This window comes from Candidatus Enterococcus avicola (assembly GCF_047470845.1).
Taxonomy (GTDB): domain Bacteria; phylum Bacillota; class Bacilli; order Lactobacillales; family Enterococcaceae; genus Enterococcus_D; species Enterococcus_D casseliflavus.
The window spans coordinates 1-113,986 of sequence record NZ_JBLGTY010000010.1; the positions used below are offsets into that span (position 1 = coordinate 1).

General features: G+C 41.9%; 105 protein-coding genes, 3 tRNA genes, 1 rRNA gene, 6 pseudogenes and 1 other annotated feature. Of the genes and pseudogenes, 95 read left to right on the forward strand and 20 right to left on the reverse strand.

The features are described 5' to 3' along the window. From rrf to ACI3E5_RS09715, 3 genes are all read left to right on the forward strand, one after another. Positions 1-77, forward strand: a 5S ribosomal RNA gene (rrf, locus tag ACI3E5_RS09705); the annotation flags it as partial. An 11-nt stretch (positions 78-88) separates the two neighbouring features. Further along, positions 89-162: transfer RNA gene (locus ACI3E5_RS09710), tRNA-Asn, on the forward strand. A gap of 169 nt (positions 163-331) precedes the next feature. Beyond that, positions 332-982 carry an HAD hydrolase-like protein gene (locus ACI3E5_RS09715; protein ID WP_142964201.1) on the forward strand — a complete coding sequence of 217 codons (651 nt, stop codon included), beginning with the start codon at positions 332-334 and terminating at the stop codon, positions 980-982. Positions 983-1,030: 48 nt separating this feature from the next. On the opposite strand, the gene ACI3E5_RS09720 is transcribed toward ACI3E5_RS09715, so the two are convergent. Beyond that, a complete protein-coding gene (locus tag ACI3E5_RS09720; protein ID WP_142973626.1) occupies positions 1,031-1,387 on the reverse strand; it encodes an iron-sulfur cluster biosynthesis family protein in 357 nt (118 codons plus the stop codon). Positions 1,388-1,779: 392 nt separating this feature from the next. Here ACI3E5_RS09720 and ACI3E5_RS09725 point away from each other — a divergent pair, with 392 nt between their 5' ends. After that, positions 1,780-2,214, forward strand: coding sequence for a universal stress protein (locus ACI3E5_RS09725; RefSeq protein ID WP_005225130.1), 435 nt, complete (start codon positions 1,780-1,782; stop codon positions 2,212-2,214). Between the two features lie 356 nt (positions 2,215-2,570). After that, positions 2,571-2,810, forward strand: a complete 240-nt coding sequence (locus ACI3E5_RS09730) for a hypothetical protein (RefSeq protein WP_015509036.1) — start codon at positions 2,571-2,573, stop codon at positions 2,808-2,810. A gap of 94 nt (positions 2,811-2,904) precedes the next feature. Here the strand turns inward: ACI3E5_RS09730 and ACI3E5_RS09735 are convergent. Beyond that, positions 2,905-2,977, reverse strand: a tRNA-Thr gene (locus ACI3E5_RS09735). Positions 2,978-3,171: 194 nt separating this feature from the next. On the opposite strand from ACI3E5_RS09735, the gene ACI3E5_RS09740 reads away from it, so the two are divergent. Beyond that, positions 3,172-3,245: transfer RNA gene (locus ACI3E5_RS09740), tRNA-Asn, on the forward strand. Positions 3,246-3,337: 92 nt separating this feature from the next. Here the strand turns inward: ACI3E5_RS09740 and ACI3E5_RS09745 are convergent. Continuing rightward, entirely contained in the window at positions 3,338-4,726 is a 1,389-nt protein-coding gene (locus ACI3E5_RS09745; RefSeq protein WP_185939979.1) for a hypothetical protein, read from the reverse strand. Continuing rightward, positions 4,723-5,112, reverse strand: coding sequence for a GntR family transcriptional regulator (locus ACI3E5_RS09750; protein ID WP_142964205.1), 390 nt, complete (start codon positions 5,110-5,112; stop codon positions 4,723-4,725). The genes ACI3E5_RS09745 and ACI3E5_RS09750 overlap by 4 nt, the downstream gene beginning before the upstream one ends. A gap of 163 nt (positions 5,113-5,275) precedes the next feature. Between ACI3E5_RS09750 and ACI3E5_RS09755 the strand changes: the two genes are divergently transcribed. From ACI3E5_RS09755 to ACI3E5_RS09780, 6 genes are all read left to right on the forward strand, one after another. Then, the gene (locus tag ACI3E5_RS09755) at positions 5,276-6,292 is read left to right on the forward strand and encodes an acyltransferase family protein (RefSeq protein WP_086339168.1); all 1,017 of its coding nucleotides are present in this window, start codon (positions 5,276-5,278) and stop codon (positions 6,290-6,292) included. Between the two features lie 119 nt (positions 6,293-6,411). Continuing rightward, positions 6,412-7,740 carry a C1 family peptidase gene (locus ACI3E5_RS09760; protein WP_121259950.1) on the forward strand — a complete coding sequence of 443 codons (1,329 nt, stop codon included), beginning with the start codon at positions 6,412-6,414 and terminating at the stop codon, positions 7,738-7,740. A gap of 345 nt (positions 7,741-8,085) precedes the next feature. Further along, positions 8,086-9,474: an L-cystine transporter gene (locus ACI3E5_RS09765; RefSeq protein ID WP_010747447.1), complete on the forward strand. Its 1,389-nt coding sequence runs from the start codon at positions 8,086-8,088 to the stop codon at positions 9,472-9,474. A gap of 158 nt (positions 9,475-9,632) precedes the next feature. Then, positions 9,633-10,412, forward strand: a complete 780-nt coding sequence (locus ACI3E5_RS09770; RefSeq protein ID WP_142973625.1) for a tyrosine-protein phosphatase — start codon at positions 9,633-9,635, stop codon at positions 10,410-10,412. Positions 10,413-10,428: 16 nt separating this feature from the next. Then, a complete protein-coding gene (locus ACI3E5_RS09775; protein ID WP_074934642.1) occupies positions 10,429-11,259 on the forward strand; it encodes a fructosamine kinase family protein in 831 nt (276 codons plus the stop codon). A gap of 15 nt (positions 11,260-11,274) precedes the next feature. Further along, positions 11,275-12,033: an acyl-ACP thioesterase domain-containing protein gene (locus ACI3E5_RS09780; RefSeq protein ID WP_010747450.1), complete on the forward strand. Its 759-nt coding sequence runs from the start codon at positions 11,275-11,277 to the stop codon at positions 12,031-12,033. 50 nt (positions 12,034-12,083) lie between these two features. On the opposite strand, the gene ACI3E5_RS09785 is transcribed toward ACI3E5_RS09780, so the two are convergent. After that, a complete protein-coding gene (locus tag ACI3E5_RS09785) occupies positions 12,084-13,052 on the reverse strand; it encodes an asparaginase (protein ID WP_005225140.1) in 969 nt (322 codons plus the stop codon). A gap of 88 nt (positions 13,053-13,140) precedes the next feature. Here ACI3E5_RS09785 and ACI3E5_RS09790 point away from each other — a divergent pair, with 88 nt between their 5' ends. The 3 genes from ACI3E5_RS09790 (at position 13,141) to ACI3E5_RS09800 (ending at position 15,467) form a co-directional block, all read left to right on the forward strand. Continuing rightward, positions 13,141-13,971 carry a DUF72 domain-containing protein gene (locus ACI3E5_RS09790; protein WP_016610430.1) on the forward strand — a complete coding sequence of 277 codons (831 nt, stop codon included), beginning with the start codon at positions 13,141-13,143 and terminating at the stop codon, positions 13,969-13,971. 8 nt (positions 13,972-13,979) lie between these two features. Then, a complete protein-coding gene (locus tag ACI3E5_RS09795) occupies positions 13,980-14,840 on the forward strand; it encodes a Cof-type HAD-IIB family hydrolase (RefSeq protein ID WP_005225142.1) in 861 nt (286 codons plus the stop codon). A 96-nt stretch (positions 14,841-14,936) separates the two neighbouring features. Further along, on the forward strand, positions 14,937-15,467 hold the full coding sequence (locus tag ACI3E5_RS09800) for a pyrophosphohydrolase domain-containing protein (RefSeq protein ID WP_118214645.1): 531 nt from the start codon (positions 14,937-14,939) through the stop codon (positions 15,465-15,467). A gap of 71 nt (positions 15,468-15,538) precedes the next feature. Here the strand turns inward: ACI3E5_RS09800 and ACI3E5_RS09805 are convergent, their stop codons facing one another. Next, the gene (locus tag ACI3E5_RS09805; RefSeq protein WP_005237529.1) at positions 15,539-16,888 is read right to left on the reverse strand and encodes an aspartate kinase; all 1,350 of its coding nucleotides are present in this window, start codon (positions 16,886-16,888) and stop codon (positions 15,539-15,541) included. 358 nt (positions 16,889-17,246) lie between these two features. Here ACI3E5_RS09805 and ezrA point away from each other — a divergent pair, with 358 nt between their 5' ends. From ezrA to ACI3E5_RS09855, 10 genes are all read left to right on the forward strand, one after another. Further along, positions 17,247-18,968, forward strand: coding sequence for a septation ring formation regulator EzrA (gene ezrA, locus ACI3E5_RS09810; RefSeq protein ID WP_005225145.1), 1,722 nt, complete (start codon positions 17,247-17,249; stop codon positions 18,966-18,968). Between the two features lie 186 nt (positions 18,969-19,154). Then, positions 19,155-20,297, forward strand: coding sequence for a cysteine desulfurase family protein (locus tag ACI3E5_RS09815; protein WP_074934654.1), 1,143 nt, complete (start codon positions 19,155-19,157; stop codon positions 20,295-20,297). 47 nt (positions 20,298-20,344) lie between these two features. After that, positions 20,345-21,553: a tRNA uracil 4-sulfurtransferase ThiI gene (thiI, locus tag ACI3E5_RS09820; RefSeq protein ID WP_005225147.1), complete on the forward strand. Its 1,209-nt coding sequence runs from the start codon at positions 20,345-20,347 to the stop codon at positions 21,551-21,553. A gap of 154 nt (positions 21,554-21,707) precedes the next feature. Further along, positions 21,708-22,361 (forward strand): redox-sensing transcriptional repressor Rex, encoded by a 654-nt coding sequence (locus ACI3E5_RS09825; RefSeq protein ID WP_015509044.1) that lies wholly within the window; start codon positions 21,708-21,710, stop codon positions 22,359-22,361. Positions 22,362-22,426: 65 nt separating this feature from the next. Beyond that, positions 22,427-22,918 (forward strand): thiol peroxidase, encoded by a 492-nt coding sequence (gene tpx, locus ACI3E5_RS09830; RefSeq protein ID WP_010747457.1) that lies wholly within the window; start codon positions 22,427-22,429, stop codon positions 22,916-22,918. A 57-nt stretch (positions 22,919-22,975) separates the two neighbouring features. Then, positions 22,976-23,210, forward strand: a binding site (T-box leader). Between the two features lie 436 nt (positions 23,211-23,646). Further along, positions 23,647-26,292 (forward strand): valine--tRNA ligase, encoded by a 2,646-nt coding sequence (locus ACI3E5_RS09835; RefSeq protein WP_142973624.1) that lies wholly within the window; start codon positions 23,647-23,649, stop codon positions 26,290-26,292. Between the two features lie 147 nt (positions 26,293-26,439). Next, positions 26,440-27,753, forward strand: a complete 1,314-nt coding sequence (locus ACI3E5_RS09840) for a bifunctional folylpolyglutamate synthase/dihydrofolate synthase (protein ID WP_096742266.1) — start codon at positions 26,440-26,442, stop codon at positions 27,751-27,753. After that, entirely contained in the window at positions 27,746-28,420 is a 675-nt protein-coding gene (locus ACI3E5_RS09845; protein ID WP_096742267.1) for an HAD family hydrolase, read from the forward strand. The genes ACI3E5_RS09840 and ACI3E5_RS09845 overlap by 8 nt, the downstream gene beginning before the upstream one ends. Before the next feature lie 82 nt (positions 28,421-28,502). Then, complete coding sequence (gene radC / locus ACI3E5_RS09850) at positions 28,503-29,195, forward strand: RadC family protein (protein ID WP_005225154.1); 693 nt, start codon at positions 28,503-28,505, stop codon at positions 29,193-29,195. A 199-nt stretch (positions 29,196-29,394) separates the two neighbouring features. Beyond that, on the forward strand, positions 29,395-29,595 hold the full coding sequence (locus ACI3E5_RS09855) for a cold-shock protein (RefSeq protein ID WP_005225155.1): 201 nt from the start codon (positions 29,395-29,397) through the stop codon (positions 29,593-29,595). A 144-nt stretch (positions 29,596-29,739) separates the two neighbouring features. On the opposite strand, the gene rnjA is transcribed toward ACI3E5_RS09855, so the two are convergent. Beyond that, positions 29,740-31,419 carry a ribonuclease J1 gene (gene rnjA, locus ACI3E5_RS09860; RefSeq protein ID WP_005225156.1) on the reverse strand — a complete coding sequence of 560 codons (1,680 nt, stop codon included), beginning with the start codon at positions 31,417-31,419 and terminating at the stop codon, positions 29,740-29,742. 1 nt (position 31,420) lies between these two features. Beyond that, entirely contained in the window at positions 31,421-31,633 is a 213-nt protein-coding gene (locus tag ACI3E5_RS09865) for a DNA-directed RNA polymerase subunit epsilon (protein WP_005225157.1), read from the reverse strand. Positions 31,634-32,034: 401 nt separating this feature from the next. Here ACI3E5_RS09865 and ACI3E5_RS09870 point away from each other — a divergent pair, with 401 nt between their 5' ends. From ACI3E5_RS09870 to ACI3E5_RS09880, 3 genes are all read left to right on the forward strand, one after another. After that, the gene (locus ACI3E5_RS09870) at positions 32,035-33,768 is read left to right on the forward strand and encodes an ABC transporter ATP-binding protein (RefSeq protein ID WP_010747462.1); all 1,734 of its coding nucleotides are present in this window, start codon (positions 32,035-32,037) and stop codon (positions 33,766-33,768) included. After that, positions 33,765-35,522 carry an ABC transporter ATP-binding protein gene (locus ACI3E5_RS09875; RefSeq protein WP_005225159.1) on the forward strand — a complete coding sequence of 586 codons (1,758 nt, stop codon included), beginning with the start codon at positions 33,765-33,767 and terminating at the stop codon, positions 35,520-35,522. The genes ACI3E5_RS09870 and ACI3E5_RS09875 overlap by 4 nt, the downstream gene beginning before the upstream one ends. Positions 35,523-35,584: 62 nt before the next feature. Beyond that, entirely contained in the window at positions 35,585-36,178 is a 594-nt protein-coding gene (locus ACI3E5_RS09880; protein ID WP_005231095.1) for a gamma carbonic anhydrase family protein, read from the forward strand. Positions 36,179-36,239: 61 nt separating this feature from the next. Here the strand turns inward: ACI3E5_RS09880 and clpP are convergent, their stop codons facing one another. Further along, entirely contained in the window at positions 36,240-36,830 is a 591-nt protein-coding gene (clpP, locus tag ACI3E5_RS09885) for an ATP-dependent Clp endopeptidase proteolytic subunit ClpP (protein ID WP_005225161.1), read from the reverse strand. 175 nt (positions 36,831-37,005) lie between these two features. Here clpP and ACI3E5_RS09890 point away from each other — a divergent pair, with 175 nt between their 5' ends. The 6 genes from ACI3E5_RS09890 to glnA all read left to right on the forward strand — a co-directional run bounded on the left by ACI3E5_RS09890 (position 37,006) and on the right by glnA (position 42,725). Continuing rightward, a complete protein-coding gene (locus ACI3E5_RS09890) occupies positions 37,006-37,524 on the forward strand; it encodes a hypothetical protein (RefSeq protein ID WP_005231097.1) in 519 nt (172 codons plus the stop codon). 223 nt (positions 37,525-37,747) lie between these two features. Further along, entirely contained in the window at positions 37,748-38,497 is a 750-nt protein-coding gene (locus tag ACI3E5_RS09895; protein ID WP_142973623.1) for a glycerophosphodiester phosphodiesterase, read from the forward strand. Next, entirely contained in the window at positions 38,494-39,411 is a 918-nt protein-coding gene (gene miaA, locus ACI3E5_RS09900) for a tRNA (adenosine(37)-N6)-dimethylallyltransferase MiaA (RefSeq protein ID WP_498821606.1), read from the forward strand. Before ACI3E5_RS09895 ends, miaA begins: the two co-directional genes overlap by 4 nt. Next, entirely contained in the window at positions 39,408-40,652 is a 1,245-nt protein-coding gene (gene hflX / locus ACI3E5_RS09905) for a GTPase HflX (protein WP_005225165.1), read from the forward strand. Before miaA ends, hflX begins: the two co-directional genes overlap by 4 nt. 292 nt (positions 40,653-40,944) lie before the next feature. Next, entirely contained in the window at positions 40,945-41,325 is a 381-nt protein-coding gene (locus ACI3E5_RS09910; RefSeq protein WP_005225166.1) for a MerR family transcriptional regulator, read from the forward strand. A gap of 59 nt (positions 41,326-41,384) precedes the next feature. Further along, the gene (gene glnA, locus ACI3E5_RS09915; RefSeq protein ID WP_005225167.1) at positions 41,385-42,725 is read left to right on the forward strand and encodes a type I glutamate--ammonia ligase; all 1,341 of its coding nucleotides are present in this window, start codon (positions 41,385-41,387) and stop codon (positions 42,723-42,725) included. A gap of 317 nt (positions 42,726-43,042) precedes the next feature. Here glnA and ACI3E5_RS09920 read toward each other — a convergent pair whose 3' ends face one another. Continuing rightward, positions 43,043-43,432, reverse strand: coding sequence for a YxeA family protein (locus tag ACI3E5_RS09920; protein WP_060792935.1), 390 nt, complete (start codon positions 43,430-43,432; stop codon positions 43,043-43,045). 234 nt (positions 43,433-43,666) lie between these two features. Here ACI3E5_RS09920 and ACI3E5_RS09925 point away from each other — a divergent pair, with 234 nt between their 5' ends. The 3 genes from ACI3E5_RS09925 (at position 43,667) to ACI3E5_RS09935 (ending at position 46,067) form a co-directional block, all read left to right on the forward strand. Beyond that, entirely contained in the window at positions 43,667-44,269 is a 603-nt protein-coding gene (locus tag ACI3E5_RS09925) for a LysM peptidoglycan-binding domain-containing protein (protein WP_005225170.1), read from the forward strand. 153 nt (positions 44,270-44,422) lie between these two features. Next, on the forward strand, positions 44,423-45,124 hold the full coding sequence (gene nagB / locus ACI3E5_RS09930) for a glucosamine-6-phosphate deaminase (RefSeq protein ID WP_142973621.1): 702 nt from the start codon (positions 44,423-44,425) through the stop codon (positions 45,122-45,124). Positions 45,125-45,356: 232 nt separating this feature from the next. Beyond that, on the forward strand, positions 45,357-46,067 hold the full coding sequence (locus tag ACI3E5_RS09935) for an MgtC/SapB family protein (protein WP_034858162.1): 711 nt from the start codon (positions 45,357-45,359) through the stop codon (positions 46,065-46,067). A 61-nt stretch (positions 46,068-46,128) separates the two neighbouring features. On the opposite strand, the gene ACI3E5_RS09940 is transcribed toward ACI3E5_RS09935, so the two are convergent. Then, a complete protein-coding gene (locus ACI3E5_RS09940; RefSeq protein ID WP_142973620.1) occupies positions 46,129-46,953 on the reverse strand; it encodes a DUF92 domain-containing protein in 825 nt (274 codons plus the stop codon). Between the two features lie 136 nt (positions 46,954-47,089). Between ACI3E5_RS09940 and ACI3E5_RS09945 the strand changes: the two genes are divergently transcribed. The 6 genes from ACI3E5_RS09945 to ACI3E5_RS09970 all read left to right on the forward strand — a co-directional run bounded on the left by ACI3E5_RS09945 (position 47,090) and on the right by ACI3E5_RS09970 (position 55,169). Further along, positions 47,090-48,397 (forward strand): NAD(P)/FAD-dependent oxidoreductase, encoded by a 1,308-nt coding sequence (locus tag ACI3E5_RS09945; protein ID WP_096742272.1) that lies wholly within the window; start codon positions 47,090-47,092, stop codon positions 48,395-48,397. Then, a complete protein-coding gene (locus ACI3E5_RS09950) occupies positions 48,387-49,829 on the forward strand; it encodes an AcpB/EbpR/MafR family transcriptional regulator (protein WP_142973619.1) in 1,443 nt (480 codons plus the stop codon). Before ACI3E5_RS09945 ends, ACI3E5_RS09950 begins: the two co-directional genes overlap by 11 nt. Before the next feature lie 131 nt (positions 49,830-49,960). Then, on the forward strand, positions 49,961-51,481 hold the full coding sequence (gene glpK, locus ACI3E5_RS09955) for a glycerol kinase GlpK (RefSeq protein WP_005225176.1): 1,521 nt from the start codon (positions 49,961-49,963) through the stop codon (positions 51,479-51,481). A gap of 3 nt (positions 51,482-51,484) precedes the next feature. Continuing rightward, positions 51,485-53,314 carry a type 1 glycerol-3-phosphate oxidase gene (gene glpO, locus ACI3E5_RS09960; RefSeq protein ID WP_142973618.1) on the forward strand — a complete coding sequence of 610 codons (1,830 nt, stop codon included), beginning with the start codon at positions 51,485-51,487 and terminating at the stop codon, positions 53,312-53,314. Next, on the forward strand, positions 53,307-54,023 hold the full coding sequence (locus ACI3E5_RS09965; protein WP_096742275.1) for an MIP/aquaporin family protein: 717 nt from the start codon (positions 53,307-53,309) through the stop codon (positions 54,021-54,023). The genes glpO and ACI3E5_RS09965 overlap by 8 nt, the downstream gene beginning before the upstream one ends. 90 nt (positions 54,024-54,113) lie before the next feature. Continuing rightward, the gene (locus ACI3E5_RS09970) at positions 54,114-55,169 is read left to right on the forward strand and encodes an alpha/beta hydrolase (RefSeq protein ID WP_050979035.1); all 1,056 of its coding nucleotides are present in this window, start codon (positions 54,114-54,116) and stop codon (positions 55,167-55,169) included. 59 nt (positions 55,170-55,228) lie between these two features. Here ACI3E5_RS09970 and nrdF read toward each other — a convergent pair whose 3' ends face one another. The 3 genes from nrdF to nrdH all read right to left on the reverse strand — a co-directional run bounded on the left by nrdF (position 55,229) and on the right by nrdH (position 58,773). Next, positions 55,229-56,194, reverse strand: a complete 966-nt coding sequence (nrdF, locus tag ACI3E5_RS09975; protein WP_005225180.1) for a class 1b ribonucleoside-diphosphate reductase subunit beta — start codon at positions 56,192-56,194, stop codon at positions 55,229-55,231. 97 nt (positions 56,195-56,291) lie between these two features. Next, the gene (gene nrdE / locus ACI3E5_RS09980; RefSeq protein WP_096742276.1) at positions 56,292-58,451 is read right to left on the reverse strand and encodes a class 1b ribonucleoside-diphosphate reductase subunit alpha; all 2,160 of its coding nucleotides are present in this window, start codon (positions 58,449-58,451) and stop codon (positions 56,292-56,294) included. Positions 58,452-58,548: 97 nt separating this feature from the next. After that, a complete protein-coding gene (nrdH, locus tag ACI3E5_RS09985; protein WP_005225182.1) occupies positions 58,549-58,773 on the reverse strand; it encodes a glutaredoxin-like protein NrdH in 225 nt (74 codons plus the stop codon). Between the two features lie 357 nt (positions 58,774-59,130). On the opposite strand from nrdH, the gene ACI3E5_RS09990 reads away from it, so the two are divergent. The 12 genes from ACI3E5_RS09990 to ACI3E5_RS10045 all read left to right on the forward strand — a co-directional run bounded on the left by ACI3E5_RS09990 (position 59,131) and on the right by ACI3E5_RS10045 (position 71,610). Beyond that, positions 59,131-59,598, forward strand: coding sequence for a FeoA family protein (locus ACI3E5_RS09990; RefSeq protein ID WP_096742277.1), 468 nt, complete (start codon positions 59,131-59,133; stop codon positions 59,596-59,598). After that, complete coding sequence (gene feoB / locus ACI3E5_RS09995; protein WP_096742278.1) at positions 59,598-61,736, forward strand: ferrous iron transport protein B; 2,139 nt, start codon at positions 59,598-59,600, stop codon at positions 61,734-61,736. Before ACI3E5_RS09990 ends, feoB begins: the two co-directional genes overlap by 1 nt. Beyond that, complete coding sequence (locus tag ACI3E5_RS10000) at positions 61,733-61,864, forward strand: hypothetical protein (RefSeq protein ID WP_010747544.1); 132 nt, start codon at positions 61,733-61,735, stop codon at positions 61,862-61,864. Before feoB ends, ACI3E5_RS10000 begins: the two co-directional genes overlap by 4 nt. Before the next feature lie 431 nt (positions 61,865-62,295). After that, positions 62,296-62,742 carry a PTS sugar transporter subunit IIA gene (locus tag ACI3E5_RS10005; protein ID WP_016610455.1) on the forward strand — a complete coding sequence of 149 codons (447 nt, stop codon included), beginning with the start codon at positions 62,296-62,298 and terminating at the stop codon, positions 62,740-62,742. A 1-nt stretch (position 62,743) separates the two neighbouring features. Continuing rightward, positions 62,744-63,109: a PTS sugar transporter subunit IIB gene (locus ACI3E5_RS10010; protein WP_096742279.1), complete on the forward strand. Its 366-nt coding sequence runs from the start codon at positions 62,744-62,746 to the stop codon at positions 63,107-63,109. A gap of 25 nt (positions 63,110-63,134) precedes the next feature. Then, a complete protein-coding gene (locus ACI3E5_RS10015; RefSeq protein ID WP_016610457.1) occupies positions 63,135-64,421 on the forward strand; it encodes a PTS ascorbate transporter subunit IIC in 1,287 nt (428 codons plus the stop codon). Between the two features lie 24 nt (positions 64,422-64,445). After that, positions 64,446-65,111, forward strand: a complete 666-nt coding sequence (locus tag ACI3E5_RS10020; RefSeq protein WP_096742280.1) for an SIS domain-containing protein — start codon at positions 64,446-64,448, stop codon at positions 65,109-65,111. Then, positions 65,108-66,013, forward strand: a complete 906-nt coding sequence (dapA, locus tag ACI3E5_RS10025) for a 4-hydroxy-tetrahydrodipicolinate synthase (protein ID WP_096742281.1) — start codon at positions 65,108-65,110, stop codon at positions 66,011-66,013. The genes ACI3E5_RS10020 and dapA overlap by 4 nt, the downstream gene beginning before the upstream one ends. 23 nt (positions 66,014-66,036) lie before the next feature. Further along, positions 66,037-68,139 (forward strand): BglG family transcription antiterminator, encoded by a 2,103-nt coding sequence (locus ACI3E5_RS10030; RefSeq protein ID WP_498821618.1) that lies wholly within the window; start codon positions 66,037-66,039, stop codon positions 68,137-68,139. Positions 68,140-68,574: 435 nt separating this feature from the next. Then, entirely contained in the window at positions 68,575-69,840 is a 1,266-nt protein-coding gene (locus ACI3E5_RS10035; protein WP_060793031.1) for a CapA family protein, read from the forward strand. Positions 69,841-70,072: 232 nt separating this feature from the next. Next, positions 70,073-70,687 carry a hypothetical protein gene (locus ACI3E5_RS10040; RefSeq protein ID WP_005225192.1) on the forward strand — a complete coding sequence of 205 codons (615 nt, stop codon included), beginning with the start codon at positions 70,073-70,075 and terminating at the stop codon, positions 70,685-70,687. A 266-nt stretch (positions 70,688-70,953) separates the two neighbouring features. Next, a complete protein-coding gene (locus ACI3E5_RS10045) occupies positions 70,954-71,610 on the forward strand; it encodes an HAD family hydrolase (RefSeq protein WP_081116780.1) in 657 nt (218 codons plus the stop codon). A 133-nt stretch (positions 71,611-71,743) separates the two neighbouring features. Here ACI3E5_RS10045 and ACI3E5_RS10050 read toward each other — a convergent pair whose 3' ends face one another. Then, entirely contained in the window at positions 71,744-72,337 is a 594-nt protein-coding gene (locus ACI3E5_RS10050) for a CPBP family intramembrane metalloprotease (RefSeq protein ID WP_228079085.1), read from the reverse strand. Between the two features lie 513 nt (positions 72,338-72,850). Between ACI3E5_RS10050 and hisG the strand changes: the two genes are divergently transcribed. The 8 genes from hisG (at position 72,851) to hisIE (ending at position 80,163) form a co-directional block, all read left to right on the forward strand. Continuing rightward, positions 72,851-74,410 carry an ATP phosphoribosyltransferase gene (gene hisG / locus ACI3E5_RS10055; RefSeq protein ID WP_010747551.1) on the forward strand — a complete coding sequence of 520 codons (1,560 nt, stop codon included), beginning with the start codon at positions 72,851-72,853 and terminating at the stop codon, positions 74,408-74,410. Then, entirely contained in the window at positions 74,407-75,687 is a 1,281-nt protein-coding gene (hisD, locus tag ACI3E5_RS10060) for a histidinol dehydrogenase (RefSeq protein WP_142964224.1), read from the forward strand. The genes hisG and hisD overlap by 4 nt, the downstream gene beginning before the upstream one ends. After that, the gene (gene hisC / locus ACI3E5_RS10065) at positions 75,684-76,742 is read left to right on the forward strand and encodes a histidinol-phosphate transaminase (protein ID WP_060792981.1); all 1,059 of its coding nucleotides are present in this window, start codon (positions 75,684-75,686) and stop codon (positions 76,740-76,742) included. The genes hisD and hisC overlap by 4 nt, the downstream gene beginning before the upstream one ends. After that, on the forward strand, positions 76,739-77,332 hold the full coding sequence (gene hisB / locus ACI3E5_RS10070) for an imidazoleglycerol-phosphate dehydratase HisB (protein WP_005225202.1): 594 nt from the start codon (positions 76,739-76,741) through the stop codon (positions 77,330-77,332). Before hisC ends, hisB begins: the two co-directional genes overlap by 4 nt. A 65-nt stretch (positions 77,333-77,397) precedes the next feature. Next, positions 77,398-78,021: an imidazole glycerol phosphate synthase subunit HisH gene (hisH, locus tag ACI3E5_RS10075; protein ID WP_060792980.1), complete on the forward strand. Its 624-nt coding sequence runs from the start codon at positions 77,398-77,400 to the stop codon at positions 78,019-78,021. Further along, positions 78,018-78,737, forward strand: a complete 720-nt coding sequence (hisA, locus tag ACI3E5_RS10080; protein WP_015509107.1) for a 1-(5-phosphoribosyl)-5-[(5-phosphoribosylamino)methylideneamino]imidazole-4-carboxamide isomerase — start codon at positions 78,018-78,020, stop codon at positions 78,735-78,737. Before hisH ends, hisA begins: the two co-directional genes overlap by 4 nt. After that, a complete protein-coding gene (gene hisF / locus ACI3E5_RS10085) occupies positions 78,734-79,492 on the forward strand; it encodes an imidazole glycerol phosphate synthase subunit HisF (protein WP_096742284.1) in 759 nt (252 codons plus the stop codon). Before hisA ends, hisF begins: the two co-directional genes overlap by 4 nt. A 38-nt stretch (positions 79,493-79,530) precedes the next feature. Further along, positions 79,531-80,163 (forward strand): bifunctional phosphoribosyl-AMP cyclohydrolase/phosphoribosyl-ATP diphosphatase HisIE, encoded by a 633-nt coding sequence (gene hisIE, locus ACI3E5_RS10090; protein ID WP_010747556.1) that lies wholly within the window; start codon positions 79,531-79,533, stop codon positions 80,161-80,163. A 132-nt stretch (positions 80,164-80,295) separates the two neighbouring features. Here hisIE and ACI3E5_RS10095 read toward each other — a convergent pair whose 3' ends face one another. Continuing rightward, positions 80,296-80,745 (reverse strand): DUF305 domain-containing protein, encoded by a 450-nt coding sequence (locus tag ACI3E5_RS10095; protein ID WP_005225207.1) that lies wholly within the window; start codon positions 80,743-80,745, stop codon positions 80,296-80,298. A 259-nt stretch (positions 80,746-81,004) separates the two neighbouring features. On the opposite strand from ACI3E5_RS10095, the gene ACI3E5_RS10100 reads away from it, so the two are divergent. From ACI3E5_RS10100 to ACI3E5_RS10195, 20 genes and pseudogenes are all read left to right on the forward strand, one after another. Then, on the forward strand, positions 81,005-81,478 hold the full coding sequence (locus ACI3E5_RS10100; RefSeq protein WP_010747557.1) for a YehS family protein: 474 nt from the start codon (positions 81,005-81,007) through the stop codon (positions 81,476-81,478). Between the two features lie 976 nt (positions 81,479-82,454). Beyond that, the gene (locus tag ACI3E5_RS10105; protein ID WP_338134590.1) at positions 82,455-82,799 is read left to right on the forward strand and encodes an LPXTG cell wall anchor domain-containing protein; all 345 of its coding nucleotides are present in this window, start codon (positions 82,455-82,457) and stop codon (positions 82,797-82,799) included. A 1,068-nt stretch (positions 82,800-83,867) separates the two neighbouring features. Beyond that, positions 83,868-85,361, forward strand: a complete 1,494-nt coding sequence (locus ACI3E5_RS10110) for a helix-turn-helix domain-containing protein (RefSeq protein WP_121259908.1) — start codon at positions 83,868-83,870, stop codon at positions 85,359-85,361. A 486-nt stretch (positions 85,362-85,847) separates the two neighbouring features. Further along, positions 85,848-86,228, forward strand: a complete 381-nt coding sequence (locus ACI3E5_RS10115) for a DUF7006 family protein (RefSeq protein WP_060792976.1) — start codon at positions 85,848-85,850, stop codon at positions 86,226-86,228. 198 nt (positions 86,229-86,426) lie between these two features. Then, the gene (locus ACI3E5_RS10120; RefSeq protein WP_060792975.1) at positions 86,427-87,020 is read left to right on the forward strand and encodes an HD domain-containing protein; all 594 of its coding nucleotides are present in this window, start codon (positions 86,427-86,429) and stop codon (positions 87,018-87,020) included. Between the two features lie 206 nt (positions 87,021-87,226). Further along, a pseudogene (locus ACI3E5_RS10125) lies at positions 87,227-87,568 on the forward strand (DNA topoisomerase); the annotation flags it as partial. Between the two features lie 773 nt (positions 87,569-88,341). Next, positions 88,342-88,764, forward strand: coding sequence for a cupin domain-containing protein (locus ACI3E5_RS10130; protein ID WP_002307506.1), 423 nt, complete (start codon positions 88,342-88,344; stop codon positions 88,762-88,764). Positions 88,765-88,847: 83 nt separating this feature from the next. Continuing rightward, positions 88,848-89,501: an ABC transporter ATP-binding protein gene (locus tag ACI3E5_RS10135; RefSeq protein WP_002307505.1), complete on the forward strand. Its 654-nt coding sequence runs from the start codon at positions 88,848-88,850 to the stop codon at positions 89,499-89,501. Further along, positions 89,498-90,262, forward strand: coding sequence for an ABC transporter permease (locus ACI3E5_RS10140; protein WP_002318452.1), 765 nt, complete (start codon positions 89,498-89,500; stop codon positions 90,260-90,262). The genes ACI3E5_RS10135 and ACI3E5_RS10140 overlap by 4 nt, the downstream gene beginning before the upstream one ends. Before the next feature lie 175 nt (positions 90,263-90,437). Then, a pseudogene (locus ACI3E5_RS10145) lies at positions 90,438-90,644 on the forward strand (IS256 family transposase); the annotation flags it as partial. A gap of 534 nt (positions 90,645-91,178) precedes the next feature. After that, the gene (locus ACI3E5_RS10150; protein ID WP_002292150.1) at positions 91,179-91,751 is read left to right on the forward strand and encodes a Dps family protein; all 573 of its coding nucleotides are present in this window, start codon (positions 91,179-91,181) and stop codon (positions 91,749-91,751) included. Between the two features lie 144 nt (positions 91,752-91,895). Continuing rightward, positions 91,896-92,600, forward strand: a complete 705-nt coding sequence (locus ACI3E5_RS10155) for a Crp/Fnr family transcriptional regulator (protein ID WP_142658853.1) — start codon at positions 91,896-91,898, stop codon at positions 92,598-92,600. 228 nt (positions 92,601-92,828) lie between these two features. Then, positions 92,829-93,167: a hypothetical protein gene (locus tag ACI3E5_RS10160; protein WP_003102891.1), complete on the forward strand. Its 339-nt coding sequence runs from the start codon at positions 92,829-92,831 to the stop codon at positions 93,165-93,167. Next, positions 93,152-93,979 (forward strand): annotated as a pseudogene (gene lgt, locus ACI3E5_RS10165) (prolipoprotein diacylglyceryl transferase). The gene ACI3E5_RS10160 and the pseudogene lgt overlap by 16 nt, the downstream one beginning before the upstream one ends. 173 nt (positions 93,980-94,152) lie before the next feature. Continuing rightward, positions 94,153-94,386, forward strand: a complete 234-nt coding sequence (locus ACI3E5_RS10170; protein ID WP_003125439.1) for a heavy-metal-associated domain-containing protein — start codon at positions 94,153-94,155, stop codon at positions 94,384-94,386. A gap of 319 nt (positions 94,387-94,705) precedes the next feature. Then, positions 94,706-96,610 (forward strand): heavy metal translocating P-type ATPase, encoded by a 1,905-nt coding sequence (locus tag ACI3E5_RS10175; RefSeq protein WP_005225221.1) that lies wholly within the window; start codon positions 94,706-94,708, stop codon positions 96,608-96,610. 110 nt (positions 96,611-96,720) lie between these two features. Then, positions 96,721-97,320 (forward strand): annotated as a pseudogene (locus ACI3E5_RS10180) (HAD-IC family P-type ATPase); the annotation flags it as partial. 63 nt (positions 97,321-97,383) lie between these two features. After that, complete coding sequence (locus tag ACI3E5_RS10185) at positions 97,384-97,620, forward strand: heavy-metal-associated domain-containing protein (protein ID WP_005225223.1); 237 nt, start codon at positions 97,384-97,386, stop codon at positions 97,618-97,620. A 1-nt stretch (position 97,621) separates the two neighbouring features. Continuing rightward, entirely contained in the window at positions 97,622-98,173 is a 552-nt protein-coding gene (locus ACI3E5_RS10190) for a Dps family protein (RefSeq protein ID WP_060792972.1), read from the forward strand. A 16-nt stretch (positions 98,174-98,189) separates the two neighbouring features. After that, positions 98,190-98,882, forward strand: a complete 693-nt coding sequence (locus tag ACI3E5_RS10195; protein WP_005225225.1) for a Crp/Fnr family transcriptional regulator — start codon at positions 98,190-98,192, stop codon at positions 98,880-98,882. Between the two features lie 41 nt (positions 98,883-98,923). Here the strand turns inward: ACI3E5_RS10195 and ACI3E5_RS10200 are convergent. From ACI3E5_RS10200 to ACI3E5_RS10210, 3 genes and pseudogenes are all read right to left on the reverse strand, one after another. Further along, positions 98,924-99,256: pseudogene (locus tag ACI3E5_RS10200) on the reverse strand (transposase); the annotation flags it as partial. Between the two features lie 111 nt (positions 99,257-99,367). Continuing rightward, complete coding sequence (locus tag ACI3E5_RS10205; protein WP_005237707.1) at positions 99,368-99,988, reverse strand: CadD family cadmium resistance transporter; 621 nt, start codon at positions 99,986-99,988, stop codon at positions 99,368-99,370. 401 nt (positions 99,989-100,389) lie between these two features. Beyond that, entirely contained in the window at positions 100,390-100,584 is a 195-nt protein-coding gene (locus ACI3E5_RS10210; RefSeq protein WP_005225228.1) for a hypothetical protein, read from the reverse strand. Positions 100,585-100,855: 271 nt separating this feature from the next. Between ACI3E5_RS10210 and ACI3E5_RS10215 the strand changes: the two are divergent. The 8 genes and pseudogenes from ACI3E5_RS10215 to ACI3E5_RS10250 all read left to right on the forward strand — a co-directional run. Further along, a pseudogene (locus ACI3E5_RS10215) lies at positions 100,856-101,471 on the forward strand (transposase); the annotation flags it as partial. After that, complete coding sequence (locus ACI3E5_RS10220; RefSeq protein ID WP_311957806.1) at positions 101,428-102,066, forward strand: pectate lyase-like adhesive domain-containing protein; 639 nt, start codon at positions 101,428-101,430, stop codon at positions 102,064-102,066. The pseudogene ACI3E5_RS10215 and the gene ACI3E5_RS10220, both read left to right, overlap by 44 nt. Positions 102,067-102,720: 654 nt before the next feature. Beyond that, positions 102,721-102,858 carry a teichoic acid D-Ala incorporation-associated protein DltX gene (locus ACI3E5_RS10225; RefSeq protein WP_080646975.1) on the forward strand — a complete coding sequence of 46 codons (138 nt, stop codon included), beginning with the start codon at positions 102,721-102,723 and terminating at the stop codon, positions 102,856-102,858. 11 nt (positions 102,859-102,869) lie between these two features. Further along, positions 102,870-104,387 (forward strand): D-alanine--poly(phosphoribitol) ligase subunit DltA, encoded by a 1,518-nt coding sequence (dltA, locus tag ACI3E5_RS10230; protein ID WP_096742289.1) that lies wholly within the window; start codon positions 102,870-102,872, stop codon positions 104,385-104,387. Next, the gene (gene dltB / locus ACI3E5_RS10235; protein ID WP_005237703.1) at positions 104,384-105,583 is read left to right on the forward strand and encodes a D-alanyl-lipoteichoic acid biosynthesis protein DltB; all 1,200 of its coding nucleotides are present in this window, start codon (positions 104,384-104,386) and stop codon (positions 105,581-105,583) included. Before dltA ends, dltB begins: the two co-directional genes overlap by 4 nt. A 14-nt stretch (positions 105,584-105,597) precedes the next feature. Next, positions 105,598-105,840: a D-alanine--poly(phosphoribitol) ligase subunit DltC gene (gene dltC / locus ACI3E5_RS10240; RefSeq protein WP_010748144.1), complete on the forward strand. Its 243-nt coding sequence runs from the start codon at positions 105,598-105,600 to the stop codon at positions 105,838-105,840. Next, complete coding sequence (gene dltD, locus ACI3E5_RS10245) at positions 105,837-107,111, forward strand: D-alanyl-lipoteichoic acid biosynthesis protein DltD (RefSeq protein WP_142964228.1); 1,275 nt, start codon at positions 105,837-105,839, stop codon at positions 107,109-107,111. The genes dltC and dltD overlap by 4 nt, the downstream gene beginning before the upstream one ends. A gap of 45 nt (positions 107,112-107,156) precedes the next feature. Next, positions 107,157-108,398, forward strand: a complete 1,242-nt coding sequence (locus ACI3E5_RS10250) for a serine hydrolase domain-containing protein (RefSeq protein WP_005237700.1) — start codon at positions 107,157-107,159, stop codon at positions 108,396-108,398. A 354-nt stretch (positions 108,399-108,752) separates the two neighbouring features. Here the strand turns inward: ACI3E5_RS10250 and ACI3E5_RS10255 are convergent, their stop codons facing one another. Beyond that, a complete protein-coding gene (locus ACI3E5_RS10255) occupies positions 108,753-108,920 on the reverse strand; it encodes a hypothetical protein (RefSeq protein WP_010748147.1) in 168 nt (55 codons plus the stop codon). A 1,165-nt stretch (positions 108,921-110,085) separates the two neighbouring features. Here ACI3E5_RS10255 and ACI3E5_RS10260 point away from each other — a divergent pair. From ACI3E5_RS10260 to ACI3E5_RS10275, 4 genes are all read left to right on the forward strand, one after another. Next, positions 110,086-110,400 (forward strand): ArsR/SmtB family transcription factor, encoded by a 315-nt coding sequence (locus ACI3E5_RS10260; protein WP_010748148.1) that lies wholly within the window; start codon positions 110,086-110,088, stop codon positions 110,398-110,400. A gap of 13 nt (positions 110,401-110,413) precedes the next feature. Then, entirely contained in the window at positions 110,414-111,493 is a 1,080-nt protein-coding gene (gene arsB / locus ACI3E5_RS10265; RefSeq protein WP_005237696.1) for an ACR3 family arsenite efflux transporter, read from the forward strand. A 17-nt stretch (positions 111,494-111,510) separates the two neighbouring features. Beyond that, complete coding sequence (locus ACI3E5_RS10270) at positions 111,511-113,178, forward strand: FAD-dependent oxidoreductase (protein WP_086295851.1); 1,668 nt, start codon at positions 111,511-111,513, stop codon at positions 113,176-113,178. Positions 113,179-113,298: 120 nt separating this feature from the next. After that, on the forward strand, positions 113,299-113,655 hold the full coding sequence (locus ACI3E5_RS10275) for a hypothetical protein (RefSeq protein WP_010748150.1): 357 nt from the start codon (positions 113,299-113,301) through the stop codon (positions 113,653-113,655). Positions 113,656-113,986 lie beyond the last annotated feature (331 nt).

Consider the following 113,986-nt stretch of genomic DNA (forward strand, 5'->3'; position numbering starts at 1 on the left):
CCGAACACAGAAGTTAAGCTTCTTAGCGCCGATTGTAGTGAAGGGTTTCCCTTTGTGAGAGTAGGACGTCGCCACGCATTTCAATTTTTCCGGCATAGCTCAGTTGGTAGTAGCGCATGACTGTTAATCATGATGTCGTAGGTTCGAGTCCTACTGCCGGAGTTGCTTGATAGCATCTGCTATCTTTTTTTTTTGTATAAAATGACAAAAATAAAGACGTTGCCTTTGAAGGGGCAGCGTCTTTTTTATTTAGATGAGATCAGAACGAAAAGGAAGAAGTGTTGCTTGTATTGCTGTTTTTTTCTATACTATTAGAAAAGGAGACGATGGCGTGAGAAAGAAAGTACTTTTTGATTTAGATGGAACGATCATTGATTCGAGTGAAGGAATCTATGGATCGATTCAATATGCGATGGAAAAAATGGGAAAAGAGCAATTAGCGCAAGACGTACTGCGGAGCTTTGTGGGGCCGCCTTTGATTGAATCCTTCCGTGGCTGGGGCTTCGATGAAGCTGCTGCCCAGCAAGCCGTTGCCTTCTACCGGAAAAATTATCGTCAAGCGGGCATGTTTCAAGTCCAACCATATCCGTTGATCGAAGAAACATTGCAGGAGCTGGCGCAGGATCACGATTTGTATATCGCTACGTCGAAACCAGAAGTTTTTGCAAAAGAGATCCTGACCCATCTCAAGTATGATGGCTATTTCAAAGGAATCTATGGGGCGGATCTTGAGAATAAACGTGGGGAAAAAGCGGCCGTTATCCGCTACGCGTTAACTGAGATCGAAAAGGAACAAAAAGCGCAGCAAACCATCATGATCGGCGACCGTGAGCATGATATTTTAGGTGCAAAAGAAAACCAGTTACCGGCAATCGGCGTTTTATATGGTTTTGGGTCAAAAGAAGAATTGCTTGATGCTGGTGCGATCGCTTTAGCCGCTGAGACACAAGAACTCTTAGCGTTGATTCCAGATTCATTATAGAGAAAAAGAGCTAACAAGCACCTTACAAGGCGTTTGTCAGCTCTTTTGTTACGCATTCGTTTGTTTCAGCTGCGGAGAGGCTTCCAATAAAAGATTGGTATCCAAATAGCCGCCTTCGTTTTTCAAAATCAAGGTTCCTGAAGTTGGGTGAACATCTAGAATCAGATGACCAGTCAAGAACATTTGATCATAGGTTGATGTAAAGAAAGTAAACTGATTGCTTGAGACTAACTCATTGTATGGGTCTAACGGTTCGTCGATCGGTGTGATCAAAAAACGTTCGCCGATCATACAGCATCCAGCTGCTGAAGAAAATTGGTTCGATCCGTCATTACTCGTCAAAATATATAAGTCGTGTCCTTTTGGAAAGCGAGCAGCGGCAGTAGGGGTAATATGTAAGTCCATTTTGCATGATCTCCTTTTTGAAACGAGTGAGCAGCAAACTGTTTCGTTTCGATAATTGTTGATAAACCAAGTGTATCACTCCTCTTAGGGATGTGACAGCAACTTGCTTTTCAACAAACCAAGCTTAAAGTTTTAGCAAGAAAAAGGCGATAATACCGATTATCAGCAAGAAAAGCCCTAAGTACAAGAGCACAGTGACCGCAGCCTGGAAAAAAGAGCGCATTTCTTTCACCTCGAATCATTCTTCTCTTTATTTTACTGCATAATCACAAAGACAAGTAAGGAACTTCACAAATCTTAAAGGAAGTTTTAGGTCTCTTAAGAGTAGACCTTGTCCTTTTTTGTAACGCTTCCATTTTTTGTGGTAAAATAAAGAAAAGGAGGCGATTTGGATGTTACGTAATTGTCAAAATGTACTTGTTGCCTTGGATGGGTCGGATCAGTCAGAAAAAGCGTTCCAAGAAGCACTCGCGATTTGTCGTATGAACAAAGCCAAATTGTATGTCCTCTCTGTTATCAACAATGCTGAGTTATCCACAAGTGCCTATGCTTTTGCGAAAATTTTTGACCAAGAAAAATTGCGTGTGGAAACGGACATGTTGAAAAAAATCTATGATGCCAATCAGCATGGGGTAGAAGATGTTGAGGTAATCGTTGAAGTCGGCGATCCAAAACGCTTTATCATTCATGCAGCAACAGAATTGTACCCGATTGATTTGATCATTATCGGTGCAACTGGTAAAGGCACATTGACCCGAGCTGTCGTGGGCTCAACCACCGATTATGTCGTCAATCATTCGAAATGTACGGTGTTGGTCGTGAAGTAAAAATTTAAATTAAACGGAAACATTGTGTTATTTTTTAAGTCAGCATAAAGCGTATCCTTTTAAAAAATTCAGTGTAGTTGAAAAAACCGCTCTCTTAGCTTTAGGAGAGTGGGTTTTTTGTGGTAAAAAAGATGTGTCTAAAATTGAGCTGTGAGCAACGAATGAAAACCCCGTTTTAGTCGTTTTATCAAAAAATATTAATTTAATTTGAATAAGGTTGACCGTTAGAAGAGATAGTTTGTTACACTTTTAATAAGCAAAGGATGTAGGAAAAGTATTGGTGAGAGGGGCTGATAATTTACTGAGTTCTACGATTCAGCTGGTTGCAAATGTCTATTGTTGAAAAGGAGAATGAAATGAAGCGTGTTGCAGAAAACTATTTGGTTGTTTTTTCGATTCTTTTGCTGATTATATGGCTAGGCTTGATCCAAGTGAAAGAATATTCGCAAGAAGTAGCCCTGTCGATCATTTACTTTATTAATCTATATACGCTCTTGTTTAAATTTAAAGATACAGCGAAAATGATGAAAGCAGTTGTATCGGTCCTACTATTGGGTTTTACGATTTTATTTCTTTTGTATATCGCAGGAAATTAGGGGCGTACGAATGATTAAGTTCAGAAATTATCGCTATACTTTGGGAATTAGATGCACAAAAAAAGACAACGTCCGACAAACGTTGTCCTACCAAAGCCACTTGACGGGCTTGAACCGTCGACCTCATCCTTACCATGGATGCGCTCTACCAACTGAGCTAAAGCGGCGTGTTATTTAACACAAGATATAGAATACCGTAAAGGCGCTGCTTTGTCAATGAGATTTTCGGATATTTCTTGAGAAAAACACTTTGCGGGAAGGGAAGTTTCTAAAAGGGGATTTTCTTGAAAAAAAGGAACAAAAAATTGATTTTTGCTCTTGCTAAATTATCTGACTATTTGGTATAGTACAGATAGATTCTTCCGGCATAGCTCAGTTGGTAGTAGCGCATGACTGTTAATCATGATGTCGTAGGTTCGAGTCCTACTGCCGGAGTATCAAAAACGACCTTCGTTTCGGAAGGTCGTTTTTTTTGGGTTGTGGATAGCCTGGGGATAATGGGTTCCCCAGTTATTTCTCCAGAACACTCACTCCGCTGAGGAAATCTTCTGTACTAGTTCCTCGTATAAATCCGTCGTTTCGGCGGCTTTTTTATTTGTGTAAAAAACGGTTGGCCCATCTTTGGTGGTGACTTTTAAAATAGGTGTCGAGTTTGTATCCACGAACATTCTGGCAGGATCACCAGCAACGGTAAATTTACCGATTTGGTAACTGGCGGTTCCTACACCCATGGTACGAACACGAGGCGATGGCAAAGCTTCGATCAATTCCACCGTCTCTATATCTGCCAAAGAGACCGTTGTTTTCCCGGTCATTGGTGCATCGAAGGTGACTTCTTGTCCTTGCACTTCACCGGTAATCGCATCAGGAGCGAAATCTAAACGATACATCGGAATGATGGTACCGACCATTAATACAAGTAAGAAGACAGCGGTGATACCTGAGACGATTTGTCCGCTACGTTTACCTAGATTGATGCCGATATTCATCCCAACACGGTCAGGAACGAACAGTCGCGCATCATTAGGATTGATGTAAAAACCATATCGCCAGTAAGCATCTTCACCATAATAGCGCGGTTGTCCTGCTGGTTCTAAGAGCTGATCTTGTTTTTTACGCAGATCTAGCAACAAGAAGAAGGTAAAGACGATCAAGAAAACAACCAAAACAACAAAGAGCACTAAGAGGATAGTACTGAATGCTCCAGTAGCGGACATGGACGCCAGTGGGACAGTCAACAAGAGCAGCGTAATGGTACAAGTGACAGCGATCAATAAGGACCAATAGCGCTTTGTTAAATCATTGATGTGCTGGTCGATAGCTGAATCACCGCTGATTCCGCGAACGGGTAAGCGGCTGATGATCACCCAGAGATAGACGAACAGCGCAAAAATTGCTAAGGAGACGCCGCCCATCAAGTATCCTGTAGAAAGATCAGGCAACTGCCATGCTTGGTACAAACTGATCATCAACAAAATCCCCGCAGGAACGAGGCTATACCACGGCAGCATCCGTTTATTTTTGGCTTGAACGAGTTTTGTATCGATCCGAATCGGATCGATAGGTAGTTCCCATCCTTTGGCAAGGATCAATTGCCGCATTTTTCCAATGTAATGCACTTGCACCAGGTAAGCTGTCCCCAGCAAAGCGGCCATATAAAGCCAGAACAGGGTAAGGATGATGGAGTCAGATAAATTGAACAAAAAAAGGAGACTTGCTACACTAAATGTACCAACGATTTGTAAGATACGCTTGCGAAATTCTGTGATCAAGCTGTGGACGCTAGGATCATCCAGATGCTCAGGGGCAAGGGTATTTTCGAGTAAAACATTTTTGTGGGGTTTACTGATCAAGCGTAAACCAAATGCGGTCGTCCCACAGAGGACAAGAGCAATAATGAAAAAAAGATAGGTCATTTGCATTCATTCCTTTCAGGAAATTGGTCCAGCAGTTGTTGAACATCCGTTAAAAGCGCTTGCTTGCTTTTACCGTGTAAGAGAGCGGTTGCTAGCTGCAGCTGCAAGTTTTGGAGATACTCCGCTTCTTGTCCAGAAGTAAACGGTGGTGGTGCGGCAACGGCGGTTCCTTTGCGGCGATCCGTGACCAACAAGCCTTCTTCTTTGAGGGAATTGTAGGCTTTTGAGATCGTCATGGTATTGATGCCAATCTCTTCGGCTAATTGACGGACGGATGGTAGCAATTCGCCAGCGGATAAATCGCCTTTTGCGATACCGACAATGATCTGTTCCCGCAACTGCTGGTAGATCGGTTGGTTGCTTTGGGTTTGAATATCAAATATCATCGAAAACAGCTCCTTTGTATTATATATATTAATACAAAAAATACAAAATAGCAACTGGTAATCAAATGAACAAGAATCGTTAGGAAAAAGTAAATAGCTTGTTACAGTTCTGTTTCATGGATCAGGTATCCTTTGACAGATACAACTTAGAGGAGGAACTTTTATGAGCCAATCGCAAAGAACGGCTTACTTTGATAATGCAAAATTTTTACTGATGATCTTGGTCGTCTTCAGTCACTTACTACAGCCTTTTATCGGCGATCAGAAGTTTTATCATGACCTATATTATTTTATCTTCACTTTCCATATGCCAGCTTTTGTTTTTCTGGCTGGGTACTTTGCCAAACCGTTGACGAAGGGACACAAGCTTCGTGAGCTGATGAAAAAGTTCTTGCTGCCTTATGTCTTCTTTCAGGTGTTTTACACCGTCTATTACTGGTTGATCGGTCTACGGGAGTCGTTAAAAATCCAACTGTTGAATCCGCAATGGGCACTTTGGTTTTTGCTTAGCATGTTCTTTTGGCAGCTCTCCTTGCTGGTCTTTCAAAAAATGTCCAAAAAGCAGGCGATCTTGCTGAGTATCGGCTTGAGTATCTTCGCTGGCTACGTGCCATTTTTAAATCAAGTGTTGACTTTGCAGCGGACCTTTGTCTTTTTGCCGTTTTTCATCATCGGGTTTTATTTTCCCAAAAATGAGATGCGCTTTTTATTGAAACCAAAGATTCGGACTATCAGTTTGCTTTTCTTACCGATCATCTACACCTTTATCGCGTTTTTTCATGGGATGAACAAGTACATGGTTTTTGGTTCCAAGCCTTATGACGATTACTTGAGCTATCCGTTGTTCGGCGGTCCCTTGCGTGCGGTCTTTTTCGTGATCGGGCTGATGGGGATCATCGGCTTTCTGAGCCTCGTGCCTAGAGAGCACCTCTTTTTTACGAAGTGGGGCAAAAACACCCTGCTGGTCTATCTTTTACAGGGGATCTTCATCAAGGGCTTGCGGGCATTAGCGATCACCGACTTGAACCTGTCGGTATTAGGCTTTGTGACGTTGGTGTTAGCCAGTGTTTTACTGACGATCTTGCTAGCTAGTCGTCCGATCCGCTTCCTTTATGCACGATTTGAACGAGGACTATCCTTTGTTTTACTTGGCTTTTTGCTTTTGATGCTAACTCTTTAAATCTTTGATACGAGCAACCGCTCTTAGAAAGATGATCCTTTCATTTTTCTAGGAGCGGTTGTTATTTGAGAGGCAGAGGCGTAAAATGGAAGGAACGGAAAGTGAAAGGATGAAGAAATATGTCAGAAATTTCAAAAAAGACCACCGCTGCCTTTGCGCAAGCGTATCAAGACAATAATAAACAAACGGCACTACAACGGAGTGTTGTGAAAAATGGGATCACCGCTTCTGCGGAAAACGTGTCAGCAAAAGTCAACAATGTGCCAGTTTTTTCAGTTGATGTGACAACCGGGAAAGTCTCAAACCAAAAACAATCAGGCCGCTGCTGGATGTTTGCCGCATTGAATACATTCCGTCATAAGATGCTGAATGATTTCAATTTAAAAGAATTTGAATTGTCTCAAAACCATACCTTCTTTTGGGACAAATACGAAAAAGCCAACTATTTCTATGAAAATATTTTAGCAACTGCTAACGAGCCTTTAACAAGTCGCAAAGTTGCTTTCTTATTGCAAACACCACAACAAGATGGTGGGCAATGGGACATGATCGTTTCGATTTTCCAAAAATATGGTGTCGTACCAAAAACGGTCATGCCAGAAAGCAGCAACTCTTCCAATTCTCGTGACCTAAACAATTACTTGAACAAAAAACTGCGTAAAGATGCGGTTGCTTTGCGTCAGCTAGTGGCTGAAGGCAAAACAGCTGAAGACATCCAAACAACCAAAGAAGCGATGTTGGAAGACATTTATCGTTTCTTAGCGACTTCTTTAGGCACACCGCCAGAAACCTTTGATTTTGAATACCGTGATGAAGACAAAAACTATCACATTGATCGCAACTTAACACCGCAAAGCTTTTATGAAAAATATGTCGGGGTGGACCTTGATGATTATGTCAGCATCATCAACGCACCAACTGCCGACAAGCCTTACAATCAATCGTATACCGTAGAAATGCTAGGCAACGTGGTTGGCGGCAAAGAAGTCAAATACTTGAACGTCGATATGCCGACCTTCAAAAAATTAGCGATCGCTCAATTGGAACAAGGGGAGTCCGTGTGGTTCGGTTGTGATGTCGGTCAATCTTCTACCAGAGATACTGGGATCATGGCATTAGATGCGTATGATATCAACGACCTATTTGACATCGACTTTACGATGACCAAAGCAGAACGCTTAGATTTTGGCGAAAGCTTAATGACCCACGCGATGGTCTTGACTGGCGTTGACTTGATCGACGGCGAATCAACCAAATGGAAAGTCGAAAACAGCTGGGGTGAAAAAGTCGGAACGAATGGCTTCTTCGTTATGAGCGATGCGTGGATGGATGAATACACCTATCAAATCGTGGTTCGCAAAGAGTTCCTGACAGCAGAACAATTGGCTGCCTTTGAAGCAGAACCAACAGTCTTAGCACCTTGGGACCCAATGGGTGCTTTAGCGTAAGACAGCAATTTCTAATGATTGCCTGAATATTCTCTGAAATTTTTCAAAAAGATGAAATGAAAAAATAACGAACCAGTTGCCGCAATCCAACTGTTAGGAAAGTAGAAATCCTAACAGTGTGGGGTTGCGGTAACGGTTCTTTTTTTATTTTCTGACAAAAAAGCGGTACCATCCTAGAAAAGTGGGAACTTATTTATTGTAAGATGAAGCAAACTTCTTTAAAATGGAATAGTCACTAATGATGCCACACGTCTCATTAGAGTGAACTGTTGAAGAATGGTCACTGGGAACCTTTACTTCCTCTGACAGACTTTGTCATGTTTATTGAACAAAAGGAGGATTCAAATGACAAATCTGTTAACTATTATTGTTGTTCTACTTTTTGCTGCCCTTATTTATGGGTTCTACTTATTGCAAAAACGTCACGTGAAGTTTTCTACGCGGGTCTTTGCGGCGTTGTTCGTCGGGATCGTTTTTGGTGGCGTGCTGCAGCTGATTTTTGGGACAGGCTCTGACGTTGTCACGCAAGCTCTTGACTGGATCACGATGGTCGGTAGCGGCTATGTAGCTCTCTTGCAAATGCTGATCATGCCCTTGATCTTCGTTTCGATCGTTGGCGCTTTCACTAAGATGAAAGAAAGCGAAAAAATCAAGAAGATCAGTTTTACGGTTCTTGCGACTTTGCTAGGGACAACGGCGATCGCTGCCTTGATCGGAATTGTGATGGTCATGGTCTTTGGTCTTGACGGTGCCAGCTTTACCGAAGGGGCAACGGAAACAGCGCGGATCGCAGAATTAGCGGAACGTTCGACACAAGTCCAAGACCTATCGATCCCACAACAAATCGTTTCCTTCATCCCAAGCAATGTTTTCGCTGATTTTGCGGGTACTCGTTCGACAAGTACGATCGGGGTCGTGATTTTCTCAGCCTTTGTTGGGATCGCCTTTCTTGGTGTCAAACGTAAATCACCGAAAGAAGCGGAAACTTTTGCGAATTTGATGGACAGCTTATATAAAATCGTGATGCGTATCGTCACGTTAGTTTTGCGCCTGACACCATATGGCGTTTTGGCATTGATGACTAATGTATTAGCTTCAAGTGATTTTGAAGCCATCTTGAACTTAGGCAAATTTATCATCGCCTCTTATGCGGCTTTGATTTTGGTCTTACTTGTTCATTCATTATTGCTGATCGCTGTTCGGGTCAATCCAGTAACGTATTTCAAAAAGGCTTTTCCAGTCTTGAGCTTTGCCTTTACTTCTCGTTCAAGTGCGGGAGCCTTGCCATTGAACATCGAAACCCAAACCAAAGCGTTAGGTGTTGATGAAGCCACGGCTAACTTTGCAGGCAGCTTTGGGTTATCGATTGGTCAAAACGGCTGTGCGGGTGTGTATCCAGCGATGTTGGCAACGATCGTTGCACCAACGGTTGGGATCAATGTCTTTGATTGGCAGTTTATCCTACTGCTAGTTGCAGTAGTTACGATCAGCTCATTCGGCGTTGCTGGTGTTGGCGGTGGCGCAACCTTTGCTTCATTGATCGTCTTAGGCTCAATGAACTTGCCGATCGCCATCGTAGGCTTAGTTATTTCTGTTGAACCATTGATCGATATGGCACGGACACTCGTTAATGTCAGCGACAGTATGGTTGCGGGAATGGTGACTAGCAGTCGTATCAACGAACTGGATCGTTCGATCTTAGATGATTCTGCCGCCGTGATCGAAGCCGAATAGAAACATTTTGTAACAAGCGAAAGCAAAGAAAGACTGCGTGTGGTCTTTCTTTTTTTTGTCCGTTAAAGCTCAGCTCACAGAAAAATCTAGGTTTCAGTGCCCTTAATAGCGAAGTTTCTGCTATACTTTTAACTAGAACATCGCGGGAGGGATAAGCAATGACACAATTGATTCAACTAGAACGAGCAGCAAACGTCAGAGAACTTGGCGGCTATCAAACGACAAACGGCACGACGATCAAACGAAAAAAATTGATCCGCAGTGCGGCGATCAATGAATTGACTGCTTCAGATCAAGCAGTACTGGCAAACTATGGGGTCAATCAGGTCATTGATTTTCGCTCCATCGCTGAAGCCAATGCACAGCCTGATCGACCGATCGCCACAGCAAAGCAGCTTTTTTTACCTATTTTCAAAGAAGACGAAACGATGGTTTCCTTGTCGCCAGAAAGCTTGAAGCAGCGCTTGGAAGATGGGGAAGATGCCGAAGAGCAGATGAAAAAAGTCTACCGTCACTTTGTTGAAAGCGACTATGCCCGCCAACAATATCGGCAGTTCTTTGATCATGTGATCGCCAATGCGGAAGGCGAAGGTGCAACCTTGTTCCACTGTACCGCTGGCAAAGATCGCACAGGTTTTGGCGCCTTTTTATTACTCCATGTGTTGGCGGTGGCACCAGCGACGATCAAAGAAGATTATTTAGCGACCAATCGCTATTTAGCCCCAATGCTAAAAGAAAAATTTGCCCCAATGACCCAGCATTTGCCGCAAGAGCTGTTAACAGCGATCACGGTTTTGATGAGTGCCAAAGAGAGTTTTCTTGATGAAAGCTTGGCTGCGATCGATCAGCACTTCGGTTCGGTTGATCAGTATCTCCTGCAAGGACTAGGGGTGACGAAAGAAGAGCAAGCGTATTTGAATGCCCAACTGACTGAGTAAAGAAAGGGAGATCCGTATGGAGGAAGCATTGTTCGCAGCAATCGGGATGACCGGCTCGCTGACGCCCATCAGTGGTGGGGATGTCAATCAAACGTATCGTTTCACTACAGCAGAAAATCGCTATTTTTTAAAGACCCATCCTCATGTTTCATCGGTGTTCTTTCAAGCAGAGATCAACGGCTTAGCTGAATTAGCCCCTTTCGTGCGGGTGCCAAAAATCGAACGTCTCGGTCAGACTGAAGAGAGGGCATTTTTATTGATGGAATGGATCGATGGTGGGGAAGGACAGCAGCGACGCTTAGGTCAAAGCTTGGCTCGGCTTCATCAGCAGACGCAGGAGTCTTTTGGGTTTTACGAAGACAATTACATCGGCTTTTTGCCGCAAGTCAATCCGAAAACCACCGATTGGCTTGATTTTTACACAGTCTGCCGTTTGGATGTGCAAGTCGAACTAGCGAAGCTAGGTAACCGCTGGCATGCCAAACGGGAAGCTGCTTATCTGCGTTTGAAAGAATTTTTGCATGAGAATTGGCGTGATCGCAGCGTCACACCTGCTTTATTACACGGTGATTTTTGGCGGGGGAATGTGCTGTTCGATCAGCAAGGAGAACCAGTGTTTCTTGATCCAGCAGTCGCTTATGGGGATCGAGAAATGGATATTGCGATGTCCCAGCTCTTCGGTGGTTTTCGTCAGGAATTTTTGGAAGGCTATCAAGAAGTCTATCCATTAGATGAGGATTGGCAAGAGCGACTGCCAGTGTATCAATTGTATTATTTATTGGTCCATTTGAATCAGTTTGGCGAAAGCTATGGACCAAGTGTCGATGAAATATTGAGTCGTTTTTAGGAGGCAATTAGAACTATGGCAGCAAAGTATCAAACCACACATGAAGTGGCGTATTATGAATGTGATGTCAACCAAACGATGACGTTTCCAGCCATGCTAGGCATCGCCATCAAGACATCAGAGGAACAAAGTGCGGCGTTAAACCGCGGACCAGAAGTCATCGCTAGTTATGGCTTGACCTGGATCATCACCAGCTATCACATAACGGTGACTCGTTTGCCGCGCGTAGGGGAGCAGATCCAAGTGGCGACCCAGGCGAGAGAATACAATAAATTTTTCTGCTACCGTTACTTTTGGTTATTGGCAGAAGATGGAACGGAACTGGTCAAAATCGAGGCGGTTTTTGCGTTGATGGATCCGAAGACGCGCAAAGTCAGCAGTGTACCAGATGAGATCGTGGCGCCTTTTGGCAGTGAAAAAATCAAGCGAATCAAACGCTACCCGAAGATCACCCCTATCACGCAAGGACAATTTTTGCCGTATCGGGTGCGTTTCTACGATATTGATAGCAATCAGCATGTCAACAATGCCATGTATTTCAATTGGCTGATGGACGTCTTAGGCTATGAGTTTTTAACAAAACATGAAGTGACACAAGTGACGATCCGTTTTGATCGGGAAGTGGCTTACGGCCATTTGATCGAAAGCCATTTTCAAATCAATGAAAAGACAGTCGATGAAGCCGGCGAGGCTGTGCCGCTGCAAACGATCCACGAGATCAAGATCGGTGAGGATACTTACTGCGAAGCCATCTTTACTTGGCGAGAAAAATAAAACAACCCTTTTGCCTCCGTTAGCGGAATGGCAAAAGGGTTTTTGTTTGGTTAATTCTCCATGAAATCAGGCAGTTCATCCATGGTCAACCCACGGTTTTTCGCTATCAGCAATTTGATGCGAGCTTTTTGGCTATTGATGCTATTGCAGAAAATCACCCCAAGAGCTTGCAATTCGATCCCGCCGCCTAAGTAGTCATAGACCGGCTCGGCAACGCCGTTGAAGCAGCGAGAAACTAAGACGACTGGAATGTTTCTAGCGATCAGTTTTTTCAAAGGCTCTATGGTTTGCGGCGGAAGATTGCCAGCGCCTAAAGCTTCGATCACTAGTCCATCGATCAGCGAGTCGGCTAAAGCATCGAACAATTCCCCAGTCATCCCTGCATAGGCTTTGACGATCGGAAACAGACCATCGACACGATCAACATCCAAATGGCGGTTATTTAACAGCTCTTGCATGAACAAGATACGGTGCTTTGTGACTAAGCCGATCGGACCTAATGTCGGGGTGCGGAACGTCGCAATATTGGTGGTGTGGGTCTTCGTAACATAACGTGCGGAATGGATCTCATCGTTCATCACGACTAAGACGCCTTTTCCTAAGGCATCAGGTGATTTCGCCACCCGAATCGCACTTTCAAAGTTATAAAGCCCGTCACTGCCGATTTCATTACTTGAGCGCATGGCGCCAGTCACCACGATCGGTAACTGACCGCCGATTGTGGTATCTAAAAAGAAGGCTGTTTCTTCCAGCGTATCGGTTCCGTGAGTGATCACGACCCCATCGACCCCGCTTAAATGCGCCAGCTGGATACGTTCTTTCAACTGCAGCATTTCTTTTGGGGTCATATGAGGACTGGGAATATTAAAAATGTCTTCGACGATCAATTCAACATCGTCGTCAATGTGTATCGGTGCATCCATCAGCGGATTGCTGACATCAGGGCTGACGCCGCCTGTCAGGGTGTCTTCTTTCATGGCGATGGTGCCGCCAGTGTGCAACACGAGAATTCGTTTCATTTTTTCATCACCTGCAATGATTTATTTACTCTTAACTCAAAACTATTGTATACTATTAAAATAAGAAAACAAGGAGCGATGGGAAAAAATGATTCGAATTGGTTGTACCACATTTAGTGAACATGGCAGTCTCGTGCAAAGAAAAAACTCGAAATTATTTGAGTATGCCCGTTATTTTCCGCTAGTTGAGCTGGATACCACCTATCATTTTTTGCCAAAAGAAAAAGACGTGCGCAACTGGTTGACCCAGATTCCCGAAAATTTCCGCTTTGTGTTGAAAGTCCATCAAAGTGTGACCACCCAAGGGGATTTGCCAGATCAGTTGACCATGACCGAAGCACTGCAGCTTTATAAAGAAGCGATCGCCCCAATGGTAGAAGCAGGCAAACTCTTTTGCCTATTGGCGCAGTTTCCCAACAGCTTTAAATGTACGAAAGAAAATGTCGCCTATTTAGACCAAGTGCGAGAATGGTTTGCGGGCTATCCAGTGGCGATCGAGCTGAGAGACAGCAGCTGGTATCAGCCGAAACTGTATCCTGGAATGATCGATTATATGAAGCGAAAACAGTTTTCCTTAGTAGTTGTTGATCAGCCGAAAAAGCTATCGACCACCATTCCCCTTGATCCAACCGTGACCAATCCCGCGTTTGTCTTGTGCCGTTTTCATGGACGCAACGACAGCGGCTGGACAGCGACGGGACCAGATGCCAAAAATCTGCGGACCTTGTATCGCTATGACCAAGCCGAACTAACGGAGTTAAAACACGCAGTCCAAGCCATCGAAGCCAATGCCAAAGAAGTCGCAGTGGTCTTCAATAATAATGCCGGTCGTGATGCCGCTGACAATGCTCGCGCATTGATCGATGCGCTGCAGATCGATTACGAAGCATTAAATCCTAATCAGTTGAAATTATTTTGAGGAGTCATATGATAAAAGCAATTTTTTTTGATATTGATGGCACGCTGATTGCCAGCAACGGCAAGGCGCTTGCCAGTACCCGTGAAGCCATCAAACAGGCCCAAGCCAATGGCGTCCTCTGCGGCATTGCCACTGGACGTGGTCCGGTTGATTTAGAGAAGGTGATCGATTACTTGTCGTTAGACATGTTTATCACCTATAACGGCCAATATGTCTACACGAAGGAAAACTTGATTTATGCTAAACCTTTTCCAAAACAAACGCTGGAAGCGATCGTAGAATACGCAGATGAAAATTACCGCCAAGTCATGTTTGGCGGAGAAACCCAAGTGGCTGGCAGCTTGACGATCCGTTTAAGCCAATCACCCGTCATGCAGCGCTACTTGCGCTATGTACCGAAAAAATTTCCCGTCGGTTTTTTAAAGAAAGTCTTGCAGCGCTTTAGTCCCAATCGTAACGCCAAGCGCTATGAATCGTTGGATATTTTACGAGAGCCCATCTATCAGTGCATTATGCTGAGCCCTGAATCAGAGCGCGAAAAATTACGGTCTAAGCTGCCGCAATGTGATTTTAAGCGATCCAATGCCTATTCTGTTGATATCGTCCCGAAAAACGGTTCGAAAATCAAAGGCATCAAAGAGTTTTTGGCCTATGAAGGGATCGCGATGGAAGAAGCGATGGCATTTGGGGATCATTTTAATGATGTGGAAATGTTAGAAGGCGTGGGGATCGGGGTTGCGATGGGCAATGCCCAGCCCATCACTAAAGCCAGTGCTGACTTTGTGACGGATACTAACGATCATGACGGCATCAAGAAAGCCTTGATCCATTTTGGCATTATTGCCGAGGATGCCCAAGCCAGGGAATGAAAAAAATAAGCAAGTAGCCAATCTATGAAGCAACGTAGAAGACAGCGCAGAACCATGAAACAGAACCATGAGAAAAAGCAGAAAGAAGCGAGCAAAATGAGTCCATTTGAAATGACGGAAGAGTTTCATAAAACCTTTGATCCAACGCGACCGCCATATCCACAAGCTTTTTCAGCGGAAAAAGCCCAGTTTCGTGCTGGTTTTAAAATTGAAGAATTAGTTGAGTTCCTTTATGCTGCCAGCAACAATGACGAAGAGACCTTTCAAGCAGGTCTGGAGCATTTGCATCAAGCGATCGATCAAGCCCAAGCCAAGCTGGCTGCCAAACAACAGCCTGTCAGTGATTCTCTAGTAGAACAAGTCGATGCGCTTTGTGATCTGCTGTATTTTACCTATGGCTCGTTTTCACTGTTAGGGGTCGATCCAGCGCCGATCTTGGCTATCGTTCATGACGCCAACATGGGAAAACTTTTCCCAGATGGGCAGCCCCATTATGATCCTGAGACCCACAAAGTCATGAAGCCAAGCGATTGGGAAGAACGGTTTGCTCCTGAACCGCGAATCAAGGCAGAAATCAACCGCCAATTGGCACAAAAACAAGCGCAAGCTCAAGAATCGTCAGAATAAAAACCAAACGTGCCAGTTGCCCGTTCCGATTGCTTATCAGCAAAAGGAGTGGTGCAACTGGCACGTTTGGTTTAATCAAAGAAAGTGTAGTAAAGGGTTCTGACAGCGGCTTTTTCTTGTTCTTTGTGGATACCGAACATGATGCTGACCTCAGAGGACCCTTGGTTGATCATCTCTAAGTTGATATTTTTCCGCGCAAGGGCAGCGGTACTGTCGGCAGTAATCCCGACTCGTTGACGCATTCCTTCACCAACGACGACGACCATGGATAGATCGTGGGTCATTCGCAGTTCATCGGGATCGATCTCGTAGGCGATCTTGCGCAGCAGTTCTTCTTCCAATACTGGATTCAACTGGTTGGAGCGCATAATGATCGAGATATCATCGATTCCTGAAGGCATGTGTTCATAATTTAAATCAAATTCACGGAAAATCTCTAAGACCCGTAACGTGAACCCAACTTCGCGGTTCATCAAGTATTTGCGAATATAGATCATACAAAAGCCTTCGTCACTGGCAACGCCGATCACGGGCTGATCTAAATTGTCTCTTTGGTTGGTGATCAAGGTACCAGGATGACTTGGATTATTGGTGTTTTTGATCACCACGGGAATTTTTGCATGGTATGAAGGCATCAACGCCTCATCGTGCAACACAGTAAAGCCTGCATAAGACAGCTCTCGCATTTCTCGGTAAGTCACTTCTTTGATGGACTCTGGATGATGAACATAGCCTGGATGAGCAGAAAAAATCCCATCGACATCGGTAAAGTTTTCGTACAATTCTACTTGCAGACCAGCCGCCACGATGGCACCAGAAATATCTGATCCTCCTCGAGAGAAGGTACAGATCTCGCCGGCTTCTGTGTAGCCAAAGAAGCCAGGAATCACTAAGATTTCAGGACTGTCGCGCCATTGTGCGATCTTGGCGTACGACTTGTTCAAGATACGGGCGTTTTGAGGTTCATCCGTCACCAGCAGCCCAAGTTCTTGCGGATTCATGTAGCGAGCAGCTAACCCACGGCTTTGTAAAATCCCTGCGATCAATTTGGCGTTGTTGTCTTCGCCGCTTGCCAAGACTGTATCATAAAGATGCGGATTGTCTTGGGTAGGCAGTGTTTGAAAAGCCGCCAATGATTGCCAGATGCGGTCTAAATGGACTTGTTCGATCCCAAAGGGGGCGGCGATCGCTGTATAGCGGGCATAGATTTCTTCTATTAAATCAGTGATTTCTTCTTGGGCACACAGACGGGTACAGACAGCTAGTAACAGATCGGTGACTTTCTGATCGTCGCTGGAACGCTTACCAGGCGCTGAAACAACAACAAACCGTCTTTTAGGATCACTTTCAATTATCGCAACAACTTTTTCGACTTGTTCGGCTGAGGCAAGGGAACTGCCTCCGAATTTCGCTACTTTCATTTGACATTACTCCTGTTCAAGCTTTTTACTAGAGTACAGTTTCAATAGGGAGAAATCAAGCGGTTTCTTGAAAAAAATCGGAAAAATCAGAAAAAAAGTCACTTGTTGATGTAAATTTCACGATTTGTTTTCATTATCGCTGGAAAAGCCGTGATTTATTTTATTCGATGCGAAAAAAGTCGATCTTTTTTGCCTCAATCTAATGCTTGATTTTTTTCTTTATGCTATAATCTAGCGTAGATGCTTTTTTATAAAGGGACTATCTGTCCTTTTTATACTCAACGAACTTATCAATCAATCTGCTGATCAGCAGGTTTTAGACGAAACATGTATATTTGAAAATTGGAGGAACCACAAAATGGGAACTAATATCATCTTTGGAATTGTCATTGCCATCATCATCATCGCAGCGGTCTTGTATGCAATTGGCTTTTTCATGCGGAAGAAAAACCAAGAAAAGCTGAATGACTTGGAAAAACGCAAAGAAAATCTGTTTGACTTGCCGGTGATCGAAGAAGTCGATGAAGTAAAAAGAATGCACTTGGTTGGTCAAAGTCAAAACACCTTCCGTGAGTGGAACCAACAATGGACAGATATCTCCACAAAATCTTTTGCTGAACTTGAAAGTCAAATCTTTGAAGTGGAAGAGCTGAACGAACGCATCCGCTTTTTTAAAGCAAAAGGGGCGATCGTCCAAGCCGAAGCGACCATGGACGAGATGGAACGCCAAGTGGAAGAGATTCGCGCAGGCTTGAAAGAATTACGAGAAAGTGAAGAACGAAATTCCCTGGAAGTTCAAAAAGCGTTGGACGTTTACGAAGACTTGAAGAAGAAGCTGCGGGATCAAGGCGAAGAATTCGGTCCTGCTTACAATGAGCTGCAAAAACAAATCAAAAACATTGAAATTGAGTTCACCCAATTTGTTACCTTAAATACTTCAGGCGATCCTGTGGAAGCACGGGAAGTGTTAGACCAAGCGGAAAAACACACCTATGAAGTGGAAGACCTAATGAAACGGATCCCAGCGGCGTACGAAGAATTAAATCGTACCTTCCCTGATCAGTTGAAAGAAATCCAAGAAGGTTATAAAAAATTATTAGAACAAAAATATGTGTTCCCAGAAGCAAACTTCCAAGAAGAAATCAATCGTGTGAAAAAACGGGTTGAAAACTCCATGAACGATCTAGCGAAAACAGAAGTCGCTTCCGTTGAAGTGGCAAGCCGTGATACTGCAAGTGATATTGATGCCTTGTATACGGTGATGGAACGTGAGATCAATGCCAAGAAATATGTCATGAAAAATCGTCAGATCATCGAAGACTACATTGACCATGCAACGAAGAACAACCGTCAGTTGTTGATCGAGTTGGATCATACGGCACAAAGCTATACTTTGAATCATAATGAATTGGGTCGCGTCCGCGGCTTCCAAACCGAAGTGGACGAATTGGCTCGCCGCAACAACGAGTACTTACCGAAATTGGAAAAACATGAGATTCCTTATTCAGAAGTGCAAAGCTTCTACAAAGATGCCTACAAGATTTTGGATGATGTGGAAAGCCAGCAAGTTGAAATCGATGATTCTCTTGCGGAATTACGTCGTGGCGAAAAAGTTGCACAAGAAAAAGTGGAAAGCTTCGAATTCCGTCTACGCAACTTGAAACGGTTTGTTGAGAAACAACGCTTACCTGGTTTGCCAGGCGAGTATTTAGAATTCTTCTTCGTGGCAACGGATCGTGTCGAAGAACTAGGCAAAGAATTGAACAAGATTCGCATCAACATGCAAGAAATCAATAAATTGGTTTCTGTCTGTGAAGAAGATCTTGATCTTTTAGATGAACAAACAAAAGACTTAGTGGATGCTGCGGCATTGACTGAGCAAATGATGCAATATGCCAACCGCTATCGTCATTCTCATCCAGATATTAAGGCAGCGATCGACAAATCACTTTACTTGTTTAGTAAAGAATATCGCTACCAAGATGCGCTAGATGAAATCGGCACAGCGTTGGAACGAGTAGAACCAGGTGCCTTCAAACGGATCGAAAACTTCTACTTCAATAACCGCGACTTAGTATAATACGAAAGCCAGCAGTGAAAAACTGACTGGCTTTTTTCATGGAAAGAATGGCTCGCTGCATGAGTACCGCTTACGAAGGAAGGAAAAGTTTCCTTTAAAAAAAGCCAAAGCCAGCGAGTCACCTTGAAACTCAGCCCAAGAGCAGTTATAATGGGAAAGAATTTTTTTAGAGAAAGGGTCCTATCATTGATCTATTTTGACAACAGTGCAACAACCGCTATTTATCCACAAGCTTTAAATACATATGTCCAAGTCAGTCAGCGAATTATCGGCAATCCCTCAAGCCTGCATGATTTAGGAAATCAAGCCAATCGTCTGCTGCAGCAATCTCGTCAGCAGATCGCCGATCTGTTAAACGTTTCTTCCAAAGAGATCGCATTTACCAGTGGGGGAACTGAAGGAGACAACTGGGTCATCAAAGGGTCTGCTTTAGCGAAAAAAGCCTATGGGAATCACCTGATTATTTCCAGTATTGAACACCCTGCCGTCAGTGAAACAGCGGCTCAATTAGCCGAGTTAGGGTTTGAGGTCAGTGTGGTGCCTGTCGATGCCCAAGGCTTTGTCAACGTGTCTGAATTAGCAAACATGATTCGCAAAGAAACGATTTTGGTTTCGGTGATGGCGGTCAATAATGAGGTAGGGTCGATCCAACCGATCCATGAGATCGCAGCTGTGCTAGCGGACCATCCAACAATCCATTTCCATGTAGATGCCGTCCAAGCCATCACAAAGGTGCCGCAAGAACAATGGTTCAATGAGCGGGTCGATTTTGCCGTGTTCTCTGCGCATAAATTTCATGGACCTCGTGGCGCAGGCTTTATCTATTGGAAACAAGGCCGTAAGCTGGCGCCATTGATGACCGGCGGTGGGCAAGAGCAAAACCAGCGCAGCGGTACCGAAAACGTACCAGCAATCGTTGCTATGGCAAAAGCCCTACGTTTAGCGACAGAACAAAAGGCTGAAAAGCCAAACCATGTTCAATTATTAAAAGGCTATTTGCAAGAAGCACTGGCTGGGTACGAGAAAGTCACGCTTTTTTCTGGCACAGAAGGGTTTGCGCCGCACATACTTTGTTTTTCATTAAAAGGGATCCGAGGAGAAGTCTTAGTCCATGCCTTTGAAGAAAAGCAGATCTATCTTTCGACGACGAGCGCTTGTTCCTCCCGTAAAAAGATGGCCAGCAGTACGCTTCATGCGATGCACGTTCCAGAACAGTTAGCAACATCGGCTGTTCGTATCAGTTTAGATGAGAGCAATACAATGGCAGAAGTCGAGCAGTTTCTGATCGTCTTCCACCAGTTGTACCAAAAATTTTCGAAAATCAATTAAGCACGACAGACCACTATAAAATCAATCCAAATCAAAGGAGTTTTCTCGTGAATTATTCAGAAATCATGGTTCGTTATGGCGAACTGTCAACAAAGGGCAAAAATCGTCGTAGTTTTATTATGCAATTAGCTTCAAACGTCAAACGTACCTTAGCAGATTATCCCCATGTCAAAGTTCATGCCGAGCGAGATCGCATGCACTTGCTATTGAACGGTGAAAACAGCCAAGAGATCATTCCTAAGCTGCAAAAAGTCTTTGGGATTCAAAACTTTTCCCCCAGCATTCGGGTCGAAAAAGATATCGAAGTATTAAAGAAAGCCGTTCAAGACGTCATGGCAGAGATCTATACGGGTGTTGAGACCTTCAAAATCACAGCCAAGCGCAGTGATCATTCGTTTGTGCAAGATAGCAACCAGTTGAATTTGACCTTAGGGAATGCGGTGATCGACCGTTTTCCTGATATCAAAGTCCAAATGAAAAAACCAGACATCAATTTGCGTGTAGAAATACGGATCGATGGCGCTTATTTGTCTTATGAAACGATCCAAGGAGCCGCTGGGCTGCCAGTGGGCACCAGTGGAAAGGGAATGTTGATGCTTTCTGGCGGTATCGATTCGCCAGTTGCAGGCTACTTTGCCATGAAACGCGGCGTTGAGATCGAAGCGGTCCATTTCGCAAGTCCTCCTTATACGAGTGAACAAGCGTTGCAAAAAGCCAAAGATTTAACGAAGAAGCTTGCACCTTATGTGGGAAGCATCCAGTTTATCGAAGTTCCGTTTACAGAAATCCAAGAAGAAATCAAAAATCGTGTGCCACAAGGCTATTGGATGACCATCACCCGTCGGATGATGCTGCGTTTGACGGATGCGATTCGGGAAGCTCGTCATGGCTTGATCATCTTAAATGGTGAATCATTAGGACAAGTGGCTTCACAAACTTTGCATAGCATGGTCGCCATCAATGAAGTAACCAATACGCCGATCGTGCGCCCAGTGGCAACGATGGACAAATTGGAAATCATTGAAGTTGCCGAAGCCATTGATACCTTTGAATTATCAGTTCAGCCATTTGAGGATTGCTGCACAATCTTTGCACCTCCTCAACCAAAGACGCGCCCAAGACTGGATAAGGTCCACCAATATGAAGAACGTCTCGATATCGAAGGGATGATGGAACGTGCGATGGCTGGGTTGAAACTGGAAGCAATCACGGCAAATCAAGAAAAAGCAGCAACGGAATTCGCTGAATTTTTATAATAAAACCCCGATTTTAATGCTACGACCACAACTGTTTTTGAACATTTGTGGTCGTTTTTCATCGAGTGAGAGAGTTTGTGAATATTTTCTTGCTATTGAAAATGGAACATGCTACACTCGATATGTGAATCATTTAACAAGGAGGGTGGACAGGATGGAAGCATTAAGAGATAAAAAACTTCCGAAAGCGACGGCAAAACGTTTGCCAGCTTATTTACGACACTTAAAATTACTGGATGCCTCTGGTATTCAGCGAATCAAATCGAAAGAGTTTGCAGAAATCACGCAAGTTCCTTCAGCCACGATCCGCCGAGATTTTTCTCATCTAGGAGAATTGGGCAGAAGTGGCTATGGCTATGATGTTCCCTATCTGATTGAGGTATTGAGCTATATCTTAGAAACCAATGAAGAGAAAAAAATCGCCTTGATTGGTTATGGAAATTTAGGAAAAGCGTTAGCCAACAACAATTTTCGCAGAAATGAAAATCTTTCCGTGGTCGCGGTTTTTGACAATGATCCAGAAATGATTGGTCAGACCATTAGTGGGCGTTATGTCTATGGAATGGATCAATTGGCGGAAGTCGTAGCAGATAAAGGGATCACCGTAGCGATTTCGACCGTTCCTAGCCGTTATTCACAAATGGCGATCGATGCGATCGTGGATGCTGGGATCACAGCGATTTTAAATTTTGCCCCTGATCCCGTCATCGTGCCAAAAGACGTCAATATCCAATACATTGATTTGACGACAGAATTGCAAACATTGATCTTTTTTGATACGACCTACTCGCAAAAATCGAAAGTCTGAGCAAATCCTTTTCGTTTTTTGACAATCTTTCTTATACTGGGAGAAAATGCTATAGGAGAGATGTTATGCAAGTTACACGCAAAGAAACGGTTTATGAGATGCCTGGCAACCAACCAAAAGTAGGGGATAAAGCAGCTGATTTTCGCTTGAAAAGTTTAGAGGACAAGGAATACACACTGACTGATTTTTTAGGAAAACCAACGATCATCAGCGTGGTTCCCGATATCGTGACACGCGTCTGTGCATTGCAGACCAAGCGTTTCAACCAAGAGGCAAGTCAATTGGATGACATCCATTTTGTCACGATTTCTAACAATACAAAAGAAGAACAAGCGCAATGGTGCGGCCAAGAAGGTGTCGACATGATCATGCTTCATGATCCGGCGAATACCTTCGGTGAGGCCTATCAAATCATGATCCCAGACTTCGGTCATTTTGCCCGAGCAATTTTCGTTTTAGACCGTGAAGGCGTGATCCAACACGTTGAGATCGTGCCTGAGATCTCCCACGAACCGGATTATCAAGCAGCCATTGATGCTGCGAAAGCAAACCTCTGATTGACTTTCAAAAAAGTTCATTGTAGAATGTAGCAAGATGAAACAAGAATCTATGATAGCAAGACAATGTTCAAGAGGAGTATCAGTGACCCTGGCGGTCAGAGAGAAGTCGGTCGGTGCAAGACTTCCCCAGACACTGAAAAGGTAGCTTGAAGGTCTTTGATCCGAACCACGGTTTGTTTCTTGCAGACAAAGCCGCACAGTAAGATCAAGCGCGTCGTGAACGTTACCTCACGTCAAAGTGGCAGAGCAATCTGCAATTTAGGTGGTACCGCGTATCAGCGCCCTAATGCCTCGGCATTAGGGCGCTTTTTGCTGTGAATCACTATGATTGGCTTGCGGAGCAAGACAGAATAGATGATGAACAGTACTAGGCGATCATAGGGAGCGTAGTAACCAAACTAGGAATCACAATGAGTGGCCCACAAAGAGGGACAGAGCAGATGATGAACAGTACTAGAAGTCATCAAAACTGGTCCACGAAGCGAGCGAGATCGTTTGCCAAAAGCCCTAAGACACAATAGCTGATCACGGAAGCGAGCCTTGACCTCTGTAAGCAACGTTTTTTTACGAACAACAAGCGAGGCGTCAACAAACAGCTGATAATCATCTCTACCACGGCACTAATCCTGAACGATTCAAACATTGTCACGCTTTACCCAGCAACAGGCACAAAAAAACCACACCAACCATTACGTCTAAAAAACGTAACTTTAGGAGGACCAACTATGACAGAAACTGAAAATCTATCCACCAAGTACAATCCCCAAGAAGTAGAAGCGGGGCGCTACCAAGATTGGTTAGAACATGACCGTTTTAAACCAAGCGGCAACAAAGAAGCAAAACCTTATTCTATCGTGATTCCACCACCAAACGTAACAGGAAAATTGCACTTAGGTCATGCCTGGGATACCACGTTACAAGACATCATCATTCGTCAAAAACGGATGCAAGGGTATGACACCTTATGGCTACCAGGTATGGACCATGCCGGGATCGCTACCCAAGCCAAAGTAGAAGAAAAGCTGCGGGAACAAGGGATTTCTCGCTATGACCTTGGTCGGGAAAAATTCGTTGAACAAGTATGGGATTGGAAAGAAGAATATGCCGGTCACATTCGGGAACAATGGGCGAAACTAGGCTTATCCCTAGACTATAGCCGTGAACGATTCACGTTAGATGATGGATTATCCGAAGCGGTCCGTAAAGTTTTCGTGACGCTATATGAAAAAGGCTTGATCTATCGTGGCGAGTACATCATCAACTGGGATCCGCAAGCCCGCACGGCATTATCTGATATTGAAGTGATCCACAAAGACATCGAAGGTGCTTTTTACCATATGTCTTACGAATTAGCAGATGGCAGCGGTGTGGTGGAGATCGCAACGACTCGTCCAGAAACGATGCTGGGGGATACAGCAGTCGCGGTTCATCCAGAAGATGAACGCTATCAAGCATTGATTGGTAAAAAAGTGATTTTGCCTTTGGTCAATAAAGAGATCCCAATCATCGCAGATGAGTACGTGGACCAAGAATTTGGAACTGGGGTCGTAAAAATCACTCCTGCCCATGACCCGAATGACTTTGAGGTCGGTAACCGCCATGACCTACCACGGGTCAATGTCATGAATGATGACGGAACAATGAACGACTTAGCAGGTACTTATGCAGGCATGGATCGTTTTGCTGCTCGTAAGCAAATCGTGAAAGACTTAGAGGCGTTAGGTCGTCTGATCAAAATCGAAAAAATGGTCCATAGTGTAGGGCACTCAGAACGGACAGGCGTAGTAGTCGAACCTCGTTTATCGACACAATGGTTCGTAAAAATGGAACCATTAGCAAAACAAGCCATCGACAACCAAGAAACCGACGATGCGGTGGACTTTTATCCGCCACGTTTCAACCAAACATTCTTACGTTGGATGGAAAATGTCCATGACTGGGTGATCTCTCGTCAGTTGTGGTGGGGCCATCAAATCCCAGCTTGGTACCACAAAGAAACGGGAGAAATGTATGTAGGACTTGAAGCGCCAGCGGATGCCGAAAATTGGCAACAAGATCCAGACGTATTGGATACCTGGTTTAGTTCTGCTTTATGGCCGTTTTCAACAATGGGGTGGCCAGATGAAAACAATGAAGATTTCCAACGCTACTTCCCAACGAATACATTAGTGACTGGCTATGACATCATTTTCTTCTGGGTAAGCCGTATGATTTTCCAAAGCTTGGAATTTACTGGCAAACGACCATTTGAAAATGTCTTGATCCACGGATTGATCCGTGATGAACAAGGTCGCAAAATGAGTAAGTCGCTTGGAAATGGGATCGATCCGATGGAAGTCATTGAACAATACGGTGCCGATGCATTGCGTTGGTTCTTATCAAATGGCTCTGCACCGGGACAAGACGTGCGTTTCAGCTATGAGAAAATGGATGCCGCTTGGAACTTCATCAATAAAATTTGGAATGCTTCCCGTTTCGTCTTGATGAATGTCAGCGAAATGACTGCCGAAGCCATTGATTTTTCTGGTGAAAAATCAGTGGCGGATCGTTGGATCTTGACGCGCTTGAATGAAACGATTGAAAAAGTCACTGATCTTTTTGAACGCTTCGAATTTGGGGAAGCGGGTCGTCAATTATACAACTTTATCTGGGATGATTTCTGTGACTGGTACATTGAAATGTCGAAAGAAACCTTATACGGTGACAATGAAGCAGCGAAACAAGTCAATAAGAGCATCTTAGTCCATGTTCTTGATCAAATTTTACGCTTGTTGCACCCAATCATGCCATTTGTTACAGAAGAAATCTGGAGCAAACTGCCGCATACAGGGGAATCATTAGTTGTTGCTGAGTATCCACAAGTGGCACCAGAATGGACCGATGAAAAAGCGGCGCAAGGGATGGAAGTGTTGAAAGAATTGATTCGTTCGGTTCGAAACATCCGTGCAGAAGTAAACACACCACTTTCGAAACCAATCACTTTGCTGATCCAAGCAAATGAGCCTGAGATCGAAGAATTCTTGATCGCCAACAAAAACTATATCGAACGCTTCTGTAATCCAGAAGAACTAGAAATCTCTAACAGCTTACAAGCCCCTGAATTGGCGATGTCAGCTATCCTATCAGGTGCGACGATCTACTTGCCGTTAGCTGGGTTGATCAACATTGAAGAAGAAATCGCACGTTTGGAGAAAGAACTAGCGAAGTTCACCCAAGAAGTTCAACGGGTACAAGGCAAACTGGCGAATGAACGCTTCGTTGCCAATGCACCAGAGGAAGTCGTAGCACAAGAACGCAGCAAAGAAGCCGATTATCTTGAAAAACAAAAAGCAGTCCAAGAACGGATCGAGCAATTGCGCACGATTCAATAGGAAGCGTCGACTGTCTGCAAACAAGCATCTCTTGTAGATGCTTGTTTTTGCGTAATCAATAGAAACCGTCAAACAAATTTCTCGTTTAAAGGAAAGAAATTGGGAAAGCTGTGGGATTTTTGATAAAATAAGAGCGAGGTGAAGGAGATGACAAGCGAAGAAGCAACAGCGTGGATCCATTCGCGTTTGGCATTTGGACAAAGACCCGGATTGATGCGTGTCGAAGCATTATTAAAACGAATGGGCAATCCTGAAAAAAACATAACCATGATCCATATCGCCGGCACGAATGGCAAAGGATCAACCGTCAGCTATTTGCGCAGTCTTTTAGAAGAAGCTGGGCAGCAAGTGGGGACTTTTACTTCCCCGCACATTGAAGCGTTCAATGAACGGATCGAAATCAACGGACAATTTATATCAGATGAGGATTTGGTCGCTTGGGTGGAAAAAATCCAGCCGCTGGTTGCTGAAATCGATCGTGATGAAACCCTGACGGGCATCACTCAGTTTGAGATCATTACTGCCATGGCATTAGGCTATTTTGAAGAAAAAAACGTCGATGTTGCGATAATGGAAGTTGGTCTAGGGGGACTTTTAGATAGTACCAACGTTATTTCCCCGATGTTGACAGCGATCACGACGATCGGCATGGATCATATGGATGTCTTAGGCGATACCATTGAAAAAATCGCTGCCCATAAGGCGGGGATCATCAAGCCACAAATTCCCCTTGTGACTGGCAATATCGTCGAAAGTGCGCTTTCGGTGATCGATTTGAAAGCTGCAGAAGCACAGGCACTCGCGTATCATGCAGGGCAAGAGTACCGTGTGACCTATCGTCACCCTGATGAAGAGTGGGGCGAATTGTTTGATTTTGAAAATGAGCATGGCAAAATCAAAGGCTTGAAAACGCCGATGTTAGGCCGCCATCAACCAGAAAATGCCGGTGTTGCGATTCAATTGTATAGCCTGTATTGCGACCTGCGGCAGCTACCGTTTTCAGCCAAAGAAATTCGTAATGGGCTAAGAAAGGCCTATTGGCCCGCCCGAATGGAACGAATCAGCAGTGAACCACTGGTGATCATCGATGGCGCCCATAACGTGCATGCCATGGCTCGCTTGGTGGATACGATGAAAGAAGAGTTCAGCGACTATCGCATCCATGTGCTGTTCTCAGCCTTAGAAACCAAAAACGTCAATGAGATGCTTCAGCAATTGCTGGCAATTCCGCAAGCCGAGATTTATTTAACGACCTTTGATTTCCCAAAAGCATTGCATTTAGCAGACGGCTATCAGGAACTCGATGAAAAACGAATCTCAACCGTCTCTTTATGGCAGTTTGGCTTGGCAGAATTATTAGAAAAAATGACCAATGAAGATTTGCTGCTGGTGACAGGATCGTTGTATTTTGTTTCAGAAGTTCGTGAATTGTTGTTGGCAATAGGAGGAAGAAATGGCTAAGTTACGTGGTGTGATTTTCGATATGGACGGCTTGATTTTTGACACGGAGCTGCTCTATTACCAGGCTACTCAAATCGTGGCGGATCAAATGGGGATTCCCTATACAAAAGAGTTGTATTTAGCTTATGTGGGGGTCTCGGATGAAGAAGTCTGGGCAGCTTACCATGAGCGGTTCGACGAAGCCTTTGGCCATCAAATGATCGAAGACTTTATCCAAGCGGCTTTTCAGCAAACGCTGGAAATGTTCCAACGGGGCGAGGCTGAATTGAAGCCAGGTATCCACGAGTTATTGCATTATCTTGATGAGAAAAAGATTCCCCGAGTGTTGGCGTCTAGCAACCAGCGCAAAGTGATCGATACCTTGCTGGGAGCAGCAGGCTTAACGGCGGAATTTCCTGAGATCGTCTGCTTTGATGATGTCACACGGGCAAAACCAGATCCTGAGATTTTTGAAAAAGCCCATGCATTACTGGCGGTACCAAAAGAAGAATTGGTGATCCTTGAAGATTCGGCTAACGGTATTCATGCTGCTCATGGGGCAGGGATATCAGTCATTATGATTCCCGATTTGATCGCGCCGACGACCATCATTGAAGAAAAAGTCTTGAAAGTCTTACCATCACTAGAGGATGTCCCAGATTTTCTAGAAACCGCCTTTTCGATCTAGCTGCGATTTTTTGCGCACCTGATTCATGAAATACTCTCTCCTTTGCGTATCTTTTATTAGACCGACGCAAAGGAGTTTTTTTATGATCAATGAAACAGTGATTCCCCAAAGCTCGTTTCCCCGAGAGCGTTTAGTAGAATATGGAGTCGATGCCCTTTCGAATCAAGAATTATTGGCCATTTTGCTGCGAACTGGCTCACGTCCTCTGAATGTCCTCGAGTTAGCGGCCAGTGTCTTGAATCGTTTTCAAGAATTGTATGAATTAAAGCAAGCGACGATCGATGAATTACAAGAAATTCGCGGCGTCGGACAAATCAAAGCCATCGAGATCAAAGCGATGGTTGAATTAGGTGTGCGAATCCAGCGCTCCGCTCAACCAAAGTACGGTAAGGTCAACTCTAGTATGGCGATCGCCCATCAGTTGATCCAAGAGTTGAAGGATTGTCGTCAAGAGCATTTACTAGGGCTTTATTTGAATACGAAAAATGAGATCATTCAGAAAAAAACGATCTTCATCGGATCGTTGAATCAGTCGATCGCTCACCCACGGGAGATTTTTCATTGGGCGGTACGTTACAGTGCCGCCCGAGTGATCGTCGTCCACAACCATCCCAGCGGCAGTCCCCAAGCCTCAGAGGCAGATCTGCTGTTTACACGCCGCTTGATCAAGTGCGGAGACTTGATGGGGATCGACATATTGGATCATTTGATCATTGGCGACAATGCCTATGTCAGTTTGCGAGAAGAGGGGCTGTGGCAACAGGAAGACGTGTGAAAATAAGCCGAGTTTGCGAACATTATTAAAAATAAAGGTGAATTGTCTAATCGTCTGTCTTGCAAAAAAATACGGGCAAGTGTAAAATATTATTGTAATTTTGTTTGCTGAATAGATGTTGAAACGCACGTTAGGCCTCTATCGCACAAAGGCAATGTTACACACAATTAAGTGCTTATGCACGAGGAGGTTTTTTTTAATGGAACAAGGTACAGTAAAATGGTTCAATGCTGAAAAAGGGTTTGGTTTTATCTCTCGCGAAGACGGTACAGACGTATTTGTACACTTTTCAGCGATCCAAGGTGAAGGATTCAAAACTTTAGAAGAAGGTCAAGCAGTAACTTTCGACGTGGAAGATTCTGATCGTGGACCTCAAGCAGTTAACGTAAACAAAGCGTAAGCTTTCAAACAAACTGCCAGTAAGAGCACTTTGAAATCAAAAACCCCAAAAGACCATCCATTCGATGGTCTTTTTTTTTGCTTTTTATAACGGAAAGGAAAAAGGGTAGTTCTCAGTAACCTGAGACTACCCTCGCATGTGAGACTATAAATCGTCCGGCGTCATGATCATCGAAAGGATCATTGGATGACGCTCGGTTTTTTCAAATAGGAATGGCTGTAACGCCGAAGACATCGCTTCTCTTAATTTGTGTTCTGTTGGGTCTGGTTGGTTCAAGACTTCCCGCAATGCACGGAAGAGGATCTGCTGTGCTTCGTTGATCATCTCGCCAGATTCCCGCATATAAACAAACCCACGAGAAAGGATATCTGGTCCAGCAAGGACTTCTTTCTTCGCCACATCGACTGTCGCGACAGCTAAGACGAGGCCTTCTTCTGAAAGAATGCGACGATCTCGTAAGACGACATTTCCGATATCACCGATACCGCTGCCGTCAACATAAACATCATTGGCATTGAAATGACCAGCCAAGCGAGCGGTATCCGCTGTTAAGGCCAACATGTCACCATTTTCCATAATGAAACAATTTTCTTTTGGTACACCGACATCTTGTGCCAACTGGGTGTGGATGTTCAGCATCCGAAATTCCCCATGGACAGGCATAAAGAATTTTGGCTTCATTAGACGCAACATCAGTTTTTGTTCTTCTTGGCCACCGTGACCAGAAGTATGGATGTTGTTCAATTTGCCATGGATCACGTTTGCGCCAGCTTCCAACAATAAGTTGATCAGCTGATTGACACTCGTGGTATTTCCTGGGATCGGTGAGCTTGAGAAAATCACGGTATCATCTGGGTGAATTTGGATTTGACGGTGAGTCCCGTTGGCAATCCGACTCAAAGCAGCCATTGGCTCTCCTTGAGAACCCGTACAAAGGATCATGGTTTCGTTTGCAGGCAAACGGTTGATCTCATGAGATTCCACAAAGGTTCCATCTGGCACCTTGATATAGCCAAGGCGCTGTCCGTTGACGATTGCATTTTCCATACTGCGTCCAAAAACGGCGATTTTACGTCCAGTCGCAACCGCCGCATCTGCAGCTTGTTGGAGACGGAAAATGTTGGAGGCAAAGCTGGCAAAAATGATCCGACCATCGATTTTTTCAAAAATCTTTTGGATCGAGCTGCCGATCGTTTTTTCTGATTTGGTAAAGGTCGGAATTTCTGCATTGGTACTATCGGAAAGGAGGCAAAGGACGCCTTCTTCACCAATTTTTGCCATTTTGTGCAAGTTTGCTGGTTCGCCCACAGGCGTAAAGTCAAACTTGAAATCGCCAGTTGCGACGATATTGCCAGAAGGCGTTTTGACAACGACACCTAAAGCATCAGGGATACTGTGAGTCGTTCGAAAGAAGCTGATGGATGTTTTACGGAAACGAATCACCGTATCTTCATTGATTTCGTGTAATTCCGCATCCCGCAGTAAGCCATGCTCATCTAATTTGTTGGTAATCAAAGCAAGTGCCAAGGGTCCCGCATAGATCGGGATATTGGCTTCCCGCAACAAGTAAGGGATTCCGCCAATATGGTCTTCGTGACCATGAGTGACGATCAAGCCTTTGACTTTCGGTAAATTTTGAACGATGTAGCTATAATCGGAAATGACATAGTCGATCCCAAGCAGTTCATCTTCGGGGAATTTGATTCCCGCGTCAATTAAGATGATCTCATCTTGGAATTGAACCCCATAACAGTTTTTTCCGATTTCGCCAAGTCCACCGACGCCGAATACGCCAGTCTCATTATTTTTCAGCGAAACTTTCATCTTAAAACTCCGCTAATTTGAAATCAGCGTTTTCTTTTTCGTAAGCTAAATGTTTTTCATCTAGTTCTTGAACGAACTCGATGTTGTATGGGGTATTTTGTTCAACCAGACGGCGTGCGATCACTGCATCGTCTGCTTCAATGTACAAAGAGTGGGTTTGTTCTCTCTTTGGGTTGCGGTCTTTTGTTTCTTGGTAATAAATTTTGTAAATCATATCTTTTCTCCTTTATCTGCTTTTCGCAGTAGTCTATTTGGTTGATGAATTCGCTGCATCACAAAATCGAGGTCCGAATAAAGTGACCTGAAAAGAAGGCTTCGAGAGCCGCTGCATGCTTTTTTCAGACAATCGTTGTGAGAAAAAAGAGAAAGCCTCGTCTTTGCTTTCCAAATGTCGTCATAAAAAATTCACCGGGTTTGTAAGTCGTTCCACTACAAGTATCCCTAGTTTATCACAGAAAAACGAATAAGTATAGAAACACGTCATTTTGAAAAGGCTTACTGAAAGAAAATGAAAGGACTATCGCTGAAGTTTGCTTTTTTTCGTTGAAAGTGCATTACAATAAGAATATTCCTATGCTATAGTAGAAGTAATGAAGTAAAAAAGGAGGGGATTTTTTGAAATTAATGTGGCACTACACGATGAGAAACAAGAAACTGCTGGTTTTTAATTTCATCTGTGTTTTTGGTTTTATTTTGATTGAATTAGGTTTGCCGACGTTATTGGCAAGAATGATCGACAAAGGGATCGCCGCTGGTGATCGCGACTACATATGGAAAATGGGTGCGGCGATGATCGCGATCACCATTGTGGGGATCACGATGAACATTTTGTTAGGCTATTTCACGTCACGTATCACCACTAACATTGTGGCAGATATTCGTGACGATCTTTTTGAAAAAGTCCAAGGCTATTCACATACCGAATATGAAAAAATCGGGGTTTCATCATTGATCACCCGTGTGACCAATGATGCGTATCAAATCATGCTGTTTATGCAAAGCATCTTACGGACAGGTTTAATGACACCCATGATGTTTGTGGTCAGCTTGTACATGGTCATGCGGACAAGTACACAACTAGGGTTGTATGTTTTGGGGGCATTGCCGATATTGCTGATGGCCGTCATCGCCATTGCCAAAATCTCGGAACCCTTATCCACTAAACAACAAGCCAATCTAGATAAAATCAATGGCATCTTGCGGGAAAATCTCTCTGGTTTACGAGTGATCCGTGCCTTCGTCAATGAAAAATTTGAAGAAAAACGCTTTGGCAAAGTCAACCAAGCCTATGCTTCTAGTTCTCGCAGCTTGTTTCGCTTGATGGCAACGGCACAACCAGGCTTTTTCTTCTTATTCAATATCGTGATGATTTTGATTATTTGGACGGGAAGTATTCAAATCGATCAAGGGCAACTGCAGGTCGGTGACTTGATTGCATTTATCGAATACATCTTCCATGCGCTGTTTTCTTTCATGCTGTTTGCGACTGTCTTTACGATGTATCCACGAGCGGCGGTTTCTGCTCGTCGAATCCAAGAAGCGTTAGATGCGACTTCTGAAATCAAAGAGCCAGAACAGCCAGTGACAGAAACTAAGACGAAAGGCTTCTTGGAATTCAAAAATGTTACCTTTGCTTATCCGGGACATGCGCAAAGTCCAGTGATCCGTAATGTTAGCTTTACCGCTTCACCAGGGGAAACCGTGGCGTTTATCGGTAGTACTGGAAGTGGAAAATCAACCTTGATCCAATTGATCCCACGTTTTTACGACGTCAGTGAAGGCCAAGTCTTGGTGGATGGTGTTGACGTTCGGGATTACAGCTTAACGACGTTGCGCAACAAGATCGGGTTTATCCCTCAAAAAGCGTTGCTATTTACAGGGACGATCGCAGAAAACCTACGCTATGGGAAAGAAGATGCCACGCAAGCAGAGCTGGAACGAGCAGCCGAGATTGCGCAAGCGGCAGATTTCATTTCTCGCACACCAGATGGCTTTGATGCTCACTTGGCAGAAGGCGGAACCAACTTCTCTGGCGGACAAAAACAACGCCTAGCGATTGCCCGTGCGGTGATCCGCCAACCAGAGATCTATATTTTTGATGATAGTTTTTCTGCATTGGATTACCAAACGGATGCAAAATTGCGGGCACGCTTGAAAAAAGAAACCACAGAATCGACCGTTTTGATCGTTGCTCAACGAGTAGGAACGATCATGAATGCCGATAAGATCGTCGTCTTGAACGAAGGCGATGTGGTTGGCATCGGCACCCACAAAGAACTGCTGCAAACTTGTCCAGTATACTACGACATTGCGGCGTCACAATTATCAGAGGAGGAGTTGGCACAATGAAAGCAATCTCTTCTTTAAAACGGTTAGGTGCTTACATCAAACCGTACAAAGTACAATTTATCCTAGTCTTGCTGTTTACTGTTGCAACCGTCGGCTTCAATGCGGCAATGCCGTATGTTTCTGGATTGCCAACGACAGAGATCAGCCGCAACATCGCCGCTGGCGAAGGCGTTAATTTTGATTACGTGATCCTTTGCTTGATCTGGATCGCAGTCGTTGGTGTCGGTTACTGTTTCTCACAATTGATGTCAGGGCTGCTGATCACCAACGTTGTCCAATCTGCGATGCGAGATCTGCGGCAAGACATTGAAGAAAAAATCAATCGTTTGCCCGTTTCTTACTTCGACCGCAACCAACAAGGGAATATCTTGTCACGGGTGACCAATGACGTGGATGCCGTCAGCGGTGCAATGCAGCAAGCCTTGATCGGGATCGTCAATGCCTTCTTAGGAATCGTTATGGCGGTTTCCATGATGTTTTACATCAATACCTACATGGCGTTGGTTTCATTGATCATGATCCCAGCCTCCTTATTGATTTCTCGCACGATCGTCAAAAAGTCGCAAAAAGACTTCCAAGGCATGCAAAATGCGTTAGGGGATCTGAACGGCTACGTACAAGAAAACATGACTGGATTCAGTGTGTTGAAAGTGTATGGACGGGAAAAGCAAACACTTGAAGGGTTTAAAAACGTTAACCACCAGTTGCGCTATTACGGCTTTCGTTCTGCCTTTGTGTCAGGCTTGATGATGCCGCTGGTGCAAATGACCGCTTACTTTACCTATATCGCAATGGCAGTCATGGGGAGCTTTTATGTGATCAGCGGCGTGATCGTTGTTGGTCAGCTGCAAGCGTTCATTCAATACATTTGGCAAGTCAGTCAGCCAATGGGGAACATTACCCAGCTGTCTTCCGTCTTGCAAAGTGCCTCAGCAGCAGCAAAACGGGTCTTTGAAATCCTAGATGAGGAAGAAGAGCCAGTCAATCAAACGGATATCCAATTGCCAGAACAAATCAGAGGCGACGTGACCTTTGAACATGTCGGCTTTGCCTATGATCCGAAAAAACCGTTGATCAAAGACTTGAACTTTGAAGTCAAAGCTGGACAAACCGTGGCGATCGTGGGACCAACAGGTGCTGGGAAAACCACTTTGATCAATTTGTTGATGCGTTTTTATGATGTCAATGAAGGGGCTATCAAGATCGACGGCATCGACACGAAGAAGATGGAACGACACGATGTTCGGTCACTGTTTGGGATGGTTTTACAAGATGCATGGTTGTACGAAGGCACGATCGGCGACAACATTCGCTTTGGGAAATTAGATGCCACCGATTATGAAGTCGTTGATGCAGCGAAAACCGCCAATGTCGATCACTTCATTCGCACGATGCCAGACGGCTACGAAATGATCATCAACTCTGAAGGGGACAATGTCTCCTTGGGGCAAAAACAATTGTTGACCATCGCTCGGGCAGTCATCTCTGATCCGAAGATCTTGATTCTCGATGAAGCCACCAGTTCGGTGGATACCCGCTTAGAAGCGCTGATTCAAAAAGCAATGGATAAAGTGATGGAAGGTCGTACCAGCTTTGTGATCGCCCATCGTTTGTCAACGATTCGTGAAGCAGATCTGATCTTAGTGATGGATCAAGGGTCGATCATTGAAAAAGGCAATCACGAGACCTTGTTGGCAGCTGGCGGCTTTTATAGCCAACTGTACCAAAGTCAATTTTCAGAAGAAGCCGAGTAAACCCAAAAGAGCGTCCAGTCTGACTGGCGCTCTTTTTGCATTGTCGCAAGGGTGGTGCTATAGTGAAAAAAGAAAGCGCAGATCCGTTTATGGATTGGAAGGAGAAGTTGATGGACAAAGAACAATCAGGGAATGAAACCCACAAAACAGTTTCGCCAGCCTCGTTGCAAGGAACACCTTGTTTTGTGGCGAAAAATGCGACGATCGTAGGAAACGTGACTCTAGGAAAAGAGAGTACGGTCTGGTTTCAAGCAGTGATTCGAGGCGATGCCAATCGCATCGAAATCGGCGCGCGTACCAATATTCAAGATGGAACGATCATTCACGTTGATCACGATGCCCCGACGATCGTGGAAGACGATGTGACTGTTGGGCATCAGTGTATGCTTCATGGCTGTACCATCAAAAAAGGGGCGCTGATCGGCATGAGCTCGATTGTTTTGAATCATGCAGTGATCGGTGAAAATAGTTTGTTAGGTGCTGGTTCGCTAGTAACGGAAGGAACCGTCATTCCGCCCAATGTGTTGGCGTTTGGTCGTCCTGCACGAGTGATCCGCCCGTTGACAGAGGAAGAAATCGCCAAAAATCAGGCAAACATCACGCATTACGTGGAAAATGGGTATGCTTACCAACAGGGCGAATATGGTGAAGTCTGACGCCGAACCAAAAGACGCAAAAAGGTGTACGAATTGCTTCGTACACCTTTTTTATGCAAGCTTATTTCAATTTGTTTGATTCCATGATCTCGTCGATCAAGCCGTAATCTTTGGCTTCTTGTGCGGTCATGAAGTTGTCACGATCGGTGTCGCGTTCAATCACTTCGATTGGTTGACCAGTACGTTCTGACAAGATTTTGTTCAGACGTTCGCGGGTTGCCAAAATGTGGCGGGCAGCAATTTCGATCTCAGTTGCTTGTCCTTGTGCGCCACCTAATGGTTGGTGAATCATGATTTCTGCATTTGGTAACGCAAAGCGTTTGCCTTTTTCACCAGCGGTCAATAAGAATGAACCCATAGAAGCAGCCATCCCCATAACGATGGTTTGGACATCGGCTTTGATAAAGTTCATCGTATCAAAGATCGCTAGACCAGCAGTAACGCTTCCGCCAGGCGAGTTGATGTACAAGTAGATGTCTTTTTCAGAATCTTGCGCGTCCAAGAATAAAAGCTGAGCAATGATCGAGTTTGCTAAGTCATCGGTTACTTGACCACTCAACATAATGATCCGGTCTTTTAATAGACGAGAATAGATGTCATACGCTCTTTCACCGCGAGATGATTGTTCAATGACTGTAGGAATTAAATTCATAGTGATAGTCCTCCTAAAAATCGTTATAGATATAGTTTAGCATAAAGTTTTCGCAATATCTAAGAGATAGTATACCGATTAGGTCAAGAAAGGTCAAATAAAAAGTTCGTTATCTTTTTTGCGAAACTTTCAAATATGATACAATATGAAAAAAGGAATGAGGAAGGATCGAAGAATGGCAGTAGCAATAGCAGGTTTGATCGGCGTCTTAGTGGGCGCATTGTTAGTAACCATCATTTTTAATTTACGCATTCGGTATGAGGAGCAAAAAGAAAAACAACGCCGTTTGTTGGAGCATAAAGTCAAAGAAATCGAAACGTTGGTTTTATTGAATCAAAAAATCAGTGAGATTCTACAAAAACGGGTCATGCTGATGGATGAGTATGTCAGCTTTGATGCCTTTGACGACTGTTATATCACCATCGATGATTTTGCCTATCTACAATCTTTTGCGGCGCAAAACAGTTTTTATCTACCGAATTTTTTCTTGGAAGAATTTTTCAAAAAAATCGGAACACGTCGGGTGATTTTATCCCCAGAGGAAACGGTTAAAATCGGTGGGTATACCTATAAAGGCGGTCGGATCATTATGGAAAATTTCCTTGATCAATTAGTCGAAATGGTCAATGAGCGCAAAACCCAAATGAAAAACATGACGAGCGAACCGTTGACCTATTTTTCAAAAACGATTTGATTCTACTGGTCAGCCGTTTTCCTTGGTTAAGGCAACCAAACCAGAGTATCGACGGTTGCGCTTTTTTAACTGATCACACACACTCTTACTGCGATCATAGTAAGGGTGTTTTTCTTTGACCGAAACAAAGCGTTATTATTCATTAAGAGGATCGAAACAAACAGAGGCTTTTTGGTTCTAGTAGATTCCATGGTAAAATAAAGAGTGAGAATGGAGTGAAAGAATGATGGTACAAATCGTTGCCCACCGCGGGAGTAGCGGCAACCGACCTGAAAACACGCTACCAGCATTTGCGGAAGCGGTGCGGGTCAAAGCTGATATCATTGAGTTAGATGTACATCTATCAAAAGATGGCGGCTTGATCGTCATGCATGATGAAACGGTTGATCGAACGACCAACGGCAAAGGTCGGATCTGTGACCTGACGGTTGCTGAACTAAAAGACCTCAATGCTGGTAGCTGGTTTTCTGAAGAATTCCAAGCCGCCAAAGTCCCCACGCTAAAAGAAGTGTTGGATTTACTTGCAGCGAAGAATTATCGTGGCATTTTGACGATCGAATTAAAAACCGATCATTATGAGTATGAAGGAATCGAAGCCAAAGTATCCGACTTATTGAATAGCCAAGAATGGCCCTTTACTCATTGGTATTGTTCCTTCAATATCGAGACCTTGGATCGGATGCATGCGATCGAACCGGGTGCTACCCTTGATTTTATTATGGGACGCGGGGAAGACAAACCACCGTTGGCGCTCAGCCGACCGTATATCGAAGGAATTCATCCTGCCTATCGCTGGGTTCAAGAGACAGCAACGGTCTTAACTGATTTTCCGATCGCGATCCGTCCGTGGACTGTCAACGAAGAAGCGGCGATTCGCACCTGCTTGGCTCTGGGGTTGACGGGGATCATCACCGATTTTCCAGAAAAAGCTCGGGCAATTGTGCAACAGGTCCGCGAGGAAACAAAAGGATGAAAAAAGTCTTAGTAATTGTGGGACCGACCGCAGTTGGCAAAACCGCCTTGAGTATCCAGTTAGCCCAAAAATACCAAGGGGAGATCATCAGCGGGGATTCCATGCAAATTTACCGTCAGTTAGATATCGGTACCGCTAAAGTGACGAAGGAAGAAATGGCAGGGATTCCTCATCATTTGATCGATATTCGTGGGATGACGGAAGCATACTCTGCCGCTGATTTCCAGCAAATGGGGCGTGAAGCCATCGAGACGATCCAGCAGCAAGGAAAGCTGCCGATCGTTGTAGGGGGAACAGGGTTATACATCCAAGCGCTTTTGTATGACTTTCGTTTAGGGGCAGAAGAAGGCGACCCAACGATTCGTCAGCGTTACGAACAAGAAGCAGCAGACATCGGCAAAGAAGCTTTATGGCAAAAGCTGCAGGCGGTCGATCCCTTGGCAGCAGCGAAGATCCACTACAACAATGAGCGGAAAGTGATTCGTGCGTTGGAGGTTTTTGAAACGACTGGCGAAAGTATCGCTGCACCAAAAGAGACACCACAAGCTTTGTACGATTTCTTCATGATCGGGTTAACCACTGAGCGAGAAGTGTTATACCAGCGAATCAATCAGCGGGTGGACTTGATGATGGATCAAGGCTTGATCGAAGAAGCAAAAGCTGTTTTGCAGTATCCAGAAACGCAAGCCGCTAAGGGGATCGGCTACAAGGAATTTTTGCCCTATTTTCAAGGGCAGGCCACATTTGAGGAGACCATTGAGCAAATCAAGCAAAACTCACGCCGCTACGCCAAGCGGCAGCTGACGTGGTTCAATAACCGAGCACAGCCCCGATGGATTGATTTAGTGAGGCAACCTGAAGAACAACGTACCCTTGAAACAGAAATCGACCAATGGTTGGAGGAGAAAAGATGAGCCAAGAACGTGTGATTCTTGTCGGAGTAGAAACGGAGAAAAACTATCTTCATTTTGATTCGTCAATGAAAGAATTGAAAAGCTTAACAAAAACCGCCAATGGTGAAGTTGTTTTTTCACTGGTGCAAAAACGGCAGCAAGTCGATCGACAAACCGTGATCGGCAAGGGGAAAGTTGCGGAATTGCAGCAGTTGGCAGAAGCACATGAAGCAGATCTAGTGATCTTCAATCATGAACTGACACCAAGGCAAAGCCAGTTGATCGGTGATGCGCTAGAAGTGCCAGTGATTGATCGCGTTCAGCTGATCCTTGATATTTTTGCGATGCGTGCCCGTTCCAAAGAAGGAAAGCTGCAAGTAGAATTGGCGCAGCTGGATTATTTGCTTCCACGCTTGATAGGGCAAGGAAAGAACATGTCTCGGCTAGGGGGCGGAATCGGAACGAGAGGGCCAGGGGAAACCAAGCTGGAGACCGATCGTCGACACATCCGCAACCGCATCACCATCATCAAACGGGAATTGAAGGAAGTGGCAGCCCATCGAGACCGAACACGCCAAAAGCGCAAAGACAGCCAAGTCTTTCAAATGGGCTTGATTGGTTATACCAATGCTGGAAAATCAACTATTTTAAACATTTTGACCAGTGCGGATACGTATGAGCAAGACCAGTTGTTTGCGACACTCGATCCTTTGACGAAACGCTGGCGGATGCCAGAAGGATTCGAAGTCACCATTACCGATACGGTTGGTTTTATCCAAGAATTGCCGACCCAATTGATCGATGCGTTTCATTCCACACTGGAGGAAAGTCAAAACATGGACTTCTTGCTGCATGTCGTCGATGCCAGTTCCGAAGAACGGGTCCAGCAAGAGGAGACCGTCTTAAAATTAATGGAGGAACTTTCTTTGACCCAATTACCGATGTTGACGGTCTACAATAAGGCGGATCGCATCGACGCCGATCAGTTTGTCCCAACGTTATTTCCCAACGTCTTGATCTCGGCAAAGAGTACCAAAGGCAAAGAACGCTTGACTCAGGCGATCAAAATGGAATTGATGCAGATCATGCAGCCTTATCATCTGGTGCTGCAAGCCGATGAAGGCAATGCGCTGAATCGTTTAAAACGGGAGTCGCTAGTGTTGAGCAATGCCTTCGATGAAGCAACACAGACCTATCATATCAAAGGATTTGCGCTGGAGGATACCTATCCACTACGCAGAATGGCGCAAGAACAGGAATAAACAGAAAACGGTGCAGCTGATGCACCGTTTTTTTTTGTGGTGACAAAATTATGGAAGTATAAGTGGTTTGACTTCCTTCAAGTGCAAAACCCGAACATTTTTGGCTAAGGCAACATTTCTTCCAGAAAAAGGACTGCTTGAACATGCGATCAAATCAAGGACTCAGTGGAAAAATCAAAAAAATTTGCATTCATGTCACTTTTTCTAACATGAGGGGTTGACACGCAAAAAAAGAATTGGTATAGTTTCCATAAAGTTACGCAGCATCATTGAAACGGAGGGGAGCCAAGTTATGCGGGAAAAAGAATTGCGGCGCTCAATGTCAGTCTTTCCTATCGGAACAGTCATGAAATTGACCGATCTCACCGCCCGTCAAATTCGTTATTACGAAGAACAAGAATTGATCCACCCGGAACGCAGCGATGGCAATCGACGAATGTATTCGCTGAATGATATTGATACCTTGCTAGAGATCAAAGACTATCTTTCCGATGGACTGAACATGGCGGGAATCAAACGAGTATATGAAATGAAAGTTGCCAAAGAAAAAGAAGCGAAGAACAAGCCGCCGCTGACCGATGAAGATGTACGTCGAATTTTTTATGATGAACTCTTGGCTCAAGGTGGATTGAATCAACAACAGCCATACCAGCAAAAAGGTCCACGAATGTAGAGCACTTGTAGATCATTGCTGTGATATAAAATAAGAATTGGGAAAAAGGAAGGGATACTATGCCAAAATTTGAAAGAACTGCCGAAGACATCAAACAAATCGTAAAGGATGAGAACGTGCGCTTTTTACGCTTGATGTTTACTGACATTTTAGGAACGAACAAGAACGTTGAAGTACCTGTAAGTCAATTAGATAAAGTACTGGAAAACAAAATGATGTTTGACGGTTCTTCTATTGAAGGATTTGTCCGTATTGAAGAAAGTGACATGTATCTGTATCCTGATTTGTCCACCTGGATGATCTTCCCTTGGGAAAGTGAACATGGCAAAGTGGCTCGTTTGATCTGTGATATCTACAATCCAGATGGCACCCCATTTGCAGGCGACCCTCGCGGCAACTTAAAACGGGCATTAGCTGACATGCAATCCCTTGGTTTTACTTCTTTCAATCTTGGACCAGAACCCGAATTTTTCCTATTCAAATTAGATGAAGCAGGCGAAATCACAACTGAATTAAACGACAAAGGCGGCTACTTCGATTTTGCCCCAACCGATCTAGGGGAAAACTGCCGTCGCGATATCGTATTAGAATTAGAAAGCCTTGGCTTTGAAGTTGAAGCGTCTCACCATGAGGTGGCACCAGGGCAACACGAGATCGACTTTAAATATGCGGATGCAGTGGAAGCATGTGACAACATCCAAACCTTCAAGCTTGTCGTGAAAACCATTGCTCGTAAACACGGCTTGCATGCGACCTTTATGCCAAAACCATTATTCGGTATCAACGGTTCAGGCATGCACTGCAACATGTCCTTGTTCAAAGGTGATGAAAATGTCTTCTTTGATGAAGAAGGACCAATGCAATTAAGCCAAACAGCGTATCACTTCTTAGGCGGTTTGATCGAACACGCCCGTGCTTACACGGCTGTCTGCAACCCAACCGTCAACTCTTACAAACGCTTAGTGCCAGGTTACGAAGCGCCTGTATACGTGGCATGGTCAGGACGCAACCGTTCACCATTGATTCGGGTGCCAGAATCAAGAGGCTTGTCAACGCGTTTGGAATTGCGGTCGGTTGACCCATCCGCTAACCCATACTTAGCAATGGCTGTTTTACTGCAAGCAGGACTTGATGGCGTTAGACGTGAGTTGACACCACCACCAGCTGTCGACCGTAACATCTACATCATGAACGAAACAGAACGTGCAGAAGCACAAATCGAAGATCTGCCATCAACGATCCACAATGCCATCAAAGCATTGCGCAAAGACCAAGTGATGATCGATGCCTTAGGCAAACACATCTATGCCAACTTTGTCGAAGCAAAACGATTAGAATGGGCAGCCTTCCGCCAAACAGTCTCCGAGTGGGAAAGAGAACAATACTTGGAACTCTATTAAAATCGCAAAAAAAGCCGCTAGAGATAAACAATCTAGCGGTTTTTTTATGATGGCACCAGCTTGTATCCTCTTGATTCTGGTTTTTATTTATTTCCGATCATCAATAGCTGCTTGATCAAAGTTTGATAAAAAAACCATTGCGAAGCTAGAGCGGTTCTGTCTATAAGAAGCGTAACTCTTGACCATTGGGAAAAATCAAAAAATACCAGTCGGGCGAGGACTGGTAAGAGGAAGAAAAATAGTTTTGGTATAAAGCTAGCATAGTCGGTCAAAGTAAAATGAACCTTAAAAAGTAGAAAGTTTCTTGTAAGAAGTCCTTATTCGTCAAAGGTTTCCAGCTCAGACAGTATTTTTGCGGGGACTTCTGATTGAGGGACTTCATTGGGACCAGAAATGATGCGGGTCTTACTGATTTCTGCTTTGACTAAAGTATTTGGAGCCAATGGTTTTACATTTTCGCCCGTCAGGTCATAGGTCATGAGTTCTTTTTCACCATTTTTCTTTACGAATTCAAAGGTGTATTTGTAGGTAAAAGAGCCATCGATTTTTTCACCAGAATCGCTGTAGGTCTGTGTCTTTTCAGGGACTTTGTTGGGTGTGATAGCATAAGCCGTGATACCGCGATAAGTTGTTGCATAGTACGTGTAGCCGAAATAGCCGGCTACGACAATAATCAAAACGCCAAGCGTTACTAGTAGTTTTTTCATGGGTGTCATTCCTTTCCATTACTAGCATCACTATAGCATGTGGCCACTAAAAGCACTCATCGAAAGGGATAACAATATTGTAAGTTTAGCATTTTTGAATAAAAATCCTGTAACTTTCTGTTTAACAATTGTGATAATGAAAAATATTTCTGAAACCTTCCTGCAATATTGTAATGTTATTCTCTTACTTGTGCCCGATAGCGGGACAAATAATCAAAAGAGAGGTTTTTTCATTTGAAAAAATTTGCATTTACAGTTGTTGCAGGATTTGGTTTATTCGTTGGCGGAACAGTTGTTTCAGCAGCAGAACAAACCCATGTTGTCAAACCAGGAGACACTCTATCTGGGATCGCTGCTACTTATCAAACAACGGTCGAAGACCTTTTAGCTTTAAATGATTCGATCGAAAATCCAAATATGATTTTTGATGGCGAAACATTGTTGGTTTCTAACGATGGCCAATCAGTAGAAAACAAAGAAACAAGTACGAAAGAAAGCACAGAAAAAAGTGAGTCTACAGCGACTGCTAACGTGAGTCAAACCCGTTCAAGCGTTCCTGGTGCTGGTTCTGGTGTCTTGAATCCAGTGGATGGGATCAATTACTTCAATGGTGTGAGAGAATCGTACTACTCACAAAAAGTCTTGCCAGGAGGCGGATTGAATATCCCTGGTCGCCATGTAGCATCAGACGGAACCATCCGTGATGCCGATGGGTACATCGTTGTTGCCAGTGATAATCAACCGAAAGGATCGACTGGTCAATCATCTTTAGGTGCCTATAAAGTCTATGACACAGGTGTCGGTCATAGCGGTATTGATGTTTATACGAATTGGTAAGCAAGTAGAATACGAGTAGAGACGAGCGCATTTTAGAGCTCGTCTTTTTTTGATTGGCGAGAAAAAATCGTCATCTGGTCTAGACTAATTATTGTAATCAAACACAACCTGTGGTATTATTGGACTATACCAAATAGAAACGGAGCGCTGATCATGGAAATTATTCGCGTTAAAGATGCTGCTCAAGGCGGAAAGAAAGCTTTTGAATTGATTCAAGAAGGTATGGCAAATGGTGCCAAGGTCCTAGGTTTAGCAACAGGAAGCACGCCAGAAACCCTTTATGCAGAAATGACTGCCAGTGAAGTTGATTTTTCAGAAATGACTTCAGTCAACTTAGATGAATACGTAGGACTAGGCGGCGAAGACGAACAAAGCTATCGCTACTTCATGAATGCTCATTTATTCAATAAAAAACCATTCAAAGAAACCTTCGTACCAAACGGCAAAGCGGAAGACTTAGAAGCAGAATGCCAACGCTACGATAGCGTGATTGCGGATCACCCAGTTGATATCCAAATCTTGGGTATCGGTCAAAACGGACATATCGGCTTCAACGAACCTGGTGCATCCTTTGAAGGAACGACCTCAGTCGTTGATTTGACTGAATCGACCATCAATGCCAACAAACGCTACTTTGATAAAGTCGAAGACGTCCCAACGACGGCAATTTCAATGGGGATCGGTTCGATTATGCAAAGCAAAAAAATCATTTTGATGGCATTTGGCGAAGTCAAAGCGGATGCGATCCAAAAAATGATTGAAGAACCCGTAACCAACGAATTACCAGCTTCTGTTTTACAAAAGCATGATGACGTGATCGTGATCATCGATGAGGCTGCTGCCAGCAAGCTGTAAAACAAAATCAGCCCTTTTCAGAAATAAGTCAGAAGGAAAAATGAGCCATCCTCGCAGCTTCCCCCTGCGCTTGTGCAGTAGCGCCAGCGCAGCTGTGAGCAATGGTTTGTAGCTTACTTGCTTATTTTCTGAGGGGGCTTTTTTTATTTGACTGATTCGGCGCTGTTTTTTTCTTTTTTTCATCAGAGATGCTATAGTTAAAAGAGAGAATACGAAGAAAAGAGGGATGCAAATGGTTGATATGCATTTATCCATTCCTGAAGTAGCGCTGAGATTGCTGCTGGCAATGATCATGGGAGGAGCGATTGGGTACGAGCGGCAATACAAAAGCCGACCAGCTGGTCTTAGAACCCATATCTTGGTTTGCATGGGAGCTTGTGTCATTGCCCTGATCCAAGTGGAGATCGCCACAGGTGCCATGCGAGATGCGCTGGATCATCCAGATTTAGCAGGCGTGATTCGTTCAGACGAAGCACGATTGATCGCACAAGTCGTCAGCGGGGTCGGTTTTCTAGGCGCTGGAACGATCATTGTGACGAAGCGCTCGGTGACGGGGTTGACGACGGCTGCTTCCTTATGGGCGATCGCAGGTTTAGGAATTGCCATCGGGATGGGCTTTTACACCATCGCATTAAGCAGTTTTATCGGGATCTTCTTTGCATTGACGATCGTTAAGCGGATCGTCCGCGTACCGACAGCAAAAAAATTAGAGATCCAGTACATCCATCGCACCGAGACCAAAGAGTTTTTGACGGAGTACTTCCAAGAGAAAAATATCGTGATCGAAGATGTCAATTTTGATGTCAAATTTATGGAAGACTATCGCATTTATACCAACATTTATACGATTGATCTCCCCCGAGGGCTAGGCTTTTCTGAAGTGATCGAAGAATTGTCTGTCTACAAAAATGTCACGAAGATCCGCTTAGTGGATATTGCTTAATCGGTATTGAGTCAAAAAGCAGCAAGACACCTCACATTAGTGACGTGCTTTGCTGCTTTTTTTATGATGCGGTAGACATTTTTAAGTAAAAGAAACATACAGTCAAAATAACGATCACTATTGAACTCAGCAAATTGACCCCTTCATTCGTTACAAAGGAAAGACCGCCGACTTGCTTGGTGGCAACGTCGTGGTAGACTTTTTTTTCGGTGTATTGGTGACAGACAGGGCATTGATAGTGCACCTGAATCGTTGCGCCCAGTAAGCTGTCCAAGAGACTACCGCCAAAGCCTAAAGCAGTCAAGGTCAACCAGAGATCAAAGGAGAACGGCTTGCCGTTCAACCATAAGGCTGCTGCGAATAAACCAGTGATGGCGAGACTCCCTGCTAGGGAAGCGGCAGTTCCCAACCAACTGACACCACCGGAAAGTCCTGGTGGTAATTTTTTTCCCGTTAGTAAGTGACGCGGTGGACTTGGACTCAGCACGCCGATTTCTGAGCCCCAAGTGTCAGCCGTACAGCTAGCGATTCCCGCCACAAATCCCCAAAGGAATAGCGGTTCTTTCGTCCAAAAGGCAAGCAGTAGCGCAAAGATGCTTGGTGCGATGTTCGCAAAGACTTGTTTTGCATCACGGCGAGCACCTTTGGCAAGCACAGCTAACTCTGGCTGACTGCGCATTTTCTTTAAAAGACCAATGATGCCAGAGCTGGCAAAGAAAAAGCCAATCAAAAAGATGCTGTACCACGGACCAAAGCCAATGACCAGTGTGCCGCAAAGAATCGCAGCCAGTGCGCCAGAAACAGTCAGCCACTGAAAGACGAATGCTGCCGCTGCAACGAATATGCTGGCAAACAATCCCAGCATGAATTGATAAAAGAAAACCATTTGAACACTCCTTTGCGTATAGTGTAGCATAGGTCTCATTTATTTTACCGCAGTTAACAAAAAAATAGTCAGCCTGATAGCTTTTTACTCGTCAAATGAGAGCGTTTCATTTAAGCTAAGGGAGAGAGGTGATCCAATGAAAATCATTATCATAGGCGGGTCCTTTGGTGGTGTCAGCTGCGCCCGTGAAGCACGCCGATTATACCCTGACGCAGAGATTTTATTGATAGAAAAAAAAGCCCATCTTGGGTTTGTTCCAAGCGGTTTGTTATTGCTGATCGAAGGCAGGATCGCATCGCTGGAAGAAGCATTCTTTTGTACGAAGGAGCAGCTGGAGGCAGAAACGATTGACGTTGCCTTAGAAGAAACGCTTCTGGAGATTTTTCCTTCGGATCATCGGATTCGAACGGATAAGCGAGAACTAAGTTATGATCGACTCGTCTTGGCAGCAGGCTCCAGTCAAGATTCCACTGTTTTGCCACAACCAGAAGAAGCACTACTGACCTACAAGGAATATGAGGCAGCCAAGCATTTCTTGCAGCAATTGCCCCAAGCAGAGTCGATTACCATCGTAGGTGCTGGTCAAGCGGGGATGGAAGCGGCGAATACCTTGACTGCGATCGGAAAAAAAGTCAGTGTGATCGAATCAATGTCATATCCTTTATTCAAGTACTTTGATCACGATTTTTTGCAGCCCTTTTTAACGGAGATCGAAAAAATCCCCAACTTGCAGCTGCATTGGTCCAAGCCAACTTTGGCAGTCGTTAAAACGGAAACAGGCTTTCGGATCGAAACCGCCGATCAAGGCTATGAAAGCGATCTGGTATTGACGACAGTCAACGTTCATCCTCGCTTGCCAGAGGCATTTGCGGTCTTTGAATTACACAGTGATCAAACCATCTGGACAGATGCCTACTTGGAAACTTCTGCCACGGATATTTTTGCGGTCGGCGATTTGATCCAAATTCCAAATGCTATTACGAAAGATACGGTCTATATGCCCTTAGTCAACAATGCTGTTCGCTCAGGGATCGCAGCAGCTCGTAATCTGGCAAGCAAAACCACCCCGTTTCGTGGCGGATTGCGGACAGTCGGTACGCAACTGTTTGAATGGTACTTAGCAAGCACCGGCTTGACCGAGTCGGATCGGTTTTTCTTCGAATCTCCGATCGTCTGTCATGCGTTTACTGCCGCCAGTTCCTTGTTTGATCCAACACAGGTTCATGGAAAAGTGATGATCGAACAAGCCAGCGGCCGAATCGTTGGTGCGCAGCTTTTATCAAAAGCCAATATTTTGGAAAAAATCAATTTACTAGCGTTTGCGATCGAGCAGCAGGCAACGATGGAGGAGTTGACCCAAAAAGACTTTTTCTTCCATCCACGGTTCACTAATGTAATCGACGAAACTTTTCTGTGGTCGGGAAGTGATGCCGATGAGACTTGATCAGTTATTAGAAAAAAAAGAAGCAAAGCAATTGCAGCTGCTCAAAAAGCTTTTACTGGTGGGCGGAAAAATGGAGCTGCACGAGCTGGCGAGCTATCTTGGCATCAGTAAGCCTTCCTTGGAAAAATATGTGGAGGAGTTGCAAGATGAGCTGGCTCACTACCAAGAGCAGTGTCGGTTGTATTATCGAAAAGGTGTCCTGGTCTTTGAAATGAGTCCCACTTTTTCCCTCAATCAAATCGAATGGGCGTTTTATCGGTCAGCATTGAAATTTCAAATCCTCGAGCATCTTTTGCAGCATCAAGAGGTGACCACTGTCCAGCTGGCACAAAAATTAGCGGTCAGCGAGTCATCCTTGTTTCGCAAAATCAAAGAGCTAAATGGCTTGCTAGCAGAATTCGAGTTAGAGATCTGGCAAGGAAAGCTGATTGGGGAAGAAACGCAAATTCGTTATTTCTATTTTGAACTCTTTTGGTATGTCCATTCTTTCGACAGTCAGCCGCTGCCGATCGATGAAAAATACGTCGGTCTGATCACACGTGGTCTGAACATGACCTTCACGAAAGAAGCCCAACAGCGCTTGTCCCTATGGCTGAGGATCATGAAGGTGCGACTGAAAATTACTACTCAATCCTTTCAAGTCTTACGGGAGAAAATGGTACCCTACACGAAAGATCCTTTGTTTCAGCAATTACGGGAGTTAGTATTTCGTGGGTTTGGCCATTATGCATTAGAAGTCAGAGAAGAGGAGGCGATGCTGCACTTTGTCTTTTTACTGTCGTTCTCGGTGTTATCCGAACACGATCTGCAAGTGTATATGCTGCAGCGTTCTCGGTTTACGCCAACTGCCTTGACGGATACCTTGATTTTGGAACATATTTTGCATCTCTACCGCCCATCGTTTGTTCCCCGTGAAATCGAAGCCACTTGTTATGGTCACCTGCTGCAGATCCACAGCCGCGTGTATTTTTTCAAAGGGGATGTGGAGGTTTTTGATCGAGAAAATATTTGGCAGTTAGAAGCGCAGCTATCCAGTCGTAACATCCAGCAAATCAGTCACGAACTATTGGATAAGGCTTTAGCAGAGCTTGATATCAAGCCATCTGATAAAAATAGTTTGTTGATGATGACGATGGTCAAATACTTGAGCGTGATCACGATCATCGATTATCAAATCAATCGGGAGTTTCGCGTCGGGATCGCTTTGAAAATGGATGAACTGTTTAGAGAAGCCCTCTACTATATGTGGCTGCTGTATCTCAAAAATTTGAATGGCGTAGTCGTGGAACGCTATCGCCCGGAACAAGAATATGATTTGATCTTGGCAAATTATGCTATCGATACGAAAACACCGACTTATCGAATCAGTGAACTAGGTACCGCTTATGATCGGGAAACGATCAAAAAAATGATCCGCGAACGCTTTCAATAGTGGATTTCGTCAATTTCTTAGAAATTTGAAAAAAAATTGACGAACCACATAGCGAAAGTTCGGCTAAAATAAAAGCAAGTCAGAAAGCGCTAACAAGAAGAGCGTATAAAAAACTAAAGGGAGCGAATCAAATGGCAGAAAAAAATTATGTAATGGCGATCGACCAAGGAACCACTAGTTCAAGAGCAATTATTTTTGATCGTAACGGGAAAAAAATCGGCAGTTCACAAAAAGAGTTTCCGCAATACTTTCCAAAATCGGGTTGGGTAGAACACAACGCCAATGAAATTTGGAACTCTGTCCAATCAGTCATCGCAGGGGCATTTATTGAATCAGGTATCCGACCAGAAGCAATCGCCGGCATCGGGATCACCAACCAGCGTGAAACGACAGTGGTTTGGGACAAAACGACAGGCCAGCCGATCGCAAATGCAATCGTTTGGCAATCCCGCCAATCTTCACCGATCGCTGACCAATTAAAAGCAGATGGCCATACAGAGATGATCCATGAAAAAACTGGGTTAGTCATTGATGCGTATTTCTCAGCGACCAAGGTGCGCTGGCTTTTAGACAATATCGAAGGGGCACAAGAAAAGGCGGATAATGGCGAGCTACTTTTCGGAACGATCGATTCATGGCTTGTGTGGAAACTGACAGATGGGCAAGTCCATGTCACCGACTACTCCAATGCTAGTCGGACGATGCTTTACAATATCCATAAATTAGAATGGGATCAAGAAATCTTGGATCTTTTGAACATTCCAAGCTCGATGTTGCCAGAAGTCAAAAGCAACTCAGAAGTCTATGGTCACACCCGCAGCTACCATTTTTACGGCAGTGAAGTACCAATCGCTGGAATGGCTGGGGACCAACAAGCCGCCCTCTTTGGACAAATGGCCTTTGAAAAAGGCATGATCAAAAATACTTACGGCACTGGGGCATTTATCGTCATGAATACGGGTGAAGAACCACAATTGTCTGACAATGACCTACTGACGACCATCGGGTATGGCATCAACGGCAAAGTCTATTATGCCTTAGAAGGAAGTATCTTCGTTGCTGGATCAGCGATCCAATGGCTGCGGGACGGTCTACGAATGATCGAGTCTTCTCCGCAATCAGAAGAAATAGCTGCCAAAGCAAAAGGCGATAATGAAGTGTATGTGGTGCCTGCCTTTACTGGATTGGGCGCACCTTATTGGGATTCAGATGCAAGAGGAGCCGTCTTTGGCTTGACTCGTGGGACGACGAAGGAAGATTTTGTTCGGGCAACATTGCAAGCTGTTGCGTATCAATCAAAAGATGTCATCGACACGATGAAAAAAGATTCTGGCATCGATATCCCATTGCTGAAAGTCGATGGCGGTGCAGCCAAAAACGATCTATTGATGCAGTTCCAAGCGGACATTTTAGACATTGACGTGCAACGAGCTGCGAATCTGGAAACAACCGCATTAGGTGCAGCTTACTTGGCAGGGCTAGCGGTTGGCTTCTGGAAAGACTTGGATGAATTGAAATCAATGGCAGAAGAAGGGCAAATGTTTACACCAGAAATGCCAGCAGAAGAAAGAGACAATTTGTACGAAGGCTGGAAACAAGCGGTGGCAGCTACTCAGACCTTCAAATTCAAAGCGAAGAAAGAAGGCGAGTAAGCCATGACCTTTTCACATAAAGATCGGAAGCAAACCATTCAAGAAGCGGCAAAGACCACCTATGATGTATTGATCATCGGTGGTGGGATCACTGGCGCGGGGGTTGCTGTTCAAACCGCAGCCGCTGGGATGAAGACGGTTCTTTTGGAAATGCAGGATTTTGCCGAAGGAACGTCTTCGCGGTCCACCAAACTCGTTCATGGTGGTATTCGCTATTTGAAAACCTTTGACGTGGAAGTGGTCGCTGACACCGTGCGGGAGCGGGCGATCGTGCAGCAAATTGCTCCGCATATCCCGAAACCAGATCCAATGCTTTTGCCAATCTATGATGAACCAGGGGCAACCTTCTCCTTGTTTTCTGTCAAAGTGGCGATGGATCTTTATGATCGCTTAGCGAATGTGACAGGCAGTAAATACGAAAATTATCTGCTGACGAAAGAAGAGGTCTTAGAACGCGAACCTCAGCTGCAGGCGGAAAACTTAGTCGGTGGCGGTGTCTATCTTGATTTTCGCAACAACGATGCCCGCTTGGTGATCGAAAACATCAAACGAGCACAAGCCGATGGGGCAGCAATGATCAGTAAAGCCAAAGTCGTCGGCATCTTACATGATGAGCAAGGCATCATCAATGGGGTAGAAGTGGAGGATCAACTGACAAACGAGCGCTTTGAGGTTCACGCCAAAGTCGTGATCAACACGACAGGCCCTTGGTCAGACATCGTTCGTCAATTAGACAAGAATGATGAGTTGCCGCCACAAATGCGTCCGACGAAAGGTGTCCATTTAGTGGTCGATCGGGAAAAACTAAAAGTGCCGCAACCAACCTATTTTGATACTGGGAAAAATGATGGTCGGATGGTTTTCGTGGTACCAAGAGAAAATAAGACCTATTTTGGCACAACCGATACGGATTATACAGGCGATTTCGCCCATCCAACGGTCACGCAAGAAGATGTTGATTATCTATTGACCATCGTGAATGAACGCTTCCCTCACGCTCAGATCACCCTTAATGATATCGAAGCGAGCTGGGCAGGATTGCGTCCGTTGATTGTGAATAATGGCGGGTCTGATTACAATGGCGGCGGTAAAGGCAAACTATCGGATGAAAGCTTTGAGCAGATCGTTGAAAGCGTCAAAGAGTATCTTGAAGATGAGCGGCAGCGACCAGTCGTAGAAAAAGCCGTAAAACAAGCACAAGAACGAGTAGAAGCCAGCAAAGTGGATCCATCGCAAGTTTCTCGCGGCAGCAGTTTGGAACGCTCAAAAGACGGACTATTGACGTTGGCAGGGGGAAAAATCACCGATTATCGCTTGATGGCGGAAGGAGCAGTCAAACGGATCAATGAATTGCTCCAAGAAAGCGGTGCATCCTTCGAGTTGGTGGATTCAACCACGTACCCAGTTTCTGGTGGTGAGCTTGATGCAGCCAATGTAGAGGAAGACTTAGCGAAGCTGGCTGACCAAGCGCAAGCCGCTGGATTCGATGAAGCCGCTGCGACGTATTTGGCTCATCTTTATGGGTCGAATCTTCCCCAAGTGTTGAACTACAAGACGAAGTTTGAGGGCTTAGATGAAAAAGAAAGTACGGCCTTGAACTATTCCTTGCATGAAGAAATGGTTCTGACGCCTGTCGATTATCTATTGCGTCGGACCAACCATATCCTATTTATGCGAGACACCTTAGATGAAGTCAAAGCCGGTGTCGTTGCAGCTATGACCGACTTCTTTGGCTGGAGCGAGGAAGAAAAAGCAGCCCATGTAGCAGAATTGAACCAAGTGATCGCAGAATCAGATTTAACAGCCTTAAAAGGAGGAAAAAAAGATGAATGAAACAACCCAGATCTTTAGTGAATTTCTAGGAACGGCTATTTTGGTTTTGTTAGGGGATGGTGTGTGTGCGGCTGTCAATCTGAAAAAGAGTAAAGCAGAAGCCTCTGGCTGGATCGTGATCGCAATGGGCTGGGCGACAGCGGTAACGATTGCCGTTTACGTTTCAGGGTACATGGGACCTGCTCACTTGAATCCAGCCGTTACATTAGGCATGGCGATGACGGGGAATTTTTCTTGGAGCTTGGCTGTACCGTTTATGTTGGCACAAATTGCTGGTGCGATCGTAGGGGCGATCCTCGTTTGGCTCAACTACTTGCCATTATGGGATGAAACAAAAGACCAAGGCGCGATTTTAGGTACCTTTGCAACAGGGCCTGCAGTTCGTAATTTAGTATCGAATACCATCACTGAAGTGATTGGTACCTTTGTCTTAGTCTTTGGCTTATTGGCTTTTGGTGCCAATACCTTTACGGATGGATTAAATCCCATCGTCGTTGGGATCTTGATCTTAGCGATCGGGCTGTCGCTTGGTGGACCAACAGGCTATGCCATCAATCCGGCACGGGACTTAGGACCACGGATCGCTCACCAAATCTTGCCAATCAAAAACAAAGGGACTTCCGATTGGAGCTATGCGTTAGTACCAATCATCGGTCCAATGATCGGGGCAGCGATCGCAGCTGGTTTGTTTATGATGTTGCCATTATAAACGATGTTATTTTAAGGATGATGCCTATTGGTATCATCCTTTTTTAATCTTTAGCGATTGTCATTGAATTTGCTAAAAAAACATGGTTAAATGAAAAAGCTGAAACAGAAAGAAGGAAGGAGCTTTTACTTGAAAAAAATTCTGCGCTTTTTCATGTGGGTGGCGATTGTCCTGATCGGACTCTTAGCTGCCGTTTTTCTGGCTTTTCAACTCTCCCCACGACCGGGGGCTTTTTTGATCGGTCATCTGTTTAACCAAGAAGTGACCATCAAGGATGAGGCAGCTTATCAAAAAAGTTTGCCGAATGTGACGGTCAAACAGGACTTGACGTATCAATCGGATTATCAACGTAGTACCTTTGATCTATATTATCCCAAAGAGGCACAAGGCCCTGTTCCAGTCATTTTTTGGGTCCATGGGGGCGGCTATGTCGGCGGAGACAAAGAAGGGGTCAAAGAGTTTGCGACCTATGTCGTCGATGAAACCAAAGCCGCTGTGATTTCGATTAATTATGAATGGGCACCAAGTCTGCATTATCCTGGACAGGTCAAACAATTAGCCCAAGCGGTAGACTCGATCAAAGCAGATGCCCAAGCATACCCCATGCTGGATTTCGATCAACTCTTCTTCGGCGGGGATTCTGCAGGAGCCCAAATCGCTGGGCAATATGTGGCGCTGCAAACCAATCCAGCGTATGCGAAGGAAATGTCCTTTGATCAAGACATTCCTGCATCGGCCCTGAAAGGGTTTATTTCCTATTGCGGACCGCTTGATTTGAAGCAGATCGCTGGGACTTCTTCAGATGATCGCTTTATGAAATTCTTTGTCAAAACGGTGGCTTGGTCGTTATTAGGCAAAAAAGAATGGCAAGATAGTCCCCAACTGCAGGAGATCTCACTGGTGGATAAATTGACGGCTGATTTTCCACCAACGTATATCACGGATGGCAATGCCTATTCCTTTGAAGACCAAGGCATTGCCTTTGCCAACCAGCTGCAAGCTCTTGATATTCCCGTGACGAGTCGCTTTTACAAAGGGGATTCGGAAACGGTGACCCACGAATACCAATTTGATTATAGCTTGCCCCAAGCACAGGCCTGTTTGACAGAAACGTTGACCTTTATCAAAGACCAGTTGGCTCACTAAAAAACACCTTGTTTCTCACCCTCAATTGGCGAGAAACAAGGTGTTTATTTGTCAGCAGATCAATCAAGTCCGATGAAGTAGTCATCGTCTTTCATCGCTTCTACAGAACCAAGCAGATACCCATTCCCAACTTGTGAGAAGAAGTCGTGGTTGCTGGTACCAGTTGAAATACCGTTCATGACGATTGGATTGACATCGTTGGCGGTATCTGGGAAAAGCGGGTCTTGTCCTAGATTCATCAAAGCCTTATTGGCATTGTAACGCAAGAAGGTTTTGACTTCTTCGGTCCAGCCGATCTCATCGTATAATTCTTCGGTATAACGCTCTTCATTTTCATACAACTCATACAACAAGTCGTACATCCAGTCTTTCAGCTTTTGCTGTTCGTCTTCTGGTAATTCGTTGAAACCTAATTGGAATTTGTAGCCGATATACGTGCCGTGAACGGATTCGTCACGAATGATCAATTTGATGATCTCCGCTACGTTCGCTAGTTTGTTATTGCCTAAGTAGTAAAGGGGTGTATAGAAACCTGAATAGAATAAGAAGGTCTCTAGAAATACACTGGCGATTTTTTTCTCTAGCGGTGTGCCATTTTTGTAGATCTCATTGATTCGTTCGGCTTTCTTTTGCAAATATGGATTGGTGTTGGTCCATTCAAAAATATCAGCGATCTCCGCTTTTGTATTCAGGGTGCTGAAAATCGATGAATAGCTTTTTGCATGGACAGATTCCATAAATTGGATGTTGTTCAAGACCGCTTCTTCGTGTGGGGTGCGGACATCTTTACGCAGTTGATCCATACCGCTTTCTGATTGAACGGTATCTAATAAAGTCAAGCCGCCAAAGACGTAGCCCACCGTTGTTTTTTCTAATGGAGATAGCGTTCGCCAGTCATCAAGGTCATTTGATAAAGGGATCCGCGTATCTAACCAGAATTGTTCTGTTAATTTTTCCCAAGTGGATTTATCGATGATATCTTCGATCTCATTCCAGTTGATTGCTTCATAGTAAGTCTTACCCATAGTCGGTTCCTCCAATAATCGTATCAAGACAACAGCCGACCCGCTGTCAAGAAAGAGCAGGGGCAGGCGGTTGGTTCGTTTTCAGGCAAAAGTTGGATTAGATGACGCAGCTTTCACATTGGTTGCTGCCGATCTCTTCTGCATCATCTGTAAAGGTCCGTACATAGTAGATCGATTTGATGCCTTTGTGGAAAGCGTAGTGACGCAAAATGTTCAAATCACGCGTGGTTTGTTTTGTCGTTTCTTTCCATTCGTAAAGACCTTCTGGAATATCTGAACGCATAAACAAGGTCATACTCATACCTTGATCGACGTGTTTTTGAGCAGTTGCGTAAACATCGATCACTTTGCGCATATCCATATCGTAGGCTGATTTGTAGTAGCCGATCGTCTCATTGCTCAAGTAAGGTGCTGGATAGTAGATCTTGCCGATTTTCTTTTCTTGGCGTTCTTCGATCATCCGAGTGATTGGGTGGATGCTGGCACTCGTATCATTGATATAAGAGATCGAACCATTTGGTGCAACGGCTAGGCGGTTTTGGTGATACAAGCCGGTTTCTTTGACGGTTTGTGCCAAGGTTGCCCAATCTTCACCAGTTGGTAAAAAGACGCCTTCGAACAATGCTTTGACTTTTTCCGATTTTGGTTGGTAGTCACCTTGGATATAATCGGTGAAGTAGCTGCCGTCTGCATACGCTGATTTTTCAAAGTTATGGAAAACTTCGCCTTTTTCTTTGGCGATGGCATTGCTTTCAACCAATGTCCAATAGTTCAACAGCATGAAATAAAGATCAGTAAATTCAAGGGATTCTGGTGAACCATATTCCATTTGATTTTTTGCAAAATAGGTATGCAAGCCCATTGCGCCTAAACCGATCGTGTGGTTCAAGGCATTCCCATTTTGGATCGATGGTACTACGTCAATGTCAGACGCATCAGTAACAAAGGTCAAGGCACGAGTCATTGCTCGAACAGATTTCCCAAAGTCAGGGCTGTCCATCAAGTTCACGATATTGGTGGAACCTAAGTTACAGCTGATATCTGTTCCTAAAACTTCGTATTCTTGTTTGCCGTTGATCTCAGATGGTGCTTGGACTTGAAGGATCTCGGAACAAAGATTACTCATGATGATCTTGCCATCAATTGGGTTGCTGCGGTTTGCTGTATCGATATTGATGATATAAGGATAACCAGATTCTTGCTGCAATTTAGAAATTTCGTTTTCTAGATCACGGGCTCTGATTTTGGTTTTGCGAATCCGTGGGTTCATGACTAAGTTGTCGTATTCCTTGGTGATATCGACATAAGAGAAGGGCACGCCATATTCTTTTTCGACACTGTAGGGACTAAAGAGATACATCTCTTCATTTTTACGCGTCAATTCGTAGAATTTGTCAGGTACGATCACGCCTAATGATAAGGTTTTGACACGGATTTTTTCATCCGCATTTTCTTTTTTCGCTGATAAAAAGCTGATGATGTCTGGGTGGAAGACGTTCAAGTAGACCACGCCAGCCCCTTGCCGTTGACCCAATTGGTTTGAGTAGCTGAAGCTATCTTCAAACAATTTCATTACAGGCATCACACCACTTGCTGCCCCTTCGTAGCCTTTGATAGGCGCGCCGGCTTCCCGCAAGTTTGATAACGTGATCCCGACACCGCCACCGATTCGTGAAAGTTGCAGCGCGGAGTTGATCCCACGACCGATCGCGTTCATGTCATCAGTGATTTGGATCAAGAAACAAGAAACCAACTCACCGCGACGTTTGCGTCCTGCATTCAAGAAAGAAGGGGTTGCTGGTTGGTAACGTTGGTAGATCATTTCATCTGCCAAGCTCATTGCTAACTCTTCATTGCCATCCGCAAAGTAAAGGGCGTTGAAAGCCACCCGATCTTCGTAACGTTCTAGATACGCGGTACCATCATTCGTTTTTAATGCGTATTGTGAATAAAACTTGTAAGCAGCCATAAATGATTTGAAAGTAAAGTGTTGCTCATCTAAGAATTGATACAATTGCTCAATAAAGGCAGGGCGATACTTTTTGATAAATTCTTCTTCTAAATAATCATTTTCAATCAAATAATTGATTTTGTCCATTGCAGTCGCAAAGGTTAAGGTATTTGGTTCAACGTTTTCTTTAAAGAATGCCGCTAAGGCTTCTTTGTCTTTATTTAATGGAATTTGACCATCTACTGGACGGTTGATCTCATTATTCAATTTGAAATAACTGACATCTTTGATTTCTTTCAAGCTCATAAATGGCTAACCTCTTTTCTTGTTTTGTTCGTATAAAAAAGGACTTGCGGTCTGGACGACTGACAAATCCCTCAAAAGCATCACATTGAGAAAAATCTTAGCTCGCTAATTGACGTAGTTGATCTGGACGGAAACCGATGATCGTTTGCGCATCAGAGGTAATGACTGGCACACTTTGGAATCCTTGTTCTTTCAAAAATTCTAATGCTTCAGGCTCATTATCAATATTGATTTCTTCAAATGCAATCTGATTTTCACTTAAAAAGCGTTTCGCCATTTTACATTGCATGCAGTTGTTTTTCGAAAATAGTTTGATATTCATAATTGTTTCCTCCGAGTTGTAATAGTTATAAACCTAGTATAAATAAGTCTCGGAGAAAGTCAACGAAAAAACACTATATCTTGTGCTTGTGAATTCGACATACACAATTTATAGTGTTTCTGTGTTTTTTATGCAAGGGAAAAAAGCGGAAAATACTTATAATTACAAGGTTTTTGCGTAATTAATACAGGGGATATGCAATCAAAATGAGTAAAAAAAATCCTTATTGTGAAGGAAGATTCAAAGTGAGACCCAAAACAGATTGACTTCTTATGGAAATGGCTCTATTATAATGATAATCATTCTCAATTAAAGTAGGTTAATTATAACAACACTTCACAAAAGGAGTAAGAAGCAATGAAAATGGCGCAAACTCGGGCTTCTGGAACATACAAAATCGACTCGTTGGCAACCACCAAAGAAATCACGGCTCATTTAAATGATCTTGGTATTCGCACGGGCGTTGAAATCGTTGTGGTACAAAAAGATCGCAAAGGCGGCATCATTTTACACCAAGGGACGCGGATTGCTTTAGATGAACGGGTCATGGAACAAATCGAAGTCACAGAAACCCAGCAGCAAACCATCATTACCTCTTTGGATCAGCTGCAAGTCGGTGAAAGCGGAAAGGTCAATCAGATCGCCGCCAAAGGTGCGGTGCGCCGTCGATTGATGGATATGGGGCTTACGAAAAACGTCCATTTGGAAGTGGTGAAGCTGGCTCCTTTGGGTGATCCGATGGAGATTCGGCTCCGCGGCTATGAATTGTCTTTGAGAAAGCAAGAAGCAGCGTTGGTTTTTGTCGAAAAAGGAGTCGAAGCGTAATGACCTATCACTTTGCATTAGCAGGAAATCCCAATAGCGGGAAAACGAGTACCTTCAATCAATTGACCGGTGCCAAACAAACAGTGGGGAATTGGCCAGGCGTTACCGTGGAACGAAAAGCGGGGCGACTGCGAAAAGACCGACAAGTATTGATCCAAGATCTACCAGGGATCTATTCCTTGTCGCCGTACACACCAGAAGAACTGATTTCTCGCAATTATTTGATGGAAGCATCATTGGATGCGGTGATCAATATTATCGATGGAACCAACCTGGAGCGCAACCTGTATCTAACATTGCAATTATTAGAAATGAATGTCCCGACTGTGGCAGCCATCAACATGATCGACCTATTAAAGAAAAAAGGCTTGCAGATCAATTTCGAAAAGCTGGCTTACGGTCTAGGGGTTCCCGTAGTAGGGATCAGTGCTTTGAAGCAACGCGGCTTAACCAAAATGATCGAGGCAGCGAAGCATGTAGCCAATACACAACCGCTTCCTCCCCGCTACGATGCTCGTCTAGAAGCTGGCTTGACCGAGATCATGGCGATTTTGCCAGAGACGATCCCTCAGCAGCAAAAACGCTGGTTTGCCATAAAACTCTTTGAAAAAGATGAAGCGATTCAGACGATGTGTAAACTAACTGATTCCCAGCAGGCAGTCATTAAGGAGACGATTTCGATTTTAGAGCTGATCTTTAAAGACAGCAGTGACGCCATTCTCGTCAATGAGCGCTATGGCTTCATTGAAGAATTGTTGGCGCTGGCAGTCATCAAGGAAACAGATCAGCACTTAGCCTTCAGCGACAAAATCGACCGTGTGTTGACCCATCGCGTATTGGCACTACCGATTTTTGCCTTCATTATGTGGGGAATCTACTATTTATCGATTCAGACGATTGGTACGATCGGTACTGATTGGGTCAATGATGTATTATTTGGCAGCTGGATTCCCGAAACAGCAGCGCACTGGCTAGAACAGCTGCAAGTCGCCCAGTGGCTGCAAGAACTGATTTTAGATGGCATCGTGGCAGGGGTCGGTGCGGTCTTAGGCTTTTTGCCGCAGATCTTCGTGCTGTTTTTTTGTTTGGCTATCTTGGAGGACTGCGGATACATGGCACGGGTAGCATTTGTCATGGACCGCCTGTTTCGCAAGTTTGGTCTATCTGGCAAGTCGTTTATCCCCATGTTGATCGCTACCGGTTGCGGGGTGCCGGGGGTGATGGCAAGCCGAACGATTGAAAATGAAAAGGATCGTCGGTTGACGGTGATGGTCACGACCTTCATGCCATGTTCTGCCAAATTGCCGATCATCGCATTGATTTCAGGAGCCTTTTTCCCTCAGTATAGTTGGGTCGCCCCATCGGCCTATTTTGTCGGCATGGGTGCTGTGATTTTTTCAGGGATCGTCTTGAAAAAAACGCCTTTATTTGCAGGTGATCTGGCACCATTTATTATGGAACTGCCAGCGTATCACTTGCCGCAGCTCACAACGATTTTGAAAAGTGCCTGTGATCGAGCCATTGCTTTTGTGAAAAAAGCCGGGACGATAATTTTTGTGGCTTGTATCTTTGTCTGGTTTACCTCCAGCTACAGCTTTGCCTTGCAGCGGGTCACAGAAGACCAAAGCATTTTGGCCTTTTTCGGACGACTTTTGGCGCCGCTTTTTGCTCCCCTAGGCTGGGGAACCTGGCGAGGCGCCGTGGCGACGATCACTGGCCTGGTCGCCAAAGAAAATGTGATCGGCACCTTTGGGATCCTCTACGGACAAACTGGGGAGTTGTCAGAAAGCGGGACGGAGATTTGGCAAGTGTTGCGCGGCGATTACACTGCTGTGGCGGCATACTCTTTTCTCGTCTTTAATTTACTATGTGCCCCTTGTTTTGCTGCTATCGGTGCGATCCACCGTGAAATGGGGGACAGCAAGTGGACGTGGTTAGCCATTGGCTATCAATGCGGCTTGGCATACTGCGCTAGTTTGTTGGTCTACCAATTCGGGCACGTCGTCTTTGAAGGCGGACACCTCACGCTCGGTGTTTTCGCGGCAATCCTTATTGCTGGGCTATTGGTATTTGCTCTGTTGAAGAAACCATTCCGAGGGAGTGCACCCTTGATCCAAGTCGTAGGAGGCGAAAAATGATTGCTACAATAATTCTAAGCGGCCTGATTTTTGGCTATGGCACCCGTGTAGTGTACCGCATGGTGAAAAAGGATCATTGTTCTGATTGTCATAGCAGTTGTCCCGTGAAGCATGAGGAAGCAAAGTAGAAAATAGCAGTTGTAAGTAAAAATTTGTGTGAAAATACCTACGGGTAGAAATACAATTGAAACGGTAGATCTTAGCCATGAATAGATTGTTTGCTTTAAGAAGTTCTTAGTTTATTTAAGAGCTTCTTTTTTTATTGTGGGTGCAAGCAAAAGATCTGTCCATTTTTGGTTCACTTTTTCCTTGAGAGAATAAGTTTTGTGAACTGCTCAAGAAGTTTATCGAGAAAAACTGGAGGCTAATAAAAAAAATAGCCAGTATACCTGGTCTTTTTGAAAAGAGCAGTTCACTTAATCTGGAAGCGCGTACAAATATGTGGTCTCAAATCGTCTATTCAGGCCAGAACTTTTCACTTATAGTGTGTGTATAGGAATGATCTCGAGAAATTCTTTACTAAAACCTAAAGAAATTTTTTTAGAAAGGAAATCGTCGTTTGCAAACTACATTATTAACAAAAGAAAACATTTTACTTCAGCAAGACAGTACCAGTTGGCAAGAAGCAATCAAAAAAGCAGCCCAGCCGTTATTGAAGAATGGCAGCGTTACAAAACAGTATGTCGAAGCGATGGTTCAATCTGTCTTAGATGCCGGGCCGTATATCGTGCTTATGCCTGGGTTTGCTTTGGCCCATGCCCGATCAGAAGATGGGGTTTGTCGTTTAGGACTAAGTGCGATGACATTAAATACCCCCATCTCATTTGGTTCGCCCAATGATCCAGTGAAAGTCATTTTCTGTTTGGCAGCGATAGACCCGACCAGTCATTTGGAACTGATGGGTGAGTTAGCAGAAGTTTTAGCAAGGGACAATATCATTGATCGTTTAGCAAATGTGCAGACACCAGAAGCATTTATAAAACTATTAGAAGAAACGAGGAGTTAAGATGGGATTCTTTCAAAAAAAGAAAAATGATGTATCGATCCAAGCTGATGCAAAACCTAAGACAAGTAATGGCAAGAAATATTTGATAGCGGTTGCATGCCGTGCGGGGATGGGGAGTTCAACGCTGCTTCACATAAAAGTAAAATCAGTGATTGAAGAAAACGGCTATCCCATTGAAACGATTCATGGAAATCTAGACGTCCTCATTGGTTTTACGGGCGATGCCTTTATGAGTATGGCAGATATCGCAGCGGAACCTGATTTTCAAAACAAACCTTATGAAGTCATAGGTATTCAAAATATTATGAGTAAAGAAGAGATCCAAGGAAAACTAGAAACATTTCTTGAAACGATGCAAACAAAATAAATTGATGGAGCGAGGAATAAATTGAATGGCAATTTTAGTAATGAACCAATTCAGAAATACTGCTGTGTTGCTAATGATTTTGGCTTTGATTGGGTTACTTGCACAAAGAAAGCCTGCGAAGGAGACCCTGAGCGGTGTCCTCAAAGTGGGCATTGGGTTTATGATTTTTAATATTGGTGGTGGTCATGTAGGAACGATTGCTGCAAATTTTGCCACGTTGTTTCAGACCGCATTTGGTGTTCAAGGGACGGTTCTGGCAGTAGAGCCTGCTACAGCGTTAGCCATGGATGTATATGGTTTTGAAATATCAATGATTATGGGCTTAGGGTTCATATTCGGATTAGTTATTGCGAAATTGACGCCTTTAAAATCAATTTTCTTAACCGGTCAGCATTATCTTTTCTTTGCTGCTGTCATTGGGTTGATTTTTATTTCGAATGGTATGCCCACTTGGGTAACAGTTATCTTTGGTTCTTTGGTGCTAGGTTTTGCAGGAGCAGGGCTGCCCAAATTGGCTCAGAAATATACAGATGAGCTGACAGGTAATGCAGGGGTTGCACTAGGTCACTTTAACTTGATTTTTTACTGGTTCTCAGGTGTCATCGGCAGTGTCATTGGAGGGAAAAATTGGCAAGCAAAGAAAGAGAAAGCAGCCAATCGCGAGCTCCCAGATTTCTTCTCCGTATTCCGAGATTTTGTCTTCTCTGTTGCATTTTTCATGATTATTCTTTTCTACATTGCAACGATCGCAGCAGTTTTAAGTGGCCATATGGATGTCGTTCAAGAAATGGCTGGCAACGACTTATGGTTCTTGTATCCGTTGATTCAAGGGTTGCAATTTGCTGCGGGGATGTCTGTACTGATTTATGGTGTGCGTCAATTTATTGCTGAATTAACGGCTGCCTTCGTGGCGATCTCAGAAAAATATATCCCAGGATCAATGCCGGCAGTAGATGTTCCTGTGTTTTTCCAATATGCGCCAACCATGGTTCCTGTCGGTTTTATTACCTCGTTTATAGGTGGGTTAACAGCGACGTTTGCCATGGCTGCTATGGGTTCTCCCGTTGTGCTTTTGCCAGCAGCTGGGATTGCTTTTTTCTCGGGTGGAACTATGGGTGTCTTTGGTTCAATAAGAGGCGGGTTGAAAGGGGCGATCATCGCATCCTTCTTAGGCGGTATTTTGCTGACTGCATTGCCTTTGGTGCTTTTCCCAGCTTTTTCTGAATTAGGCATCACAGACGCTGGATTTCCTCAAATCGACTACAATATTATCGGAATTTTACTAGACAAAATCTTAAAACTATTTAGTTAAACAGTATGATTAGCAAGGAGAAGGATGGATACAATTTCTCCTTGCTATAAGGAAGGAAAATCTGTATTGAATGAAAAAAACGTTTTGTTTGCATATAGTACGAATTTAAAAGCCCAAAGCGATGCTCAATTTTATCGGCTTGAAGAAGAAGAAGTCTATCAACAGATGGTGAAGGCCAAAGAACTTATTCTCCATGCAGAAAAAAATCATAAGCGCGTTCATGTAACAGGCGTGGGAAAATGTTCCTATGTAGCAGGCTATACAGCTTCACTTTTCTCATCTGTCGGTACGCCAGCCTATTTTTTAGACACAACCGAAACTGTGCACGGATCGGCAGGACAAGTCGTGGCTGGCGATGTAGTGATTGCGATAAGTAATAGTGGGAACACCAAAGAATTAGAATATGCACTTGCTGCCTTAAAAGCCAATGGCGCCGTAATTTTAGCCGTAACAGGAAATGAAGATTCTTCCCTAGCTTCCTGTGCTGAAGTCACATTGTCTTCTTATGTTTCCCAAGAAGGGGACTCATTGAATAAACCGCCACGTTCCTCTGTGATCGCCCAAATGATCCAGCTGCAGGTTCTGTCGGTGTTGCTGCAAGAAGCAAAAGAAATCAATTTAGAAGATTACCTTAAATGGCATCCAGGGGGAAGCTTAGGAGCAACGACAAAAAAGGAGCTTACACAATGAAAATCAGAGGAATTATACCAGCAATGGTCACACCATTAAATGAGAACGGCATCAATGAAGAGGGCACTAGAAAGCTTGTCAGGCATTTGATTGCTGGTGGTGTCCACGGGTTGTTTATTTTAGGAACCAATGGCGAATTTCATACCTTAAGCAAAGAAGAGAAAATCCAGTTTGCAAAAATCGTTGTCGATGAAGTATCGGGCAGAGTACCAGTATTTGCAGGTGCCGGAGATATCGCAACGAATAAAGTGATTGAGTTAGTAAATGAGTTTGCAAAAATCGGCGTTGATGCTGCTTCCATTATTACACCATATCTTTTGAAATATACCGATGAAGAGCTGATTCATCATTACCGTGTGATTGCTGAGCAAACGACACTACCAATCATTTTGTACAATATTCCGCCAAATACTAGAAATTTCATCAATCGTCATGTTTTCTCGGAATTACTCAAAATTGATTCGATCATTGGGATAAAAGATTCAAGCGGTGATCTAGAAAACTTCAAGGGCTATCTTGAATTAAATCATCGACAGGATTTCTCTTTGCTGATGGGAAGCGACTCTAAGATTTTAGAAGCATTACAGTTAGGAGCAGATGGTTCTGTGGCTTCAACCGCAAATGTTGTGACGAAAACAGATGTGTCGATCTATGAACAATTTGTAGCTGGAAACATAGAACAAGCGCGGCAAGCACAAGCAAGTATTGATGATTTTAGAGAAGCCTGTAAATGCTCAACGATTCCGTCTGGGCTGAAATACTGTTTGCGGGCAATCGGACAGGATGTTGGGGTACCGAAACTGCCTGTTCTAGATCTTACGAAAGAAGAAAAGCAGCAGGTGGATCAAGTGCTTCAAAAATATGTACAAGCGGAAGGATTTACATTGAAAGTAGAACAGTAGGCTGCAGAAATGGGGGAACATTGATGGTGAAAATTGACTATAGGACGAGAAAGATGATGATGGCTCTGATTGAAAAACCGACCATCAGTTACGATTATCTTCAGCGGAATTATTCTATGAACCGCACTCAAATAGAGTATACCATTGATAAAATCAACCAGTTTCTATCTGCCCAAAAACTACCACTTAGCGTGAATAAGGAAAGTGTGATCCGACTGCCTGAAAAAAGCAAGGAATATTTGTTGGAGTCATTTTTACATGAGCGTATGTTTAAGTATTATGAGATGAGTTCAAAAGAACGAGGAAAATATATCTTTTTGACGCTCTTTTACTACGAGAAAGACTATCTGTCGGTCAACCATTTTTTAGATGCGTTAAAAATCGGCAAAACAACCTTTATGAGTGATCTGCGCAAATTACAAGCGGAATTGCAGGGGTACGATATTTCAATCAGTTACTCGAGAAAAGAGGGGTATCACTTAGCAGGTGATGAACTGATGATTCGTTACGCTTTATTTCGAATGATTTTGGAAGATGTAACTAGCAAGGACGATGATTTTATCTACCGTTACTTTATTCATAACGAACGAATACAATTGGCGGATGAGCAGGACACCTATCTTTCTCTTCTTTTAGAAAAACATGCGATAGAGTTAGTTGAAAATAGGTTGATTGAATTGAACTATATCCTTATTTTTTTATACCCAAGAATGGGCTTGAATGAATTTGATCTAAAACCTTTTTCTAATGATCATGAGTTAGTAAAAATGAAGGAGTACCGCTTTGCTGAAGAAGTTTTAGAAAACGCAGGGGTGATGAATAGTATAGAAAAGAACTATCTCTGTGGGTGGGTACTGGGAATGGCATTAGGGAATGAAAAGGAATGGCTTCAAGGAAATTTGGTCATCATTGACTTGGTAGAAAGAATTGTCGAGCGATTTGAATTGCTTTCAGGTATTCGTTTCAAGGATAAACACTCTGTCATCAAGCAATTATATAGTCATTTTCGACCGACCTATTTCCGAATGCTGTTTCGATTACCGATCATCAACCCTATGCAGGATAAAATTTTTGAAAAATATAATGACCTTTATCAGATCGTAAAAGAAACCTTGAGACCAATCAGTGATAGCTTTGATTCAAAGCTTCCAGATGAAGAAGTAGCCTTTTTAACCATGCACTTTGCGCTTTTGATCAGAAATTCTGAAGAATATATGGTGCAACAAAAAGTGGGGGTCGTTGTCTGCCCAAATGGTATTGGAAGCTCAGCAATCATTTACAATGAATTAAAGGAAATCTTTCCCTCTTTTATCTTATTGGGACCGATTGAAACAAGCGAACTGCATTCATTTGATCAGTCATACGATATCATTTTTACGACAAAACCCAACTTTCAACTTTATCCGTTAAAAAAGCCGATTTTTGTAGTAAACCCGATCATGTCTTACGAGGAACGAACCCAGTTGTTTTTAGATGTCAAATTCGAAACCAGTACAAGCATCAAGCCCAATACTGTGACGATCGACGGCTTGATGCAGGTTATTCAACAATATTCAACAGTTACTAGTGAGTCAGCTCTGCGGCATCATTTAGAGAAATTTGTACAAGAGACCTGCTCGCCAACGGCATCTATCATGTCTCAAAAAGAGAAAAAGTCAAAAGAACCTGCAATGCTGTTGGATATGATGCGTCCAGAATTGATACAATTAAACAAAAAAGCCAGAACATGGGAAGAGGCCTTTTATCTCGCAGCCAATCCATTGATTGAAAGAAAGATCATCACTAGAAATTACATCGATTCGATCATTCAACAAACCAGATCAGAAGGCGCTTATATGGTGATATTCGATCAAGTTGCCTTACCGCATACGGTTCCTGAAGCAGGTGCAAAAAAACTTGGCATGGGATTGACAACGTTAGAATCTGAAGTATATGTCTTGGGAACGATTCCTGTAAAGTATATCTTTACCCTTTCTGCATTAGACAGCAAGCAGCATCTAAATGCGATGACTCAGTTTATTACCCTTATTGAATCCAAAGATTTTTTTCGAGAATTAGAAAACCATGAATATCCGGAAACAGTTTATCAATGGTTTGCAGAGATTTTACGTACTGCTGTTGTATAAATTTTTTCGAAAATACTGTAAGTCTTATAGGATAAAACAGATACTCTTTGGTCTTTATTGAGAGAAGCGTGCGAAGGGGAGTCATTTGCTTCATCATTTGCTGCTGTTCATCCGAACGCAAGCGATGTTACTCAGAACTGTTAACAGCGGAAGAATTCTCTAATGATACTAATTTATGCCGTTTGAGGTTAGTCCAGTTCTACAAGAAAGATGCATTCGGGAATCAGCTACCATAGAAGTGGAGAAACAGTTCGATCACGATCGGGCTGTTTTTTTATTTTTTACAAAACGACCTATTAAAGGAATCTCAAATATAGTATAATTATTTAATAAAAAGATATTATTTAGTGAGGTTCGCAGGAAAGGGAGCAGGGAATCTCGTTAGAACGTAAACGAAGATAGGTTTTTGATAAAGCAGAGTGAAAGGGTGAGGGCATGAGACAACAACGAAGACGGGAGCGTCAGAAACACCAGCGGATCATTGTGGGGTTAAGTACAGCGTTGCTGGCAATCATACTTGGAGTGATTTATCTAGTGATTCAAGTGACAAGCATCCCCGAACAGCGTCATACAGCAGAAACGACAAAGGCAACAAAGCCAATGCAAGAAACGAGTAGTTCTACCGAAACAAAGCCAGCAGTAAAAACCATCACAGTGACAGCTAGTGGCGATATGCTTTATCATACACCTGTTTATTTAAGCGCTTACGATGGGAAGCGTTATGATTTTGACAATGATTTTGAGCAAGTCAAACCGCTGATTGCATCGGCGGACCTTGCTTTAGGTGATTTTGAAGGAACCATCAATCCTAATAAACCGCTTGGCGGTTTTCCCTTATTCAACGCCCCTATCGATGCTGTTGCCAGTATCAAAGACGCGGGCTTTGATGTGATCGATCTTGCCCATAACCATATTTTAGATACAGGGATCGAAGGAATCAAAACAACGGCGGCTGCTTTTCACGACCAAGGCTTGGCAACGATTGGTGTCACGGTCGACAATAGCGGAATCCTGGTCAAAGAAGTCAACGGGATTAAAGTTGCTCTCTTGGCCTATGCCTATGGCTTCAATGGCCTTGAAGAAAGCTTAACTCAAGCAGAGTATGACACCTATTTGAAAGACTTGTCGTTAGATAAAGTGGAAGCAGAGATCAAAGAAGCGGAAAGCTTGGCGGATATCACCATCGTGATGCCTCAGTCTGGTGTCGAGTATTCTTTAGAACCAACGGAAGAACAACAAACTGTTTATCGGAAGATGATCGATTTTGGTGCTGATATTATCTTCGGTGGCCATCCGCATGTAGCAGAACCAACCGAAATCATCGAAAAGGACGGGGAAAAGAAATTTATCATTTATTCAATGGGAAACTTATTGTCGAATCAACGTTATGAAACCGTCAATAACAACTATTGGACCGAACGAGGCGTCATCCCAGAAGTTGAAATCTCCAAAGAAGGGCAGCGGACCTATTTAAGCAAGATTGCCTTGCATCCGACTTGGGTCTCCAAAGAACCGATCCCTGATCGTACCTATTATGATCCAGAATACGGCGTCTTGCAGGCCTTTGATTTTCAAGTTTACCTTGCCGCAGATTATCTGCCAGATGGGCAATATGCCAAAAATGTCCCTGAAGAAAAGCGCCAGCGGATCGAAACCGCCTACCATGAAATGCTGGAGCTGTTGGATTTGAAGTGGGAGTAGTGAGGACAAGAAAGCAATCTGGCTAACAGGTTGCTTTTTTATTGGCTATCGAAGAGTATGAACCATGAAATGAAAGTCAATCTATTTTTTAAAACATGACACCAGATCACCATTTATGAACAAAAAATGACACCTCAAGCTGATAAAAATAAGTAATAATGTCAACATAAAGTATTCAGAAATCATTTCCAACTCATTTCTGAATAAATAAGAAAGGAAAGTAGGGTGTGTCATGAGAATTATCATATTGACGAAAAACATATCATATGAGATTGATTTGCAGCGAGAGCTGCAGATTTTGAGCCATGAAGTGTTCGTGGGCAGAAGTACCGAAGAGGAGGAATGGTTGATAGAAAGTGCCAAGTTATTTGACTGTTTATTTGTCAGTGAAACAATTGCTGATCCAGAATTTTTATTGCTCAATCAGACATTGGCTCCTTATTATCAACAGCGGATCGTTCGAATCTTGCCAGGGAATGACGAACAAGAAATGATACTGGAAAAAGCGGAAAATGCGACCTATCTTAATCGGTCATTTGTCGAGTTGAGAGAATTTTTGGCGGCTTTGCCACCAAATACTCGCAAGTTAGAAAAGGCATCAGTAACGAAGGAATCGTTCCCTAAATTTCTTAGTCTGCAAGAACAGATCTTTTTCAATAATCTAGCAGAAGAGCAATTTATCAACCGAGAGGACCTTTGCTGGAAAATTTGGGGCAACGGCGGCACGAATTCCCGAAAATCGCAGCTATCGATTTTGGCGAAACGAATCAATGAGAAATTAGATGAATACGACTATACTGAAAAACGCGTCCGTACCGCTTGGGGCAAAGGATATATCTTGCAGTAAAAAAGCTGAAAATGGGTTTAACTTTTATGCCTGACAAATAGGCCTTCAGGTAAATTTGCCTATCTTGTAGAAACGACTCTGTTTTCAAAGCGAGTCGTTTTTTTATATAAGTATATTAGCAATAAATGAAGAAGGTTATGGAAAAATATGATAATGCTTTTTTTTAGTGATAAAATAGAGATAATCAGTAATGGAAAGAAATACTGCGTAAATGAAAAAAGCATTTGTAGAAAATTGATGGAATACCTTTTGGAGGAGGAAATATCGTGAAGCAGGTTGAATGTGTGCTATTTGATTTGGATGGAACTTTATTGGATTCAAAAGAATGTAGTGTGAAGGCGACAAAAGCAGCTTTTAAAGAGATGGGACTCAAAGTACCCAGTGAAGTAGTCATTGAACATTATATGGGAATACCAATCGAAGAATCATTTTTTAAAATGTCTGAACAGCCATTAGATCAAGAAACCGCAGCGGAATTGATTCGGATTTTCCGAGCCTATTACCAAACCTATGAAGAAAGTACCTTGAAAGTATTTCCAGAAATTCCCCATGTCTTAGAAATCTTAAATAAACGAAAGGTACCTTGTTTCGTCGTTTCAAGTAAGAAGACAGCGGTCGTCAAACGAAACTTAGCTGCTCAGGACCTTGTGGCGTTCTTTGAAGAAATCATCGGCTCTGATGCGGTGACCCACTACAAACCTCATCCCGAAGGAATCAACAAAGTCGTGTCACACTATCAATTTGACCCGACAAAGACGATCATGATAGGAGATGCTATTTTTGATATCCAAATGGGAAAAGCCGCGGGTGTCAAAACGATCGCCGTTACGTGGGGCAGCCACGATCCGAAAAAGCTTTCTGAAGAAAACCCAGATGCTTTGGTAGATGCGCCACGTGAGATTTTAGATTTTCTATATGCATGATCCTTTTTTGTGCTCACAGTGTAAGAGGACGTTTTAGCCTCGCTTATATCTTGGCATGATCCAAAAAGAAAGGACAGATCGTCCTTTTACAACATGCAATTTGAGAACTTTGACCAATGATCGAAACCAGCGATCATTGGTTTTTTGTGCTGTCGTGAGAATGAAGGCGCCACAGCATTGAATAAAGGTATTCATTTCCATTCGTTCTTTTGGTTGATCGCGTAATCATCGGAAAATCACTGCAAATAAATTCCTTTTGATCTTTCTTCTTAGATAAAGCAAAGATGATCGCGGAAAGGATGCTGGCAACTGGCAAGGTACATTTACTAGAAAAAATCGCTAAAAAGAAGATGGAAAAGAGTTCTTCTCCAAGTAACATGATTGGAATAACGAGCAGAGTCAACCATTGAAAGCCTTCGTTCACTGGATTTCCATGAAGATCCCACTTTAGTCCGTATTGCAAAACGAGAGAAACGAGGAAGCTGATCAGGATGTTTAAAAGAAAATACTTGCTGATCGTCTTCACTGGCGCGATGGGTTTCCCAAAGAGCTGCTTGACTGCTTCTTTACCGTAAACTAGCCGTAATGCCCAATAGCTGGCAATCGACAATGAGAAGATGCTGACGATGGCAGGGGCATACAAAAGACCGACCAAACCGATACCTGCGAGGACTGTTCCTAGTAAAGCGTGGTTCCATGAGATTTGTTTTCCTATAAGTTTGTTCATTTACTTTTCTCTCCTTATTAAGCTATAGAGCATGTACTATTTAGCTGTTTTCTCTGATTCTTCTGCTGTGTGCTTTTTGTGCCGTAATATAAGCGATAAGTACAACAATGAACGTTTTGGGTGATTTTCATATCATCGCTTCATTTGCGCCAATTCTTTGTAGGGTACAAAAGATAGAGTAATCGATAACGAGTTTCTGAAACAAGATGGTCGTATATTTCGGACTTTTTTATGGTTGAGCAACTAAGTGATGGAGGATGCACAAGTACTAAGTTACTTCATTAAGAAAGGAAAACTGACTTCCAGATTCGATGGAATAATCGTCAACAAAGAAACGACATCGCTATGTTCTCTTGAAATCGACTAAAAATTCCAGAATATTTCGAAAAATACCATTGCTTATTTATGGCAAAACCATTAGTATTATTAGAAAAACTGATGGTGAATCGATGATAAAGCGAGCCTTTAACAGTGAGAAAGCCGAATCGGTGGCATGAAATAGGAGTGATAAGTGTGGAAGAGTTATGGAATGTATTAAAACCAGCCGAACAAGTCGAACTGAAATTAAGAAAATTGTATACGCAGCATCATTTTTCACCTTATCACTCGAACAATTTTGAAGAGTATCGCAACTATCAGCAAAATGATCAGTTCTTGCGTGGTTCTTCCATCATCACGTTTACAGGCACGGATGGCAGGACGATGGCGCTAAAACCCGATGTCACCTTGTCGATTGCCAAAAATACACCTTCTGGAGAAGCGCGCAGAGTGTATTATGTGGAGGATGTCTATCGACAGGATCGTCAAGCAGGGGAATACCAAAAGATCGATCAAATCGGTTTGGAGCTCATTGACCAAATCACATGGGAAGATCAACTGGAGGTTGTAAAACTGGCTTGGGAAAGTTTGGCTCAGGTGGGAAAAGGGACCTTGGATCTGTCTCATATGGGGATTTTGGATGGCATCTGCCAACGCTTCCCCGAAGCGGATCGACAAAAGGTACTGCACTGCCTGCGGGACAAGAGTTCCCATGGCATGGATGCACTGACTGAAAAAGCTGGCTTGTCAGCAACAGAAGCTGAAAAATTGGCGAAACTGGTACGTTTGTCAGGTGATTTTGAAACCAAGTATCAAAAGGCCAAAGAGCTGCTGGCAGAGTATCCCCAAGCACAAGCTGGTTTAGCAGAACTAAAACAACTGTATCAAGCATTGCAAAAAGAACAACTGTCAGCTTCCATTCGGATAAGGCTGGATTTTTCAATTTTAAATGATGCCGATTATTACAGTGGCTTGCTGTTTCAAGGATTCATCGAAGAAGCAAGAGAGACGATTTTATATGGCGGCCGTTATGATCGCTTGATGAGTCGGCAAGGCAAAGAGCAAGGGGCGATCGGGTTTGGTATGAAGCTCAACCATGTAGGGCAAAAGGTGCCGACTGACAACGAAAGTTCAGGCTATTTGAACATTGCGCTACCTAAAGGCCGCATGGGGGATGCCGTCTACGATTTATTCACGAAAGCTGGAGTCGCTGCGCAAGGCGTCTTCAAAGACAATCGCCAACTAATTTTTTGTGATGAAGAAAACAAGCTGCGCTTTTTCTTAGTCAAGCCTAGCGATGTGGCGATCTATGTGGAGCACGGAGTGGCGGATATCGGTGTCGTAGGCAAAGATATTTTAATGGAAAGCAAGGCAGAAGTCATCGAATTTCTTGATTTGCATATGGGGGTCTGCCGTTTGGCAGTAGCGGCGCGTACGGATTTCGAGGAAGATTTCTCCCGCCCGCTGCGGGTCTCCACAAAATATCCGCAGATCACCCGTCAGTTTTATCAAGGGTTAGGTCGCTCGGTGGAATTGATCCAACTGCATGGATCCATTGAATTGGCTCCTTTGTTAGGTCTATCCGATGTGATCGTTGACATCGTCGAAACGGGGACGACACTAAAAGAAAATGATTTAGAAGTGATCCAAGACATCGCGCCGTCTTCAGCGCGTTTAGTGATCAACCACGCCACGTGGCGTTTCAAGCAAGAACGCATTCAAACAGTGATTGAGAAGGTGAGGGAGCAATTATGAGAATTTTTTCGACCCAAAAAGATACGATCGAAACGATTGTGGCAAGGAAACAGTCGGAAACGAAGGATGTTTCAACCATTGTCGCCCAAATCATTGCCCGTGTTCAGCAGCAAGGAGATCAGGCGTTGTTTCAATTAATTGAAGAAATCGATCAAGTGACCTTGTCTTCCTTAACCGTCAGTCTTGAGGAGGTTGAAACGGCTGTCCAAGCCGTCTCCCCTGAGCTGCTTGAGGTGATGGAACAGGCGAAGGAAAACATTTTGGCATTTCATCAAAAGCAAGTCCAGCAAGGCTTTGTCTTGACGAAGGAAAATGGCGTTGTGATGGGACAGCGGGTCTTGCCACTAGCAAAAGTCGGGGTCTACGTTCCTGGCGGAACAGCAGCTTATCCTAGTACGGTTTTGATGGATGTCCTGCCCGCAAAAATCGCCGGGGTCAAAAAAATCGTTATGATCACACCGACGGACAGCCAAGGAAAAGTTCCAGCTGCTATCTTAGCGGCAGCTTCCGTTGCTGGAGTGGATGAAATCTACAAAGTCGGTGGTGCCCATGGCGTAGCGGCATTGGCTTATGGGACAGAAACGATTCCCAAAGTCGACAAAATCGTGGGACCAGGAAATATTTATGTCGCCACAGCGAAAAAAATGGTGTACGGCGAAGTTGATATCGATATGATCGCAGGGCCCAGCGATGTGCTGATCATCGCCGATGCCAGCGCAAATCCGCGCTGGCTGGCAGCGGATCTTTTGGCACAAGCCGAGCATGATATCTTAGCGCAAGCCATCTTAGTCACAACAGAAGCAGCCTTGATTGAACAAGTCCAAGTAGAGCTTGACTTGCAACTGAAGCAACTGCCCCGCAAAGACATTGCTGCTGCAGCGCTTGAATCTAGCGGAAAGCTGATTCTGGTCAATGATTTGACTGAAGCACTTACCATTGCCAATCAAATCACCCCAGAACACCTTGAATTAGCAGTGGCAGATCCTTTTGCTTTGTTGGGACAAGTAGAAAATGCGGGTAGTGTTTTTTTAGGACATCATACACCAGAAGTGCTGGGAGATTATTTTGCTGGACCAAATCATACCCTACCAACAGAAGGGACCGCCCGTTTTTACTCGCCGTTATCAGTGGATGATTTTATTAAGAAAAGCAGCTACTTGTATTACCCAGAAGCAGCCATGAAGGCGGCTGGTCCAGCCGTAGCGTTGTTCGCAGAAACCGAAGACTTGATCGGCCATGCCCGTTCGATCAATGTACGAAGAGAGGGAGAAAAATGACCTTTTTACATCAAAAGTATCACAAGCTGACTCCTTATACACCAGGGGAACAAGTAGACGAGCAAGCCGTTATTAAACTGAACACCAATGAAAGTCCTTATCCGCCAGCGCCAAGTGTTCAAGCGGCGGTTGCCGATGCCGCCCACAAGCTGAATCGTTACTCGGATATTGCTGCTGAAGTGGTGACAACCCCTCTGGCTGCCTATCTTGGCGTTAAACCAGCCCAGCTGTTTCTCGGTAATGGCAGTGACGAAGTCTTGTCCTATCTCTTTCAAGGCTTCACGGAAAACGGCATCGCCTTTCCCGATGTGACCTATGGGTTTTATCAAGTGTATGGTGCCTTGTACCAAGTCGCTGCCACCGTTGTTCCGCTGCAAGAAGATTTCTCGATTGCGTTAACGGACTACGATTCGCTCAAAGGGACCGTTATTTTTGCCAATCCCAATGCGCCGACTGGGGTTTATCAAGAACAAAGCGAAATTTGTGCCTTTCTAAAACGGCATCCCGATCGCTTAGTGATTGTCGATGAGGCCTATATCGATTTTGGCGGCTCTTCAATGGTTTCTTTGATCGATCAATACCCAAATCTCTTGGTCGTGGGGACGTTTTCGAAATCTCGGCAGCTGGCAGGGGCACGCCTAGGCTTTGCGGTTGCCAATGAAGGACTGATCCAAGACTTGAATCGGTTGAAATTTAGCTTGAATCCTTACAATGTCAATAGTTTGACCCAAGCCGCTGGTGCAGCCGTTTTGCAAGAACAAGCGTATGTCGATGAGAAGATCCAAGCAACGATCCACGTGCGTGAGTGGAGCAAGCAAGCCCTAGCGAAACTCGGCTTTGAGCAGACCGACAGCCAAGGAAATTTTTTGTTTGCAAGGCACCCTGCGATTGCTGGTGAAGAGTTGTATCAGGCACTGAAAGAGCAGAAAATCTTCGTCCGCTGGTTTAATCAGCCCCGCATCAAAGAGTATTTACGGATCACGGTAGGAACGAGGGCCCAGATGGAACGATTGATGACGGTGTTAACAACGATCATAGAAGAGGTGAAGGAATGAGAAAAGCAGAAGTTACCCGCAATACGACTGAAACCAAGATCCACCTGCAGTTGACGATCGATGGTACTGGTCAGCAATCAATCAAGACTGGTGTGGGGTTTTTAGACCACATGCTGGAATTATTTGTCCGCCACGGTCGCTTTGATTTGACGTTGGTCTGTGATGGTGATACAGAAGTAGATGCCCATCACACAACAGAAGACGTAGCCATCGCCATTGGCCGAGCGTTTTCAGAAAGTCTTGGGGAGCGACGAGGCATCAAACGCTATGGCAGTATGCTGCTGCCGATGGACGAAGCCTTAGTCATGACAGCGATCGATATTAGCGGTCGTGGCATGGCAGTCGTAGAGTTGGCGATACCGAGCGAAAAAATCGGGCAGCAGTTTGATACAGAATTGGTTGAAGAATTTTTCATTGCTTTTGCCCGTGAATTAGGTGCTACGATCCATCTCCATCAAATCGCTGGGAAAAACAGCCACCACATTGTGGAAGCTTGTTTTAAAGGCTTTGGGCGTGCCTTAGGTGAAGCAGTAGCGATCAATCAAGCAGCCCCAGATGAGATCCCTTCAACCAAAGGGACGATCCAGTGATTCATGAGGGAAAAATGATTACGTATCTTCCACACAGATGGATGAGATAAGGAAAGGGGTGTATTATGTTAGCAATCATCGACTATGGGGTCGGCAATTTGTTCAGCTTGTCTCGTTCGCTGGATTATTTGGGTGTTGACTGCCAAATCACGCGTTCACTAGCAGAATTAAAAGCTGCCGACCGCATTCTTTTACCTGGCGTAGGCGCTTTTGGCGATGCCCGCCAAAAGTTGGCAGAGTTGTCGCTGATCGAACCGATCCAAGAATTGGCAGCAGCTGGCAAACCCTTTTTAGGCATTTGTTTAGGGATGCAGCTGTTGTTTGATAGTAGTGAGGAGTTTGGCACACATGCGGGGCTCGGTTTGATTCCAGGACGGATCGTTTCCATGCAAAGCGCCTTTGAAGAAGCCAAACTGAATCTGAAAGTGCCGCAGATTGGTTGGAATCGGCTGACTGTCAGAAAGGAAAGTCCTCTAGTCAGCGGGCTAGGGGAACAAGACTTTGTCTACTATGTCCACAGTTATTTTGCTACTGATTGCCAAGAGTATGTCATAGCAGACAGTGACTATGGTCTAGCAATTCCCGGTATCGTGCAAAAAGACAATGTCTTCGGTACTCAGTTCCACCCAGAAAAAAGTGGGGCTGTCGGGTTGAAGATTTTAAAAGCATTTACGGAGGTGCCGCTATGAAAATTTTTCCAGCAATTGATCTGTTAGATCAAAAAGTGGTCCGTTTGTACCAAGGAGACTATGAGCAAAAAGAAGTGTTTGGGGATGATCCAGTGGCATTTGCTCGTTCATTTGAAGAAGAAGGTGCCAACTATCTGCACCTCGTCGACTTAGATGGTGCCAAAGCTGGCAAACTCCATTACTTTGATGTCGCAAAAAAAATCGTCCAGCAAACCAATCTGTTTGTCGAAGTTGGCGGCGGGATTCGTGAGGAAGAAACGATCCAGCATTGTTTGGCAGCAGGCGTTCATCGGGTGATCCTCGGCACGATTGCCCAGAAAGACCCAGCATTCACAAAAGCGATGCTTAAGAAATACGGCAATAAGATCGCGATTGGGGTCGATGCCAAGGAAGAAAAAGTGGCCGTGGAAGGCTGGCTCGAGAAAACGGCAACAGACGCGTTTACTTTTTGCCAACAATTGGTGGAATGGGGCGCGCAAACGATCATCTTTACCGAAATCTCACGTGACGGTACAGGAGAAGGCATCAATCTGCCGCTATACGAAAAACTCAATCAATTGGATTGCGACATCGTGGCTTCTGGCGGCGTGGCTTCATTGGCAGATATTAAAGGATTAAAACAGTTGGGCATCTCTGGCGTGATCGTTGGGAAATCCTTATATAACGGCAGTCTCCAATTGGCGGATGTCTTAGCAGCAGGGGAGGCAGAAGCATGATCGCCAAACGAATCATTCCTTGCCTTGATGTGCGAGATGGGCGAGTCGTGAAAGGGGTCAATTTTGCTGGCTTAAAAGATGTCAATGATCCAGTGACTTTGGCGCGCTTTTACAATGAACAAGGCGCCGATGAGCTGGTTTTTTATGACATTACTGCTTCTGCAGAAGAACGCGGCTTATTCACGGACATTTTGCAGCGCGTGGCGTCAGAAGTGTTTATTCCTTTGACGGTGGGCGGTGGCATCAATCAAGTAGCAGATTTTGAACGAGTCTTAAACTGTGGCGCCGACAAAGTCAGCGTCAATTCGGGGGCACTTCGCAGACCAGAGTTGATTGCAGAAGGCGCGAAACGCTATGGCAGCCAGTGCGTTGTTTTATCCGTTGATGTTCGCCGTGTCGGTGAGAACTGGCATGTGTTTGCCAAAGGCGGACGGGAAGATACAGGCTTAGAAGCATTGGCGTGGATTCTCCAAGCTGAGCAGTTAGGTGCTGGTGAACTAGTCATCAACAGCATGGATACCGATGGCGTGAAGCAGGGGTTTGATTTAGACTTGCTGAAAGCTGTCAGCGAAATCACCAAATTACCGATCGTCGCATCGGGTGGTGCTGGCAAAAGTGCCGATTTTATCGAGCTGTTTCAATTGCCAAATATTGAAGCAGGGTTAGCGGCCTCGATTTTTCACTATGGCGAGGTAAAAATCCCAGAACTGAAAAAACAATTACAGGCCGTCGATATTCCCGTACGAATCGTATAGCGTTGGCGTTTTGATAGGCAATAGAAGGAGTGGATAACATGGTGCAAGTACGATTTGATGAACAAGGATTGGTTCCAGTGATCGTGCAGGATGTGGAAACGAATGAAGTTTTGACCTTGGCTTATATGAACCAAGAAAGTTTGACCTTGACCTTGAAAGACCGATTGATGACCTTTTATTCCCGCAGTCGCCAAGAATTGTGGCGCAAAGGAGAAACCAGCGGCAATTACCAGCATTTAGTATCATTGACCGCAGATTGCGATCAAGATGCTTTAGTCGCCAAAGTAAAAAAAGACGGACCTGCTTGCCATACAGGCACAGAAAGCTGCTTTACAGAGGTGCTTTATGGTACAGAATCCTCTCCGACCATCGATGCGTTGTATGAGCTGATAAAAGGTCGTAAAGATACGCCGCAAGAAGGCAGCTATACCAGCTACTTGTTTGAAAAAGGCAGTGAGAAAATCTTAAAAAAAATCGGCGAGGAAGCAACCGAGGTCGTGATTGGGGCGATGAAGGAAGACCGCCAAGAAACCGTTTATGAGATTGCTGATTTGGCGTATCATACATTGGTTTTAATGGCAGAAATGGGGATTGATTTAGCGGCTATTCGCCAAGAGCTTGCCAAGCGTCATGTTGTGGATAAGAAAGTCAAACAAGAACGGATGCAATAACGGTCAGGGGTTTTCAGTAGAAAGAAAGCAACTGACGATAAAAAAAGAAGCCCTTCAGCCATTGTTTGAAGGGCTTCGCAACCGTGGCGATAAAGTTGATCTGCTGGTACTTTGAGTGAGCACACAAACTGGCTATTTGTTTTCCAACTCTTCGATCAATTCTTTCATTTCTTTGATTTCTTTTTCCTGTGCGTCAATGATTTTTTCTGCAAGTTCTTTTACTCTTGGATCAGACAAATCGGCATTTTTACTGGTTAGAATCGCAATCGAATGATGGGGAATCATGGCTTTCATCCAGGCCGTATCTCCCACGGCGGTTTGGCTTCTGACCATAAACAGTGAACCAAAAAAGAGTACAACACTGACAACTAAAATTCCGATATTCATTTTCTTGTTGTCATACATCTTCCACATAAATAACAGCATGATGATCGCCATCATCGCGCCCATCATTAGTGCCATAAATAGGCGGGTTTGGCTGAAAAAGATATGATCGAGGGCGTAGACATTGAAATACATCATACAAAACATAATCACCGTCGATACCCCAATCATTACCAAAAATTTCCCGTATTTCTTCATTTCTTTCCTCTCCTTTTTGTGTACAAAATAAAAACAATAAAGAAATCCAAAACATCATCGGAACAGATGCTTTTTTTCGTTTATTGTTTTGTTAGAATAAATTTACTCCCTAAATCAAGTATAGCGGAGGAAGTAGAATGAGAGAAGCGATATACATTTGAACGAAAACAAATGGGTTCTTAGAGTAAAAAAGCGAAAACGGGATTACTCGTCTAGGTTTATTTGTTATAATCAACCTAAGAAATGGATGGTGTATAGAATGAATCACAATGATCGCTTGACGCGTTTACGCTATGCTTTGGATATCAAGGATACCGACATGGTGAAAATTTTTGAACTTGGCGGCGCTTCTTTCACAAAAGAAGAAGTAAGACAATTATTGAAGAAAAAAGATCCTGAGACCTACGAGATTGAGTGTACCAATGAAGCCTTTGAGCGTTTCTTAAATGGTTTGATTCGCTCGCAACGAGGAACAAAGCCAGATGCTGCAGAACCTGTCCTAGAGTTGAACAATGGCAATGTAAATAATTTGATGCTGAAGAAAATAAAAATCGCCCTTTCCCTAACAACAGATGAAATGCTGGACATTTTCGAGCAAGCGGGAGTTAAAGTTTCAAAAGGTGAATTAGGCGCCATTTTACGAAAAGAAGGCCATCGCAATTACAAACCATGTTTAGACAAATATGCCCGCAACTTTTTAAAAGGATTGACGATCGAGTATCGGGATAACTAGTAAAAAATCAATAATAGGCTGAACTTACAATGGGCCGCCCAAAGAGATGCATGTTATGTGTCTCTTTTTTTGTGTGTAAATTAAAAAAAACAATTTAAATCAGTGATTATAACGCTAACTGAGGCCAAGCTTGGAGCATGAAGGAGCAGGTGAAGTGAGCGATCTGTTTGCTTGAATAACCTGTTTGTTAAAACCTGACAAGTTTGGTCATTTCTGATACAAATGTTGACGTGTTCAGAATGATGAACCATGTAATACTATCAAAATGAACAGGGGTATCCTGTGTCTAAAGATTGTAATTAACAAGTCGTCACCATCATCAGAAGGGGAAGTTTGTCGATAGGTGAAAGATAGGAAAGCGTATCGTATTTAAACGAATATAAAAGGAGAATGTTATGAAAAGTAAATTTTGGGGCTATTTGTCATTGGCGATCTTGTTAAGTCAGCCTGTGTTGGCACCTTTGGCACAAGTTATGGCTGAGGAACAGGAAACCATTCCATCAAACAAAGAAATCACGACATTAGGAACATTAGAAAAAGTGGAGGAGACTACTGAAACAGTCGATTCTTCTCGTATAAAAGAAGAAATCAACGGTGACACCACAAGTAACTCAGAATCGCAAGAAGTGGTTAATGATGATGAGAAAAGTGGCTCGACGGAAAGTACAGAAAAAAACCTCCCTGATTCAAGTAAAGACACAGCTAGCTCGGCAACTGAATCATCAGCGGAAATGAAAGAGGCATTCTCTAATCGAAGCGTTTCATTAGACGCTTGGATGCCGGATAAGAATTTGCAAAATGAGGTAGCGAAAGGGCTAAACAAAACAGTTGATACGATCACTCAAGAAGATATGGTGAATCTAAAACAGTTAGATTTTTCTTCTTTAGTCAAAGACACAGTAGTCGATTTTACTGGTTTAGAATACGCTAGCAACTTGCAAGCGTTATACACGACGTCTAAAGCAACGCCAAAGAAATATCTGGCTGGCGGGTTTCAAAGACGCCTAAAAATGCAAAAGGTACCTTCAGTGATGCCGTCCAAGAAGTTATTTATGTTTACAGTGCTGATAAAGAGAATGAACCGGGAGAAGATTCAGGAAAAGATACACCAGAATCAGAAAACAAGACGCCGGACGAAGAGAACGGGAATAGCTCAGGAAATAACAGCAAGCAAACAAACACACAAACCAAATCAAAAAATAAGTTGCCTGCAACAGGAGAACAACTTACAGGTCAACGAATCATGGGCTTTTTGGGAGTCATCACTGTTCTGTTTTCTTTCGTAGTAATTTTGAGACGAAAAAGAAAAACTGAAAATTAAAAGCTTTTCAATAGAGAGGAAAGAGTATCCAGAATTGATTGTTTTCTGGATACTCTTTGTTTAACCCTATTTAAATATGAGCGAGAATATAGGTTTTTATCAGTTATCTTTCGAATGTTACGTTCTTGAATTCATCATTCAAGCCATCACGATAGGCAATAGTCAAGACTAATTTTCCTGTTGTTTTGTCATAGTCTTCCACGTTTAGTTCTAGAGAGAAGTTCTTAACATTGGCATCAATATAAGAAACAATTTCTTTTTCTTCCTCACCGATTTTTATCGAAAGTGTGCTTTCTCCTAATAAATTCGCCTCCTCCAGAACTGTTTTGGCTGAGCGTATTTCAGGCTGATAGAAGACAGTGTTTGTTTGAGTAAATAGATTCTACTTATTCGCAACGGAACTGTGATCTTTCCAAAGTCATTTGAGACAACGATCCCAGGTTTATTACTAGGGGAGACAAAGACAGCGAGACTTATTAAAATCGGAACGAGAATACTAGCAACACTTGACCATACTATTTTTTTTGATATTTTCATTGATTTCAGTTCATTCAGCGAAGCATGAACACCTGTCCCCCCATTCTTTTTAATTAATGTAAGAAGTTAGCTTGATTATGGCGAAGATACTTTAAAAATAACTGTACTAATTTTCAACTTTATATAAGCGTAATTGATAGAAAGTAAAAGCTTTTGGAATTGTTGAAATGCTCAAAGGCTACCTAACTCTTCGATTGTAAATACTCCTAAAAACCGACTCTCTTATTATCGTAGCAAAATATACGGTTTTTTACTTTTATTATTATAAAATAATTTTTTGATAAATAGCGCTTTGGACTGTTTTGTCGTCTTAAACTAGCTGTTAGAAAGAGCAATGTTCTCCAGACGTAGTAACTCGTAGTTCTAAGTAGTTGTAGCCATGATTTTGCTTATCCTAAATGATTCAGAAGGTGATAGTTTCAGAGACAGCTTCTTATAAAATGAAATAAGTAGTCAATGAATACACACTGAATGAAAATAGATCGTGAAAGGAGTATAATTACCTTAAAAATAAAGTTAAGAGGTATTATTATGTATAAATTTCTTTTAACTAAATTAGACCAAGATGTTTATGAATTGTTTGCGCATTTTTTTGAGCAGGCTGTGGAGCGTGAAAAACTAAATGTTCTTGCTGAAAAGACAAACTTATCAAAACGACGAATCGTCTTAGTTTTTGAGCGAGCACTCGATTTGCAAACGGCGTATCCTTATTTTGAGATTGCGTTGCATGAAGGTAGAGAGATGACGCTTTATTTTGCGCCGAATTTTCTTTTGTCTAAGCTTTATTCGGTCATGCTAGAAGAAAGCATGCCATTTCAAATTTTAGACAGACTCTTTAGTGATAAGTATGTGTCGCTGGAAGAAACCGCCCAACAACATTATGTCAGCAATCGCACGGTTCAAAGAAAACTAAAGGAAGTAGAAACGATTCTTGAAAATTATCACATTCGATTGAACCTAAAAAGAAAACCGCTTTTTGTGGGCGAAGAATACCGCATTCGGCATTTTTTCCACATCATGTATTGGCAGATCTATGATGCAACGAACGTGCGTTATAGTGGATTGACGAAACAAAGTGTCAGTACATTGAAGAAAAAGTTGACAAGTTATCCCAGTTTTTATCGCGGGATTGATCAGGAGAAATTTGTTCAATTGTTGGCGTTAAGTATTTATCGTTTTAAAAGAGGCTTTCCTGTAAAAGAGATTCCTCAAGAGATGAGGGAGATGAGGCATCTGACGATTTCCTTTGAAGAATTTAAAGAAGAGCTGATCAAGCCATTGCTAAGAGACAATTTGATTCTAAATGGGCTTCCAGAAACAGAATTTCTCTTCTTGTATTATATGTTTTCTGTCATGACGACGTACTTACCTGAAGAGATTCCTAGTCAGTTAACAATTGGGGATCATTTTTCTCCACGAGCAATCGCTGCAGCAAGGCTATTTGCGGAAAACGCTCAGAAAGTTTTTCTCGTTTCTGAAAGCAATATTGATTATCTGTTGGTCAATGCCTTGAATATTCATTCGGTTTCGCTTCTTTTTGCATCGAAAAATAAGATCGATGCCTTTGGAAAAAGCACCACGGACAAAGATTATCGCCGTGTCTTTCCTAAGATTTTTCCGTTTGTTCAGGAGATGTACGAATCGTTAGCGCAACAATCACCAATTTTTTCAACCATGTATGAAGCGAACAATCGCTTGCTTTTTCAATATAGTATGCTTCTTTCTCTGGTAGCGAAAATTGATCGTTCTACGGTTCGTATTTTTCACGAATCAAAATTCGGAAAAATCCAAGAAATCAGACAAAAGGAACGATTGAAGCGCTGGTTTGGGTACACACTTTCATTTGTTTCCGAAAATCCCGATTTTGTCGTGACAGATTATCCCGTCAATCGGCAAGCTTTTATTGACCAAAATCCCAACGTCCAATTTTTTAAATGGAATAGTTTTCCAACGGGGGATCGCTGGCTTGAACTGATTGAAGCAGTTGAAAAGTTCCAGAATGAGTTTAGTCAAAAACATACGTAAAACTGTGGATTTCACAGTATGAAAAAAAGGAGGATTCTCAAAACCAGAGAATCCTCCCTTTTTTTAGTAGGAAGCGAAAAGTTTTGCACAGCGTTTCTCAGATTTCCTATGTAGTTTGTCAATCGCTCAATCGGCTATTGGGCTTGTTTACTTTTATGAAACTAAAATTGATACGATCCAACCCGAAGGTATCTAACAGGACTTTATTTGCTTCTAACAAACAAATGATTGGCGTCTCCTTTCCTAAAAAAACATGTAATAATGCAGGCATAAAGATCTCGGTCAACAGAAACGTTTTACGAAAAAGCGAAGGTAAGAAAGAGTGTTCGAATCCTCTATTTAACGTAATGCTAGTGATTTCAGCCTAAAGGTCGATTTCCTTTCAATATTTCCATAGAGTACGCATCGACGTATTCGTTCCAACGATAAACACATAAACAGGATTTTACATAAGATTCACCAATCAATAGAACAGGAGGACTAAAGATGGAGTCAGCATTTAAGATCCATTCAATGGAAGAATATTTAAACTTCTACATGGAAGAAACGGAGCGGCTTTTTTTCAAGGAAGAGTTTCCAGAACTCAAAGAAAAGATTCTTGCCAATTGCTTCGAAATCAAACGAGCGATCCAAGAAATCAATCACGAAAACTTTTTTGAACAGTATGCGAGAATCAATACATTAGAAGCAGAGATTTTGATTATTTTGGAATGCAGTGAATTGCGGGGGAGTGACAATGTGGTCCCTTTTGCTGAGGCAGAAATTTTGCAAGTGGCGAAACAAGATAGAAAAACCTATTTTAAAGAAAGATGTGGGCTGACATTGATCGCGCCTACGCCCCATTCATTGCATTTTTCCGTGGAGTAGTTGAAGTAACAACAACGATCATTCGTGAGGAAAAAGTGTTATAGGAAGTTTGAAAGGAGCCTTTCATTAAGGTTTGTGCAGGAGTAATTGTTTTACCAAAAGAAAAGGCTGCAGTTTTTTTATGCAACTTTGGAGGCATTGTGGAAAAAAGCTGTACCTTTGATATAAATTCATTCAACAAATAATTGGAGGTCACAGATGAATGCAATAGAAAAGAGGATCCAGTTTATTGTCGAAGCTGACAAGCTTAAAGCCATCCTTAGACAATCGACACTGATCTATGATAGAAACCAACGGGAAAATGATGCAGAGCACACCTGGCATTTGACATTATGTGCACTATTGCTTGCAGAACATGTCGCAACCGAAGGGCAAGTGGATTTGTTGCGAGTACTCAAAATGTTAATTATTCATGATATGGTAGAAATCGAAGCAGGTGATACCTATTGTTATGATGAAGCTGGGTACCTGGATAAAGTACAGCGAGAACGGGAAGCAGCTACAAGTTTATTTTCTACATTACCGAGAGAACAATATGATGAATTTATGGATTTGTGGGAAGAGTTTGAGGAGATGGCAACCGTAGAAGCAAAATATGCAGCGGCAATCGATAGGTTACAGCCTGTCTTGCAGATATACTACTGTGACGGGAATACCTGGTTAGAAAATAACATTGATGTTGAACGCGAATTAAAACGAAACGAGGTCATCAAAGAAATTATGCCAGAAGTTTGGGACTATGTTAGAAAACTTATAGATGATGCCGTAAATAAAGGTTGGCTGAAGCAATAAAGCAAAAATCAATAAGCTGCTAAACATGAGCCGAAGTAGAAGAGCATCATCAAAATGAACACCAAATGTACTAGAAGAGAAGGAATGGTTATGAGTATCGGGGAAGTAGGGTATATTTTTACAAAGTATTTTATCGTAACAGTGTCTATTCTTACATCAATATATACAAGATCGTCAAAAAGCATTTAGATGAAGCGGAAACAATCGTGATTGCGACCGACAGCGACCGAGAAGGTGAAGCAATCGCCCGCTTGATTATCAACCTTTCGGGAAATAGCCGGAAAACCATTAAACGTTTATGGATCAACTCGCTTGAAACTAGCGAAATCAAAAAAGGATTTCAAAATCTGAAGGACGGACAGGCGTTTTATTCCACTTACAAAGAAGCAGAAACCCGACAAATCGCTGATTGGCTGGTAGGAATCAATCTCACCCGTCTTTACACGCTTTATATGCAGAAAAACGGCATGAGAGGCGTGTTTAGCGTTGGACGCGTCCAAACCCCGACTTTGTTCTTGATTTACCAACGCAACGAAGAAATCAAACATGCATTGGCACTTAAACTCTTATTACTGGAGTTAAATTCATATGATTTTTAATCTGCAAAAAAGTTTATAGCACCGTCGCTTATACCAGAAAATATAACAAACGCCGCATTGTTTTTTTGTGCACTTTAATAATCTATTCAACTAAGGAATTAAGCTGGCTGTCAAGAGAGTAATATCGTATCGAATCTCAGGTGGAAATTTTCTGCGGTATCTTTTTTGACTGAAATGACATTAGTGTTTTTTGGGGATTGTGTATGTAAGTATTTTTTAAAATCATTTTAACAAGTTTTGGACAAAAATTCTCATGAAAAAACAGAATTTAAATAGCATGATAAATTAGAGAAGATAGTTTAATGTGCTTATAGGAACACCCCACTTTTACAGTCACAATCAATAACCTTGCTACTTTCTTTCGAAATTGATAAGATTCTAAAGGATTGACAACGCTTGATAGTGAGCATAAACTTAATATACGCTAGTTAGTTTACAAGTGCAAACTAAAAAAGTATGATGTGTCGTCTCTGAAATTCTCCCTGATTCAAGTCATAACCAGAGTACATATCGGTTATTTTTTGATTCCATATTTTTTCCTTTATGTGCTGAGGATTAAGGGATACCAATTGTAATTGCGCGTTATATGGTCTTTGTTTAGAATCGCTCTCCAAAAAGCCAATTTTTTGCATAGAATTTTAGATGTGGTACCATTTATTAGAATTATTATAAATAAGAAGTAGGTATCATTGTTTTAGTAAAAAGACTAGGAGGAATGGAAGATGGAAATAGACTACAAGGATCATGGGAAGAAGCCGTATATCATTAATATTGAAGACGCCACCACAGGAAATGATAATTACCGGACGACCATTTGGACAGGCAGTAAACTGCAAGTCACCGTAATGTCCATTCAACCGGGCGATGACATCGGTTTGGAAGTGCACGAAGGCATTGACCAATTTATCCGTATTGAAGAAGGAGAAGGCGTGTGTAAAATGGGGCCTTCTAAAGATAACTTACATGTTCAACAAAAAGTGATGGATGATGACGCCGTATTTGTTCCGGCGGACATGTGGCACAACATCGAAAACACCGGTGATAAGCCGCTCAGACTGTATACCATTTATGCTGGTCCAGATCACCTTGAAGGAACGGTTCACCCTACTCATGAAGACGCCAAAAACGATCCAAACGAACACTGAGGTACACTAGGATGAAACAAAAGCCCTGCACCCGTATGGATGGTCCACTGGTGCAGGGCTTTTTTATAAAGGAGAGATGTGGTATGAGTGATTCATTGTTTCAATTAGAGAAGGTTGGTTTTCAGGCAAACGGAAACCAAATCCTTCAAGATATCTCTTTTACAGTAAACAAAGGGGAAGTGATTGTTTTTTCTGGTCCTTCTGGAAGTGGAAAAAGTACCCTTTTGAAATTAATTGGTACGCTGCTTTCCCCAACTTCCGGAAAAATTTATTATCGAGGTACGGATCTGCAAAAAATCGATCCTGTGGAGTATAGAAAAGAAGTCTCTTATTTCTTTCAAAACGCTTCTCTATTCGATGAGACAGTTCAAGAGAACTTGTCTTTTCCTGCCCGCATAAGAGAAGAAGGATTTGATCGGGAACGTGCAAAAAAATTGTTAGAACGAGTTCAAATACCTGAAACTTACTTATCGAAAGAGGTCAAGGAACTATCAGGAGGGGAAAAACAACGGGTTGCATTGGTCCGAAATTTGATGTATCAACCGAAAGTGTTGCTCCTGGATGAAGTTACCAGTTCATTGGACCAAGAAAACAGAGCGATTGTCCTTGATTTAGTCCGAGACATGATGAAAGACCAACAAACTACGGTGTTGGCCGTCACTCACAACCAGGAAGAAATCGACCAAGCTTCTCGTCTGATTACTATCAAAGGTGGAAAAATGGAGGAATCGAAATGACAAACAATTTGGAAATCAGTAATCTTTCTTTGCTTTTATCCTCTGTCCTCTTGATAGTTGCCTTGTTGATTGATTACAAAGAGAAATTGGGATTAGGAAACGACATTTTTATTGCGGGAATTCGCGCTGTCGTTCAATTATTCCTTATTGGATATGTATTGAGCTACGTATTACGAGTGGATAACAACTTTCTCACTTTAGCGATGGTTTTGTTCATTGTGTTCAACGCTTCTTATAACGCCCATACACGCAGTGAGGGGATCAACCGCTCTTTTAAAATTTCAACGACGGCTATTGGAGTAGGAACAGCCTTGTCCTTACTCATTCTTGTTTTTTCAGGAGTCATTGACTGGTCCCCTTCCCAAATCGTTCCAATTACAGGCATGATTGCCAGCAACGCCATGACTGCGATTGGAGTGACCTATCGGTCTTTGAATTCAAAATTTACGGACCAACGCCAACAGGTATTGGAAAAATTGGCATTGGGAGCCAATAAAAAACAAGCGTCCATGAGTATTGTAAGAGAAAGCGTCAAAACGGGCATGGCTCCTTCTATTGACCGAACAAAAACGGTTGGACTTGTCAGCCTACCAGGTATGATGTCAGGGTTGATTTTTGCGGGAATTGATCCTGTTCAAGCGATTCGTTACCAAATTGTTGTGATGTTTATGTTGATTTCAGTTACTGCGATTTCTTCGTTTATTGCTAGTTATATGGCTTACCGTGAGTTTTATAACAATCGCAGTCAATTAATTATATGATTTGGGATGATACACTACTCTTAAAACCAGTGGTTACAATTTTATGTAGTTAAAAGAAGACCTCACGAGAATAATTGCAAAAAGAACTTCATTTTTTAAGGAAGAAGGATATTTTTGTCATCGAATCTTTGGAACGACTAGGGCGAAACTATGATGAAATTTTTTATATAGTGCAGCAACTGGATTGATTGAATCCTTTAATAAGCAAATCAAGAAATACAGCCACCGCAAGGAACAGTTCCAAAATGAAGAGTCGATGGAACGTTTCTTAGTCTCGTCTTTTGATACTCACAACCAAAAATTCCTAGGTCGCAGTCATAAAGGTTTCCAACAGGCCGAAGGCGAGCTCGAACAAATGCTGAGTCAACCGATGGAGAATTAGAAACAATCTACAGTAGGAAAGAAGCATTTACACAAAATTATTGACGCTCCCAAGCTAAAACTCCTATTAATCGATCTACTAAAAATAAATAAAAAATTCTTTTCAATTTTTATTTATGGTATGACATAAATAAAGTAAAGTTATTCTTCTAGGTTAATCTTATTAATACTCTTTCTCACTAGTGTTGCATGCAACACTAGTGAGAAAGAGCATTAAATATACTGCAAGGCAAGACATTTGGTAATTGAAGAATAACAAGCAAAAAAATAGCAGTCAGGTCTCTTGACAAAGTATAGTTGCTATTCTTTTTTTAGGCCCTACTTTAATGAAATTTTTGTTTGGAGGGAACGACTTCATTCCTTTGATTATTTCAGTTGAATTTAATAAAAAAGCCTGGCGTCTATTAAGAAATACTTTTCTTGATGAGCGTCAATTTTTTTAACGGAAATCTATCCTATACTAAATTCAGTAAAGAAAAAGGAGGAATCAAAGAAAGCTATTTTAAACAAACCAAAATTATAGGAGGAATAAATCATGACTGAAAATAAAGCTACTCAAGAAAGAACACCCCAAGAAAGATTGCAAGAAGAACAAGAACACAAGGAACATGTTCATCATACGAAAATTAATGCAGCGGCCATTGCGGATCATCTTTTAGGCAACATGCATACATTACATGTGAAACTGCACCAATATCACTGGTATGTAAAAGGAGCCAATTTCTTTACGTTGCATGAAAAATTTGAAGAGTTGTATAACGAAAATGAAAAATGGTTCGACAAACTTGCGGAGCGTCTAATTACTTCTGGGCATAAACCTGCTTCGACAACGGTTGAATTTGAAAAATATTCGATGCTTTCGGAAGATGCAGTTAATAAATACGCTAAAGCAGAAGACATGGTTGAAAATATTATCGAGGACTTCAGAAGCACTCGTGACCTAACTATTCGCGCGATTCGTTTAGCTCAAGACGAGGGTGACGATGCTTTAGAAGATACATTGATTGCTTTTAAAAATGACTTAGACAAGAACATTTGGATGCTGCAAGCGTTCATTGGTAAAGAAGCATTAGAAGATGATGACGCTCTTGATGAGGATGAAGATTAAGGTAAAAGTAGAAGCTGATTTAGGGATTGGAATTCTTTCCAGTCCTTTTTCCATTTTCTTGATGTGCATCAATTTTTTTGTAGTAAGAGACTTATATAATAAAAGCAGCGAATATAAACAAAATAAATAAAGGGGAAGAATGAATTGACTAAACATACCCATCATGAAATTGGCGACCACGCAGCCTGTATCCGCTTGGTTCCAATATTCAATCACTTAGAGGATAGCGCGATGAATTACATTGCTGAAAAAGCCCACACGAAACAGTATCAAAAAGGAGAGTTTCTATTTCGTTCACAAGAAAAAGAGGATACTTTATATATTATCAATCGTGGGAAAATCCGTATTTATCGATTGGCAGACTCTGGCAAAGAGCAGCTAGTGCGGATCTTGAACCCTGATGATTTCACCGGAGAATGGACCTTGTTCAACCCGGATGCAGTACACGAGGAATATGCCGAAGCAACCCGAGATACCGTTGTCTGTATGATTCAGCAAAAAGATGTCCAAGATTTTCTGGAACAATACCCAGCTATTTCTTTAAAACTATTGGCGGAAATGTCTAAACGGTTAGAAAGTTCAGAACGTCAAACGACACAAGTAGCCTTGGAGAGTGTCATTACCCGTTTAGTTTTGTTTTTGGCAGAAAATGTGGAACCTGAAATGGGCGACTCTCCCACCATCACCCTGCCGATGGAAAAAAAGGACATTGCTTCCTATTTAGGAACGACACCTGAGACCATCAGTCGCAAATTTGGAGAATTGGAGGACGAGGGATTGATTCAACAGCTGTCTGGGAAAAGGATCAAGATTCAGGATTTAGATGATTTATTGCTTTACAGCGAATAATCGGACACACTTTTTTCTACACGTTGGTGTTCTGTCGCTCTTCATTAACAACGGGACAGAACTCAGTGCTTTTGCTTCCATCTGTCCGTTTTTGGCTTTTTTAAGACAGAACGACCTTCATTCATTGGAAAAATAAAAGCACAAACATGATAACCCTCAAGTTTTTTTGTTTTATTTTTCTTTAAGATAGGGTTGTCGAACAAAACGTAAAAATAAGTAGGGGTGAATGTGCATTATTTTTGGGTGATAGTTGCCATCACGTTGTCAGCAGCGGGTGCATTCTTTGTCGTCCCTTTCACCAAGAACACGATTGGCGGCGAAGCAAAAACGTCTAACGTTGTTGAGGCAGATAGGTTAGCTATGGAAAAAGAAGAGGAAGTTGTAAAAGGAGCCGGCGTAATAGGACACGGAAAAGTGGCGTATTACGAAGCGAGTGACCAGGGAGATAAAAGTGTATTCACTGTTTGGTTTCCATGGAGCTTAGCCGGAATCTTGTTCAGCATCACCATGACTAGAATGACGCGAAAAATTGAAGAAATGGAGCAAATAGAATGGAATTCGTATTAGTCGTTTTGAATCCCCATGCGGTGGAGATTGGTTCTGTTGTGATTCATTGGTATGGAGTCATTATTGCAGCGGGCATATTAGCGGCTCTCCAGTTGAGCACCAAGGAAGCAAAGAAAAAAGGACTGGAAGAGGATACCATTATCGATATGGCCTTATGGGCAATTCCGATTGGACTCCTCGGCGCTCGGCTTTATTATGTGTTATTTGAACTTGGTTATTATCTGCAAAATCCAGGACAAATCCTTGCGATTTTGAATGGCGGCATTGCGATTTATGGGGGATTGATTGCAGGAGGGGGTACGCTATATTGGTATGCAAAGAAAAAAGGTACTTCTTTGGCACTCGTTCTTGATATTTTAGCGCCCAATGTATTGTTAGCCCAGTCCATTGGTCGTTGGGGCAATTTTATGAATCAGGAAGCTCATGGTGGACCGGTTACTCGTCAATTCTTGGAAAATCTTTATTTACCTGAATTTATCATTGAACAAATGAATATCAATGGTACCTACTACCATCCGACTTTTTTATACGAGTCATTGTGGAGTTTGTTGGGCTTTGTCCTCATCGTCACTATACGGAACCGAAAACAGCTTTTGCGTCAAGGAGAAGTCGCTTTGAGTTACGTTTTGTGGTACTCAGTGGGTCGGTTCTTCATTGAAGGTATGCGAACGGACAGTTTATGGATTGGCGAGTAGATCCGCGTTTCACAAGCCTTGTCTCTGGCCCTGTTTATTGGCGCGATTGTAGTATGGTTTATACGCAGACAAGACTATCCACCAATTTATTATTATTCTGATGGCAATAAGGGGTAGAAAAAGACTATTAAGATGGTGAATTGAGCAAAAAGATAAAAAGAAGTGCAAAACTTGATATGCGTCAATTTTCGTTTGCTAAAAGTGAGATATACTACAGTTGTAAAGAGGAAAAGGCAGTGTTCATTAATCTGCTGCGGATAAAATAAAAACACATAAAGGAGATAGGAATTATGGAAAAAGCTATATTGCAATTAGAAACGTTGTCTTGTCCAAGTTGTATGCAAAAAATTGAAGGTGCCTTGAAATCAGTTAACGGTATTGATAAAGACAGCATTAAAGTATTATTCAACTCCAGCAAAGTCAAAACCAATTTTGATTCAGCTGTCACTTCGATTGAAGAGATTCAAAAAGCTATCGAAAACGTAGGCTATCCGGTCCTTAAAGCAAAAGTCAAGGCCGCTTAACAGATTAAATGAACTAGGCAATTCTGGAAGAAAAGCTATTTTTCCGGGATTGCTTTTTTGTTGCAATCCGATTCGAGGTGCTTAGAAACGATAAAAGAGAACTTTCTAAACTTGATAGCCGTAAATTTTTATTCGATAAAAAGAGGGTATCGTTATAACTGTAAAGAGGAATAAGTGTCATTGAGGCTGTTAGATCAAAAAAATAGTGAGAAGGGACACGTATTTTTTCAAAACTTGATGTCAGTCAATTAATTACTTAGGCAATTATCTTATACTGTGTTTATCAATAAAAGAGAAATTAAATTTGGAGGGAAAAAGCATGCAACAATATATATTAAGCAAGAAAAATGTTATCACCGTCATCAGTGGATTGTTAATCGCACTCGGTTTCTTCAGTCACTTTGTTTTAGAAAACGTAGGACTTTCAGAGTGGTCTTTGATCATCGCCTCTGTCTTTGGGATTACGCCAATTGCCATTCAAGCGTTTCAAGCAATGAAAGTCAAAGTCATCAGTATTGATGTCTTAGTCAGTATTGCAGCGATTGGTGCGCTTTTTATTCAAAATTATGAAGAATCGGCTATTGTCACGTTCTTATTCTTATTCGGACACTACTTGGAACAACGAACATTGAACCAAACGCGATCTGCTATCAAAGAATTGACTGAAATGGCACCCGAAAGCGCCTTGAAACAAATGGATAATGGCGAATTTGAAGAAGTAGAAGTGGATGATGTAGATGAAGGGGATATCTTGCTCGTTAAAACGGGTGCGAAAGTTCCAGTGGATGGCACAGTCCTTACGGGCGAAGGGCATATCAATGAAGCTAGCATTACAGGGGAAGCTGTTCCGGTCAACAAGCTAGCTGATGCAGAAGTTTTTGCAGGAACCATTTTAGAAAACGGAACGATTCAAATCAGAGCTGACCGAGTTGGTGAGGACACCACATTTGGAAAAATTATTGAACTCGTGGAAGAAGCACAAGATTCTAAATCCGAAGCGGAACGGTTCATTGATCGCTTTTCTAAATACTACACACCAGCTGTCTTGGTTCTGGCAATTGTTGTATGGGCGTTCAGTCAAAATATTGAGTTAGCAATCACCATCTTGGTTCTAGGTTGCCCAGGCGCATTAGTTATCGGAGTGCCTGTCTCAAACGTTGCCGGTATCGGGAATGGTGCTCGTAACGGTGTTCTTTTAAAAGGGAGTGAAGTCATTCAAGACTTCAGCAATGTGGATACAATTGTATTTGATAAGACAGGTACTTTAACTGTCGGAAACCCAACCGTTGCAGCGACTGAACTGTATGAAAAAGATTCTGCTGAAACGCTTGGCTATCTGGCCAGTGTGGAACGGGAATCAGATCATCCATTAGCAAAAGCGGTCTTAAATCAAATTGGAGAAACAAATTTTTATCCTGTTGAAGGAACTGAAGTCGTGAAAGGCGGCGGAATCGTTTCAAGTGTAGCTGGACATAGAGTGGCTGTTGGGAATGTGGCCTTGATGGAAAAAGAAAATGTCACTCTCAGCAAAAAAGTGCAAAAAGATGTCAAACGGTTTGAACAACAAGGGAACTCTCTCGTTTTGACAGCGGTCGACGGTGAATTAAAAGTACTGATGGGCATTCGCGATCAAGTCCGTCCGGGTGTGAAAGCTAATTTGCAGGAATTAAAAGACTTGGGCGTGAAAAATCTAGTCGTTCTTTCAGGAGATAACCAAGGAACCGTTGATGTGGTCGCCGGCGAACTTGGTTTGACCGAAGCTCACGGCCACATGTTGCCGGAAGACAAATCGGCTTATATCGGAAAACTTCAACAACGTGGTCAAATTGTAGCCTTTGTTGGAGATGGCGTTAACGATAGTCCGTCCTTAGCTTTAGCAGACATTGGAATCGCAATGGGAAGCGGAACGGACGTAGCGATTGAAACATCCGATGTCGTTTTAATGAACTCGAACTTCAGCAACTTGCCTCACGCATTAGGATTAGTAAAAGCCACCGCAAATAATATGAAACAAAATATCGTGATTTCAATTGGAGTAGTGTTGGTCTTGTTGACCAGCGTCTTCTTCAGCGAATGGATGAATATGTCTATCGGAATGTTGGTTCATGAAGGTAGTATCTTGGTGGTAATTTTCAATGGCATGAGATTAATGAAGTATAAGTTGAAAGGTCGAAAAGAACAAAAAGAAGTATCAGCACCTGCAGAGAAAGTAAAAATATCTTAAGAATAAATTAGAAGAGGCTGAGACAATAGTCCATCCTTGAAATGACAAAAGCGGAAACTCAGATTTTTAAATCTGGGATTTTCCGCTTTTTTGAGTTCTTGAAAAAAAAGAAGAGTATTGTATTAACGGCAGTTGATCGTAAGTTAATTATTTTAATGGGAATCCGTGACCAAGTTCGAGCAGGTGTTAAACAAGACCTACAAAAATTAAAATCACTTGGTGTTAAAAATCTCACTGTATTATCAGGGGATAATCAAGGCATAGTTAATTTAGTTAAAAAGGAGCTAGGATTAACCGAGGCTCATGGCGATATGTTACCTGAGGACAAGCAAGCGTTTCTAAAAGAAAGACAGTCTACTGGTGAAATTATTGCTTTTATTGGTGATGGTGTGAACGATAGCCCTTCTCTAGCTACTGCAGAAGTAGGGATTGCTATGGGAAATGGGACAGATGTGGCTATTGAAAGTTCAGATATTGTTCTAATGAATTCCAATTTTAATCGTCTCCCCCATGCTTTAGGTTTAGCTAAAGGGACATATGCGAATATGAGACAAAATATTCTAATTGCTGTTGGTGTGGTGATAATATTATTGGTTAGTTTAATATTTAGTGAATGGATGTCTATGTCGATAGGTATGTTAGTTCATGAGGCAAGTATTTTAGTAGTTATTTTAAATGCAATGAGATTAAGAAGATATCAATTAAGATAATTGATCTATGTCAATTATCTTAAAAGAAATGTCCTGTATAATTTATTTAAAGGAGTGATAGATATGACTAAAGCAACATTAAAATTAGAAACATTAACTTGTCCATCGTGTTTACAAAAAATTGAAAGTGGTTTAAAACAGACAGCTGGTGTAGAAAAAGATTCTGTAAAAGTACTGTTCAATGCAAGTAAGGTAAAAGTAGATTTTGATGAAGAACAAGTCAATTTGAGTACAATTGAAAGAGCTATTGAAAACCTAGGATATTCAGTTATTAGTTCAAAAGTAAAGGAAGGTGTATAAAATGACAACAGCAAATGAAAGACAAGAAAAATTAGCTGCTGAAAAAGCATATAAAGAACACATTCATCATACTAAGATTAATGCTGTAGCTGTCACAGATCATATACTTGCTAATATCCATACCTTACATGTAAAATTACATCAATATCATTTGTATGTGAAAGGCACAAATTTCTATTCATTGCATAGTGTTTTTGAGAATTTATACAATGAGAATGAGACATGGTTTGATAAGATTGCAGAACGTTTACTAGCTTCAGGATTTAAGCCAGCTTCAACAACTACTGAATTTCAGGAATTTACAATAATTTCTGAAGATCCGTCTGAAAAATATTATTCTGCTGAAGAAATGGTCATACAGTTAGTAGAAGATTTTAGGACTAATCGTGAATTTACCGTTCGTGCAATGCGTTTAGCACAAGAAGAAGCAGATGATGCATTAGAAGATTTACTAATTAGTTATAAAGATTACTTAGATATAAATATTTGGCAACTTCAAGCCTTTGTTAACAAGGATGCGTTAGAAGATGATGACTATATAGATAACGATTAATTAGGAGGAAAGCTGTATGGCACACCATCACCACCATAGTCATATAGATTGTATACGTTTAGTTCCGATTTTTAATCACCTAAATGAAGAACAAATGAGTTTAATTGCGCAATCAGCGCAAGAAGTACATTATGCAAAGAATGCGTTGTTATTTGGAAATGGTGATAAAGATGACACACTTTATATTATAAATAATGGGCGTGTACGTGTTTATAACTTAAATGAATCTGGTCGTGAACAAACTGTACGCATATTAAATCCTGGTGATTTTATGGGAGAAGTGGCTATTTTTCAAACTGAAAGTTACCATTCTAATTATGCTGAAGCAATATCAGAAGTGAGCATATGTAGAATTCATAAAAAGGATATGGATGACTATTTAGGCGCTTACCCAGAAATTATGAGAAGAATACTATCAGATGTTACGAAACGTTTACAGGTATCAGAAAAGCAAACGATGCAGGTTGGTATGGAGCAAGTAGAGTCTCGTATTATTGATTTTCTATCAGAATACGTTGAAGATGAAGAAAACCATACTTATGTGACTTTACCAATGTCGAAAAAAGATCTAGCCTCGTACTTGGGTACAACCCCAGAAACAATAAGTCGTAAGTTCTCATCATTGGAAGAGAGAGGTTTAATTAAACAGCATACTCAAAAATATGTTGAGATATTTGATTTAGATAAGTTATTATTTGCATCAAGTTAAGTTAAATGGTTCTGTGTCAAATAGTATTGGTCAGCAACACTATTTTTACCAAATGTTGAAAAATGAGGAACAGGATATTCTAAACTCAAACCTAAAAACCAGCGATAAGCGATATTCACTTCTATTTCTTTTATTGTTTGTCTCATACTTTTAATACCAAATAGATATTGAATCATTGGTAATTTAATTAGAAGAATAGGATCCAAGCTAGGACGTCCTTGGATTTCATCGTATTTCTCTTTAACCAATTCATAAATAAAGGAGAAATCAATACATTGATCTATTTGCCGCAATAAATGGTCCTGTGGGACCAAGTCTTCAAGAGAAAAGAAACCGATTTGTGCGCGTTTACTCATATCTTGTTTTGAGAGCATCTGGATACACCTCCAATTGATACTCTTATTTTAACGGATAAAAAAAGACAAAGCACTAAAAACTAGTACTTTGTCTACAGTCTGAAAGCCCCATTTAAGGGGCTTTTTTATCTATAAAATAAAGTTCAGAAAAGTCTCAATCGTGCCACTTTCATACATGATGTATAGTCCAAGTGGAATGAATACTAAGGGCACGATGATTCGCTCGTATTTTTCAATTGTCTCGGATATTAACGGAATAGAAGATAGCACCCGACTAAGCTCGCAAAAGATAATTATGCCGATTGCAAACACAAGCAACGCCACGAGGGTCTGTGACCAATCTAACGAAGCAAAATAAGGTATATAGATACCTAAATTATCTCCGCCAGACGCAATTGTCAGCAATGTGACTGTCCAAAACAGTTGATTTGCCTTGCTTTGTTCTAATCTTTCAATAATTTCTTCCTCTTCTTCTTCCTCACCTTCTCCAACAATTGCAAAGCGAATCCCTAAATAGATAGGGATTAAACCAAGCAATCCAACCATCCATGCTTCAGGCACGAAATTGACGACATAAGCAGCAACTAAACTCGCCCCTACAAGTAAGCCAGTTCCTAGATATTGCCCCGCATAAATATGCCATTTCTGTTTATTCTGTGATAGCTGTGCAAATAAAATAATTAAAATAATTAAATAATCGATACTGGTGGAAATATAAACACCAATAGCAGATATGATTGTCTGTCCCATAAAAAAACCTCCAGTATTAGTCAGTAATAAATCAGCAGATTTTAGGAGAGCACAGACACATTAATTTAGCTATCGCTAATGGGTAATGTCGAACGTAGGAAAGCATTTTACTCCTCCTCAAAACGTAGTTACAAAGTAATTTCTAACTGGAATTCGGTGACTACTTCCTTGTAAAGTATAACCCACTATACTTTACAAGGTAAAGTGTGGGCTCTCCGAGGGGTCTTGCAGACGGCTCTGTCGGCTCTTTTGAGCCGAGTATCAGCGCACCCTTATGGTGGCATTTAGCTGATACCTGTTTGACGTTTTGCTACTCTACCTTTTCGGTAGGTATGCAAACCTCAAACCAAAATAAAAACCCCCTTCGACTTTCGTCAGGGGGCTTTTATATTTAAGTGCATTTAATTTTGAAGATTACCCTCAAAATATAGACCAAAAACATCGACATTATTATTAATGGTTTGATGAAAACGAGTGATATTTTTGAACGTAAATTCATCACTATGATTTTCAAAGTATCTTCTTAACTGAATAATATTTTTTAAATCATTATCTGCAACAACAGTTAATAATTCATCTTTAAATTTACCAGTCATCTCTCAAAAATCTCCTAGCTATTTTTCTTCTTTAACCACATACCGTCAATCATCTTGTTGATTGCTAAAGTATTATTATTAATTGCCACGTCAAACAATTCATCTGATTTTTGAATACAAATCATTAAAATGGTAATTATGATATTGATTTTTGGGATTCTTTTCCAGCTGGAATGGACGAGTTAGCGAAAATTTTTAGAATGGTTGTCATGGGTGAAGATACCGTAAAAGGAATTGCATTAACTATGGAAATATTGCGGATGCTGCGACTATAGCTAAAGAAGCCTTAGAGGCGTTCTGTGACTTACTACAAGAAGAAGGAAAAGGTTGCTTTAAAGATCCAGAAAAAATTGCCAAATCATTCAACGTGCAATTACCATGAGTTATCGTTTAGGTAGACTTGCACAAGAATCCATCAATGTCGTTCTAAGTGTTCTTGTACGTGAAATTCGTGCGCTTGAAAAGAACATCAAAGACTTGGAAAAGCAATCAAGCAATTATTTGTCGGCATTCGAGAATATCAATATTTGCCCGGTGTTCCAGGTATTGGAAAGGTGTACTCCACTTAATTAATCGTTGAAATCGGTCAAATTGAACGATTGGAAAATCAAACAAAATTGGCAAAATATGCAGGCTTATATTCGAAAGTCAAACAATCTGGTAACTGTCAGTCATAAAATACACCTCTGACAAAACAAGGGAATCGCTATTTTGGATACTACTTAGTTAAAGCTACCAACTCTATAAAAAAGTATCTTCCTGAATATAAAGTTTTTTATCAAAGCAAATGTAAAGAGGTCCCAAATATAAACACAAACGAGCAATCGTCTTAAGTTACGCGTCTTGTGGATACGCTACTACGTAACCATCGACTCTACCGTCTTTGATGGACAAACAGCAGATGTCACTACAATGGCAGAATTTATAGAAGCAGTTGCCAATCCTGATATTGGGATTATTTCTGTTCAAGCCAATCTGACAGCGGCTACTATAAATATACTAAGGATCGATCGTCCGCTGCTTGTTCAAGGAAACGGATATACATTGACTTTTGGCAACAATGGGTTTAGTGGGTGTATTGTTTTTTTTATGGTAGTTCTGCTTGGTGGATTAGGAGCTTACATAGAAAATAAATACAAAAATGAAAGGAATGAAATTGAGCAAAAATTGTTAAGTTTAGAAAGTTCAGGATCTATTGGAAAAGTCATTGATAGCTTTTCAGATGACTTAGGATTTTTATCAAAAAGTTTAAATTATCAAAGGGTATCTTCGATTAACCAGTTATTGCTAAAGTTAAATGAACAAATACATAGCTTTAAGAAAAAGTATCCCAGAGAAAAGTTGAAAACAGATCAATTTGAAGCAATAAGTAAACAATGTAATATTATTCAACAAAAACTAATTGTACAAAATTCAGTAAATGAAATCTTTCAATCCCCCCTCCGGCTATTAATGGTTCAACTGTTCGGAAAGATATTGTGATAGAATACAATGTTGATATTAAAACAATAGATTCTATAAATATAGACATATTTGAAGAAGATAATTGGAAACGAGTGATAAAAGGTTTATTAAGAGAAGTAAAATATCAAATAAAATTAATTAATCATACAGAGGAAGTTATAAATGATTGCTATAGCGGAGATAAAGTAAAGCAGAACATATCGAAAAAAATATGAAGAAATAAATAAATTGGTTAATAAAATTAAGCGTTTGTCTGATAAAGTAGTTTTGAAAGAGAAACTTAAGGAAATTGAGAGAAATATTGAATTAAGTAATTAAAAAATTTTAACCTTTGTAAAAAAATCGCAAACTGTGTTTTTTCAATTCGATTTTATTATGGAAAATCCATAAGATCTTAATATAATTGAGATTTTTCATATAATTTATATTGATTAATTAATCACATGAAGCGATTCGTTTGATGTAAGTAATAGAAACAAAATATTCAATTTTTCATAGACCAGATACATTATATATTAATAGGATAACCATAACCTTATTAAGTTTAAATAACATAGAATAATCTTACCAAATTGTAAGGATTATAGTCTACAAATCAATGTCTCGTATTATTGAATTATATTAAAATGGTTCCAGAATATTATCATGAGGTGAAATTTTGTGAAAAAATTTATGAATAATAGACCTGAGAGTCATGTACTTACTTTTGTGTGGAAAACTATTTTATATTTTTTTGTTATCGTTATGATAATTTATCTTTATCACTATAAAAACGTGCAAGGTGGCACCTTTATCTATAATGAATTTTAGGAGGAATGTTCATGAACGTGGTGAATATTGTGCAAGCCATTGAAGAGTGGGCAAAAAAAGATTCAGAGAGGATTGCCTACCGGGAAGATCACCAAGTATATACTTATGGACAATTAGCAGCTCGATCCAATCAATTAGCTGCCTATTTCGAGGAAACGTTGGAAACTCGCGGACCGATTGTTGTTTATGGCGAGTTAGAATTTGACATGCTGACAGCTTTTTTGGCAGCTTCCAAAACTGGTCGGGCATATATCCCCATTGAAAGTACCACACCAAAAGAGCGTGTTGAATTGATCCTTTCTGTGGCTACACCAGATTTGATCATTAGTGTAGCTGACTGGCAAGGTCCGGAAACAATGATTCCAATGCTAGAAATAAATCAATTGGAAAAAATTTATCAAAGCGGGCGCAATTTAGGTAACGCAAAAACGCTCGGAAAAGATGATATTTATTACATCATCTTTACATCAGGAACGACCGGCATCCCTAAGGGAGTCCAGATTAGTCACGGGAATTTATTGAGTTTCGTGCAATGGACATTGAAAGATTTTTCCTTACGCGACGGGATGTATTATTTGGCGCAGGCACCGTATTCCTTTGATCTCTCTGTCATGGGGGTGTACCCAGCATTAACTTCTGGCGGCTGCTTGGTACCTTTAAAAAAGGTTGTCATTAATGACTTCAAAACATTATTTGCGATTTTGCCGCAATTGGCTATCAATGTTTGGATCTCGACACCTTCATTTATGAAACTATGTTTGATGGAAGAGACCTTTGACGGGATGCACGTTCCTCAGTTGGAGCGTTTCTTATTCTGTGGGGAAGAACTACCGAAAAAAACCGCTCAAGAGCTACTGGAACGTTTTCCGAATGCAAAAATCTACAATACTTATGGACCTACTGAAGCGACTGTTGCCGTATCCGGCGTGCAAATCACTGAAGAATTACTGGAGCAATATGATCGGGTGCCAATTGGGTATGTGAAAGAAGATTCGACGGTTTTCTTTATGGAAGAAGATCAACTAGTTCCTAAAGGGCAAGTAGGTGAGATTATCATTAGTGGTCCTAGCGTTTCAAAAGGATATCTGAACAATCCCGAAAAAACAAAAGAGGCATTTTTTGTCCATGAAGGGCAACCAGCGTATCGAACCGGCGATAGCGGCAGAATGACGGAAGATGGTTTGTTGCATTATGAAGGGCGTCTTGATTTTCAAGTGAAGTTCCATGGGTATCGAATGGAACTAGAAGAGATTGACCATCATTTAAGCAATAGTTCGTGGGTCAAACAAGCCGTCGTAGTCCCTAAATATCAAGAAAAGAAAGTGGAACAGTTGATTGCTTATGTCGTTCCCGAAACGCACCCCTTCGAGAAAGAGTTTCAACTGACAAAAGCCATCAAATCTTCACTGAGTGAAACGGTGATGGAGTATATGATCCCGCAGCGATTTATCTATGTTGAGCATCTGCCCCATACGGCAAATGGCAAAATCGACCGCAAACGGCTGACAAATGAGGTGAATCCTTCATGAACCTGCAGCATATGATTCCTTATGCAAATCCCACCTATTTCATTTGGCTAATGGTAGGATTGCTTCCGATGATGCTTGTGCTGCTGTTCAAACAAAAGCGTTGGCAATGGTATCAAACGTTACTCACACTAGCGGTATTGTACGTAAGTTTTGGTGGTGAATATTGGCAGCAGGGTCTGGCGCTGATCGGGTACGTCGTGTATCAGACATTACTCGTCTATGGCTATTATCAGCATCGTCAACGAGCAAATACTTCAGGCGTCTTTTATGGTGCAGTGGTAGCAGCGATCTTACCATTGGCATTGAGTAAAGTCACCCCTTTCTTTGTTGGGCATGCCTCACTGATTTATTTCTTGGGCATCTCTTATCTGACCTTCAAATCGGTGCAAATGATCATGGAGATACGGGATGGCCTGATCAAAGAATACCATCCTTGGCGTTATATCCAGTTTTTACTATACTTTCCAACGATTTCTTCGGGACCGATCGATCGTTATCGTCGCTTTGAGAAAGATCTGCTGAATCCACCGACAAAAGAAGTGTATCTCGACTATTTAAACAAAGGAGTCGCCAAAATAATGCTAGGGCTCCTGTATAAGTTCATTCTTGGTTATTATCTCGGTCAAGTATTACTACCGATCGTGACCAAAGAAGCCCTGCAAAATGGACTGTTCTCTTGGGGAATGCTAGGGTATATGTATGTCTATAGTATGTATCTGTTCTTTGATTTTGCTGGTTATAGTTTATTTGCAATTGGTATCAGCAACTTCATGGGTTATGATACACCAGCTAACTTCAATAAACCTTTTCTGGCGCCCAATATCAAAGAATTCTGGAATCGTTGGCACATGAGTCTGTCTTTTTGGTTCCGAGACTACGTATACATGCGATTGATGTTCACCCTGATCAAAAAGAAAGTTTTCAAAAGTCGTATAGTAGCATCTAATGTCGGTTATTTCGCCCTGTTTCTATTAATGGGCATTTGGCACGGTCTTACCTGGTATTACATTTTATACGGGGTATATCATGCGACACTGATTTGCGGAAATGATGCGTGGATCCGTTGGAAGAAAAAACAAGGAAATCTACCTTCGAACAAACTAACCAAAGCGGTGTCCACTGTATTGACCTTCCAAGCAGTTTGCTTTAGTTTCCTGATTTTCTCAGGAATCTTAGACAAATTATTCGTTAAATAAAAGGAGAAAAGAATATGACAACCAAAGAAGCAGTATTAGACATTTTAGTATCAGTTACAGGAAGTGACGAAGTAAAAGAAAACGAAACAATCGATCTTTTTGATGGAGGATTATTAGATTCATTAGGATCTGTTCAATTGCTGGTTGAACTAGAAGGGCGGTTAGGAATTGAGTTTCCTGTATCAGAATTTGACCGGGCAGAGTGGAATACACCAGCAAAAATCATTGAGAAAGTCGACACGCTGCAAAGCCGATGATGAAAAAACGACTATTCACGGCTTTTGGACCGCTTCTTTGTGCGGTGATTCTTGTCGGGGGACTCTTCCTTGGCCCTTGGAAGATCAATAGCCACGATCCGAAAGTCATCGCTCAAGCGGCGACGGCAATGAATGATGCGGTGTTTCGTGGGGATCATATCAAAAATGAGGCAATAGCAACAGGAAAATATGTCCCATTTTTTGGCTCATCCGAACTAAACCGTGTGAGTGTCACACATCCTTCCGTATTGGTGCAGAAATATCACCGTTCTTATACGCCATTTTTGATTGGTGCACCTGGCACCCAGTCGCTGACCCAGTACGCCATCATTCAATCAATGGCGAAAGAATTAGCAGGGAAAAAAGCAGTCTTCATCGTTTCCCCTCAATGGTTCGTTCCTAAAGGGTTGAAAGGAGACTATTTCAACCATCATTATTCCGAACAGCATGTGTACGATTGGCTCTCTTCGTTAAAGAAAATCTCTGACACCGATCAATACTATGCCGAACGTCTCTTAGACTATTCGAAAGTGAGAGAAAATCGCTTGACGGAACAAGTCTTGAATGAAGTGAAATCCGGTAAGATACCAACTGATTGGCAGAAAAAACAGATTGATCTGCAACGATCTATTTTGAAACGGGAAGATGAGCTTTTTAGTGGTCTTGGGTTGGGGCATAACTCGACTGACAAAATCACTGCTGCTGCAAAGAAATTACCTTCTACCTATAATCTCGCTCAAATAGAACAAGTAGCCGATAATGAAGGAAAAGCAGAAACGACTAATAATTCTTTAGGGATCAAGAATTCTTTTTACCAACATAATCTGCAAAGCCGCATAGATAAAATGAAAGGCTCTCAAAAGAAATGGGATTATCGTTTTGGACCAGAATATAGTGACTTTCAACTAGTACTGACAGAATTTGCTCGCAACAATGTGGATGTCTTATTTGTGATTCCGCCTATCAATCAGAAGTGGATGGATTATACTGGCTTACCGCAAGAGGTGTTGACTGGTTTTGACAAAAAGATCCGCTACCAGTTAAGAAGTCAAGGCTTTATGAATATCGCTGATTTATCAACGAAAGGCAATCAACCCTATTTTATGGAAGATACGATTCACTTAGGCTGGCGTGGCTGGCTAGCAGCAGATGAATACATTCAGCCATTCTTGGATTCTAAGGGCAAAGAGAAACCATCTTATGAAATCAACCATTATTTCCTATCCAAAAATTGGCAGCAAGAAGCACCAAAAGATATTCAGGGGGAATGAAAAAGGAGGACTGTTGGAGAATAGAAATGCTGGAGGCTTTATTCAATGAGTAGACATACGAAAAAACATGCAAAAAGAAACGTTCATAAACTAGTGCTTGGGATTGATATCCTTGTGATTATTTGTGGTCTCATTGGCCTCTACTACTTGTTTTTACCAACGGAACCAACGGATGCTTCTGATCATTTCAGTGAGCAAGTTGTACATTCCAGTACTGCCAGCAGCTACTCTTCCAAAAATGAGCAGCCCGCATCCAACAAGAAACAGGACTTGTTGGATGCGGGAAACTATGACAATCTCATTAGTAATCAAGAAGTCATCACACCTGAAGGAGCTATCTACGATCAGAAAATTATTTCCAGTGGCTTTATCGGAAGTGCATTGGTTGTAAAAAATGGGAAAGTCCTGCTGCATAAAGGGTACGGATATGCGGACAAGGCAGCTGATATTAAAAATACTCCGACAACATTATTCAATATTGGCTCGATACAAAAAGGTCTAACAGCTGTCTTGATTATGCGAGCAGTTAGGGACGGGAAATTATCCTTGACAGATACGTTAGCCCGCTTTTATCCCTATATTCCTGGTGCTGCTAATATTACGATTCAGCAAATGCTGCAGATGGCTTCCGGACTCAAGCTTTCAGAAAACCCCCAAGGACTGGAAGACGTGCAACAGATCCTCGACTGGGATGCTGCACATGCTGTCTTATCCGGAACCCAAGGAACATTCAAATACAGTCCCATCAACTACAATTTACTAGCAGGCATTTTGACAAAAGTAACAGGAAAAAGTTATGATATGCTGTTAACGGATTATTTTATCAATAAGAATGGGTTGAAACACTCTTTCTTATATAAAGTTTTTTTGCAGCAGGATCATCCTACGGTCAATTACAAAACGGATGGTGAAACAGATCCTTATGGGAACCCTAACGATATTTCCTCAGCTAACTTGGCAGCTGAGGTAGGAACTGGAAATCTCTATATGTCAGTTGGCGATTTGTATCGCTATTATGATTTATTATTGAATGGGAAACTGTTAGATAAAGCTTCGCTGGAGCAAATGTGGCAACCAGCCGCTGGCGGATTCTATGCAGCAGGTTTTTATGACAAAGGGACTTATTTCCGTGCTCATGGTGGTAAAGGAGGATTCGAATCGTTTGGGTTGTTTTCTAAAGATAATAAAACTAGTGTGATTCTGCTCTCTAATCGTGGACGTAAAAGCGACACGGAATTAATGAATCAACTGTATCATCCGCTTTCAAATATTGATGTCTCTTTTTAATCAAATTATATGAGGAAATCAATTATGATATATGCTTGATTTCCTTTGTCTAAATATTATAATTCTGTTGATAGGACTCATTTTTATGATATCGCAGATTTTATGTATCAATACTGCATCTTCGGCATAAAATATTAAAAAATTTTTGTTTATCTGTGTATTAACAATGAAACAATGTATGGTTCTTATTCAGAATTGATATGGAACAATCTATTAGCTATCACTAAGTAGTAAGTGATAACTAAAATACATACAAACCAAGATAGCGGTTTCATATTTAGATTTTATAGTGTTGCCAAAGCTGTGCTATATTGCTTATCCGATTAATTTTTAAATTAATACTTTGAGGTGGTTCTATTTACAGCCTTTTTTTTCACAAGTGATAGAAGAAGTCGTAGACTGCCAATCTTGTGGATTGTCATCAATTCTTGCTCCACAACCAGTATAATTACCTTCTTTTCTATGAATTTTTCCGTTTTCAGATTTCTTTGTGTCATTACCAACATATTTTATGTTTGCCATAATGCTTCCTCCTAATAATAGTATTTCTTTTTTTATTTTTGGCACTACTACTAAATCTTAAGTCTATTTTAATTCAAAAAAGTATAAAATGCTAATTATATTTGAAAAATGATGTATGAATAATTTCAGTTTACATAACATAGATTTTATACAAAGTTGTCTCTTTTAAAAAGCTATAAATCAATATAATTAAAAACATGTAAATGTTTATGTTAACTAAAAATCTCGATCTCTTAAGCAACATGATAGTTCGACCCCTACTCTTCCATCAAATGGCGCCCTATTATCAAACAAACTACAAGATTACCTGTACCAATGATGGTTTATATTTGAATCTTGAGGTTCTTTCACTATTTAATGGAATGGCAATATTGTTTTCTTGTAACTATGATTCTATTCATTTATATCTCCTCTTTCTTCAATTTCTATTTCAATCTTAGCTATCGTAAATATTTTTATAGATATTGTTTTTCAGAAAATACGAAACTCAAAATCCTTTTCATCTACTCCTCTTAAAAAAAAATATCTTGTTGGAATTTGAAGCTGATTACTTTTTTAAATTATTTTATAAATCTAGTCATCAGTTAAATAATTAATCATACTATATTTATATAGATATTTTCTTTTTTCAGCACATCGTTTAGTTAGGGGATTCAAAGGCCAGCAGAGTATACTCTGTTGGACACTCCTTTAAACAGATTTTTAAATCATTAATAGTGTCCATGTAGATTGTGCAAAAAGCTTTCTCGAATCATAAAAAATTCATAATGAGTTATTTTGAGTAAGAGTGTTCAGAAAATGACTAATTTCTGGACACTCTTTTTAGATACTGTAATTTATGTGTATCACTCTATTTTTGTGTTCATAAACTCGTAGCTAAATCATTGTTCAATTAAAATTTAGGTTTATGAGTATTAGGACAAATCTTGGATGTGGTCAAAAACTTAAGGGTTTATGAGCTCTCTTTGATTGCTATAACTATAAAAGAGTTCAAGATAGAATATTCTTTAACAGTTCTTCTATGCTAAATTAACCTATAGTGAGAGTACTAACTATGCTATTAATTCCTATTTACTTAGAAATTATGAGTAAACAACTTGACCTTATATAGATGGTTGTCTATATTACATATATAGACAACCATCTATATAAGGAGGGTCGAAGAATGAATTATGAATCTCTTTCATTAGTATTAAAATCTCTAGCGGATCCAAATCGTATGAAAATAGTAGATGTGCTTTCTTGCGGTAGTTTGTGTGCATGTGATTTACTTGAATATTTTGATTTTACGCAGCCTACACTTTCTCATCATATGAAAGTACTTGAAAAAGCGGGTGTCGTTTGTGTAAGTAAAAAAGGGCAATGGCACCATTATTCATTGAGGGAAGAATTTGTTGTAGAATTTATGGAATCTATTCAACAATTACTTGTAAATAATGAAGACAACTGTGTATGCAAAGTAAAAGAAGGATCTAAGTAGGAGGAAAGTAAAAATGAAATCAAAAGGTAAAGCTGAAGGGTTAGGCTTTTTTGAAAAGTATTTAACTCTATGGGTAATCTTGTGTATGATAATCGGAGTATTGATTGGACAGTTTGCTCCAGCTATTCCTGATACATTAAGTCAATTTGAGTATTTTCAGGTCTCAATTCCAACGGCTATTTTGATATGGTTGATGATTTATCCTATGATGTTAAAAATTGATTTTACCAGTATTGTTCGTGCTGCTAAAAAACCTAAGGGATTAGTTATCACGTGCGTTACTAATTGGCTTATTAAACCGTTTACGATGTATGGCATTTCAGCACTCTTTTTTTATGTGATTTTCCAACAATTGATTCCAATAGAACTAGCAAAAGAATACGTCGCTGGTGCAGTTATTCTAGGAGCAGCACCATGTACAGCGATGGTTTTTGTGTGGAGCTACCTAACAAAAGGTGACTCTGCCTATACTTTGGTTCAAGTCGCAATCAACGATTTAATTATCCTAGTATTATTTGCACCTATTGTTGCTTTCTTGTTAGGTGTTGATAATGTAAGTGTCCCCTTAGCTACTTTATTACTGTCTACTGTTCTTTTTGTAGTTGTTCCATTGTTTTTAGGCTTCATTACTCGAGTGTTGATCATAAAAAAAAGAGGTTTAACCTATTTTGAAAATGTCTTCTTGAAGAAATTTGATTCAGTGACGATTATTGGTTTATTACTAACTCTGATCATTATCTTCTCCTTCCAAGGTGAAAGAATCATTGCTAATCCATTGCATATTTTATTGATTGCAATTCCTTTAACGATTCAAACGATTTTAATATTTACAATTGCTTATAGTTGGGCAAGATTTTGGAAGTTGCCACATAATATTGCTTCTCCTGCTGGAATGATAGGAGCAAGTAACTTTTTTGAGTTGGCAGTAGCGGTATCAATATCACTTTTTGGATTACAGTCGGGAGCAACTTTAGCAACAGTCGTAGGCGTACTTGTGGAAGTGCCAGTTATGTTACTTTTAGTTAAGGTTTCTAATAAAACAAAAGACTGGTTCATAAATCCGGAATCTTTGAGTGAAATCAAGAACGTATAAAGGATAGGTGTGGAGAAATGAAAATCATCATTATTGGATCTGTCGCTGCTGGAACAAGTGTCGCTGCAAAAGCAAGAAGAAATACGGAAGATGCAGAGATTGTTTTGTATGATAAAGATATGGATGTGTCTTACGCAGTTTGTGGGATTCCATATGCAGTGGGGGGAGAAGTGGAAAACTTTGATGAACTGACGCCTCGTAATGCTGAATGGTTTAAAAAAAGGTACGACGTAGATATTCATACCTCTCATGAAATAACTCAGGTTGACTATGATAAAAAATTGGTGCACGGAATCAATCTAATTACAAAAAAATCATTTACCAATAATTTTGATGTTTTAGTGTTGGCCACAGGATCGGTTTATAATACCCCAGAAATATTTGTTAATAGACATTTTGAGAATGTTTTTCAGGTGAAAAATATTTCGAGTGGGAAAAGTATCAAGAAGTTTGTAGATGAAAACGAGCCAAAAAAAGCAGTTGTCATTGGTGCTGGATATATTGGTTTAGAAATGGCCGAGCAGTTACAGAGACTAGGTCTTGAGGTCTCGTTACTTCAACGAAGTAAATATCCCATGTCCCATTTAGACTGGGACATGTCTTCAAGAATCATTAATGAAATGAAAAGGAAAAACACTGCCTTTTTCCCTGAAGAAACCGTCAGAAAAGTTAACGGTGATGGTAGTCTGAAGTCTATTGAAACGGCTAAAGGAACTATCTTTTCGGCAGATATTTTTGTATTAGCTACCGGAGTAAAGCCGAACACCGCATTAGCAAAATCCATGGGAATTAAATTAGGAATTACCGGAGCTATAGAAGTAAACGATAAGTTAGAAACCAATTTTCCAAATGTTTATGCTGTAGGTGATGTTGCAGAAAGTTTTGATCGCATAACTAGGCGACCAATTTATCGACCTTTAGCTTCAACAGCCAATAAAATGGGAAGGATCGCAGGAGATGTTATTACAGGTGGCAATCTACGACACAAGGGAATCTTAGGAACTGGTATTTTACGATTCTTTGATTTAACAATTGCTCAAACTGGTCTCACAGAAAAAGATGCTTTAGCAAATAATATAGCTATTACTACTTTATATAATATTAAACCTAATAAGCCGGACTATATGAATGGTAAAGAAATGGTGATCAAAGCAATCGCAAATAAAGAAAATGGGAAGATACTTGGGGCTCAAATCATAGGTTATGATGGGGTAGATAAGCGGATCGATGTGCTTGCTACTGCTATTTCATTTGGCGCAGCTGCTGAAGATTTATTTCACTTGGATTTAGCATATGCTCCACCTTTTTCTACAACAAAAGATCCCATTCATTATACTGGGATGGCTTTGAACAACGATATAAATAATGATACCCCGTTAATGACCCCTATAGAGCTATTGAGAAGAATTGATAGCGGCGAGAAATTACAAATTATTGATACCAGATCAAGAAAACAGTTTGAAACTTCGAAAGTTGAGGGAGCAATTCACATACCTTTAGCTGAGTTAAGAGATCGATATGAGGAATTGGATAAAGAATGTGTGACAGTAACTTATTGTAATAAAGGCGTTACTGGAAATGCAGCACAAAATATTTTACTGAACAAAGGATTTAAACAAGTTTATAATTTATCCGGAGGAAATAAAAACTATCAAGAAGTTTGTGAAACGATACAAAAATTATGATAGAATTACAAATATTGGAATAATTAGGAAGAAACTTATTTTGAGGTTTGATGTAACATTTGTATTTTTTTCAAGCTTCATTTTTTTATATATTATGGACTACTAGAGGTGAAATTGAAGATGGTAGATTTAACTAAAATTGAATACCGAGTTTTGATTTCATTATATGAATGCGAGGGAGGGATAACAAAACGTAACTTTGTAAAAAAATACCCAGAATTTAAGCTGAATACAGCTTATTTAGTTATTGATCGGCTAGTAGACAAAGGGTACTTAGAAATGAATTACTCAAAAAAAACTGAATTATCAGAAAAATTGTTTAGTCCAATCAAATCAATAACTGACTTCTATTCTGATATGTTTGGTATTTGCGCAGTTGATCGTACGGTGAAAAAAGTAATACGTGAACTAACTGATTATAGTCAAACAAGTTTTATTCTAGATAAAATAAGAGAAACAAAAAGATATGCAAAATAAATTTATATAGTTGGAATGAAAAGGTAAAATCTCATACTTATAGTCTTGGTATACAGTAAAAAAGAAATGGAGAAATGTCTATGGGACTTTTACATTTGCTTTATGTAATATTGTATTCAATTATAGTAATTAGCTTACTTATTTCCTATGATTTATTTGTAAAAAATTTTAAGAAACTCCATTTACGATATTCTTTTAAAATAATTATTGGTTTAATATTATTTGTATCGCAAATGTATTTTATCATAACTTTTGAGAGTGTAAAATATTTTGTGTAAATAGAAAAAAGGAAGTCCCTTCTGTAGAATAGAGTTACCACAACACATTCACA

Bases quoted from the DNA above. Each gene is read 5' to 3' on its own strand.
- ACI3E5_RS09720 (WP_142973626.1), bottom strand. From the start codon at position 1,387: ATGGACTTACATATTACCCCTACTGCCGCTGCTCGCTTTCCAAAAGGA.
- ACI3E5_RS09725 (WP_005225130.1), top strand. From the start codon at position 1,780: ATGTTACGTAATTGTCAAAATGTACTTGTTGCCTTGGATGGGTCGGAT.
- ACI3E5_RS09730 (WP_015509036.1), top strand. From the start codon at position 2,571: ATGAAGCGTGTTGCAGAAAACTATTTGGTTGTTTTTTCGATTCTTTTG.
- ACI3E5_RS09745 (WP_185939979.1), bottom strand. From the start codon at position 4,726: ATGACCTATCTTTTTTTCATTATTGCTCTTGTCCTCTGTGGGACGACC.
- ACI3E5_RS09750 (WP_142964205.1), bottom strand. From the start codon at position 5,112: ATGATATTTGATATTCAAACCCAAAGCAACCAACCGATCTACCAGCAG.
- ACI3E5_RS09755 (WP_086339168.1), top strand. From the start codon at position 5,276: ATGAGCCAATCGCAAAGAACGGCTTACTTTGATAATGCAAAATTTTTA.
- ACI3E5_RS09760 (WP_121259950.1), top strand. From the start codon at position 6,412: ATGTCAGAAATTTCAAAAAAGACCACCGCTGCCTTTGCGCAAGCGTAT.
- ACI3E5_RS09765 (WP_010747447.1), top strand. From the start codon at position 8,086: ATGACAAATCTGTTAACTATTATTGTTGTTCTACTTTTTGCTGCCCTT.
- ACI3E5_RS09770 (WP_142973625.1), top strand. From the start codon at position 9,633: ATGACACAATTGATTCAACTAGAACGAGCAGCAAACGTCAGAGAACTT.
- ACI3E5_RS09775 (WP_074934642.1), top strand. From the start codon at position 10,429: ATGGAGGAAGCATTGTTCGCAGCAATCGGGATGACCGGCTCGCTGACG.
- ACI3E5_RS09780 (WP_010747450.1), top strand. From the start codon at position 11,275: ATGGCAGCAAAGTATCAAACCACACATGAAGTGGCGTATTATGAATGT.
- ACI3E5_RS09785 (WP_005225140.1), bottom strand. From the start codon at position 13,052: ATGAAACGAATTCTCGTGTTGCACACTGGCGGCACCATCGCCATGAAA.
- ACI3E5_RS09790 (WP_016610430.1), top strand. From the start codon at position 13,141: ATGATTCGAATTGGTTGTACCACATTTAGTGAACATGGCAGTCTCGTG.
- ACI3E5_RS09795 (WP_005225142.1), top strand. From the start codon at position 13,980: ATGATAAAAGCAATTTTTTTTGATATTGATGGCACGCTGATTGCCAGC.
- ACI3E5_RS09800 (WP_118214645.1), top strand. From the start codon at position 14,937: ATGAGTCCATTTGAAATGACGGAAGAGTTTCATAAAACCTTTGATCCA.
- ACI3E5_RS09805 (WP_005237529.1), bottom strand. From the start codon at position 16,888: ATGAAAGTAGCGAAATTCGGAGGCAGTTCCCTTGCCTCAGCCGAACAA.
- ezrA (WP_005225145.1), top strand. From the start codon at position 17,247: ATGGGAACTAATATCATCTTTGGAATTGTCATTGCCATCATCATCATC.
- ACI3E5_RS09825 (WP_015509044.1), top strand. From the start codon at position 21,708: ATGGAAGCATTAAGAGATAAAAAACTTCCGAAAGCGACGGCAAAACGT.
- tpx (WP_010747457.1), top strand. From the start codon at position 22,427: ATGCAAGTTACACGCAAAGAAACGGTTTATGAGATGCCTGGCAACCAA.
- ACI3E5_RS09835 (WP_142973624.1), top strand. From the start codon at position 23,647: ATGACAGAAACTGAAAATCTATCCACCAAGTACAATCCCCAAGAAGTA.
- ACI3E5_RS09840 (WP_096742266.1), top strand. From the start codon at position 26,440: ATGACAAGCGAAGAAGCAACAGCGTGGATCCATTCGCGTTTGGCATTT.
- ACI3E5_RS09845 (WP_096742267.1), top strand. From the start codon at position 27,746: ATGGCTAAGTTACGTGGTGTGATTTTCGATATGGACGGCTTGATTTTT.
- radC (WP_005225154.1), top strand. From the start codon at position 28,503: ATGATCAATGAAACAGTGATTCCCCAAAGCTCGTTTCCCCGAGAGCGT.
- ACI3E5_RS09855 (WP_005225155.1), top strand. From the start codon at position 29,395: ATGGAACAAGGTACAGTAAAATGGTTCAATGCTGAAAAAGGGTTTGGT.
- rnjA (WP_005225156.1), bottom strand. From the start codon at position 31,419: ATGAAAGTTTCGCTGAAAAATAATGAGACTGGCGTATTCGGCGTCGGT.
- ACI3E5_RS09865 (WP_005225157.1), bottom strand. From the start codon at position 31,633: ATGATTTACAAAATTTATTACCAAGAAACAAAAGACCGCAACCCAAAG.
- ACI3E5_RS09875 (WP_005225159.1), top strand. From the start codon at position 33,765: ATGAAAGCAATCTCTTCTTTAAAACGGTTAGGTGCTTACATCAAACCG.
- clpP (WP_005225161.1), bottom strand. From the start codon at position 36,830: ATGAATTTAATTCCTACAGTCATTGAACAATCATCTCGCGGTGAAAGA.
- ACI3E5_RS09890 (WP_005231097.1), top strand. From the start codon at position 37,006: ATGGCAGTAGCAATAGCAGGTTTGATCGGCGTCTTAGTGGGCGCATTG.
- ACI3E5_RS09895 (WP_142973623.1), top strand. From the start codon at position 37,748: ATGATGGTACAAATCGTTGCCCACCGCGGGAGTAGCGGCAACCGACCT.
- miaA (WP_498821606.1), top strand. From the start codon at position 38,494: ATGAAAAAAGTCTTAGTAATTGTGGGACCGACCGCAGTTGGCAAAACC.
- hflX (WP_005225165.1), top strand. From the start codon at position 39,408: ATGAGCCAAGAACGTGTGATTCTTGTCGGAGTAGAAACGGAGAAAAAC.
- ACI3E5_RS09910 (WP_005225166.1), top strand. From the start codon at position 40,945: ATGCGGGAAAAAGAATTGCGGCGCTCAATGTCAGTCTTTCCTATCGGA.
- glnA (WP_005225167.1), top strand. From the start codon at position 41,385: ATGCCAAAATTTGAAAGAACTGCCGAAGACATCAAACAAATCGTAAAG.
- ACI3E5_RS09920 (WP_060792935.1), bottom strand. From the start codon at position 43,432: ATGAAAAAACTACTAGTAACGCTTGGCGTTTTGATTATTGTCGTAGCC.
- nagB (WP_142973621.1), top strand. From the start codon at position 44,423: ATGGAAATTATTCGCGTTAAAGATGCTGCTCAAGGCGGAAAGAAAGCT.
- ACI3E5_RS09935 (WP_034858162.1), top strand. From the start codon at position 45,357: ATGGTTGATATGCATTTATCCATTCCTGAAGTAGCGCTGAGATTGCTG.
- ACI3E5_RS09940 (WP_142973620.1), bottom strand. From the start codon at position 46,953: ATGGTTTTCTTTTATCAATTCATGCTGGGATTGTTTGCCAGCATATTC.
- ACI3E5_RS09945 (WP_096742272.1), top strand. From the start codon at position 47,090: ATGAAAATCATTATCATAGGCGGGTCCTTTGGTGGTGTCAGCTGCGCC.
- ACI3E5_RS09950 (WP_142973619.1), top strand. From the start codon at position 48,387: ATGAGACTTGATCAGTTATTAGAAAAAAAAGAAGCAAAGCAATTGCAG.
- glpK (WP_005225176.1), top strand. From the start codon at position 49,961: ATGGCAGAAAAAAATTATGTAATGGCGATCGACCAAGGAACCACTAGT.
- glpO (WP_142973618.1), top strand. From the start codon at position 51,485: ATGACCTTTTCACATAAAGATCGGAAGCAAACCATTCAAGAAGCGGCA.
- ACI3E5_RS09965 (WP_096742275.1), top strand. From the start codon at position 53,307: ATGAATGAAACAACCCAGATCTTTAGTGAATTTCTAGGAACGGCTATT.
- ACI3E5_RS09970 (WP_050979035.1), top strand. From the start codon at position 54,114: ATGAAAAAGCTGAAACAGAAAGAAGGAAGGAGCTTTTACTTGAAAAAA.
- nrdF (WP_005225180.1), bottom strand. From the start codon at position 56,194: ATGGGTAAGACTTACTATGAAGCAATCAACTGGAATGAGATCGAAGAT.
- nrdE (WP_096742276.1), bottom strand. From the start codon at position 58,451: ATGAGCTTGAAAGAAATCAAAGATGTCAGTTATTTCAAATTGAATAAT.
- nrdH (WP_005225182.1), bottom strand. From the start codon at position 58,773: ATGAATATCAAACTATTTTCGAAAAACAACTGCATGCAATGTAAAATG.
- ACI3E5_RS09990 (WP_096742277.1), top strand. From the start codon at position 59,131: ATGAAAATGGCGCAAACTCGGGCTTCTGGAACATACAAAATCGACTCG.
- feoB (WP_096742278.1), top strand. From the start codon at position 59,598: ATGACCTATCACTTTGCATTAGCAGGAAATCCCAATAGCGGGAAAACG.
- ACI3E5_RS10000 (WP_010747544.1), top strand. From the start codon at position 61,733: ATGATTGCTACAATAATTCTAAGCGGCCTGATTTTTGGCTATGGCACC.
- ACI3E5_RS10010 (WP_096742279.1), top strand. From the start codon at position 62,744: ATGGGATTCTTTCAAAAAAAGAAAAATGATGTATCGATCCAAGCTGAT.
- ACI3E5_RS10015 (WP_016610457.1), top strand. From the start codon at position 63,135: ATGGCAATTTTAGTAATGAACCAATTCAGAAATACTGCTGTGTTGCTA.
- ACI3E5_RS10020 (WP_096742280.1), top strand. From the start codon at position 64,446: ATGGATACAATTTCTCCTTGCTATAAGGAAGGAAAATCTGTATTGAAT.
- dapA (WP_096742281.1), top strand. From the start codon at position 65,108: ATGAAAATCAGAGGAATTATACCAGCAATGGTCACACCATTAAATGAG.
- ACI3E5_RS10030 (WP_498821618.1), top strand. From the start codon at position 66,037: ATGGTGAAAATTGACTATAGGACGAGAAAGATGATGATGGCTCTGATT.
- ACI3E5_RS10035 (WP_060793031.1), top strand. From the start codon at position 68,575: ATGAGACAACAACGAAGACGGGAGCGTCAGAAACACCAGCGGATCATT.
- ACI3E5_RS10040 (WP_005225192.1), top strand. From the start codon at position 70,073: ATGAGAATTATCATATTGACGAAAAACATATCATATGAGATTGATTTG.
- ACI3E5_RS10050 (WP_228079085.1), bottom strand. From the start codon at position 72,337: ATGAACAAACTTATAGGAAAACAAATCTCATGGAACCACGCTTTACTA.
- hisD (WP_142964224.1), top strand. From the start codon at position 74,407: ATGAGAATTTTTTCGACCCAAAAAGATACGATCGAAACGATTGTGGCA.
- hisC (WP_060792981.1), top strand. From the start codon at position 75,684: ATGACCTTTTTACATCAAAAGTATCACAAGCTGACTCCTTATACACCA.
- hisB (WP_005225202.1), top strand. From the start codon at position 76,739: ATGAGAAAAGCAGAAGTTACCCGCAATACGACTGAAACCAAGATCCAC.
- hisH (WP_060792980.1), top strand. From the start codon at position 77,398: ATGTTAGCAATCATCGACTATGGGGTCGGCAATTTGTTCAGCTTGTCT.
- hisA (WP_015509107.1), top strand. From the start codon at position 78,018: ATGAAAATTTTTCCAGCAATTGATCTGTTAGATCAAAAAGTGGTCCGT.
- hisF (WP_096742284.1), top strand. From the start codon at position 78,734: ATGATCGCCAAACGAATCATTCCTTGCCTTGATGTGCGAGATGGGCGA.
- hisIE (WP_010747556.1), top strand. From the start codon at position 79,531: ATGGTGCAAGTACGATTTGATGAACAAGGATTGGTTCCAGTGATCGTG.
- ACI3E5_RS10095 (WP_005225207.1), bottom strand. From the start codon at position 80,745: ATGAAGAAATACGGGAAATTTTTGGTAATGATTGGGGTATCGACGGTG.
- ACI3E5_RS10100 (WP_010747557.1), top strand. From the start codon at position 81,005: ATGAATCACAATGATCGCTTGACGCGTTTACGCTATGCTTTGGATATC.
- ACI3E5_RS10110 (WP_121259908.1), top strand. From the start codon at position 83,868: ATGTATAAATTTCTTTTAACTAAATTAGACCAAGATGTTTATGAATTG.
- ACI3E5_RS10115 (WP_060792976.1), top strand. From the start codon at position 85,848: ATGGAGTCAGCATTTAAGATCCATTCAATGGAAGAATATTTAAACTTC.
- ACI3E5_RS10120 (WP_060792975.1), top strand. From the start codon at position 86,427: ATGAATGCAATAGAAAAGAGGATCCAGTTTATTGTCGAAGCTGACAAG.
- ACI3E5_RS10130 (WP_002307506.1), top strand. From the start codon at position 88,342: ATGGAAATAGACTACAAGGATCATGGGAAGAAGCCGTATATCATTAAT.
- ACI3E5_RS10135 (WP_002307505.1), top strand. From the start codon at position 88,848: ATGAGTGATTCATTGTTTCAATTAGAGAAGGTTGGTTTTCAGGCAAAC.
- ACI3E5_RS10140 (WP_002318452.1), top strand. From the start codon at position 89,498: ATGACAAACAATTTGGAAATCAGTAATCTTTCTTTGCTTTTATCCTCT.
- ACI3E5_RS10150 (WP_002292150.1), top strand. From the start codon at position 91,179: ATGACTGAAAATAAAGCTACTCAAGAAAGAACACCCCAAGAAAGATTG.
- ACI3E5_RS10170 (WP_003125439.1), top strand. From the start codon at position 94,153: ATGGAAAAAGCTATATTGCAATTAGAAACGTTGTCTTGTCCAAGTTGT.
- ACI3E5_RS10175 (WP_005225221.1), top strand. From the start codon at position 94,706: ATGCAACAATATATATTAAGCAAGAAAAATGTTATCACCGTCATCAGT.
- ACI3E5_RS10185 (WP_005225223.1), top strand. From the start codon at position 97,384: ATGACTAAAGCAACATTAAAATTAGAAACATTAACTTGTCCATCGTGT.
- ACI3E5_RS10190 (WP_060792972.1), top strand. From the start codon at position 97,622: ATGACAACAGCAAATGAAAGACAAGAAAAATTAGCTGCTGAAAAAGCA.
- ACI3E5_RS10195 (WP_005225225.1), top strand. From the start codon at position 98,190: ATGGCACACCATCACCACCATAGTCATATAGATTGTATACGTTTAGTT.
- ACI3E5_RS10205 (WP_005237707.1), bottom strand. From the start codon at position 99,988: ATGGGACAGACAATCATATCTGCTATTGGTGTTTATATTTCCACCAGT.
- ACI3E5_RS10210 (WP_005225228.1), bottom strand. From the start codon at position 100,584: ATGACTGGTAAATTTAAAGATGAATTATTAACTGTTGTTGCAGATAAT.
- ACI3E5_RS10225 (WP_080646975.1), top strand. From the start codon at position 102,721: ATGAATAATAGACCTGAGAGTCATGTACTTACTTTTGTGTGGAAAACT.
- dltA (WP_096742289.1), top strand. From the start codon at position 102,870: ATGAACGTGGTGAATATTGTGCAAGCCATTGAAGAGTGGGCAAAAAAA.
- dltB (WP_005237703.1), top strand. From the start codon at position 104,384: ATGAACCTGCAGCATATGATTCCTTATGCAAATCCCACCTATTTCATT.
- dltC (WP_010748144.1), top strand. From the start codon at position 105,598: ATGACAACCAAAGAAGCAGTATTAGACATTTTAGTATCAGTTACAGGA.
- dltD (WP_142964228.1), top strand. From the start codon at position 105,837: ATGATGAAAAAACGACTATTCACGGCTTTTGGACCGCTTCTTTGTGCG.
- ACI3E5_RS10250 (WP_005237700.1), top strand. From the start codon at position 107,157: ATGAGTAGACATACGAAAAAACATGCAAAAAGAAACGTTCATAAACTA.
- ACI3E5_RS10255 (WP_010748147.1), bottom strand. From the start codon at position 108,920: ATGGCAAACATAAAATATGTTGGTAATGACACAAAGAAATCTGAAAAC.
- ACI3E5_RS10260 (WP_010748148.1), top strand. From the start codon at position 110,086: ATGAATTATGAATCTCTTTCATTAGTATTAAAATCTCTAGCGGATCCA.
- arsB (WP_005237696.1), top strand. From the start codon at position 110,414: ATGAAATCAAAAGGTAAAGCTGAAGGGTTAGGCTTTTTTGAAAAGTAT.
- ACI3E5_RS10270 (WP_086295851.1), top strand. From the start codon at position 111,511: ATGAAAATCATCATTATTGGATCTGTCGCTGCTGGAACAAGTGTCGCT.
- ACI3E5_RS10275 (WP_010748150.1), top strand. From the start codon at position 113,299: ATGGTAGATTTAACTAAAATTGAATACCGAGTTTTGATTTCATTATAT.